The organism is Streptococcus sp. WB01_FAA12 (assembly GCF_012843315.1).
In the GTDB taxonomy this organism is placed as follows: Bacteria; Bacillota; Bacilli; order Lactobacillales; family Streptococcaceae; genus Streptococcus.
On the sequence record NZ_JABAEX010000001.1, the window covers coordinates 690785 to 806127 of the forward strand.

The window sequence follows — 115343 nt, forward strand, 5'->3', positions numbered from 1 at the left end:
CAAAAGTGCTGTCATTACCTTGGTAGAACGCCTCTCAAAAGCCATCATCACACTGAAAACCAATGGACGAAAAGCAAGTGATATTGAGACTTCCATCAATCAATGGCTGTCTCAAGTCCCCAGCCATCTCTTTAAGTCGATAACGTTTGATTGTGGGAAAGAATTTTCTAACTGGAAGTCTATTTCGAATGCGCATGACATTGATATTTTCTTTGCGGATCCAGGCTGTCCTGGTCAAAGAGGTCTCAATGAACATTCTAATGGCTTATTAAGACGAAATGGATTACCTAAACAAATGGATTTTACTACTATTTCTCAAAATTATTTATCAGCTATAGCTGATAAAAGAAATAGAATTCCTAGAAAATCATTGAATTATCAAACACCATACCAAGTTGTTCTGAGTTACTTGAAAAGTCTAACTTAATTTGACAATTTAGGAGTTTTAAAACTACATAGTGCATCATAATAAAAACGGAAATGTATTAAAAAAACATGATATTTACCTCTAAGCTAAATTAACTATATCAAAGACATAATACAAAATCTATATCATTTATTTTATTTTTCCCAACCAAAAAACCCACCCAATGGGCAGGTTTCATCTGTATTGTTCAGATAGATTAAGCTTTACCTTCTGAACCGAATACGTCGATACGTTCTTCAACTGATGCTTGGATAGCTTTTACACCGTCAGCCAAGAATTTACGTGGGTCGAAGAGTTTCTTCTTGTCGTATTCTGCTTCGTTTGCTTCGTAGTCGCGAGCAAATTTACGAGTTGCGTTAGCGAATGCGATTTGGCATTCAGTGTTAACGTTAACTTTTGCAACACCAAGTTTGATAGCTGCTTGGATTTGGTCATCAGGGATACCTGAACCACCGTGCAATACGATTGGGAATCCTGGTACAGCTTCAGTCAATTTTTGCAAGTGATCAAGGTGAAGACCTTTCCAGTTTGCAGGGTATGGACCGTGGATGTTACCGATACCAGCTGCCAAGAAGTCGATACCAGTTGCAACCATTGCTTTAGCATCTTCGATTGGAGCCAATTCACCATCACCGATGATTCCGTCTTCTTCACCACCGATAGTTCCAACTTCAGCTTCTACTGATACACCATTTGCGTGAGCAAATTCTACAACTTTACGAGCTTTTTCAAGGTTTTCTTCAACTGGAAGGTGTGAACCGTCAAACATAACTGAAGTATAACCAACTTGAATACACTCAAGTGCATCTTCGTAGTGACCGTGGTCAAGGTGGATAGCTACTGGTACAGTGATACCCATTGATTCAACAAGGTTAGCGATCAAGTTGCGAGCAACTTTGTAACCACCCATGTATTTAGCAGCACCCATTGAAGTTTGGATCAAAACTGGAGCTTTTTTAGCTTCTGCTGCACGCAAGATAGCTTGAGTCCACTCAAGGTTGTTTGTGTTAAATCCACCAACTGCATAACCGTTGTCACGAGCTGCTTGGACAAATTTTTCTGCTGAAACGATTGCCATTTGTCAGGCCTCCTATATATTTTTTGGGACATCCCATTTACATTGTTCATTTTATCACTTTTTGATAAAAAAAGCTAGTTTTTCCCATACTTTAGATTGAATTTCTTCCAATCCAATCAATGTAAACCCTTTCTTCTCCTTAGTCCTGAGTGACTTTGGGATAACGTATGAAGAAGCTCAATCGATCATCTTGCATCTCAAAATGATAAGGTAATTTCTCATGTTCTAATAAACTTTTAACCACAAAGAGTCCCATCCCCGAACCCTTGGCCTTGCGACTGGCATTTTCAGAAAAAGACTGGGCCAATTTTTCTTGTTCTTCAGGACTACAGCTATTCTCGATAAAGAGTTCCCCTTCTCTTTCTCCGATACGGATCAAGCCGCCTAGAGTGGAGTGCTTGATAGCATTACTGATGAGATTCGATAGGATTAGTTTCATGACAGATGGGTTTATGTAAGCCTGCTGATGGGTCAAGCGATTGTCCATCTGAAGTTCTTTCTCCTTGGCGAGCAAAGCATAATCCTTGACTAGACTTTGTGTCATCTGGAGTAGGTCAATGTTCTCCTTCTCCTCTCGCAATTCCTGAACAGAAGAAAGAGAAAGTATCTGGAGAACGTGGTGACTGAGGTCATCCACAATCCCCAAGGCAACTCCAAGATAGTGGTCTCTATCCTTATAACGACCAATATTTTCTTTCATATTTTCGATTAGGATCTTCAAACTAGCCAGAGGTGTTTTCAATTCATGAGAGGCCCCTCGTAGGAATTCGACCTTCATCTTTTCAAGCTGGAGAATAGCTTCATTCTTCTCATGCAAGTCCGCAATAACTGTCAAAAGGTGCTGGTAGAGGCTATTGATTTGTTCCTTGAGATCACCTATCTCATCCTTAGAGTCCACGCGCAATCGTACTTGAGCATCCAAATCCATCATCCGACGGGTCACCCTCTTGATTTCCAAAATCGGGGCAACAATAGTTCGAGCATAGATGTAGGCCACCAAGAGGGAAATCAGAAAGGATGCCAGCAAGGTATAGGGAAGAAATTGAAGACTAATCTGCTCAGCTTCCTTTTGCAGGTCCATGGAAGCTAGAAATTGCAGAGTCATGGTGCTACCATCTTGCGTTTTCACCTCACGCTCCTCAATAAAGAGGGAAGTAGTTTGACGATCCGTGTCCAAAGGAAGGTTGTCCTTGACTTCTAACTTGTCCTCAGTCATCTCTCCCTTGACGGCCCCCTTGATATCACTAGTCTGGGAATACAAGTCTAACACTTGCTCGATACTCTGCCTATCCTTTCCTTCCAGGGACTGGGAAATGGCTGTCGCTTTCTGACCAATGGTTTCCTGACGATGGCTCAGATAAGTCGAGGGAAAGAGAAAATAAATAGCTAAATGAAGACAAATAACCAGAACACTAAAAATCGAGAAGGTATAGATAAATATCTTTGTAAACAAACCTGTTCGTTTCATTTTCTCTCCAATTTATAACCAACATTGCGCACAGTGAGGATACAATCCAAGTCTAGCTTTTTCCGCAGTTCCTTGATATAAACATCAATGACACGGTCAAAGGGGACCTCATCTGTCGCCTTCCAGACAGCATCGATAATCTGAGAACGAGTCAAGGCCCGTCCTTCATTTTTCACTAGATAGTCCAGAATTTCCAACTCTTTGGCATTGATAGCCACTTCTTGACCTGCCAGGCTTGCACTGTAGCTCTCAAAGTCCACCTTGGTATCCTTATAGGAGAAGATTCGTCCCGTATCGTAGTAGCGCTTGAAAATCGCATCTACTCTCACTTTTAAAAGCGAGAGGGAGAAGGGCTTTTCCAGATAACCATCTGCCAGAGAAGCAAAGGCACTCATCTTGTATTCCTCATCCTGAAAGGCAGTCAACATCAAGACAGGAACCTGACTGGTCTTACGAATCTCAGCTAGGACTTCTAAACCATTGAGTTTGGGCATCTGGATATCCAGTAAAACCAAGGCTACTTCATAGCTGGAAAATTGTTCCAAGGCTTCCTCGCCGTCCGCAGCCTGAATGGTTTCATAGCCGCAATCCGTCAAATAGTCACTAATCCCCTCACGGATCATCTCTTCATCTTCTACAATTAAAATTTTCATAGAAAAACGTTTCACATTCCTTTAAATTTCTTGTAAATCTCTCTGTTTCCCCCTGATAGGAAGAAGCCTTATCAAGACGAAGCAGATAAAAATGCTACCTATATTATACCCCATTTAGGGGAGAATAGGTAGCAAGTTTTTTATTCGCTATCGAGCAAGAGCTCTTTTGGTTGTTTTCTGAGGAGATTGCTGGAAGCAAGCGCCATAACGAGAACCACTAGAACCAAGGCAAGGACAAAGACGATGATAAAGTCTGATGTCTGAATAGAAATATCTAGGCTCGACAAGGTCTTGCTAAAGCCGTCTACTTCTGCACCACCACCAAGATTAGAGGCTTGAGCTGCCTTGCTGGCTTGCTTGGCAACACCTGAAGTTACATTGGCAAGAACAGTATTTCCGATTGCACGAGCTGTGTAGTTGGCTAGGAAGTAGGCAGAAACAAGAGCAGGGACGGCAATCAAAATCGATTCAGTGATGAATTGACCCAAGATACTTGCCTGCTTGAGACCGATAGAGAGGAGGATTCCCACTTCCTTGCGACGGGCGTTAATCCAAAGACTAAGCAAGAGTGCAAGGAGAAGGACTGAGAAGCTCAAGCTACCCCAGAAGAGGAGGTTGGCCATCTTGTACATACCAGAGATGGATTGCTCAAGAGCTGGGTAGTTAGAAGAGCTCTTCACAAGTGTGTAGCTCTTCCAGTTGATACCGCTGATGCCATTCAACTCTTTCATGACATCATTCAAGTTCTTGTCCGCTGTTACAAAGAAAGTTGCGTCCCCATAAATGGCTGTGTCTTCTGTGTATCCATAAAGTTTTGCAGCAGTGTGAATGTCTGTGATAGCTGTATTTTCATAGAGTTCTTGTGAGTAGGTTACTGCTGACTTATTGTGACCATCAAAGAGCCCCTTGATTGTCACTTCAACTGTTTCCTTGGCACCTTTTTCATTGTCTGCATCGTAAACATTGGAGTCCAATTTGACCTTATCTCCGACTTTCCAACCGTGTTTTGCTGCCAAGTCCTTGTGCATGAGGATCTTGTCCTTGTCATCATTGGTTAAGTGCTCACCTTCGACCAGCTTATATGAACCAGAGACAAACTTATCTTCTTTTGAGGAGTCATTGACACCCGTAATCATCAAGCTACTTCCAAACCGTTTGGCACGGTCTGCAGTGAGATTTTTCTTGGTTTCTGGCGTTTCGATGAGGTCATATCCAGTTAAATCTCCGATAGCGTTGATACGTTTAACATAAGACTCGATGGCCTTGTTTTCGGTGATTTTTTTGATATCCTCACCCTTAATATTCCCAGCACCACGTGGCGTTCCTTGATTGACGCGACGATTGATTTGCATGGAGAAGCTATTGGTGATATTTTTAAATGTCTCCTGAGAAGCCTTGGCAGTAGCTCCCTTGATCGACAAGCCGACCAAACTCAAGCTCGCCATGAGGAGAATAATTAGGAAGATAACAATCGATTTGAAAAACTTCCTTGTAACATAGGCAAATGCGTTGTGTAACATAGGTTCCCTTTCTAGATTTGATTTCATAATTCTATCAAAACAAGCTCATCTTATTTAGTAGTGTTGCGAGTTTCAGTCAGTTTCTTATTCTTCAATTCAAGTGTAATATCTGACGCTTGTGCCACTTCTTTACTGTGGGTGACGACAATCACACATTTACCCGTTTTCTCAGCAAGTGATTTGAGTAGTTCGATAATATCTCCAGCAGTTTTAGGGTCCAGATTTCCTGTTGGCTCATCAGCTAGAATAACTGGGGCTTCTGATACCAAACTGCGAGCGATGGCTACACGTTGCTGTTGCCCACCTGATAACTGGAGAACGTTCCGCTTGATCTGACTTTCATCCAAACCAAGCTCAAGAAGTGTATCCTTAGTCGCCTTTTTGTTGACCAAGCGGATATTTTCCAGCGGAGAAAGGTAATCAATCAAATTATAATTTTGAAAGACCAGGGAAATATGGTGCATGCGATGGTAAGAATATCCCTTGTCACGAATGTCCTCTCCTTGGAAAAGGATAGAACCTTCAACAGGACTATCTAAACCAGCCAGTAGGGACAAGAGAGTGGATTTTCCTGCTCCTGACTCACCAATAATACTATAAAATTTTCCGGGTTCAAAATTATACTTGATCTGATATAGAACTGCTTCAGCAGTGTTCTTATAACGGTAGGTAACATCTTGCAATTGTAATAAAGTCATGATTTCTCCTTCTTAACTAATAGATGATAAAATTTCTTTTGGCGATTTTCTAAACAAGAATACGAAACAAAGGGCTACAGACAAGCAACTAATCAGGAGCAGAAAAACATAGGATTCTGCAAAGGATAGGAGACTAGTTGATAGACCGCTTGCTTTGGCCAGCGTGTCTTGTAAGGTTGCCTGATCTCCGCTTGCTAGTACGGTTTGTAGCAGATAGGATGTGATGGCGTTTCCTGCAACAAATGCTGGAAGCAAAGCTCCGAGAGATACCAAAACTACCTCTAAACAGAATTGTAGGAAGATTGAGATCTTGCTTTTTCCAAGTGCGAGTAAAATCCCCACTTCGTAGACCCTTTCTCTTAACCAGAGGGACAAGACCAAAATTAAGGCTCCAGCTCCAGCTATCAACATCCCATAAAGGAAGATGGTGAGGAAAGTTTGGAAGGTTGCAACTGAGTCTTTGATTTGTTCAAAGGCCTTGTTTTCCTTCTCGACTTGGTAGCCTTGACTTTCCAAGGCCAAGTTTTCCACCTGCTTCATGAGTCCATCCATTTCCTTAGGATTTTCTACATAGAAGCGAGCTGCACTGACTTGCGGTTCACTATTTCCCAAAAGAGTTTGGCTACTTTCATAGTCTGTAAAGACCTGGTTTTCACTGAAGTCGGAAGACAAGCCTGTGAACTTTTCTTGTTTTTTACCAGAAAAGATTCCGACAATCTCAAACTCTACTATTTGCCCTTTTCCAGATTCAGACTGGCCAGCGTCCAAGCGAATCTTGTCATGAAGCGAAAGACCGTTCTTCTTAGCCAACTCTTCGTGAATGAGGATTTTCTTGGAATCTCCTTTTTGAAGGTGTCGCCCTTCTTTTAGATTGAAAGCCGAACTGGTAAAGGTAACATCCTTGGATGAATCCTCAAGAGCCGTTAAGCTAACCAAGTTCTTGTCCGCAGCTGACAAATCATCACGTTCAACGCTCTGCTCACCACTCACTGCTTCCTTGTCTTTCAGTTTTGCGACCGTTTCGAGTTCAGGAGAGACATTTTCCAGTCCCTTAATCTTGCTCACGGATGCTAGGTCTGACAACTTGAAGGTCTGTCCATTTTCTATCTTTTTGATAGAAAAAGAAGTATTGAGTGATTTGTAAAGATTGCTTTCTACTGTTTTGTTGGACTTCATCAGAGTCAAACAGGCTGAAATTCCTGCTAAAAGGACCAATAAAATCAGAAATAAAATAAAACTTCTCAGTCGTTTTCTGCTGACATAAGCCCAAGCTCTTTGGATTGGATTCATTTGTCACCTCCATGTTTGTAAGACTATTATAAAATCCAAATATGAAATGTTTATGAAATCGAAAACTTTTTTGATTTATTTTTTGAAAAAATGAAGAAAGCTAGCAACTGCTAACTTTCTTCATATTAGAACACGTTTTACCAATCAAAAAACAACTCCATTCCATAAATGATAGTTCTTGATGCCCAATACCTTCCGATATCCAAAATGCGTCATCTAGCCTTCTTTTTAAAAACAAAAAGAGCTAGCCACAGCTAACTCTTATCCTATGCGGAGAGAGGGACTTGAACCCTCACGACCTAAAGCGGTCACAGGATCCTTAGTCCTGCGCGTCTGCCAATTCCGCCATCCCCGCGTCGATTACTTTACTAGTATATCAACTTTCAAAATCTTTGTCAACACTTTTTTCAGATTTTTTTCATTTTTCCAAGGGAATCATTCTTTAATTTCATCAAGATTTTCATCCAGTAATTTGGCTCCCAAAGTGTTCTTAAAATGTCCAAGAGCAAACTGATGATTTTCTGGCCAGATGGAGGCAACCGCAGGCTTGACAACCTCGATTTGATAACCTAAATTATAAGCATCAATAGCCGTATGGAGAACACAAATATCTGTCAAAACACCAGTTAAGATGACTGTATCAACTCTACGTTCTCGCAAACGGATATCTAGGTCCGTACCTGAAAATGCTGAATAGTGACGCTTGTCCATCCAAAAGACACGACTATCCGCCTCATGCTCAGTATAAAAGTCAGCTAGGGGGCCATAAAGGTTGCGGCCACTAGTCCCGATGATGTTGTGCGGTGGAAAGAGCTTGCTTTCTGGGTGGAATGTATCCTTCTCTTCATGAGCATCAATGGTGAAAAAGACATAGTCTCCACGATCAAAAGCCAGTCTGGTCACCTGAGTAATCGCCTCTGATATGGCTTGAGCAGGAGCACCTGCTGTCAATTTTCCATGATCTGCTACAAAATCCTCTGTATAGTCAATCGAGATTAAAGCCTTTGCCATTAGTAGTCCCTCTTTTTCACTTCCTCAAAGATATCTGAAATCAATACTTTGAGATAGGTTCCCTTCATTCCGAGTGAACGGCTTTCAATAATTCCTGCTGACTCCAGTTTACGAAGCGCATTGACGATCACTGAGCGCGTGATTCCAATACGATCTGCAATAACTGACGCAGTCAGCTGCCCTTCATTTCCATCCAGCTCAGATAAAATAGCTGAAACAGCACGAAGTTCTGAGTAGGAGAGGGTATTAACTGCCATAGTTACAGCAGTACGGCGACGGATATTTTTCTCATCTTCTTCACGTTGGAAGTTCAAGAGTTGAATCCCTACCACTGTGCTCGCAATCTCAACAAGAATCAAATCCTCATCTTCAAATTTCTTATCATTGCGCCAAATAATCAAGGAACCTAGGCGAATCCCTGATACATGAATGGGAGCAATGGTTGTCAAACCATCTGGAAAGTCCGCACGACTCTCTACAGGGAAAATGGTCAAATCATGTTCAACAGGAAGATTGGCCTCCGTATCGTAGATCATGTTTGCCCCTTGTACATAGTCATCTGGGAACGTCTTGGTTTGGAAAAACTGCTCTACACGGTCTGTATTGGTTTTATAGCGCATAAAGTAGCCCAAAAGACGGCCCTTGCTATTGACAATGCAGGCATTGCAATCAATAATGTCTGCTAGTTGACGTGTAATGGCATTGTATGGAAGTTCATCCTGCATTTGCTCTTCTGAGCGTTTTAAAATTGATGTAATTTTTCTTGTTTTTTCTAATAAATGTGCCATTTTTTACCTCGCATATAATCGCTTCCATTATAACATAGAAAAGTCTTTATTTCAATAATTATCTGAAAATTGCTTATTGAATTGCAATTTTTAAAAGCAAAAATATTTTATAAAAATAGCAATTTTTTATTGACATTCTGTTTGGATTTTTATATAATAATATTATAAGAAGATGGATTAAAGTCCCCCTTCCCATCTCACCTTTCCTTTACTTTTATACATCTTCTTTTACTATCGGTCTCCTTATATATAAAAGCGATTCACACTGTGAATCGCTTTTTTCTATTTATCTCCTTTGTTACGAATAACAAAGCCGGTTTTCTTTTCGCTTGAAGTGTTGCGAGGTTTTTTATTGTCTTTATTACGGTAACGTCTGTCTTTATCAAAACGATCGTTCCCACGACTGCCTTTCTTGAAATCATCACGGCGACCATTGCCACGGCGATCACGATCTCGACGGTCGTCCCCACGACGGCCTCCACGACCTCCCTTACCTTTGCCGCCAAAGCCATTACCTGATGGTTTAAATGGCAGTGGTTTTTCACGCGCAATCTCCACTTCAGGCAGGCTGTCTGGATCTTGGACTGTCAGGCTCAAGATATACATAGCCAATTCTTCTGGACTAAATTCGGCAGCTAACTTACGAGCATCTTTAGCAAATTTCTCAAAGTTCCCACGAATGGCTTCGTCTGCGAAGTCTCGTTCGATTTTCTTGAGCGCTACTTGTTTCTTAGCTTGGAAGGCTTCTTCTGCTGTTGCTGGTTTCAAGCCTTTCATGCGTTTCTTAGTCAAGTTTTCGATGATTTGGAGGTAACCCATTTCATTTGGTGCTACGAAAGTAATAGATTGACCTGACTTACCAGCACGACCTGTACGGCCGATACGGTGAACGTAACTTTCAGGATCTTGTGGAATATCGTAGTTGTAGACATGGGTCACACCTGAGATATCCAAACCACGTGCTGCTACGTCTGTCGCAACAAGTACATCAAGGTTCCCATTTTTAAAATCACGAAGAACACGAAGACGTTTATTTTGGTCCAAATCTCCATGAATTCCTTCTGCACGGAAGCCACGAATTTTAAGTCCACGAGTCAATTCATCTACACGGCGTTTGGTACGACCAAATACAATAGCAAGTTCTGGTTGTTCCACATCCATGAGACGGGTCATGGTGTCAAATTTTTCTTGCTCTTTAACTCGGATATAGTATTGGTCAACCAATTCTGTTGTCAATTCCTTGGCAGCAATCTTGACATGCTCAGGGTCCTTCATAAACTGAACACCGATACGTTTGATAGCATCTGGCATGGTTGCTGAAAAGAGCAATGTTTGACGATTTTCAGGGACACGGGAAATGATGGCTTCAATGTCTTCGAGGAAGCCCATGTTGAGCATTTCATCCGCTTCGTCAAGGATGAGGGTTTCAATATCTTGTAACTTCAAGGCCTTACGTTTAATCAAGTCCAAGAGGCGACCAGGTGTTCCCACCACGATATGGGCACCAGATTTAAGAGCCTTAATTTGTTTTTCAATGCTTGATCCACCATATACTGAGCGAACTTTGACTCCCTTGCTACGGCCAAAGCGGAAGAGTTCCTCTTGACTTTGGACGGCGAGCTCACGAGTTGGAGCGATAACCAAGGCTTGGATGGTCGCTTCTTCTGTACGGATTTTTTCAAGGGTTGGCAAGCCAAAGGCTGCAGTCTTCCCTGTACCAGTCTGAGCTTGACCGATAACGTCTTTTCCTTCAAGAGCCAAGGGAATGGTCTGTTCTTGGATGGGACTGGCTTCTACAAATCCAGCTTTTTCAATCTCTGCTAGCAAATCAGCAGACAAGTTAAATTCATTAAATTTCACGTTATTCTTCTTTCTAAAGATGGTGCGAAGCCATCCTATAGGGCTTTAGTTTATACTTTTCTTTTCATGATGTATCTTCTACAAAAAAGAGATACCATGTTGCTTCTTTTCCACGAAAGAAAAGTACGAGTTTCTTTGCAACCTATCTAGTATAACACAAGAGAGAAGCAAAAGATAGTAGAATCCTTAAGGAAAATCATGTAAACGATTTTCCACAAATATAAATCCATCCTTATATGGTTCGTTTCTCCCGTAGCAGATTTGTGCAAAAAGTGTTCTCTTATGCTAGAATGAAAATCGAATAGGAGGAAGATAAATGTTAACTTATGATTTAATCGTTATCGGATTTGGTAAAGCTGGTAAAACACTAGCTGGTAAATTGGCTTCAGCTGGTAAAAAAGTTGCCCTTATCGAACGTAGTAAGGCTATGTACGGCGGAACTTGTATCAACATTGGTTGTATCCCAACTAAAACTTTGCTAGTTGCTGCTGAGAAAGATTTGTCTTTTGAAGAAGTCATTGCTACCAAAAATACTATCACTGGTCGCCTTAACGGTAAAAACTATGCGACTGTTGCTGGTACAGGTGTGGATATCTTTGATGCGGAAGCTCACTTCCTTTCAAACAAAGTCATCGAAATCCAAGCTGGTGATGAAAAACAAGAACTGACTGCTGAAACTATCGTTATCAATACCGGTGCCGTTTCAAACGTCTTGCCAATCCCTGGACTTGCTACAAGTAAGAATGTCTTTGACTCGACTGGTATTCAAAACTTGGACAAATTGCCTGAAAAACTTGGTGTCCTTGGTGGCGGAAATATCGGTCTTGAATTTGCAGGTCTCTACAACAAACTTGGAAGCAAAGTTACAGTCCTAGATGCCTTGGATACTTTCCTACCTCGAGCAGAACCCTCCATCGCAGCTCTTGCTAAACAATATATGGAAGAAGACGGCATTGAATTGCTTCAAAACATCCGTACTACTGAAATCAAAAACGACGGTGATCAAGTCCTTGTCGTAACTGAAAATGAAACTTACCGTTTCGATGCCCTTCTCTACGCAACTGGACGTAAGCCAAACGTAGAACCACTTCAACTTGAGAATACTGATATTGAACTAACAGAGCGTGGTGCTATCAAGGTCGACAAACATTGTCAAACAAACGTTCCTGGTGTCTTTGCAGTTGGAGACGTCAACGGTGGACCTCAATTTACCTACATCTCACTTGATGACTTCCGTGTTGTCTACAGCTACCTTGCTGGAGATGGCAGCTACACACTTGAAGACCGTCTCAATGTGCCAAACACCATGTTCATCACACCTGCACTTTCACAAGTTGGTTTGACGGAAAGCCAAGCAGCTGATTTGAAACTTCCATACGCTGTGAAGGAAATTCCTGTTGCAGTAATGCCTCGTGGTCACGTAAACGGAGACCTTCGCGGAGCTTTCAAAGCTGTTGTCAACACTGAAACAAAAGAAATTCTCGGTTCAACTATCTTCTCAGAAGGTTCACAAGAAATCATCAACATCATCACCGTTGCAATGGACAACAAGATTCCTTATACTTACTTCACAAAACAAATCTTCACTCACCCAACCTTGGCTGAGAACTTGAATGACTTGTTTGCGATTTAAGATTTCAAATATTCTACACAAGACAAGCATCCATTTTGGTGCTTGTCTTTTTCTATCCAGTCCATAGTTTCCTTGCAAGATTATTTGTGCTTTTAGCTGTAAAAGTTTATAATATAGGTATAGGATGTTGTCTTCATTTTTTGTTCAAAAAGGAGGCTAGTCAAATGGGAAAGCAAGTTAAACTACCAAAACACACTCCTTTTTCCTTTCTATCCAAAGAAAAAAGTATGGCTATGAAAACACTGGTTTTCTGTGTCAGTATAGTCTTCATTTTTCTCCTGCTTTGCTGGATGCTTTTTCGCTTGATTTCACCTCAAAAACAGCGATTCACAGTCAATCAAGCTGCTGATTTTTACCTTGTTAATTCAAAATCAATCCAAAGTTATCAGTTGCAAAACGATCAGTTTCAGCTCACGAAGACTGAGGACGTCTCCATTACAGAAGATGTCAATTTCTGGTTTCCTCAGGGACGGTTTGACAATCGCTATCTCGTCTTTTCATCTGGAAATACCAGAGGGAAGGCATCCACTCAGAACATCGTATCTCTTGACTTTCAGACAGGGGACATCCGGAAAACTTCAACTCCCTTCTATGCTTATTCGGGAGCTGGAGTATCAGACAAGTTCTTCTACACAGGCCAAACTACAACTGAGGATGGGGTTCTCAGCATGTTTGATATCTCAGGAAAGTTGATTACTCAAAAAACATTCTCCGAATCCACTTCCTTTCCGATCCAGTTTCATGGAAGAGGGAATCGCCTCTACCTCGGCCTGGGATTTCACGATGAGTCTCGCCAACGACCCGCTTTAGTCTTCGATGGTTATTTAGTTGAATTAGACGAAAATAATCAACTAAAAGAATTGTCTCGCACACCTCTGACAAGCGAAGACAAGATCGTTGAAATGTTGACGTCTTCTGAATTAATCAGTGACAATTATTACAGTAGTGTTGCTTATACCCGAAATACAGAAACTTTCTCCAAGGATCCAGACAATCGCATACTTGTCATGAACCTGTCTAGTAAAGAAAAGCACTTCATCACGCTACCAGAGGACAACCCCAATCTTCTCTATAAAACTCCAAAAGAGGATCGTTTGATTGTAAAACATGAGGCGGATGGGAATGATCGCTGTGCCTTATCTATTGTCAATCTCTCTGATGAATCTAGCTATCTAATCAATGTCAGAAAAGATTTGCCTGACTCTACAGAAGAGATAATACACATCGATACAAGTTTGACAAACAAGGTATTGGTCGTAACCAATCAACATTTGTTATTGTATTCCTTAAAAAATGGCCGACTTCTAACAAAAACAAAACTGGAACTGAAACAAAACGACTCCCCAATCGCAACTTGGTTTCAGAACTAATCACTCACAGCCCTCGTCGGGCTGTTTTTGTTTCTGCGAAATCTCAAATCTGTCTTTTCCTTCTTTTATGATATAATGTCCACACTTTACTTAGCAGTCCTAATTATATATTGAGTCTCAGGTCGCTCTTTTAAATATCAGCAATACATATGACTTTGAATAACTCGCTTCAGCTCATCGTTTTATGAGTAATTTAAAAAGATATTTTGCAATGATTGTTTCGTGCCTAATTAGGTAAATTAGGCACTCTTCGCGCGGTCATGTGTGTATTTTCATCATTTGTGAGAAGATTTTACTGTTTGCAAATTGATGGCTAAGTCGATATATTTTTTCTTCTTAAATATTTTACAAATTATTTGATCTTTTTAAAGATAAGAATCACTTTCTAATCAATCAAAGGATACTTCAAATTTCTTCGTTCTTGATAATATGAGCAATACTCCGCAAAATGTTTAAACTTTATCATTGTAAAAAATATCGAAAGAAATCCCATATTACATTAGTATATATTTGGTATGGGATGAAATTGACTTTCGAAAACATTAACTATATAATGTCTGTAAACAAGAAACAATGAGGTAACAATATGAATAAAACAGAATTACTATTACAAAGACTAAATAATATTGGTCAGTCTCTAAAAGATTCTAGACAAGCACTAGCTTTACTGGCACTTGGTTCTTGCGGAGCAGAAAGAGAACGATTGGATCAGTACTCCGATTTGGATTTCTTTGTTATTGTAAAAGATGGCTACAAGCAGGCCTATATCCAGGACCTAACCTGGTTAAGTAAGCTAGAACCAATTGCATTTCACTACCAAAATACAGTGGACGGACATAAAGTTCTATTTGAAGATGATGTTTTTTGTGAATTTGCTATCTTTGAAGCTCATGAACTAGTAAACATTCCCTTCGCTGAAGGCAAGATTATCTGGAAGGAGGTCGGTTTTGATGAAACAATCTGCCGGCCACAAAGATTGCCATCAAAAGAAAATAGAGACCGCGAATGGCTGTTGGGAGAAATTTTATGCAACCTATATATAGGACTAGGTCGCTATCAACGAGGCGAAAAATTGGCTGCTTATGATTTCATCCAAAACAGATCTGTCAAGCTCTGGACTGAACTAATCAATTTGGAAAAAACTTCTAAATCTAATTTTATAGATATTTTTAACAGCTACAGACGATTTGAAAAAGGTTATCCAAATGAAGCCAAACAATTACCCTACTTTTTGCAAGGTTACGAACGAATTTCTGAATCTGCTCAGGCACTCCTAGAATATCTTGATAAACACTATTCTCTTAACGCATTTATAAAAGAAAAAATTCGCAATTTATTATAATAGAGACTTTCCAAAAAATGACCTAAATTCCAAAAGTTAGTTATCTTTGTCAACTGTAGTGGATTAATGAAATTTTAAAATCTGTAGAGGATAATTGATGTCCTCTCCTTTTTTATGTTCAGAGTGAGAAAGATTCATTTCTTAAAGTTGCCAAAGTTAAAAAATCCAAAGATATTGTATTTGATTGGTTTAATCAGAACCTAAAAAGCGCCTTTAAGGTTACTTTTTTAGTTGATCTTAGAAGTTACTTTAGTTATTGGACTGCTGGGCGCAGTATGATATAATAGAAACATGAAATTAAAAACTACTTTGGGTCTCCTAGCTGGGCGTTCATCTCACTTCATCTTGAGCCGTCTTGGTCGTGGAAGTACGCTCCCTGGAAAACTTGCCCTTCAATTTGATAAAGATATTTTACAAAATCTAGCTAAGAACTATGAGATTGTCGTGGTCACTGGAACCAACGGGAAAACCTTGACAACTGCCCTCACTGTCGGCATTTTAAAAGAGGTTTATGGTCAGGTTCTGACCAATCCTAGTGGCGCTAACATGATCACAGGGATTACGACAACCTTCTTGACGGCCAAATCCTCTAAAACTGGGAAAAACATTGCCGTTCTAGAAATTGACGAGGCCAGTCTATCTCGTATCTGTGACTACATCCATCCTAGCCTTTTTGTCATCACTAACATTTTCCGTGACCAGATGGACCGCTATGGTGAGATTTACACAACTTATAACATGATTTTGGATGCCATCCGTAAGGTGCCTACGGCTACTGTTCTCCTCAATGGTGACAGTCCTCTTTTCTACAAGCCTGCGATTCCAAATCCTGTCCAGTATTTCGGTTTTGACTTGGAAAAAGGGCCTGCCAAACTGGCTCACTACAATACCGAAGGGATTCTCTGCCCTGACTGTCAAGGCATCCTCAAATATGAGCACAATACCTATGCCAACTTGGGGGCCTATATCTGTGAAAATTGTGGCTGCAAACGCCCTGACTTGGACTACCGTCTGACCGATTTGGTTGAGTTGACCAACAATCGCTCCCGCTTTGTCATTGACGGGCAAGAATACGGCATTCAAATCGGTGGACTCTATAATATCTATAATGCTCTTGCTGCGGTTGCCATCGCCCGTTTCCTCGGTGCAGATTCGAAACTCATCAAGCAAGGATTTGACAAGAGTCGCGCTGTCTTTGGTCGTCAGGAAACCTTCCATATCGGTGATAAGGAATGTACCCTTGTCCTCATCAAGAATCCTGTTGGTGCAACTCAGGCTATCGAGATGATTAAACTAGCGCCTTATCCATTTAGCCTTTCTGTCCTTCTCAACGCCAACTATGCAGATGGAATAGATACCAGCTGGATCTGGGATGCGGACTTTGAACAAATCACTGACATGGACATTCCTGAAATCAACGCAGGCGGTGTTCGTCATTCTGAAATCGCGCGTCGTCTACGGGTGACAGGATACCCAGCTGATAAAATCACTGAAACAAGCAATCTGGAGCAAGTTCTCAAAACCATTGAGAACCAAAATTGCAAGCATGCCTATATCCTGGCTACTTATACTGCTATGCTGGAATTCCGCGAACTGCTGGCTAGTCGTCAGATTGTTAGAAAGGAGATGAACTAATGGTTTATACTTCACTTTCCTCAAAAGCTGGCAACTACCCTTATCAGCTCAATATCGCCCACCTCTATGGAAACCTCATGAATACCTACGGGGACAATGGAAACATCCTTATGCTCAAGTATGTGGCTGAAAAACTTGGGGCACATGTAACAGTTGACATCGTTTCTCTCCATGATGACTTTGATGAAAACCACTACGATATCGCCTTTTTCGGTGGGGGTCAAGACTTTGAACAAAGTATTATCGCTGGCGATCTTCCTGCTAAAAAAGAGAGCATTGACAACTACATCCAAAACGATGGTGTTGTTCTAGCTATCTGTGGTGGTTTCCAACTATTGGGTCAATATTATGTTGAAGCTTCAGGCAAGCGCATCGAAGGTCTAGGGGTCATGGGCCACTATACCCTCAACCAGACCAATAATCGCTTTATCGGTGACATCAAGATTCACAATGAAGATTTCGATGAAACCTACTATGGATTTGAAAATCACCAAGGGCGCACCTTCCTCTCGGATGATCAAAAGCCACTCGGCCAAGTTATTTACGGAAATGGAAACAACGAAGAAAAGGTCGGCGAAGGGGTTCATTATAAGAATGTCTTTGGTTCCTACTTCCACGGACCTATCCTCTCTCGTAATGCCAATCTAGCTTATCGCCTAGTCACTACTGCCCTCAAGAAGAAATACGGTCAGGACATCCAACTCCCTGCCTATGAAGATATTCTCAGTCAAGAAATCGCTGAAGAATACAGCGACGTGAAAAGCAAGGCAGACTTTTCTTAAAGAAATGAAAGCTATATCAAAGAACTCCACTATCTTTTCGGAGTTCTTTTTGCTTGTTCTTTTACCCTTCTCTCTTGCATTTTCTCTCTTTTTTTGCCAAAATAGAGGGGTAGAAAGAAGGTAGCATATGTCTAAATTACAACAAATCGTAACATATCTTGAATCAGAAAAACTAGACGTCGCTGTCGTATCTGACCCCGTCACTATCAATTACCTCACTGGCTTTTACAGTGATCCCCATGAACGCCAAATGTTCCTCTTTGTCCTAGCGGATCAGGAGCCTCTCCTCTTTGTTCCAGCCCTTGAAGTAGAGCGTGCAACCAGCACTGTTTCCTTCCCAGTAGTGGGCTATGTGGATTCTGAAAATCCTTGGCAAAAAATCAAAAACGCTTTGCCTCAGCACGACTTCAAACGTGTTGCTGTTGAGTTTGACAATCTCATCTTAACCAAATACCATGGTTTGAAAACGGTCTTTGAAACTGCTGAGTTTGAAAATCTCACTCCTCGTATCCAACGCATGCGCCTCATCAAATCAGCTGATGAAGTCCAAAAAATGATGGTTGCAGGTCTCTATGCTGATAAAGCTGTAAAAGTTGGTTTTGACAATATTTCTCTTGATAAAACCGAGACAGATATCATTGCCCAAATCGACTTCGCCTTAAAGCGTGAAGGCTATGAAATGAGTTTTGATACCATGGTCTTGACTGGCGATAATGCTGCAAATCCACACGGAATTCCTGGGGCAAACAAGGTCGAAAAAGACGCCCTTCTCCTCTTTGACCTGGGTGTTATGGTCAATGGCTATGCATCAGATATGACTCGTACAGTCGCTGTCGGCAAACCAGACCAATTCAAGAAAGATATCTACAACTTGACCCTTGAAGCCCAACAAGCTGCCCTTGACTTTATCAAGCCAGGTGTGACTGCCCATGAGGTAGACCGAGCTGCCCGTGAGGTCATCGAAAAAGCTGGTTATGGTGAGTACTTCAACCACCGTCTCGGTCACGGTATCGGTATGGATGTCCACGAATTCCCATCTATCATGGAAGGAAACGACATGGTCATCGAAGAAGGCATGTGCTTCTCTGTTGAACCAGGTATCTATATCCCTGGTAAAGTCGGTGTCCGCATCGAAGATTGCGGTGTTGTTACCAAGGATGGCTTTGACCTCTTTACAAGCACCAGCAAAGATTTGCTTTATTTTGATTAATATTCTTCGAAAATCTTCCCACAATAAAACGCATAATATCAAGGTTTTTCAACACCTGATATTATGCGTTTTTCTGATTTTTAAAACTTTTCTCCAGCTGCTTTACTTAGTTTTCTTAATACTCTGACTAAGCACAAACCCTACAACCATACCCAAGGTATTTTGCAGGAAGTTTGGTAGGATTTCTGGTAGAGCCGCTGCCCAGCCATTCATCAAAGTTGAACCCAAGGCGTAGCCCCCTACCATGGCAATCGTTGCTAAGATAAGGCCTAACCACTGAGTTTTGCCTTTAAATCCTGCGAAAAATCCCTGCAAGCCATGGTTTACCAAGCTAAAGAACATCCACTGTGGATAGCCTGATATGAGGTCAATGAGGAATCCAGCTAGTCCTCCAACGACAGCCCCCTCTTTACTGCCAAAGTAAAAGGCTGCAAAGAAGACACCCGCATCTAAGAGAGTTAGAATGCCTGTTGGCGTTGGAATTTTTAAGAAATAACCTAGAACCACAGAAAGGGCGGTTAATAGGGATACAAGGGCGATTTTAGTTGTTTTTGTTTGCTTCATATTGTCTTACTCCATATTGATCTGCTTGTGCAATAGCACGGTAAACGAAAGCTTTAGAACTTTCTATTGCTGGTAAAAGTTCATCGCCCTTAACCAAGTGACTGGCGATGCTTGAGGCAAAGGTACAACCTGCACCAGCATTTTGGCCTTGAATGACTGGGTTTTCTAGAACAGTGAAAGTTTGTCCATCATAAAAGACATCTACAGCTTTGTCCTGACTAAGGCGATTGCCCCCCTTGATAATGACTGCTGGCGCTCCTAATTCATGCAATTTCTGCGCTGCTCTTTTCATATCTTCCAAGGTTTTAATCTCTTGATCAGCTAATAATTCTGCCTCTGGAAGATTTGGCGTAATCACACTGACATGAGGAAAAAAGCGGATCAATTCTTGGCAGAGTTCACTGACTGCCACGTCGTGCGTTTCCTTGCAGACCAAGACAGGGTCTAACACCACAGGTACTCCTGGGCGTTGCTTGATAAAGTCCAGGGTCTTCTCAGCCACACTGACAGTAGGGAGAAGACCAATTTTGATTCCCGCAAAATCCACGTCACGCAAACTATCTAATTCATGTTGAAAAATGGCGTCATCTGTTGGAAAGACTTCAAATCCCTTTTCTGTCAAGGCTGTCAAACAAGTCACTGCTACAAAGCCATGCAAACCATTTAAAGTATAGGTAGCCAAATCAGCTGACAAACCGCCACCACTAAAAATATCATTTCCAGAAAGTGCTAAAATACGATTATTCTTCATAACGAATCTCCTTTAAATACAAGCCATTTGGTGCTGCTGTTGGACCAGCAAGTTGCCTATCCTTCTTCTCCAAGATCAGGTCAATCTGCTCAACTGGCATTCGGTTATTTCCAATTTTGAGCAGCGTCCCCACCATATTACGAATCTGCTTATACAAGAAACCATTTCCAGAAAAGGTAAAGGTCAAAAACTGCCCTGTCTCATCGACTGTTAAACTCGCTTCTGTGATGGTGCGAACCTTGTCCTCTACACTGGTACCAGAGGCCGTAAAACCGGTGAAATCGTGGGTTCCCTCTAGCTTTTTGATTGCCATCTGCATGCGTTCCACATCGAGTGGATAGGGAAAATGAGTGGTATAGTGACGACGCATAGGATTTTTGGGACGCCCCCTATCCACGATAAACTCATAGGTCTTGCTGTGCTTGGCATAACGGCAATGAAAATCATCCGCCACAATCTCAATAAAAATCACATCGATATCTTCAGGAGACTGGGTATCCAAGGCAAAACGAAGCTTCTCCTCATCCATCTGATGAGGAAGATCAAAATGAATGACCTGCCCCAGGGCATGAACTCCACTATCCGTCCTACCAGCACCGTGAACAGTAATCGCTTGTCCTTTATTGAGTCTCGTTAAGGTTTTTTCGATTTCCTCCTGAACGCTCCGCGCATGGGGCTGACGCTGAAAACCAGCAAAAGCGTAACCGTCATAAGAAATGATTGCTTTATATCTTGTCATAAGTCTTATTTTATCAAGAAATAAGACTGCAAACAAGTTTAAAAAACAATAATTGTCTGGGTACAGAAATAATAAAGAAAAAGCTAGGAAATCAATCCTAAGCTTTCTTTCGAAGAGAAACCATGACAAATACGGAAGTCACTATTAACCAGCATCCTAGAATGGTGAAGATCAACATACCGTTTTGAGTCACCAAGCCAATCGCCCCAAGAATGAAAGGTGTCGTAAAGGCTCCAAAGCTACATCCTAGCACTGCGAAAGATGTCGCCTGATTAAGGAGGTTAGCTGGAATTCTTTCAGAAAGAAGCTGAAAGACAGTGGTCAAGGCTACGCTGTAGGCAAAACCTGCCACAATACTTCCAACTACCATCACACCCAATGACGGAGACAAAGCTATCACAATCTGTCCCAATCCAAAGGTGATACCTGACCAAAGGAGCAACCTTTCTTTAAACAGAGAGATAAAGAAAGAAAAACTCACACCTGCCAAGATACCAATCAACTGCATGATACTTAAAACCAAACTCGATAACTGGGCATCCCCTAGACCTCTTTCCACCATCAGACTAGGAATACGAATGGTGATAGCTGTGTTGGTGCAGACAACAACTGCTGCTTCGACAGCCAATAGAAAAATCAAGCCTTTCATCTGTCCTGTCAAACGAGTCGTTTCGGCCTCTTTTTTCTTTGTTTCTTTCTTTTCTTTGCCATAAGGGACAAAGAACAGATAAAGAATCAATACTAAAAATCCCGCACTGTAGGCCAAGAAGGTCACTGTCCATCCCAAGGATAAGAGTTGACCTACCACTAGAGTCAAAATCGACGCCCCGACAACTTCTGCTGATCCGCGGAGACCCAGCATCTGGATCCGTGTCTTTCCATGATAGCGTTCGCTGATGATGGAAATAGCCTTGGCATTGATCATCCCAACACCCAAGCCAAATAAAATCCGCATCGCAAAGATAAAGTTGTAATCCTGATACCAGAAAGGGGCTGTTCCACCGATAGAAAGGATGAGAAGGCCCAGACTAATCTGAAGTCGCTCAGGAAACAACCGCTCCAAAAGCCCATTTAAAACTAGCATAATCATAATCCCAAAAGAAGGGAGACTGACTAGGAGCTCGATTTGTTCTTTGGGATAGCCCTGATAGTAGTCAAACATGGCTGGTAAAGCACTTGAGATGGAAAAGGAGGTAATCAAAACGAGGGAGAGGGCCAAAATACTAGCCCGTTCTAAAAATTGTTTCATGGATTTTCTTTCTATATATTTCTCACTGTTGATCCTTTTAAAAGGAAGAGGGCAAGAAAAGAAGGAGCCCGATTGAACTAGAGACTCCGTCCTAATTTCCCTTATAGGAAGACTATTTTCGCTTGATTTGCTTGATCAGATAGAAGATAAAGCCTGCAACCATATACGCCGCAAAAATGATCAAACACCATTTGATAACCACGTCCCAACCCTTGTTCACATTTAAAAAGAAATAAGGGAAGGGATTGTCCTTGGAATTCGGAATATTGAGTTTTAAGACCAGGCCGTTAAACAAGGCAAAAATCATATAAACCAAGGGCAAGATGGTCCACAAGACTGGATCCCAGATCTTGTATTGACCCTGTTTATCAAAGAAGAGGGTGTCGGCTAAAAACCAGAGTGGAACGATATAGTGGCAAAGGAAATTTTCCACACGGTAAAAGTCTGTCGCAATCGGAGCAAGCATAAAATGGTAAATCACACAGGTAATCATGATACTCATGGTAACGCCACCCTTGAGACGAAGCAAGATCGGACTTTGCCAATTTTCACCTGAACGGCTCATCACACGGAGCAGATAGCCCGTGAAAATCGTTACCAAAAGATTGGACAACACTGTGTAGTAAAGGAGCATACCAAAGCCACCGTGCTTGGTAATCTCCAAATAAACTCCTGTAAATGCCGCTAAGAACAAGAGCACACGACTATAAAAGATAAATTTGTAATTCAGTTTCATGGCTAGATTTTCTTAACAAACTCTGACTTGAGTTTCATAGCTCCAAAACCATCAATCTTACAGTCGATGTTGTGGTCACCTTCTACGATACGGATATTTTTAACACGAGTTCCTTGTTTCAAATCCTTTGGCGCCCCTTTTACTTTCAAGTCCTTGATAAGGGTTACAGTATCGCCGTCAGCCAATTTATTTCCATTGGCATCGATAGCAACAACACCTTCTTCTACTTCTGCAACTTCTGCAGGATTCCACTCATAGGCACACTCTGGGCAGACCAAGAGACTTCCGTCTTCGTAGACATATTCTGAATTACATTTTGGGCAATTTGGTAAGTTGTTCATAAGTCCTCCTAAAACTAACAATTATTCTTTAAAATTCATATGTTATTGAACAGCAACTATTATACCGTAAAATCCTACTTTTGACAATGTGTCCTAAGTCCAGTAAATAAAAAATCATGCAACTGTTTACAGTTACATGACTTTTAAAAGATGATTGGTCATGGGCACTTATCAAGCGCCTCATGATAAAAGGGGTAGCAACTATATTTTACAAACCAGGAGCTTGTCCAAGTTCTGCTGTAAGCATCCAAACTGTTTTCTCAAGTTCAGCCTTAGCCCCAACAAAGATATCGTTTGTAACATCATCACCTTCTTCATCAGTTACATCCAAAGCTTTTTGGAAAAGAGTGATGAGGTAGCGATAAATAGCTAGAACACGTTCCAAGCTTTCTTCAACGTTACGGAATTCTCCTTCTTCTTCTTCGATTTCACTGTGTTGAAGGAACTCTGTCAAAGTTGAGTAAGGTTTGCCACCAAGAGTAATCAAACGTTCACTGATTTCGTCAAGATAGCTATCAAGACTATCCATGTATTCATCCATTTTTGGATGCCAGACGAGGAAACCACGACCACGCATATACCAGTGAACTTGGTGAAGAGCAATGTGAGCCACATACAAGTCCGCTACTGCTTGGTTCAATACTTCCTTTGTTTTTGCCAATGCTACTGGCGCTGTTTTAGATAATGTTGTTACATCTTTTAATGCATCTTTTTTCAATTCAACCATTTTTCTCACCTCATAATATTATTTTTGTAACCAATTTATTGATTACTACCTAAGTATACTACTCCTGGTATACAAAAGCAAGGAAATTAACTCATATTAAAAAAGTTGTAATTGACTGATAATTTAAGAAAAATTTAACTTTATTTTATTAGCTGACTTGATCAGATTTGCTCGAAAATTGGCTTTGGTACAAATCATAATAAAAGCCTTTTGCTTGGAGCAAGCTTTCATGATTTCCCTGCTCAATAACCTGCCCATCCTTAAGAACGAGAATTTTGTCCGCTTCTTGAATGGTCGAAAGACGATGGGCGATGACAAAGCTGGTTCTTCCCTTCATCAAGCGTTTCATGGCTTTTTGAATCAAGAGTTCCAAACGAGTATCAACTGAGGAAGTCGCTTCATCCAGAATGAGAATTTTAGGATTGACTAGGAGAGCACGCGCGATGGTCAAAAGTTGTTTTTGCCCGAGGGAAATATTGCTTGACTCTTGGTTCATCTCCATGTTGTAACCACCAGGAAGCGTTCGGATAAAGTGATCTACATTTGCCGCTTTGGCAGCCTCTACAATATCCTCATCACTGGCGTCAAGATTTCCAAAACGTAGGTTTTCTTTGATCGTACCTTCATAGAGCCAAGCATCCTGCAAGACCATCCCAAACTGACGGCGGTAGTCTTGTCGTGACAACTGACGAATATCTTGCCCGTCAACCAAGATTGCACCTGCTGTGACATCGTAAAAACGCATGAGCAGATTGATTAAGGTTGTCTTACCTGCACCAGTTGGACCAACGATCGCTACCATCTCTCCTGGTTGAACTTCTAGATTAAAGTCTCGAATCAATGGTTTGTTTTCGACATACTGGAAATCAACCTGCTTGAAGGTTACCTGACCCGTTAAAGGTTCAAGGATTTCGAGTTCTTCTCCCTTGACTTCCTCAGTCTCATCCAAGATGTCAAAGATGCGGTCTAACGAAGACTTGGCACTTTGCATTTGACCTGCAAGTTGTGTGATGTTTTGGATAGGCTGGCTAACCTGCCAAACATACTGAACAAAGGCCTGCATATTCCCCACTGTCAAACGACCCGCAATCACTTGCAAACCACCAAGAACTGCAACGATCAGATAGGTCAAGTCCGATACAGCATGAAGGGCGGGCATCATGAGTCCAGAGATAAAGCTGGCTTTAAAACCAACACGTTGGAGATCGTCTGTAATCTTAGAAAATTCTTTATGAGAAGTTTCCTCACGACCATAGAGCTTCAAGACATTAAAACCTGTGAGATTTTCCTGCACATAGCCATTCATCCGTCCTAAAATAGCTGCCTGTTCTTTAAAATAAGGCTGAGAACGTTTCAGGATGCTTCTGGCACCAAAATAGGTCACTGGAATGGATAGAATCACCACTATAGCCAACTGAAAATTCAAGTATAATACCATTCCCATGACGAGGACAATCGTCAAAAGGGCATTGACAATTTGAAGAAAAGACTGCTGAAGGGCATTGGAAACCGTCTCAACATCACTGGTAAAGCGTCCCAATAAATCACCAAACTGGTGTTTGTCAAAGAATGACACAGGGATACGATTGATCTTTTCAGTCATTTCATTTCGCAGTTCCTGGGTCATGGACTGGACCGCATTAGTCATGAAATAGTTGGAATAATAAGACCCAAGTTCATACAAGAGTCCTCTAAAGAGGTAAATGATTAAAACAGTTCCGATGTAGGCTGTATTGATGCTAGCACCTGAAAGGCCCTTAGCCATATCTAAGAGATTCTTTGTCAACTCCGTAATGGCCAGCCCCAAGACAAAAGGCTCCAAGACACTCATGACCACACTCAAAACTTTTAGAAAGACGGCAAAGAAGACAGAAAAACGGTAGGCTTTTAAATAGCTCCACAAACGAGCCAAACTAGATTGTGTTTTCATATTTCCTCCTATTCTTCTGTTAGAGATGCATTTTTCAACTGCGACTCAGCTATTTCACGATAGATGTCATTGGTCTCCATCAATTCTTCATGTCGACCGCGACCCACGATTTCTCCCTTATCAAGAACGATGATCTGATCCGCATCCATGATGGTTCCGACACGTTGAGCAACAATTAAAACTGTAGCATTTTGTGTGACTTCCTTGAGACGACGGCGTAAAATAGCATCCGTACGATAATCCAAGGCTGAGAAAGAATCGTCAAAAATATAGATATCAGGATTCTTTATAACCGCTCGGGCAATTGATAGACGTTGCTTCTGTCCTCCAGAAAGATTGCTTCCGCCTTCAGCTAGATGAGTCGCAAAGCCTTCTTCTCGGCTTTCAATAAAATCTTTGGCTTGCGCAACGTCCGCTGCCTGATGTAGGTCTTTGTGACTAGCATCTTCCTTCCCATAGCGAATATTCTCAGCGATAGTTCCTGTAAAGAGCAAGGCCTTCTGCGGGATAAAACCGATCTTTTGACGGAGAGACTTGAGGCGGTAATCCCTCACATCAACACCATCCACTTTGATTTTTCCAAGGGTGACATCGTAAAAACGAGGAATCAATTGCACAAGAGAGGATTTACCAGATCCGGTCGATCCGATAAAGGCAATGGTTTCACCTGGTTTAGCGCTGAAAGAAATGTTGTGCAAAACAGGATTTTCCGTCTCACCAGGATAGGCAAAGGTGACATTTTCAAATTCCAAATAGCCGTGGGTTGCTGTCTCTCTGACGCCTCCTTCATTTGGATCAATAGAAATCGGCATCTCCATGACTTCTTTCAAACGTTCACTCGAAACAGCTGTACGAGGGTACATGGTGAAGAGGCTAGATAAGAAAAGGAAGGACAAGAGAGCGTGGAAACTATATTCGATAAAGGCTACCAGGTCCCCAATTTGCAGAGAACCTTGTTTGATAGGGTCCAGAGCGAACCAGACAATAGCCACAATCATGGCAATGATAATCTGAACAAACAAGGGTTCTGTCAGACCAGTTAGTTTAAACAGACGATTGGAATTAGCTGCATAGACCGCATTTTGCCCTGCAAAGCGTTCCTCCTGAAATTTCTCACGAGCAAAGGCACGAATGACACGGAGTCCCATTAGATTTTCACGAGCATATTGATTTATCTTATCTAAGGTAGCCTGCTGTTTCTCTGATAATGGTCGAGTCTTGACCGCTACATAAATGACCACCACGGCTAAGAAAGGTACTGCAAAAGCCACTATCCAAGCTAATGACGGGCTGGTCAAAAAGATCATTAAAATACTAGACAGCATCATCATGGGAGTGATGACACCCAGTTTTAAGGTCTGTTCTGCAAACTGCATAAGAACAAAGGCATCACTGGTAATACGAGTAACCAGTGAAGATACTCCTATCTTTTCATATTCATGATGAGAATACTCTTGTAATTTGGCATAGAGATCATCTCTCATATCCTTGACCATATTGGTCGTTAGCTTACTAGCAGCGTAGGCTAAGACTATACGCCCCAAGGTTCCACATAGGATAATCATCAGCATAATTGCAGCCCAAATATACAATTGCTGTTCATTCCCTTTATTCACACCTTCATCAATCATCCGAGCCAGAACAGTTGGCAGTCCAAGATTGACGATAACAAAGAAAACCGCGCCAAAGAAATCCAAGAATAACCACTTGGGATATTTTTTCAAATAAGACCAAATATAGAGCATAACTCCTCCTTTCATAACTTTTTGATATAGAAAAGAGCGCGCATCTGCACGCCTTTCTTTCCCTAAAGAACTTTCCTAGTCTAGAAAAATCCCTCTTTCACAAGAATGCTCCAAGTAAAAACAAGACAGGCAGTCAAAGTCACCTAGTACTTTTGACTGACTGTCTGGAATAACTTAGATTATTTTACAAAATCAAGCAATGCCAAGAAGCTTTCAGCTTCAAGTGAAGCTCCACCAACAAGGGCACCGTCAACGTCTGGGCAAGCCATGTATGAAGCAACGTTTTCAGGCTTAACTGAACCACCGTATTGAACACGAACTTTGTCAGCAACTTCTTGACCAAAGTCAGCCGCTACAACGTCACGAACAACCTTACACATTTTTTGTGCATCGTCTTGTGAAGCTGATTTACCAGTACCGATTGCCCAGATTGGCTCATAAGCGATAACTGATGCAGCAACTTGTTCAGCTGTCAATCCAGCCAATGCAGCAGATACTTGAGCACCTACGAATTCAGCAGCTTTACCAGCTTCGTAAGTTTCAAGCGACTCACCACAACAGATGATTGGAAGCATACCGTTTGCAAAGATTGCTTTTGCTTTTTTATTGATATCTTCGTCAGTTTCATGGAAGTAGTCACGACGTTCTGAGTGACCGATAACAACGTAGTCAGTACCGATTTCTTTCAAAACTTGTGGGCTAGTTTCACCAGTGAAAGCACCTGCATTTTCAAAGTAGCAGTTTTGAGCAGCAACTTTAAGGTTTGAACCTTTAGCAGCAGCAAGAACAGCTGTCAAATCAAGAGCTGGAGCTGCGATACCTGCTTCAACAAGGTCTGATGAAGGAAGTTTTGAGGCAACGGCTTCAACGAATGCTTTTGCTTCTTCTGGATTTTTGTTCATTTTCCAGTTACCAGCGATAAATGGTTTACGTGACATTTCACATACCTCTTTTTTCATTTTATTTTCTATTATTTTATCATATTTATAAGGAGCTTGCAAATCTTACTCTAATTTACAAGATTTTTCAAGCGGCTACTCTTGCCACAAATTCATAGCATCGAGGAAATCAGCCGAAGCCTGAACTTGTTTAGGATTGTTTGCTTCTCTCTCTGCTCGTTTGGCCTCTACCTGAGCCACAGATTGAATACCTTCATGGCGCCAGTTTCGTAAGATTGCCTGAATATATTTCCAGTTTGGCTTACCATTGAGAACAGCCTCTCGGAGAGCTTCCTTAATCAAATCCGCCTTAACTCCGTCTTCTTTGACGGTCTTGGAAAGATCCTCGATTTCAAATGGTGTTAATAAACGTCCCAATTCCTGCTGAAAAGTTTCAACCAGATCCTTGAGTTGATTTTGCGGGTTTGATGCTGTTGCAGCTGGAGTCTGGCTGTCCAACAAGTTATCCAAACGTTCAAAGGCCAAACTAGCATCAAAAATAAGCTCAATTTCCCCATTTAGTTCAATAGTTCGATATTGTAGTAGCCCATTTTCAGTCAAGTTTGAAATGGATTGGTTGACATCTGCAAGTTCTTTTCCAATAGTTTCTGCAATTTGGCTTGGCGATAGCTCATCCAAAGCAGATGTATTTTGCAGATAAAAAAATTGCCAGACGAGAAAATCATCACTGGAAGGAAAAAGTTCCTTAAAATGCAAGAGCAGGGCACTTGGCAAAACCAAGTTCCCTGATTTAAAAGCGTCAAAATATGTCATAATTCCTCTTATAAATATCCAAATGAAGCTGCGTCATCCTCTACCTTTTTCCAGTCAAAGGGGGTTTCCTGATAAACAGCATAGTTAACCCAATTACTGAAAAAGAGGGCAGCTGATGAAGACCAACAAAGACACGGTTTCTCATTCACATCATCATTTTTGAAGTAATTTTCTGGAATGTGAGGATTAAGTCCTGCCTCACAATCACGAAAATACTCTTTTGCTAGAGTATCACGGTCATATTCTAAATGACCAAAACTATAAATCTCACGAAGATCCCGACTGGCTAAAATAGAAACGCCGACTTGTTCTCCCTCAGAGAGGATTTCCAGATTGGTTTTTCCTAAAATTTCCTCCTTATAGATTTCTGTATGACGAGAATGGGGAGCTACATAGCTATCATCAAAACCACGAAAGAGAAGATGACCCTCTTTCAAGGTGTCCTGCGGGTAAATGCCTGACAATTTCTGAGCCATCTGATGCTTTTCAACTCCATAGCGAGCATAAAGACCTGCTTGGGCACCCCAACAGATATGCAGGGTCGAAAAAACATGCGTCTTGGACCATTCGATGACCTGTTTGAATTCTTCCCAGTAATCCACCTCCTCAAAAGGCAAATGCTCCACTGGTGCTCCTGTGATGATCATCCCATCAAAAAAGTCATCCTTGACCTCTGGAAAGGTCTTATAGAAGGTTTCCATATGTTCGGCACGAGTTGTCTTGGAACGATGTGTTTCCATATATAAGAAATCAATATCTAATTGCAAAGGGGTATTAGCCAAATGCCGTAAGAGTTGCGTTTCTGTTACCATCTTTTGAGGCATGAGATTTAGAATCAAAATCTTCAAGGGGCGAATATCCTGATGAGCGGCCCGTTGGTCGTCCATAACAAAGATATTTTCTGTCCTTAAAATCTCCACAGCTGGTAATTTTTTATCAATTCGAATCGGCATAATACCCTCCTAACAGTTCTCTATTTCGGGAATGATGTTGTCTGTTTGAAAGTAAAAACCTCCAAATACTTCTTCCCTTTATTATACTGTATGAAGATATAGTTTTCAATTATAGTTTTTCTCTAACTAGCTATAGTTAATTTATATAGCAGGTGAAGAGAAAACAGCCCCAAGGACTGTTTTTCATTAATAATGCATAAGTACCTTGTAATCGTAATCTCCGATTTTTTCACGGCCTTTAAGCTCATCAAGTTCAATCAAGAAAGCACAACCTGCTACAACTCCACCGAGTCTCTCAATCATTTCGATGGTCGCTTTAACAGTTCCACCTGTTGCCAAAAGATCATCTACGATGAGAACACGTTGGCCTGGCTTGATGGCATCTGCATGCATGGTCAAGGTATCAATACCATACTCTTTCTCATAGTCAGCAGAAATCACTTCACGCGGTAATTTCCCTGGTTTACGAACAGGAGCAAATCCAATCCCCAACTCAAAGGCAACGGGACAGCCAACGATAAAACCACGGGCTTCTGGTCCCACAATCATGTCGATTTTCTTATCAGTTGCATACTGAACAATTTCACGAACAGCATAGCTATAAGCATTTCCATCTGCCATCAAAGGGCTGATATCACGGAAGGTGATGCCTTCCTTGGGATAATTTTCAATCGTTGCGATATAATCTTTTAAATTCATCTTTTTCTTTCTTTCAAAGTTTTTTACTCTCTATTATACCATATTTTCCGTGAAAGAAGAAGAGGAAAAGCACTATTCTCTTGTTCCATCAGGCTATTAATGGACTTATTTCCCCAGGAATGAACTTATCATCAAAAAAACGAGCACATTCGTACTCGTTTTTAAAAATTTGTTAATTAAAGTGAGTTTACGTCAACCTTGATACCAACACCTTGAGTAGTTGTGATTGTCAAGTTTGTTACGTAAGTTCCTTTAGCTGTAGCTGGTTTTGCTTTTTGGATTGTTTCGTTGAAAGCTTTAAAGTTTTCAACCAATTTTTCAGCTTCAAATGATACTTTACCGATAATTGCTTGAACGTTACCTGCACGGTCAGCACGGTAAGTGATTTTACCACCTTTAGACTCTTCAACTGCTTTAGCAACATCCATTGTTACTGTACCAGTTTTAGGGTTTGGCATCAAGTTACGTGGTCCAAGGACACGTCCAAGACGTCCAACAAGAGCCATCATGTCAGGTGTAGCGATAACTACGTCGAAGTCCAACCAACCGTCGTTGATTTTCGCAACTAGGTCATCTTCACCAACAAAGTCTGCACCAGCAGCTTTTGCTTCTTCAGCTTTTGCACCACGTGCGAAAACAAGAACGCGTGAAGTTTTACCAGTACCGTTTGGCAATACCATTGCGCCACGGATTTGTTGGTCAGCTTTTTTAACGTCGATGTTCAAGTTGTAAGCAACTTCTACAGTTGCGTCAAATTTTGCAAAGTTAGTTTCTTTTGCAAGTGCTACAGCTTCTTCTACGCTGTACGCTTTTGTGCTGTCGATTTTCTCAAGTGCAGCACGAAGTTGTTTGCTTTTTTTAGCCATTTTCTATTCTCCTTGTAAGTGGTTCAATCGATTTTCATCTCCCACGTCACTTCTCGAAATGATGAAGTCTTGCGGGTTATATTGGGGGTGTTATTGATTAGTCAACAACAGTGAATCCCATAGAACGAGCAGTACCTTCGATCATACGCATTGCAGACTCAATGTTTGCTGCGTTCAAATCTGGCATCTTAGTTTCTGCAATTTCTTGTACTTGTGCACGAGTAACTGTAGCAACTTTAGTTTTGTTAGGTGTACCTGATCCTTTTTCAACACCTGCAGCTTTTTTCAAAAGAACGGCAGCTGGTGGTGTTTTTGTAACGAAAGTAAATGATTTGTCTTCGTATACTGAGATAACAACTGGAATGATCATACCAGCTTGGTCAGCTGTACGAGCGTTGAACTCTTTTGTGAATCCCATGATGTTGATACCAGCTTGACCAAGAGCAGGTCCAACTGGTGGAGCTGGTGTAGCTTTACCAGCAGGGATTTGCAATTTTACAAGTTTTTCGACTTTTTTAGCCATTTTTAAATCCTCCTTTGTGGTTTTGGCGGTAATTAAAGATTTTTACCTCCCACAAGTATGCTTTACACATACCCTTCAATTATACACTATTTATCTAAAAATGCAAGAGAAAACTTTCATTTTTAATCGACATAATCTCCGCCTTCAAAGCCATAGTATTCTTCCAAACTAAGGCCACTTGCAGCAATTTCTTTGGCTTCTTTTCCGACGTAGCGAAGATGCCATTCTTCTGCCATATAGCCAGTCTCTTTTTCCTTGCCTTTGAGATAGCGAACAACAAAGCCATAGTCAGCCGCATGATCCAAGAGCCACTGGGCTGCCTTTGCTTCAGTAACTAAATCACCATCTGTCCCGATAAGGTCAAAAGCAAGACCCGTTTGGTGTTCACTATAACCTGGGCGAGCTGAGTAGCGATCTGCTGCTTCCTTACCGTCTTGATTCACATAGTCTTGATAAAGCTTGGTTTGAGTTTCATAACTTCTAAAACCACTGTAATGATCGCTGATTGGGTAGCCAGCTGCTTGCATGGCTGCAATGAGTTTCAGCAACTCTGCTTTAGCTGTTGGATTTTCTCCTGGATTGTAGTCTTTTGACAAAGGATAGTGCTTATTAGCTATGACGATCTCATCATATTTTCCTTGTATACTATAGTGGTCTCCTTTATTCACAACCTCTGCCTTCTTCTGACTAGAGGCTTGAGATTTGCTCCCTACAGTTCCTTCAGGTTGACTAGTTTGTTCCGTTTTTTGAGTATTTTCTTCATTTTTAGGTTTTTCTTGAGAACATGCTGCTAGGGTTACTGCCAGCAAACCAGATAAAACGATGTATCTTTTTTTCATTTTTTGCTTCCTCTCTTAGGCCAAGTACTTCTCCAATTCATCAGATAAGGCTTTAATCATTTGTTCCAACTCACGGGATTGCACTTGGCAATCTTCTGCTGCCATTTCTTCCCAGGGTACCCACCAGACTGGACCACGGCCATTAAGCCCATGACCCTTCATATCACCTGACCGTCTTGGAAAGAGGTGCCAGTGAGCGTGGGCATCTCCATTTCCTAGAAGTTCGATGTTCATCTTTTCAGCTTTAAACGTTTTGGCAACAGCTTCTTGGACCAAACTCATTTCCTCTAGAAAACGAAGTTTTACAGAAGTCTCCATATGGTGGAGTTCTGTGACATGCTCTTTTGCCAGAAATAAGGTATAACCCTTAAAGTATTGGTGGTCTCCAATAACAACATAGCCTGCTTCTAGTTCTTTTACAAAGTAGGGATTTTCCCCTGCCTTGATCCATTCAATTCTTTGACAAATCAAGCACATCTTAGTCCACCAACGCACTCTTGAGATAGGCATCAACCATACGCTCTGTCGCCACTACTGAATCAATGTGTGTTCGTTCGTAAGAATGACTTGACTCAATACCAGCTCCAAGGAGAGCATGCTTGACCTCGGCTCCTGCTGACATAGCTGCCGAAGCATCCGAACCGTAAAATGGATAAATGTCGAGCTTAAATGGAATATCTTGCTCCTTCGCCAAAGCTACTAAGTGTTGACGGAAGTCATAGTGATAAGGACCGGAAGCATCCTTGACACAGATAGATACTGTGTACTCATCTGTCTGTTGGTCATCGCCAATAGCTCCCATATCCACAGCCAGATATTCTACTACCTGAGTAGGAATATTGGAATTAGCTCCATGACCCACTTCTTCAAACACTGAAAAGGCAAAATGTGTCGTCATTGGCAAGTCAATTCCTTCTTCTTTATAAACTCGAAGGAGATTGAGTAAAATTGCTGCACTGACCTTGTCATCTAAGTGGCGAGACTTGATAAAACCAGTTTCCGTCACAACTGTTCGCGGATCGAAACTAATAAAGTCACCGACCTCAATACCCAAGGCACGCGTTTCTTTTTCATTGGTCACTTTTTCGTCCAAACGCACTTCCATATTGTCCTGAGTGCGTTCTGCAGTTCCTGCATCTTTGTAGACATGACAAGAAGTCTGGTGGATGAGGATAGTTCCAGATACCGTTTTACCTGTACTAGCCACATGAACAGTACAGTTTTCTCCCTCAATCATGTTCCAAGGAAAACCACCGATCCGGTCCAATTTGAGACGACCGTCAGGTTTGATAGCACGAACAATAGCACCCAGCGTATCCACATGGGCAGTCACATAGCGTTGTTGCTCATCATTTTGACCTTTAATGGTCACATTGATACCTCCCTTGGCTGTACGAACCGGCTGGTAACCAAGCTCTTCTAAAGTACGGACTAGGTAGTCTGAAATCTCACGAGTAAAGCCAGTTGGAGATGCAATAGCGGTTAATTCTTTGATATAGTTTACAGTTTGATTCATTTCTTCACCTCTTTTGCTACCTATTATAGCACATTTCAGTAGAGAGGAAAAAAGAAAAATCACTCCTGTAGAGTTGACTTACAAAAGTGATTTCTATTTTTTATTCCATTTCAAAAACATCGCTTTCTTGCTTGTTTGGTAGAACCAATGAAAGCAAGATTCCGATAATAGCAGGCACTAGCCATGGAAGAGAGGCTGACGCAAACGGAAGGGCATTAATCAGATTTTCTAGAAACTCAATTTTAAAGGAACTTCCAAGGACACTTGCAAGAGCAATAGCTGTAACAAGCCCAATAGTTAACTGCATGCCCGGTTTTGATAGGGCTACAAACTTATTCACAATCACGATCATCACAATGGCGATGGTGATTGGGTACAAGATTACCAGTACTGGCACTGAGTACTTAATGATTGCATCAAGACCAAGGTTTGCAATAGCAAACCCAATCAAGGTAAAGGCAGTGGCATAGACCTTGTAGCTGATTTGTGGGAAACGTCCATTAAAGAACTCAGCTGTAGACACAATCAATCCAACTGTCGTTGTGAAGCAGGTTACAGTTACCATAACAGCAAGGAAGAGTTGAGCTGTTGAACCAAAGATTTCCTGAGTTGCTTGCGACAAGATATAAACTCCTGGTGTTCCACCCTTCATCACTTCTGCTGGTACTGGGAAGTGATTTCCAAGGAATCCTAAACCAATGTAAAGAGCACTGAAAGCAAGAGCTACAACGATACCAACCACCCAAATAGTTGAAATGTATTCTTTCTTACTGGAGAATCCAAGTTGTTTCAAGGTTTGAACTGCAATCACACTGAAGGCAACTGAAGCAAGGGCATCCAAGGTGTTATAACCTTCTAGGAATCCTGTACCAAAGGCAGAAGCTTGATAAGCAGCTGAAGCCGCTTGAGGGCTTGTTCCACCATATTTGAAGGCACCTAGTACAACCAAGATAACGATCAATAAGGCAAAGACTGGCGTTAAAACACGTCCAATTCGATCCAAAATCTTTGATGGATTGAGTGAAATCAGATAGGCTGCTGCAAAATAAAGCACAGTAAAAACAATCAATCCTAGACCTTTGTTTGCTTCGGATAAGAGGGGGCTAATCCCAACTTCATAAGCTGTTGTGGCTGTACGCGGAATGGCAAAGAAGGGGCCAATCGATAGATAGAGGACTGCAAGATAAAGCGTCGCAAACCAAGGTGAGATTTTCTTAGAAATCTCGTGAATGTATCCTTTAGGGTTTAGCGTTCCGATGATGAGCGTTAGGACAGCAATCCCGACACCCGAAAATACAAAACCTGCGATGGCAGGAAGAAACTGTTCTCCAGATAAAGCACCTAGAGAAGGCGGAAAGATCAAGTTCCCCGCACCAAAAAATATTCCAAACAGGAGCAAGCCTGTTAGGGCACCTTTTTTAGCCATAATAATCTCCTTCATATTTCTAAAATACTGACCTAGTATACCATTATTAAGACTCTGAAAAAAGTATCCAAAATTAATCATTGAATGTTTTCAATATTTTTAAAAATAAGAATTATCTAAAAACAAAATCCCTCACTCAGTTGGAACCGAGCAAGGGAAGATTAGGATCTATCACCATAGAGGTTTAAAGATTTTCAAAGGCCGTCATTCCACCTTGAACATTGATAACTTCATAACCCTGTTCAACTAGAAATTGACAAGCACGCGCTGAACGTATTCCAGATTTACAAATGACATAATGCAAGAGGTCCTTGTCCAACTGATCATAGATATCAGCTAATTGACTAAGTGGTAGGTTTTGAGCACCTTCTAAATGAAGCGTCTGGAACTCTTCTACTTCTCTCACGTCCACTAGAGAAAGTTGCTCATTTTGATAAAGCTGGTAAAAATCGTTAAAAGTAATTTCTTTCATTTTGTTTCTCCAAGAATCTTTTGAATTCTTTTTTTCAAATCGGGCACTACTTCTGACTCAAACCAAGGATTTTTGGCCATCCAGATTTGATTTCGTGGTGAGGGGTGCACCAGAGGGAAAAATTCTGGTAGATAGTCTTTGTAGTGTTTTACCCGTTCTGTCACCTTGCCACTAACTTTTTCATGTAAATAATAGGCTTGGGCATATTGTCCAATCAAGAGAGTTAATTGGATATCGGGCAACTCTTGCAAGAGTTGCGGATGCCATTTTTCTGCAAAACCTGTACGAGGTGGAAGGTCGCCTGACTTGCCATGCCCCGGAAAGTAGAAATCCATGGGCAGAACTGCAAAATAACCTGAATTGTAAAAGGTGTCCTCATCCACACCTAGCCACTCACGCAAGCGATCGCCACTCTTATCCTTCCAATAAATCCCAGCTTCTTGCGTTTTAAGCCCCGGAGCCTGACCGACAATATTGATGCGGGCAGTTTTTGGCGCCGCAAAGAGAGGTTCGATTCCGCGTTCTGTATAGCTGGTATTCTGTGGATCAGCCATAATGGCTTGCTTGATTCTTTCGATTTGAGACATCTGTTTTCCCTCCAAAAAGAAGTCCAAGCATAAAATCTCAGACTTCTATCATTTTATTTGATCAGTTCATAAATAGCTTCTGCATAGATTGCTGCTGCTCGGAAGAGATCGTCCAAGGCGATAAATTCGTTGGCTTGGTGCATGGTATCGATTGAGTCCGGGAACATGGCACCATAGGCAACGCCACGTTCCAGCAAGCGACCAAAGGTACCACCACCGATGACTTGCTCGTGACCTTTAAGACCAGTTTGTTTTTCATAAACATTCAACAAGGTTTGTACAAGTGGATCTTCCATTGGCACGTAGTGAGGTGTGTGACCGTGTTCAGAAAGGCTAACAGAAGCAACTGGCAAGTTTTCAAGGATTGACTTGATTTGCTCTGGGCTTGTTCCTTTTGGATAACGGAAGTTAAGGGCAATGGTATTGTCAGTACTTGTTTCATCAAAGCGGAAGACACCGGCATTCATAGAAAGGGCACCCATCTTTTCATCTACATGAGCAACCTTGAGATTTGTACCCTCATGGTCATTCAAAAGAATCTTACCAGCGATGTCGAGGTAGTCTTTTGCAGGTCCTGCAAAGTCAAACTGACTGAGGAAGAGGGCCAGATAGGTCGCACCATTGACACCTGAAGCAGGCATAGCACCATGAGCTGATTTACCAATGATGGTCACCTTGTATTTGCCAGCTTCTTCTTTGATTTCTCCTCTGAGTTTGTGTTCTGCAACAAAGGCATCTAGTTTAGCTTGCAAGTCATCCAAGTCACCTGAAACGACTGCTGTTGCTGATTCAGGTACCATGTTTTCACGCAAACCACCTGTGAAGCTGTGAAGGCGAGCTGCACCTGTATTTTCACCTGCAAAGTGGAGGTATTCAGTGATGTTCCCTTTTTCACCATTGATGATAGGGAATTCAGCATCTGGAGAGAAACCGAAGTCTGGTTTGGCTAGTCCTACATGTTCAAAGTAGTAGTCCATGTCTGCCCAACCTGATTCTTCGTCTGTTCCGACGATGAAACGAACTTTTTTAGAAGTTGGAAGGCCCAATTCTTTGATGATTTTCAAACCATAGTAACAAGCAGTTGTAGGTCCCTTGTCATCGGAAGCACCACGCGCATAAAGGCGACCGTCTTTGATAGTTGGTGTATAAGGGTCCGTGTCCCAACCGCTACCAGCTGGCACCACGTCCATGTGAGCAAAGATTCCGAGAACTTCTTCTCCTTCACCAAACTCAAAATGTCCTGCGTAGTTATCAACATTCTTCGTTGGATAGCCATCGCGGTCTGCGATTTCAAGGAATTTTTCCAAGGCTTTTACTGGCCCAGGTCCAAAAGGATGTTGCGCATCTACCTTGCTGTCGTCACGTTCTGAGTTGATTTCCAAAAGGCTAAACAAGTCAGCCAAGAGGTCTTCTTTGCGTTTTTCTACTTCTGCTGTAAAATCAATTGCTGTCATTTTTTCTTCCTTCTATCTTTTCTCGATGATTTCATCCACTGGCAAGCGGTAGCTTGGTTCTAATTTCTCGTCTGTGTAACCTACAGTAATCAAAAGCTCAGGGCGGAATCGGTCTTCAATATCCAAAACTTCGTTGGCTTTTGATTTGTCAAATCCAAGGATAATGTTAGAACCGATTCCCTGGTCTGTCAAAGCCAGAACCAAGTTCATAGCAACCAAACCTGCATTGAGGGCTAGGTAGTCGCTGACTTGTTGCTCACTGTAACGTGCAAATTCAGCAGGCAGATTCTTCATAAAATATTGAAGTTGCTCTTCTGAGAAATTCTTTGCACCACCAACACGGGCAATCTTGCGGGCCCGTTTAGCAAGGTCCGTATCTGTAAACAAGGCAATGGTTACAGGTGCTGATGACACCTGCTCAAAGTTGGAACCATAAGCCAATTTTGCCAATTCAGCATTTTTCTCACGAACGACCACAAATTTCCATGGCTGGCTGTTGTGGGCACTTGGGGCTAAAGTTGCGATTTCAATAGCTGTGCGAACATCTTTGGGATCCACCGGCTTATCAATGAAATGCTTGGTCGCATGACGTTTTTTATTTAATTCAAGAAATTTCATAATCGATTTCCTTTTCTAATTCTACTGCTTCCATTCTACCATAATTTGAAAGAGCTTGCAGGGATTTTTCATAGAGTTAGTACTTCTTTCAAACTCTCTGCTATTAATTTGGAGCTATTTAAGTAGGTATCGCTTTAGATTTGAAGCAATCAAAAAGCAGGTGATCGAACACCTACTTTCTTATATTATTGACCAGATGTGTATGGAGCAATTGCTTTATAAGCCGCTTCCAGCGCTTTCTTCATTGTGTCACGTCCAGTTTTCAACTGTTGAACAAATAGAGTACGAGTTTGTTCTGGCACTACTGTATCATCAGAACCAATACTTGAAAGGCTTTCGTTAAATGACTCTCTTACAGTCTCCATAGACTTAAGCGCTGGTTCAACTTGGGCGTTATATGCTTCTTTTCCACTCTCTGGAATTTTTTCCCCAATTTCAACTGCATGCTTTTTATAATTGTCGACTAGTTTACCAAAGACTTTCTTCACATCTCCAACAGTTTTAGCATTGTCAATTTCTTCATCGGTGATCAAAACAACCTCATTATTTTCTGTCTTTGAACTAGACGTTGTTGATGAAGTCTCTGAAGAAGAAGTTTGTTCTACAGAGCTTGAAGTCTTAGTCGAAGAATCAGACGTTGTTTTCCCTGAACATGCTGCTAAAACAACAACAGATAAAAGTGCCATACTGGCTGTAATAATTTTCTTCATAATGTTCTCCTTTATATTAAGAATTAAGTTCATTGTATAACAAAATAATTTCAATGTCAAACTTTAGCTAAGCCATCTTTTCTTCCTGATCGTCTGACTCTTTTCTAAGCAATTCGGCTACCACCTCACTTCAAATTAAGGGCGTCCATTTTATTTCTCACTTTGCAAAAAATCAAAATAATTCTTCACATCCTCTACATACCCGTGCTTTTCGATTAAACTAGCCAAAAGTTCCAAATTGTGCCCCTGATAGTTGTCTTCTCGTCGTAGCTCTTCATACATTTCGATAAAGGGAAGCCCCTTGGACTTGGCCAATTCTAACTCCGCTTCATAATCATAAGAAACTTTTCGAAATAGAATATTTACCAATTCCCCATCTTCCACTTCTATCACGGCATACTGGGCACGGTGATTTTTTAATGCCTCCCAATTAAAATAGGGCATGCCAATCGATCCTGGATTGATGATTTGTTGCCCTTGACTGCCATAACGAAGCAACTGCTTGTGGACATGACCATAGACTGCCACGTCCGTTTCCGCATCTAGCAGTTGGTCAAATTTATCTGTATCATTCCCAACCAGTAGGTCCCCACCATAGTTTTTTTCAGGTAAATTATGAGAGAGAGAAAAGCGCAGTCCGTCAACTTCTTTCTTTTCCAGCATAGGTAAGTTTCGTAGCCAGACAATCGTTGCAGGATCCATTCGCTCCATCAAAAACTGGGTCATGCGCATTGACTGGATTTCTTGTGGGTCTTCTAAGCCATATTGCCCATCTAAAGCCTCAAGGACACAATCATCCCAATTGCCTCGAACACTTGCCGTGATAGGAAGATTCTTTAGCAGAGCAACCAGATCATTTGCACCTGGACCAGGAAGAAAAATATCTCCCATAAGCCAATATTCACTAGCTCCTTGAGTTTTAGCATCTGCAATTACTGCTTCTAAGGCTGTCGCATTACCATGAATATCTGATAAAATTGCGATTTTATGGATCATGATGGTTTCCTTCCGTTTGGTAATCTACTCTCTCTTCCGCTACTTGAGCCAATTCCACTTCTTCCTGCGGGTTCAACTTCCTCTGCACAGCCTCTGCGACAGCTCTTGGCACCCCAACTTCGACAATCTCATCCACACTGGCTTCCTTGATTTTAGTGAGAGATTTAAAATGCTTCATAAGATTCTGCTTGCGTTTAGGTCCCAGACCGTCAATCCCATCCAGTTGTGATGAAAAAGAATTTTTTGAGCGCAGTTGACGGTGGAAGGTGATGGCAAAGCGGTGCACCTCATCTTGGATGCGTTGGAGGAGGAAAAATTCCTGAGAATTGCGAGATAACTCCACCACTTCCAGTGGATCTCCAAAGAGCAGTTCATGGGTTTGGTGCTTGTCATTTTTTTGCAGCCCAGCAATCGGAATGTCCAAGCCCAGCTCCTCTTGAATGACTTGCTTAGCGATATTGACCTGACCTTGTCCCCCATCGATGACAATCAAATCTGGCGGAGTCAAGCTCTCACGCTGAACTCGGTCATAGCGTCTGCGAATGACTTCTCTCATACTGGCATAGTCGTCTGGACCCACAACCGTTTTTATCTTGTACTTTCGGTAATCCTTCTTACTGGGTTTTCCATTGACAAAGACCACCATGGCAGACACCGGACTTGTTCCCATGATATTAGAGTTATCGAAGGACTCGATGCGAACTGGGGTCGGGATTTGGAGCAAACGTCCCAGATTTTCAATAGCTCCCTGGGTCTTTTCGACAGATTTTTCTAGCAGGTTGAATTTCTGCTCCAGACTAACACGAGCATTTTTTATGGCTAGATTGACCAGCTGTTTTTTCTCTCCACGCTGGGGTTTGAGAATCTTGGTATCTACCAAGGCCTTAACAGCTTCTTCATCGATATCCTGCGGAATCAGTACCTCATTAGGAACCAGATGAGATTTTTCTTGATAGAATTGTCCCACGTAGGTCAAGAAGTCCTCATCCGGATCATTGTAGTAGGGGAAGAGATTGACGTCTCGCTCGATGAGCTTGCCCTGACGGACAAAGAAAACCTGCACACACATCCAGCCCTTGTCCACATAGTAGCCAAAGACATCACGGTTTTGGAGATCCTTGGCCATAACCCGTTGCTTGGTCCGAAGAGTGCCAATGGCCTGAATCAGGTCACGGTATTCCGCCGCACGTTCAAACTCCATATTTTGCGCTGCCACTGCCATTTTACTCTTGAGGTCATCGATGATTTTGTCATCCTGCCCTTTTAAGAAGTCAGAAACCTCCTGAGCCATGGACTTGAAATAGGACTCATCCTTCTTACAGATAGTGTGGGCCATACATTGACCGATATGATAATAAAAACAGACCTTAGACGGCGGATTGGTACACTTACGAAAAGGGAAAATCCGATCCAAGAGTCGCTTGATTTCATTGGCGGCCCCCACATCGGGATAAGGTCCAAAATAAAGACCTCCATCCTTCTTGACTTGACGGGTGATAATCAAACGAGGATAGCGCTCATTGGTAATCTTGATGAACGGATAGGACTTATCATCCTTGAGCATGATATTGTACTTTGGCTTGTTTTCCTTGATCAGGTTGATTTCTAGGAGAAGTGCCTCAATATTGGACTCAGTAACGATAAATTCAAAATCTACAATTTCAGACACCAAGGCCTCTGTTTTGGTATCATGACTGCCACGGAAATAGGAGCGCACACGGTTGCGCAGATTTTTAGCCTTTCCTACATAGATAATGGTGCCGTTTTTATCCTTGTGAATGTAGCAACCGGGGCTGGTCGGCAAGAGCTCTAGTTTTGATTTGATCAAGTTGTTCATAGTTCCATTATAGCAAAAAGGCCGTGACAGGACGAACAAAAAGCCCCACCAACCGTTTGATGGAGGAGCTTTGATTTCTTTCGGATTGCACCGACTTTATCTAGTCGCTACTGGTATAAAGTTCTTGAACAGCCTTCACATCCTGAGGCTGAATCCCATAGTAGGAGCCTGCCGGCTGCATAACAGAAGTCTCGTTAGTATGATCCAATCCGATGGCATGTCCCAGCTCGTGCTCCGCTGTATGCACGATCCGTTCATAGGAATATCCATAACTTGGATTGGATAGATAATAATGATTTAGGCGAACTGTTACAGATATAAATTGATTGGTCAACAGATTGGTTTGGCTCTCGGCTTGGCCAGCTACAGCTGTCGTTCCATCATTCATTTCACTTGCCACAATATCTGCCTGGCTAGGATCCGCAACCACCTCAAAGGTAAAGGCTCCCGTTTGATTCCAGTTTTTTATGGCTTCTGCATAGGCACCTTGGAAGGTCTCATCCATTTGAGGCTCAATATAGATGCGGGCTGAAGCCTGAGCCCACTTGCCTTCCGCGTGTTGGTGACTGTCTATCTGAGACAAGACTTCCAGCCTTCCCGTTTCCTTCCATTGATTCCAGCCACCTTGACCAATCTGGCTCATTTTTTCAACCTGATTGATCGCAGAATGAAAATCACCTGTCAGATACCAAACTACTCCAAAGGCAAGGAGAACGATGATAACCAAGGTCCAAACCAGACGCCAGAAGAAACGCCAAATGCCCAAAAGAAATCGGAAGAATAATCGAACAATCCAGAACATGACACTCCACCTTTCATAAAAATAAGAATCTATCTTAAAATCAATGGTCTCCCATAATCAAGATAGATTCTCTATTTTACTCAAAAAACTGAAAAAAACCTAAAACTAAGATAAGCGCTCTTCCAAAACAAAGTTAATTGGTAGAGTAGCTAAAAAACGCTCCAATTGTTTTTCCCAGTAGTACCACTCGTGAGTGCCAGCACTATGACTATAGGTCACTTCAAAACCAAGCTTTTTGAGGTTTTTCACAGCGAGGTTATTGGCTGAGTAGAGATAGTCTTGTTCACCACACCAAGCCCAAAGTTTGGTTTTTTTATCCGATTTCGCAGCGATACTTTCAAGCGAATGAGGGCTAGCTGTCCAATCTTTGATTTCTCCAAAAACTCCTCTCCAGTAGGCAAGAGAGCCCAAATCCTGACTTTCAGGAGAAAATTCTTGAAAGCTGAGTGCACCAGAAAAACTAGCTGCATGAGAAAAACGATTGGTTGCGAGAGCTAGCTTGAAGGAACCATAGCCACCCATAGAGAGACCTGCAATGAAGGTCTTTTCTCGCTTGCTGGTCATATTGGGGAAGAAACGTTTCATAACCTGAGGTAACTCTTCTGCTAGAGCAGTAAAGTAGTCAAAACCATACTGGGTATCTGTGTACCAGCCATTGCTAGTATTGGGCATGATAACAATGAGATTGGTGCCTCGCAACAAGCGCTCGACATTGGTTCGCTTGAGCCAGCTATTCTGATTTCCTGACATTCCATGCAAAAGATAAAGGACAGGAATATCTTTACAATCTGGTTCAGTTACCCGACTGGCATCTGGATAGAGCACAGTAACGCCCCACTCCATATCCAAAACTTCAGAGTAATACTCAATATTCATAACTGCCATGGTTGTCTCCTTTTACTATTCTATAAGAAAAAGCCGAATTTCGACTTTTTCTGTAGGTATGCTGCTTATTATTTGGCTTCCATCACGACTGGCAAGATTGCTGGGCGACGCTTGGTTTGATCAAAGAGGTACTTGGTCAGATTATCACGAACCTTACCTTTGAGATCTGCCCAGTCAAAATCATCACCTTGAAGATATTCTTCTACCGTTTGGTTAATCAATTCAGAACTTTCACGGAGAATATCACGGCTCTTCTTGAGATAAACAAATCCACGCGTATGGACGCGAGCCTTAGCCACAATTTTCTTCTCACGACGGTTGACAGTGATAGCCACGATAAAAATCCCATCCTCTGACAAGACTTTACGGTCACGAAGGACAACATTTCCAACATCTCCGATAGCATTTCCGTCAATCAAGACATCACCTGCAGAAACTGATCCAGCTGGGACAAAGTCTCCATGTTCATAGGACATGGTGGTTCCCTTTTTAGGAATGAAAATACGCTCTGGTAACATTCCAACCGCCATGGCAGCCTTGGCATGCGCATCTAACTCACGGTATTCCCCTTGGATAGGGAAGAGATACTTGGGTTGCAAGAGATTGATCATCAACTGCAGATCACGCGCATTCCCGTGTCCTGATACTCGCAAACTTTGGGTAATGAGTTTCACTACACCACCAGCTTGGTAGATCATATTTTCCACACGCGCCATGACAGCTTCTTTAGCGATAGATGGAGTCGTTACGATATAAACTAGGTCACCGTCCTTGATTTCTACATAGCGATGGCGACCGATGGACATCTTACGAAGGCCATTAATAGGCTCACCCATACGACCAGTCTCAAGGATAATCAACTCATGGTCTTCAAATCGAGACATTTCTTTGGGTTTGATCAAGAGACTTTCGTTGGCTAGAGACAATTTTTTGAGTCGAATCGCTGTTCGAACAATATTTTCAACATCAAATCCCGTCAAAACAACTCGACGACCTGTATCCGCAGCAGCATCAAAGACCTGCTGGATACGAGAGAGGTTGCTGGCAACTGCCGCAACGATGATACGACCTTCCCAGTCCGCAATGGTCTGGGTAATTTCATCCCCAACTTCACTCTCACCCGCTACCTGGATATTGCTGTCCGCATTCGCCGAGTCACTAAGAAGAGCTAAGACACCTTCGCGGCCAATCTCCGCCAAACGACCAAAATCCGTCGCATAGGATTTACTAGCCGTCTGGTCAAATTTGAAGTCACCTGTATAAACGATGCTACCTTCACTTGATTTCAAGACAACTCCCAAACTTTCTGGGATAGAGTGAGTTGTACGGAAGAAGGAAACCACAGTCCCTCCAAAATCAATCTCTGTATCCTCATCTATCACATGGAAGTCATTGAATTTCTTGACCGTATCATTTCCTTTGACAAAGAGCTTCGCCAACTCGATAGTCAACTCAGAGCCAAACACAGGTACCTTAGCCTCTGCCAAGAGATAAGGCAGAGCACCAATGGCATCCGCATGTCCGTGGGTCAAGAAAACCCCAGCGATACGATCGCTATTTTCAAAAAGGTAATCCATGTTTGGAATGACGACATCAACTCCAAGTTGTTCATTTTCAGGGTATTTAAGCCCTGCATCCAAAACAAAAATAGATCCATTGATCTCAGCAATGTACATATTTTTCCCGTTTTCACGCACACCACCTAGTGTTGTTAAACTGATATTACTCATTTTTCCTCCGAAACCTTAGTTTATCTTGATTATAGGGTGGATTTACCCTCTTATTCTAAAAGCTCTAAAACTTTCAGCCGAATCTTTTCCTACCATTATACCATTTTTTTGATGATTTTCAAAATGAAGATTTGTTTCCAAAAAAGAGCTGGTTGCCCAACTCTTTCCTATCTTTTAGTTTTTCTCCATCAAAAAGTCATAAATTTCTTGCACCGTACCCAGCGCCATGATTTCTTGATTTTTTACGGTTTGTTTGAGATCTTGATATATCTGACTTTCCCCGATCTCCCGCTTGGGTGCTTCTTTGTTCACCTTCATGACACCATCTTTGATCATCACAAAACCTAGCTCTTCAAATACTTGAATCATCTTGACCAGCAAGATTTGTTGGATATTGAGATAAGCCGCCAAATCCTTGAGTTTATAGCGAATATCAAACTCTGGGAACTGGTAAATCGTCTTGTATAATTTGGCAAACTGCTCTCTAGTTCCATAACCTGTCAGATAATAGGCCTTGTCAATGTCATTTTTGAAATAGACCGCAGAGAAATTTTGTTCCTTAAATATAGTCTTAAGCAGTGTAATATCCTCAGGAATGGTTTTCACAACCACAGCATCACTGGTCACTAATTCTGGTAATTCTCCAGCAAAGTCCAAGACTGGAACCCCTTCTGGCAAAACTACATTCTTCCCACGAATGTTAAAGAGTTGAACACCCTCCACACGCGCATCTACCATCATCAACTGGAGGGCAGTTTGACCATTCCATTGATTGACAGACAGGGTGACTGCCAATTCTAAGTTTTTTGTTTGAGCAAACTCTGTCGCCCATCTACCTTGTCCGAAGGCTACCACTTCAAAACTCGCCTCACCCTTGGAAATTTTTAGTTTGAGGTGGGCATTGCCTGCTCCCATGGTTCTAGCACTTTCGACCTGAAAATCCTTGATATAAAAGACAGGTTTCTGATTGTCCATTCCAAAAGGCGCCAAGCGCTCAAAGCTTTTAACCGTTTCTAAACTAAGAGTCTCCAAGTCTAGCTCTTCATCTAGATTTAACTTGTTCTTACCACTAGCATCTGCGCCTTTTTCACGGATATAGTCTTCCAAGACCTGAGATAAATCTGAAAGTTTCTCAACTTCCAGCGTCATTCCCGCTGCACCAGCATGGCCGCCAAAGGCGATAAAGAGGTCTCGATGGGGATCCAGTGCCTCAAAAATATCGACCGCTTCCACACTACGAGCGCTACCCTTGGCACGACCATCTTCTATATTAAGAACAATGACTGTCTGCCCTAGTTCTTCCAACAAGCGCCCAGCCACGATACCCAGAACGCCAGGATTCCAGCCTTCCTTGGCCAAAACCTGGACCTTTTTCTCAGGATCAACCATGGTCTTAGCTTCTTCATAAATTGACTGAACGATTTCCTTGCGCTCTTCGTTTTTCTGGTGAATCATGAGGGCAATCTCATGCGCTTCCTCATCGTCAAATCCAGTCAACAAATCAATAGCTGGATTAGGATCATCCAAACGCCCCAAAGCATTTAAACGAGGGGCAATCTGAAAGCCAATCGTTTCTTCTGTTACTTCGTTAGCAGCAATCCCAGCCATATCCAGCATTTCTTGTAGACCAATACGCTGAGTATGCCCCAGCATCTCCAGACCATATTGGACCAAAATGCGATTCTCATCCGTCAAACTCACCATATCGGCAATGGTACCGATAGCGACCAAATCAAGCAATTCCACTTGCACTTCTTCTAAAAGAGCGCAAGCTAGCTTGAAAGCCACTCCACAACCAGCCAACTGTTTGAAGGGATAGTCCGCATCTGGATGCTCAGGGTGAACAATGGCAAAGGCATCAGGAAGGGTTTCCGGCATGGAATGGTGGTCGGTCACAATGACATCCACTCCCATAGACTGGGCCAATTCAATGGCTTCGTGACCCGCAACCCCATTATCCACTGTCACAATCAAGGAAATACCCTCTTGCTCGATAAAATATTTATAGACACTGGCATTGGGGCCATACCCATCGGTAAAACGATTAGGCAGGTAAACACGGCACTCGGCGCCAAGCTGTTCTAAACTTTCCTTCACAATCGAAGCTGAAGTCATACCATCCGCATCGTAGTCTCCATAGATGAGAATGTTTTCCCCTTCTTCAATGGCCTGACGAATCCGTTCCACTGCCTTGTCCATATCATGGAGCAGATAGGGGTCATGTAAGTCCTCTAAAGAAGGTTCTAAAAACTTCTTTAGACTTTCTTCATCCTGAATCCCTCTTTCAAATAATAACCGAGCCACCTCAGGACCCAGCCCAGCCTTCTTGGCTATCTTTGTAAAATCCGCATCTTCAACCTGCGGGGCAAACTGCCATTCATAAGTAGGAGTTATCAAAAAGACATCCACTCTTTCTAAGAATTCTATCGTTTCATTATAACATGATTTAGGCATTTTCTCTATCCAGATTGCTTTTTTGTAACATTTTAGTGAATTTTTTCAGATATGATTTGACAAGAACATTCTTTTGTTGTAGAATCATGTTATAAAATCTAACACAAAGGAGATCTCTCATGGCTTTAGTAGAATTTAAAAACGTCGAAAAATATTACGGAGACTATCACGCACTCCGCGACATCAATCTCCGTTTTGAAAAAGGACAAGTTGTTGTCCTGCTTGGACCTTCTGGTTCTGGGAAGTCTACTCTTATCCGTACGATTAATGGTTTAGAGGCTGTTGACAAAGGAAGTCTCCTAGTCAATGGACACCAAGTAGCAGGTGCTAGTCAGAAAGATTTAGTTCCTCTTCGTAAGGAAGTCGGCATGGTTTTTCAACATTTTAACCTTTATCCACACAAAACAGTGTTAGAAAATGTTACACTTGCGCCCGTTAAAGTTCTAGGAATTGATAAAAAAGAAGCTGAAAAAACAGCCCAAAAATATCTGGAATTTGTAAACATGTGGGACAAGAAAGATTCCTATCCAGCTATGCTATCTGGTGGTCAAAAACAGCGGATCGCCATTGCTCGTGGTCTTGCCATGCATCCTGAGCTCCTCCTCTTTGATGAGCCAACATCTGCCCTTGACCCTGAAACCATCGGCGATGTACTTGCAGTTATGCAAAAACTGGCACATGACGGGATGAATATGATCATCGTTACCCACGAAATGGGCTTTGCTCGAGAGGTTGCGGACCGCATCATCTTTATGGCAGACGGAGAAGTTTTGGTGGATACGACAGATGTCGATGACTTTTTTGACAACCCAAGCGAACCTCGTGCCCAACAATTCCTCAGCAAAATTATCAACCACGAAAGTGACAAAGTCAAATAAGGAGGCGCCTATGAAAAAGAAATTCTTTTTATCCGCATTATTGATTAGCCTTTTCAGCCTTGCTGCTGCCAAACCAGTTCAGGCTGATACCAGCGTCGCAGACATTCAAAAAAGAGGCGAACTAGTTGTCGGTGTCAAGCAAGACGTTCCTAATTTTGGCTACAAGGATCCCAAGACAGGGACCTATTCTGGTATCGAAACGGACCTTGCCAAGATGATTGCAGACGAACTCAAGGTCAAGATTCGCTACGTTCCTGTTACGGCTCAAACCCGCGGACCACTCCTAGACAATGAACAGGTCGACATGGATATCGCAACCTTCACTATCACAGACGAGCGTAAAAAATTATACAACTTCACCAGTCCCTACTATACGGACGCTTCTGGTTTTTTGGTCAATAAATCCGCCAACATCAAAAGCATTGAGGACCTAAACGGTAAAACCATAGGAGTTGCCCAAGGCTCCATCACCCAGCGCTTGATTACTGAACTGGGTAAAAAGAAAGGTCTAACCTTTAAATTCGTCGAACTTGGTTCCTATCCAGAATTGATTACTTCCCTTCACGCTCACCGTATTGATGCCTTTTCCGTGGACCGCTCTATCCTGTCTGGCTACATCAGCAAACGCACAAAACTACTAGATGATAGTTTCAAGCCATCTGACTACGGTATTGTTACCAAGAAATCAAACACCGAGCTCAACGATTATCTTGATAGCTTGGTCACTAAATGGACCAAGGACGGTAGTTTGCAGAAACTTTATGACCGTTACAAGCTCAAACCATCTAGCCATACTGCAGATTAAGGAGGACACCCCATGACAGATTTATCATCTTGGACAGCCTATTTTCAGGATTTTGGACAATTTTTCAATGGTTTCCTCTTCACTCTTGCCCTAGCGATTGGTTCCTTTATCCTCGCCATGGTTTTGGGCATCTTCTTTGGAGCCATGTCAACAAGCAAACGCCCAGTCTTACGTGTTTTAGCTCGCATCTTTGTGGAATTTTATCAAAATACTCCCCTCTTGGTGCAGTTTGTCATCGTCTTCTATGGTTTGCCTCTTATCAGTGACCACACCATCATGATTCCCATTTATTGGACAGCTGTTCTCTGCGTGGGACTCTATCACGGTGCTTATATTGCGGAGGTTATTCGTTCAGGGATTCAGTCTATTCCTAGCGGTCAGATGGAGGCCGCCTTGTCGCAAGGTTTTACCTATATCAGTGCCATGCGCTTGATTATCTTGCCTCAAGCCTTCCGTATCATTCTCCCTCCATTGACCAACCAAATTGTTAACCTCATCAAGAACACCTCTACAGTTGCCATCATCTCTGGAGTAGACTTGATGTTTGTGACCAAGTCTTGGTCGGCTCTCAACGGAAACTATATCCCAGCCTTTTTAGGTGCTGCTCTTCTCTACTTTGCCCTATGCTTCCCTGTTGCCCAGTTTGGTCGCAAGATGGAGCAAGCCAACAAAAAAGCCTATTCACTTTAGGAGGTTACTATGGAATCTATTTTAGAAGTTTTGACCCCAGATAACCTAGTCTTTATCTTTAAAGGATTTGGCTTGACCCTCTATATTTCTCTGATTGCCATTGTCCTTTCTACCCTTATAGGGACAGTGCTAGCCGTCATGAGAAATGGGAAAAATCCTGTCTTATGGATCATCTCCAGCATTTATATCGAGTTTGTACGTAACGTTCCCAACCTTCTCTGGATTTTCACCATCTTTTTGGTGTTTAAGATGAAGTCTACACCAGCAGGTATTACTGCCTTTACCCTTTTTACCTCAGCAGCCTTGGCTGAGATTATCCGAGGTGGTCTCAATGCCGTGGACAAGGGCCAGTACGAAGCAGGAATGTCGCAAGGATTCACTTCAGCTCAAATCCTCTACTACATCATTCTCCCACAAGCAATCCGCAAAATGCTACCCGCTATTATTTCTCAGTTTGTAACCGTGATTAAGGATACCAGCCTCCTCTACTCTGTTATCGCCCTGCAAGAACTCTTTGGCGCTAGCCAAATCTTAATGGGACGTTATTTCGAACCAGAGCAGGTCTTCAGTCTTTATATCTTGATTGCTCTGATCTATTTCAGCTTTAACCTAGCAATTTCAAGTCTGTCTCGCATGCTAGCCAAACGTTGGAAGCAAGCCGCAGAATAAAAATAAATGTGAACCAACAACAGGGGTTCACATTTTTTTGCTATAAATGAAAAGAGCAACCCAACACTATGCAAACGTTTTACTTTTTGGTAAAATGACTTTAAACCATAAAGCTAGGAGAAAAATAATGATCCAAGAACTTTACAAAGAATTCTCTCAACTGGAACAAGTAGAAGCCATCGCTCTAGGTGGTTCACGTGCAGGACAAGACTATGATCAAACTTCTGATTATGATGTCTACATCTATCTCAACTCTCCCATTGATGAGGCAATTCGACAAAATATTTTGAGTAAATACTGCTCCTATATGGAAATTGGAAACCAGTTTTGGGAATTAGAGGACGACTGTGTACTAAACAACGGTATCCAAATCGAGTTGATTTATCGTTCGCTGGAGTCGTTTGAACAAGAATTGAACTCAACCGTTTTTCAACACAAAGCTCAAAATGCTTATACAACTTGCATGTGGCATAATCTACTCCACAGCAAGATTCTATACGATCCGAATGGAAACTATGCTTCGCTCCAAAGAGCCTACCAGATTCCCTATCCACAGGAACTCAAAAAGCACATCATTGAAAGGCAACTCCTTTTGCTAGAACAAGCCATGCCTGCCTTCTCTGTCCAAATAGAAAAAGCTATCAAACGTCAAGATCTTCTCAGTATGAATCATCGTTCAAGTGAATTTTTTGCTTCCTACTTTGACTTGCTATTTGCGCTCAATGAGCAAACCCATCCTGGTGAAAAACGGATGCTGGAGTACGCAAAGGCCAATTGTACTCTCCTCCCTAAGCAATTTGAAGAAACTATTCGCGACTATTTCCTACTACTCTACCAACCGCAACAAGGAAAGCAAGCAGTCGTAACCTTGCAAACTATCCTGAAGGAACTAAAAGCCATTTTGCCATAAGCAAAATTGAATAATAATGACTACATGAATTTTACAAAAAATCTCCTAACGGAGATTTTTTTCATATATTACCATAAAATACCCCTATAAGAGAAAATCAAAGCTAAAATCAATAAAATATAGAAGGCGATAAAAATCCATTTTATCTTCACACATAGGGCAATATATTCTCTGATAAAGGCCGATGGGATATAGTAGGCGGCTGTACGGCAACCAAGACCATCTCCCTTCATCCCAATACGGCGAGCATAGGTACTGGTACGAAAAACATGATAATCATTGGTCACAAAGAGAAAACGTGGACTGGCCACCAGCTTCTCTCCCATTTCTTTTGAGAAAAGAAGATTCTCATAGGTCGTTGTCGAGCTTTCCTCTAGGAGAATTGCTTCTCTCGGAACATCCGTCTCTTCCCGCAAATAATTACAAATTGCCTGAGCCTCGGAGATCTTCTCATCCCCTCCTCGACCACCACTAGCGATCAATTTGACATCTGGATTTTTCGACTTGTGGTAAGCCTCAACTGCCTTGTCAATGCGACTCTTGAGTAAGGGAGTCACTTTTTCTCCATTCAATAAGCCTGCTCCGTGAATGATAATAAAATCATAATATTTTTTCTTAGGAATAAAAAGATACAGAATAGAATAAAGCAGAAATCCTGCAAAGGCAAAACCAAAAATCAAATACGAATAAATCAAAAAGAAAAAGATAATATTCACTAGATGATTGGTGTAGAACAAGCCATTGGTATCGCTCATTCGGATCGCCATGATCACAAAAAAGAACAGAATCATGCACCCTAATCCTAGAGACAAATAATTTGCCTTAGATTTTCCTTCTTTCTTCAATAACACAAATCCGTTATAAATAAGGAAAAAACCACTTAGAAAAACTAAAAGAGGCAGCAGAAGAAAAATCCCTGCAAAGAAAACCATGTGCACTTCTTTCTGCCCAGCTTCGTAAAAAAGATTGGCAATAGACAGGTAAGAAAAGAGCAGAGACAAAAGCAAGAGAGCTGGATTCCAGAGACTGCGATTGTCCCTTAAAAACGAAACGAGAAAAAGTAGGACAAAAAATCCTGTGATAAAGTACATAGTCTCCTCCTTTGATGACTACATTGTACCATAATTGTGGCAATAGAAAAAGAGGAGTCTAGCCCTCTTATTTTACTATTCTTGCTTCTGCATCAGCCACAACCTGAGCCAGACTTGTCTGACGGAGTTGGTTTTCCATCGCTAGTTGGATATCCAGCAATTTTTGATCCAAGACTTCATGAATATTTGCTCCTACTGGACAGTTAGGGTTGGGATTAGCATGGAAACTAAAGAGTTTACCAGATTTTCCTAAACATTCAACAGCCTGATAAACATCAAAAAGGCTGATATCTTGGAGGTCTTTGATAATCTCGGTACCGCCCGTCCCACGCGCAACTGATATCAGCTCAGCTTTTTTGAGTTGGGACAAGATTTTGCGAATAATGACTGGATTGACTCCAACACTGGCTGCGAGAAAATCACTGGTCACTTTGCTCTCTTGACTCTTAATGGCAATAATGATTAACATATGAGTCGCAATCGTAAATCGGCTTGAAATTTGCATCTTTTTCTCCTTTCACATCCTATCTGATACTCATTATACCCTTTTGTGTTGTAATGTCAATTATTACCACCATCTAGCCATGCATTCAACTCGGCATCATGCCCCTGTTCTTGGGCAATTTCATACAGAAGTTCCTGGTTATGAGTATGGTGAATCCCATTTACCAAACTTTCATAGTAGACCTGGAAATAGGGGAGCTTCAAATCCTTAGCCAACTGCAATTCGGCTTCTACATCATAATCCACTCGACGAAAATCAACATCAGACAAACCTGCCTCATCAAACTCTAAAATCATATATTGAGCCCGCAGGTCCTTACGCAACTGCGCATCTAAAAAGAAGGGTTGCCCAATGGATCCTGGATTGAGAATCAACTGTCCATCACTTCCGTAACGAAGCAATTGCTGGTGAATATGCCCATATACCGCGATAGAGGCATGCGGTTCCGTCACCAATCTATCAAAATCTTCTTGTTTTCCCGTATGAATCAACTCTCTACCCCAGTTTTTATCAGGGAGATGGTGAGTGATTCCTATCGTCAAATCACCAAACTGACGATGAACTTGCATAGGTTGATTGTTGAGGTCTTCGATTTCTTCAGGGCTAATCTCTTCTAAGATATACTGGCATTGGCGTAGGAGATAGCGATGACTCGCTTTTGTTGGATCTAGCTTGCGATGCAAACCACGCCAGAGACTATTCTCCCAATTTCCCAGCACTCTTGCAGTGATGGGCAAGCTAGCTAAGAGATCCAATATCCTTCTACGTCCTGTTCCAGGCATGAGAATATCTCCCAAAAGCCAATACTCTTCTACCTCTGCCACTCTTGCATCAGCCAGTACGGCTTCCAGAGCTGTCATATTTCCATGTATATCTGAAAGAACTGCTATTTTAGTCATTCTTTCTCCTCTTTTCCTCTTACTTCTTCTGTTAGTATTATAGCAGAAAACACTGCAAAAAATCACTATCACTACTTACCTGATCAACTTGTAAGAGCTTCCAAATCGTGCTATAATATAGGTAGAGAGCTCCCCTTCATTTAGGATTATGTGGTATTCAACCTCTCTCAATTTTTGCAGATTGGAGGACTATTGCCATGCGGAACTACCTTAAGTATATCCCATACTACCTTGTCATATTCTTCTTTTACTGGCCTCTCTATGAGTTGCTGTTACTGCTGATTTCTGACCCTTATACGCTGAAAGGACTTTACATTTATAACATCATCCTCTTTTCACCTTTGGCAACCTTCATCGTGTCCCTTCTTTATAGCTACCGTTTCCAATTTTCACTGTGGTGGCTACTCGGTATTGCTCTTCTCTATTGCTTTACCATCATCACTTTCAATGAATTCATTCTCGTTTATTTCCTAGCTTATGAACTCTTTGCCCTACTTGGTATGGCTTCAGGTTCAGGTATTAAATATATGCTCCAGCAAGGAAAAAATAAAAAACTTTCACAAAATCCTTGAAAATTCTCGCAATCATGCTATAATAATGCATAGAGACAAGTCACTTAGTCCCTTTCTACTAGAGAGTGCGTGGTTGCTGGAAACGCATAGAGAGCCTAAATTGATACTACTCTACTGACTTTTATGAAAACATAAAACGGTGGCCACGTTAAAGCCAATCAGAGGTGTCCCTCTTTTTTGAGGAACATAAATGAAGGTGGAACCACGTTGCGACGTCCTTTCGAGGATGTCGCTTTTTGTTTTGTCAGAAGGAGGAAGAACGATGCTTTATATGATTGGCGGATCGCCTTGTAGTGGAAAGTCAACAATTGCCTCACTTCTTGCTAGACAGTATCAACTACTTCATATCAAACTGGATGATTTGGTAGAAGAGATGATGAGTCAAGCAAGTGCAGACTCACAGCCGATTTGCCTTCTGAGACAGGACAGAAGTCCAGAACAAATCTGGATGAGAAATCCAGAAGAGATGGCAGACGAAGAATGGCGCTTTTATCAAGATAGACCTCTCTTGGTGGAGGGGGCAGGACTTTTGCCTCACTTGGTAAAGGAGCTTGAATGCCCAGCATCTTCCTATCTATGCTTGACTCCAACAGCTGATTTTCAGAAAAAGCATTATAGACAGAGAGAATGGGTTCCTTATGTTTTAGAAGGAACAACCAATCCTGAGAAAGCTTTTGAAAACTGGATGCAACGAGACATTCTTTTTGCTCAAATGGTGCGTAAGGAAGCGGTGAGATTAGGCTATCCTAGTCTCGTAACAGATGGTAGTCAATCAGAGAATCAGAACGCGGAAGAAGTTGCTCGGCTCTTAAAATTGTCCAACAAAAATAGAATAAATATTTAAGGAGAAAACTATGGTTAAGATTACTTTCCCAGATGGCGCTGTTCGTGAATTCGAATCTGGCGTTACAACTTTTGAAATTGCCCAATCCATCAGCAATTCCCTAGCTAAAAAAGCTCTTGCTGGTAAATTCAACGGCAAACTCATCGACACGACTCGTTCTATCACTGAAGATGGTAGCCTTGAAATCGTGACACCTGATCACGAAGATGCTCTTCCAATCTTGCGTCACTCAGCTGCTCACTTGTTTGCCCAAGCAGCTCGTCGTCTCTTCCCAGACATTCACTTGGGTGTCGGTCCAGCTATCGAAGATGGTTTCTACTACGATACGGACAATCAAGCTGGCCAAATCTCCAACGAAGACCTTCCTCGTATCGAAGAAGAAATGAAGAAGATCGTCAAAGAAAACTTCCCATCCATCCGTGAGGAAGTGACCAAGGATGAGGCACGTGAAATTTTCAAAAATGACCCTTACAAGTTGGAATTGATTGAAGAGCACTCAGAAGATGAGGGTGGTTTGACCATCTACCGTCAAGGCGAATATGTAGACCTCTGCCGTGGACCTCACGTGCCTTCAACAGGTCGCATCCAAATCTTCCACCTTCTCCATGTAGCAGGTGCCTACTGGCGTGGAAATAGCGACAACACGATGATGCAACGAATCTACGGTACAGCTTGGTTTGACAAGAAAGACTTGAAGAACTACCTTCAAATGCGTGAAGAAGCCAAGGAACGTGACCACCGTAAACTCGGTAAAGAGCTTGACCTCTTTATGATTTCACAAGAAGTCGGACAAGGTTTACCATTCTGGTTACCAAATGGTGCCACTATCCGTCGTGAATTGGAACGCTACATTGTTGACAAGGAAATCGCTGCAGGCTACCAACATGTTTACACTCCACCAATTGCCTCAGTGGAACTCTATAAAACTTCTGGTCACTGGGATCACTACCGTGAAGATATGTTCCCAACTATGGACATGGGGGATGGTGAAGAGTTTGTCCTCCGCCCAATGAACTGTCCTCACCATATCGAAGTTTATAAACATCATGTACACTCATACCGTGAATTACCAATCCGTATCGCTGAGATTGGCATGATGCACCGATATGAAAAATCTGGCGCCCTTACAGGCCTTCAACGTGTACGCGAAATGTCCCTAAATGATGGTCATACTTTTGTAGCTCCAGAACAAATTGAGGAAGAATTCAAGAAAATTCTTCAATTGATTATCGACGTGTATGAAGACTTTAATTTGACAGATTACCGTTTCCGCTTGTCTTATCGTGACCCAGAAGATAAACACAAATACTTTGACAACGATGAGATGTGGGAAAATGCACAACGCATGTTGAAAGCAGCTATGGATGATATGGAACTAGACTACTTTGAAGCTGAAGGTGAAGCTGCCTTCTATGGTCCGAAACTCGATATCCAAGTGAAGACCGCCCTAGGAAAAGAAGAAACTCTTTCTACGATCCAGCTTGACTTCTTGCTTCCAGAACGTTTCGACCTCAAATACATCGGAGCTGATGGTGAAGAGCACCGTCCAGTTATGATCCACCGTGGGGTTATCTCAACCATGGAACGCTTTACAGCTATCTTGATTGAGAACTACAAGGGTGCCTTCCCAACATGGCTTGCACCACATCAAGTAACCCTCATCCCCGTTTCTAACGAAAAACACGTGGACTACGCATGGGAAGTGGCTAAGAAACTTCGTGACCGCGGTGTTCGTGCTGATGTGGACGAACGCAATGAAAAAATGCAGTTCAAGATTCGTGCTTCTCAAACCAGCAAGATTCCTTACCAATTGATCGTTGGAGACAAGGAAATGGAGGACGGAACCGTCAATGTTCGTCGCTACGGCCAAAAAGAAACACAAACTGTCTCAGTTGATGACTTTGTTCAAGCTATCCTAGCTGATATCGCCAACAAATCACGCGTTGAGAAATAAAACGATCACAGTCTGAGAAACATTTTTCAGTAAGAAAAAGCAACAATTGAAATAGTTGTTGCTTTTTTATATTTTATTTAACCTGAGCTAGTAGTGATTGGTTAAACCACCACACAAGATTTGCTTTCATGAGTTAGATAAGTTGACTATCCTCAATCCTTGTCTGCTTCATTTTCTTTTACGATATCTTTTTGTGAATCCTTTTCAGAGAGTTTTTGATCGATATACTTGTCAATGGTTTCATAAAATTCCTTGGTCGTATCACTGTCTAATTTTGTCGAATTATGAACTTGATTGACTTTTAATTGAACAGATTGAATACCGTAAGAGGCTTGTTTTTGATGGAGCGTTTCTAATTCTTCGTCTGAAATCGGATCTCCAACAACCGTCAAGACCAATTCATTGTTTCTTGACTTGTAGACTTGGTTAATAACCGTATGATTGGCGAACTCTTTTGCTACAAACTGTTTGATCCCTTCTTTTCGCGCTTGATCTATCGTCAGAGTCACTGCTGAATAACTGGCTGGAAGAACCAATAATACAATCAAGGATATCAAGCCAATTTTCATTTTAATGTTTAGCTCTTTAAATGAACTTAAGGGAGATTTTCTCATCAAAATTCTTGTTCCAACAATGTTGGCTAGCATGATAAAGATACAGTTGATCAAGAAAAGATAGAGAGCCCCAAATAAAAATCGTACATTTCCGTTAGCTAAACCATATCCTGCAGTACAGATAGGTGGCATCAGAGCTGTTGCAATGGCTACTCCTGGCACGATATTGTTTGCTTCTTTTTTCCTTGAACCAATTACGCCTGCTATCCCACCAGCAATAGCAATGAGAACATCCCAAATGGTTGGAGAGGTTCGTGCAATCAATTCGCTACTTGCATAAGATAAGGGAGAAATCCAGAAATACAGAGCCGAAACAAGCAAGCTAACCAATACTTGAGTAAATAAAACCTCTAGAGATTGCTTGATTAAACGCGTATCAAAAATAGCTAAACCAAATCCGAGTCCAACAATCGATGTCATAAGAGGGGAAATTAGCATGGCTCCAATAATGACAGCTGTTGAATTCATATTTAAACCTATAGAGGCAATAAAAATCGCACACATCAAAATCACTGTATCTCTTAATCGAACATGAAGATCATCATATAATTTCTCACGGTATTCACGTGTTGAATAGTTTCCGGTCATTGGTTACTCCTTTTATTTCATATAATCTTGTTTCTGCTTGGATGACGGCAGAGAGACTTCTGTTCAATCTTACATATTTTTAATTCTCACCTGTTATTTTTTTGAAAATTATCCTTTAAGCATCCGTCAGTCTATCCTTAACATTATATCAAAAATTTTACAGTCTTTCTCTGGAAAAATATATCAATTTAAAAGATAGAGAAAGGAAGAAATTTTTGTTTCCTTATCCGAAAAAGAAAAAACGGTATCTCCTCTGAAAGAAGGTGCCGTTTTAATGTTTAAACATGATGAGTGTGTTTGACAATCCATTGCTCCATTTTTATTTTCAACCAGAAGCCATAGATCCCAAATGTGATGATAGTTAGAAGAAACCACTTGATCCAGTTACCGAACAGTTGTGCTCCAGTCCCGTCAAAGTATAGACGTTGACCATCCACTACCGTATGTTTGGTTTTCAATTTTGCATCATGCAAACCGCCCAAGGTGTTGCGATCCCCAAGGTAAGCCCAAAAATTATGGCTACTAAGATAGAGTATCCAATCTAATCTAGGATTCCTCCGTCAAAATAACTTTCTTTCATTTTTGCCTCTTTTATTTTTTGACTATATTCTAGTCGTTTCCTAGTGTAATTTTTTTTACATCTGGACAATCTTATGGTAACTTCTAGACGTTATCATGAAAATAGAGATATAGACTAGAACAAAAATTCCACAGATGAATAAGGTTATCATCAACTATGCTCACTCAATCATCAGATTCATATTGGAAAACTTGATGCGTACTGTTGTTCCTGCCCCAACCTCAGACTCGATGCGAATCTGGTGACCCAGTTCTTCAGAAATTTTCTTGGATAGGTAGAGGCCAAGTCCAGATGATTGCTGGGTCAAACGCCCATTGTAGCCTGAAAAGCCACGTTCAAAGACTCGGAGGACATCACTATTTTTTATCCCGATTCCCGTATCCTTGATACAAAGATCCTGATCCTCCATATAGATTTCCAAACCACCTTCCTTGGTGTATTTGAGGCTGTTTGAAAGGATTTGTTCAATGACGACTAACAACCATTTCTTATCGGTCACGATAGTTTTGTCAAGGTCATGGAGATTGACTGTTAGTCCCTTCTGGATAAAGAAAAGTGCGTACTTACGAACCATCTCCTTAACCAAGTCCTCCACTTGGACCTGTTCAAATACCAAGTCATCATGAAAACTCTCTAAACGTAAGTACTGCAACACCAGATTGGTATAGGAGTCAATCTTAAAGATTTCCTGTTCCAGTTGCTGCTTGACCTCACGATCAGAGACTTCTGCTACTAAAAGGCGACTAGCTGCAATAGGCGTCTTAATCTGATGGACCCACAAGGTATAGTAATCAAGCAAATCCGTCAGTTTACTTTGGGCTTCCGACTTCTTTTGATACAATTCAGACTCTCGCTCTTCAAGTTTTTCTGCTAGCGCACATTCCAGAGGAGACTTGGGGTCTCGCTCAGCATAGAGTGCTTCCTGCCGGTAAACCTGAGCTTCTGCAAATATATCCCAAGCCAAAAATAAGAAGGTCAAAAAGCCACTGAGCAGAAAGAAATAAAGAAAATAAGTTCCTAGACTAGCAAATAAAAACTGAAAGAGAAGGACGAGAAAGCCTAATGAAAAAATATAGGCAAAAACGCGACTGCGAGAACGCAGATAGGCTAGAAAAAATGATTTCCAATCAAGCATGTTTCAGTCCGTATCCTATCCCTTTCTTAGTCTCGATAAAACCTGCCAAGCCTTGTTCCTCCAACTTTTTGCGCAAACGAGCAACATTGACAGACAAGGTATTGTCATCGATGAAAAAGTCGCTATTCCAGAGTTCCCGCATCAGGTCATCACGCGCCACGATATTGCCAGCGTGTTCAAACAGCACTCGCAAAATTTGAAATTCATTCTTGGTCAAACTCAGAACTTTCCCCTGATAGTGCAGGTCCATGGACTTGGTATTGAGGATTACACCCGCATATTCCAGCAGACTTTCATCTCGGCCAAATTCATAAGAACGGCGCAACAAGCCCTGAACCTTTGCAAGAAGCACCTGCTGGTCAAAAGGCTTGGTCACAAAGTCATCTGCTCCCATGTTGATTGCCATGACGATATCCATAGCCTGGTCTCTCGAAGACAGAAACATAATGGGTACCTGAGAAATCTTACGAATCTCCTGACACCAGTGGTAACCATTAAAGAGTGGCAGGCCAATATCCATGAGGACCAAATGAGGCTCTGACTGAACAAATAAGCTCAATACTTCCATAAAATCTTCTACCAAAATGACCTCAAAGCCCCACTCAGAGAGCAGTTTTCCCACTTGATGTTGAATAACTTGGTCATCTTCTACTAGTAAAATCTTGTGCATGCGCTCCTCCTTTGCTATTTCTCAAAGTATCAAAACCCTTCATATCAGATTTACGGATCAGTATCTCATACTGTTTAGCATCCTATTCCCCAAATCCAGCTCAGAAAACAGATGCTAAATAGAGAACATTCCCACTGATATCATACCTTATTTTTAATTATAGTTCCAGCCTTATCCTATATTTTCCTTTTGTGTTCATTTGGTTAGCGTTTCTTTCACTTATTTAATAGATCTAGCCTTCTTATTGACAAGCTAGCCATGATTTGTTAGAATATGAATGAACAAATAAGTTTATTCATTCATAAAACAAAGGAGGTTAAATCATATTGGACAAAAAACAAGCTTTAAAGACAGCGGCCTATGAAATTTTTTCAAAAAAAGGTTACAAGGCGACAGGGATTTCAGAAATTGCCAGGCAAGCTGGTGTTGCAGTTGGTTCTTTTTATAACTATTACGAGAGTAAAGAAGCCATTTTTCTAGACATCTATATAGATGAAAACAACCGTGTTCGCCAAGCTATGATCGAAGAACTAGATTGGGAAATTGACATGACCGACCTCATTGGTCAACTCTTTGCTCAGTCCAGAACTCTCGTTTCTTCCAATAAAATCCTTGCAGAATGGTACAATCCTGCCATAGCAGATGAGTTACACAGCTACTATTCCTCGGAAGAAGGCAAAGTCGCAAATCCATTTCATCAGTTTCTAGTTAAAACTTTTACAAATCGTATGCAAGGTGAAGGGTATTCGCCAGAAAAGATTCAAGATATTTTACAGGTTTATAATCTGTTTTACTACATGGATATGCATATCACGGAAAAAGATTTTCCAGATATTGGCAAAACTGTCGAAATACTTGCAACCAACTTCATTAAAGGAGTTCTAAAATAAAGAATGGATTTCTTTATTTTTTGGAAAAATATGAATGAATTTGTTTTTAGTTCATTCATAAAATTAAGAACAGGAGTCATAAAAAATGAAAAGAGGTAAAAAAATGTTTATTATCATTCTATCAACACTTGGAGTCTTAGGCCTTATAACTTGGGGTGCCATCGCCTACCTTGGACGAAGTCAGACATTATCGATAAAATCCATCGAAAACCCCAGCGGAGATCTATATTTAATTCATATCACAAAACCGAGTCATCAAATCTGGAAAGCTGGGGCTTATGCCAAGTTTACACTCCCTGATACCTCGTCTACTGCTAGTAAATATGAAGCTAAGGGAGAGCAAACCAGTCGATGGCTAACCATTGCCTCCACACCTGATGAAGATGAAATTCTCATTTTGACTCATAATAGTGGTAGCCTCTTTAAGGAAACCTTGACACATTTACCGGCTGGCAGTGAGATTGAGATGAGTTGGCTGGATTCCTCTTTGACCGTTAAAGATATGAATCAGCCACTAGTTTGCTTTGCATCTGATGTCGGCATTTCTGCTCTACGCCCCCTTATCAAAGAATGGGCTGGTAAATGCCCGATTGTACTCAATCATTTTGACAAAGGAGTGACTATTTTTGATAAAGAAATGAAGGAACTAGCTCAGAAAACATCGAATTTTACTTATAAAACAAGCGATGAATTTTTTCAAAGTCAAGAATTTTTAAAACGTGCTATTGATGAATACGGCAATCAAGCCAGCTATCTCATCACAGGTCAGCCTGATGATGTAAATGAGATGAAGAATTTTTTAAAGGAAAATGGGATTGATAGCAAAAATATACAAGTAAGCTCGTTTAGAGGTTTGAAATAGGAGCAGCCTGTCTTCTATATATCTGAATCAATCCCTGCTAGGTCATCCAAACAAGCCTACTAGCTAATTCTAGGTAAATGTGATAGGATAAACATAGAGAAAGGAGCTTTTATGGCCAATATTTTTGACTACTTGAATGATGTAGCATATGATTCCTTTTATGACCTTCCCGTGAACGAGTTAGATGTTCTTGCCTTGACCGAATTAACCTATCTTCCTTTTGATGATTTAGTCGCTCAAGAACCCCAGCGCCTCATAGATCTTGCACCTCAAATCCCTAGAGAAACGACGATGCTGACCAGCAAAAACCGCCTCCAGTTATTGGATCAACTCGCTCAACACAAACGCTTTAAAAATTGCAAGCTCTCAGACTTTATCAACGATATCGATCCTGAATTGCAAAAACAGTTCGCAGCTATGACTTATCGTATCAGTCTCGATACCTATGTGCTTGTTTTTCGTGGAACTGACGACAGTATCATCGGTTGGAAAGAAGATTTCCATATGACCTATATGAAGGAAATCCCAGCTCAAAAACATGCCCTCCAGTATTTACAGGACTTTTTTGCTCAACATCCTAACCAAAAGGTTGTCCTAGCAGGACACTCAAAAGGAGGCAATCTAGCCGTCTATGCTGCTAGTCAACTCGATCCACTTTTACAAAAAAACATTGTCGCTGTCTATAATTTTGATGCGCCTGGGCTTCACAAGGAACTAACCGAAACACCAGGCTATCAAAACATGATGGAAAGAACGAAAGTATTTGTCCCACAAGGTTCTATCATCGGGATGATGCTGGAAATTCCTGATAAAAAAATCGTCGTTCGAAGCACTGCCCTAGGTGGTATCGCCCAGCATGACACCTTTAGTTGGCAGGTTGAAGACAAACACTTTGTCCAACTGGATGAGACCAATAGTGACAGCCAGCAAGTCGATACTACCTTCAAGGAATGGGTTGAAACAGTTCCTGACGAAGAACTGCAACTCTACTTTGACCTCTTTTTTGGAATCATTCTCGATGCAGGCATCTCTTCTATCAACGACCTTTCTTCCTTCAAGGTCATTGAACACGTTCACCATCTCTTTGTCCAAGCCCAATCCCTCACTCCTGATGAAAGAGAAACCATGGGACGACTAACCCAACTCTTGATTGACACTCGATACCAAGCTTGGAAAAATCGTTAAGGTAGAAAAAGACCTTCTGATACCCTAAGCATTCTCTTCTGTGTTATACTGATATCAGCACATTCTTTAAAAGAGGAAATCCTATGAAAATCCATAAAACTGTCAATCCTGTTGCCTATGAAAACACCTACTACATAGAGGGAGACCATCACCTGATTGTGGTTGATCCTGGTAGCCATTGGGAAGCCATTCGCAAGACCATCGAGAAAATCAACAAACCCGTCTGTGCGATTCTGCTGACCCACACCCACTACGACCATATTATGAGTCTTGACTTGGTGCGTGAGACTTTTGGAAATCCCCCAGTTTATGTAGCAGAGAGTGAAGCTAGCTGGCTTTATACACCCGTAGATAATCTCTCTGGTCTCCCTCGTCACGATGATATGCCAGATGTGGTTGCAAAACCAGCAGAACATACCTTTGTCTTTCATGAAGAATACCAGCTTGAGGAATTCCGTTTTACTGCCCTACCAACCCCAGGCCACTCTATCGGTGGTGTTTCCCTAGTCTTTCCTGATGCCCATCTAGTCTTGACGGGAGATGCTCTTTTCCGCGAGACCATCGGACGGACTGACCTCCCTACAGGTAGTATGGAACAGCTTCTCCATAGCATTCAGACGCAACTCTTTACTCTCCCTAACTACGATGTCTATCCCGGACACGGTCCAGCTACGACCATCGCTCACGAAAAGACCTTCAATCCCTTTTTCTAGCAAGCAAAAAACCAAGGATGCTATCCTTGGTTTTAGTCTTACCAAATAACCACACGATCCTCTGGTGAACGCCACATACCGTCGCCTTCTTTGACATCATAAGTTGTAAAGAAGTCATCGAAGTTTGGTACTTGGATGTTGACACGGAGTTTAGCTGGCGCGTGCACGTCGACACTAGCCATGAGTTTCATCAACTCTGGACGGCCTTTCATGCGCCAGATGCGAGCAAAGTTGTGGAAGAATTCTTCGGCTGAGAAGTCTAGTTCTCTCTTGGCAGCTTCAAGGGCTGCAGCAATTCCGCCCAAGTCAGCAACGTTTTCTGATACAGTTAGTTTTCCGTTGATTCTTGCACCGTAAGATTCTTGCCCATCAAACTGGTCGATAACTTTTTGTGTTTTTTCTTTGAAAGCAGTATAGTCACTCTCTGTCCACCAATCCTTGAGGCTACCATTTTCATCAAAGGAAGCGCCATTTGTGTCAAAGGCATGAGAAATCTCGTGGGCAATAACAGCACCAATCCCACCGTAGTTGGCAGAAGATGACTGATGCAAGTCATAGAAAGGCGCCTGTAAGATAGCTGCTGGGAAGACAATCAAGTTCTTCTGAGGATTATAGTAGGCATTGACCATGTGAGCAGGCATGCCCCACTCCTTGTAGTCAACTGGTTGGTTCCACTTGTTCCAGCTGTGCTTAATTTCCACACGCGCAAAGGCTAGAGCATTGTCAAAGAGACTGGCAGTCTCATCCACTACCTTGTCTTTGTAGCGTGCTGGCAATTCCTCTGGATAACCGATATAAGGCTTAATGACATTGAGTTTGACAATGGCCTTGTCACGCGTTTCAGGAGTGAGCCAATCGTTTTTAGCCAAGCGTTCCTTATAAACATCAATCATAGTCGCTACTTTTTTCTCTACGTCTGCCTTAGCTTCTGGAGAGAATTTTTCATGCGCATACCAGAGACCCAGAGCCTGCTTGAAAGGGCCTTGGGCCAAGTGATAGGCTGCCTTGACCTTATCCTGAGCTTCTGGAACACCTGAAAGGGCCCGTCCGTAGGCACCTGACAAGACACGAATCTCGTCTGTGAGATAGCTGGTTGAAAGATTGACCACAGCTAAAATCAAGGTTGCTTTGAGTAGAGGCCAAGCTTCTTCACTATAGAATTGATCTGCTGCTTGCCAGAAACGTTCCTCATCTACGATAACCTTGTCTGGAGTCTGTCCAATCACTGCTTGGAAGAAATCATCCAAAGGTAGGGCAGGGGCAAACTTTTTGAAATCTTCATAAGCGTACGGATGGTAGAGTTTGGCATATTCTGAACTTTCTTCGTTAGAAAGTACCACAGCCGCAATGCGACGGTCCAATTCCAATCGTTTCTCTAGTAAGTCTGCGATTTCCTCATCTGAAAAATCATAGGCTTTGAGAAGATTTGCGCTACTTTCCTTCCAAAGAGTCAAGAGTTCCTCACGTTGAGGATGGTCTTCAGCATAGTAGGTTGTATCTGGCAAGATTGTTCCTGGTGCACTAGCCCAGAGAACATTGGTTCTGGCATCCATAAAGTCTGGTGAAACACCAAAAGGAAGAAAATTTGGTTTACCATCTAGTTCAAATTCTGCTAGTTTGCTGGTAAAATCTGCAAAACTCTCCAAATCCTGGTATTCCTTGAGCAGAGGAAGGACGGGCTTAATCCCATCTGCTTCTCTCTTATCAAAATCACGTACCATACGATGGTACTTAACAAAGTTGGCGAGGATAGCATCCTTTGGAACATCCTCACCTGCCAACCACTTGTCCGTAGTCGCCAGCATCAACTCTTCAATTTCCTCGTCAAGGTCAATAAAACCACCTGTTCGTGATTTATCAGCTGGAATCACAGCTGTTTTTTCCCATTCGCCATTAATAGCATCATAAAAATCATCTTGATAACGTGTCATCTTGTTCTCGCTTTCATATTTTCACTCATTCCTAGCTTAGCAAAAAAATCTAGGGAATGCAATCAAAAATAAATTTCTTGTATCTTTCATTTTATTGTTATTTTATTAAATTTTTTAAAAATTAACTTGACTTAATTTTTTTTTTAATGTATATTAAATACGGGAGGGAGGAATTTGTTATGATACGTATTGAACACCTCAGCGTCTCCTACAAAGAAACGCTGGCACTAAAGGATATCTCACTAGTGCTCCACGGACCAACTATTACCGGAATTATTGGTCCAAATGGTGCTGGAAAATCAACTTTATTAAAAGGTATGTTGGGAATTATCCCACATGAAGGTCAGGCCTTTCTCGACGACAAAGAAGTCAAGAAATCTTTAAATCGAGTTGCCTATGTCGAGCAAAAAATCCATATCGACTACAATTTCCCTATCAAGGTCAAGGAATGTGTCTCTCTAGGACTCTATCCATCCATACCGCTCTTTCACACCTTAAAAGCCAGCCACTGGAAAAAAGTGGCAGATGCACTTGAAATCGTTGGACTCTCAGACTATGCTGATCGCCAAATCAGCCAGCTCTCAGGAGGACAATTCCAACGTGTTTTGATTGCCCGCTGCCTAGTGCAGGAAGCTGACTACATCTTTTTAGATGAGCCTTTTGTCGGGATTGACTCGGTTAGTGAAGAGATTATCATGAATACGCTGAGAGACCTTAAAAAAGCTGGTAAAACAGTTCTCATCGTCCATCATGACCTCAGCAAAGTCCCCCATTATTTCGACCAAGTTTTACTTCTCAATCGAGAATTAATTGACCTTGGTTCGACTGAAGAAACCTTTACCGAGGCCAATCTCAAAAAGGCCTACGGTAGCAAACTCTTTTTCAATGGAGGTGACCTATGATAGCAGAATTTATCGATGGATTGCAAAATTTCCATTTCCTACAAAACGCCTTGATCACAGCTATTGTCATTGGAGTCGTTGCTGGAGCTGTGGGATGTTTTATCATCCTACGTGGGATGTCTCTCATGGGAGATGCCATCTCTCACGCAGTTTTACCCGGCGTAGCCCTTTCCTTTATTCTGGGAATTGATTTCTTTATTGGAGCGATCATCTTTGGTTTGATGGCTTCCATCATCATTACCTACATCAAGGGAAACTCTATCATCAAGAGTGATACTGCCATTGGTATTACCTTTTCATCTTTCTTAGCCTTAGGTGTCATCTTGATTAGTGTTGCCAAGAGTTCGACAGACCTCTTCCATATCCTTTTTGGGAATATCCTCGCTGTCCAAGATACGGACATGTGGATTACCATTGGTGTGGGGGCATTGATTCTCTTGATTATTGGGATTTTCTTTAAACAACTATTGATTACATCCTTTGACGAGCTCCTGGCTAAAGCCATGGGAATGCCCGTTAATTTCTACCACTATCTGCTCATGGTGCTCCTGACCCTTGTATCCGTCACTGCCATGCAAAGTGTTGGAACTATTCTTATCGTGGCCATGTTGATCACCCCAGCTGCGACGGCTTACCTTTATGCTAATAGCCTAAAGAGCATGATTTTCCTTTCATCAACCCTAGGGGCAACCGCTTCTGTCTTGGGACTCTTTATCGGCTATAGCTTCAATCTCGCAGCAGGATCCAGCATCGTGCTCACATCCGCCAGCTTCTTTTTAATCAGTTTCTTTATCTCTCCTAAGCAACGATATTTGAAACTGAAAAACAAAAAAATCATTAAATAACGGGGAAACCCTTCTGGAGGAATCTAATGAAAAAATTAGGTACATTGCTTGTACTCTTTCTTTCCGTCATTGCACTTGTAGCATGTGCTAGCGGAAAAAAAGATGCAACTTCTGGTCAAAAACTAAAAGTTGTTGCTACAAACTCAATCATCGCTGATATTACCAAAAATATCGCTGGTGATAAGATCGATCTTCACAGTATCGTTCCTGTTGGTCAAGACCCGCACGAATACGAACCACTTCCTGAAGACGTTAAGAAAACTTCTCAAGCTGACTTGATTTTCTACAACGGAATCAATCTTGAAACTGGTGGCAATGCTTGGTTTACTAAATTGGTTGAAAATGCCAAGAAAACTGAGAACAAGGACTACTTTGCAGTTAGTGACGGCGTAGACATCATCTACCTTGAAGGCCAAAACGAAAAAGGCAAAGAAGATCCACACGCTTGGCTCAACCTTGAAAATGGGATGATTTATGCTAAAAATATCGCTAAACAGCTGATCGCTAAGGATCCTAGCAACAAGGAATTCTATGAAAAAAATCTCAAAGACTACACTGAAAAACTAGACAAACTGGACAAGGAAGCCAAAGAGAAATTTAACAATATCCCTGCTGAGAAGAAACTCATCGTAACCAGCGAAGGATGCTTCAAATACTTCTCTAAAGCTTACGGAGTTCCAAGTGCCTACATCTGGGAAATCAACACAGAAGAAGAAGGAACACCTGAACAAATCAAGACCTTGGTTGAAAAGCTTCGCCAAACAAAAGTTCCATCCCTCTTTGTTGAATCAAGTGTCGATGACCGTCCAATGAAGACTGTTTCACAAGACACAAATATTCCAATTTACGCACAAATCTTTACTGACTCAATCGCTGAAGAAGGTAAAGAAGGTGACAGCTACTACAGCATGATGAAATACAACCTTGACAAGATTGCTGAAGGTTTGTCAAAATAATCCATTAAAAACGTCATTCTCACCGAATTGGCGTTTTTTCAATTTCCGGTCAAATCATTGGAAAAATCTGACAATTCTCGGTAAAATAAAAGAAAAAAGAATGGAGTAGTTTATGACCACTTTTCTCGGAAATCCTGTAACCTTTACAGGTAAACAACTGCAAGTCGGAGACAAGGCACTCGACTTTTCCCTCACTACAACAGATCTCTCTAAAAAAACGCTAGCCGACTTTGATGGAAAGAAAAAAGTCTTGAGTGTTGTCCCTTCTATCGATACTGGTATCTGCTCAACGCAAACACGTCGCTTCAACCAGGAACTTACCAACCTTGACAACACCGTCGTTCTTACCGTTTCTATGGACCTACCATTTGCCCAAGGACGCTGGTGCGGGGCTGAAGGCCTTGACAATGCCATCATGCTTTCAGACTACTTTGACCATTCTTTCGGGCGCGATTATGCCCTCTTGATCAACGAATGGCATCTCCTTGCACGTGCTGTCTTTGTTCTCGACACTGATAATGTCATCCGTTATGTAGAATACGTTGACAATATCAACACGGAGCCAAACTTTGAAGCTGCTATTGCTGCAGTGAAAGAACTAGACTAAAATCACAAGCATTATGACAGAAAGCTAGAGAAATCTAGCTTTTTTTGGTATACTAGATGGAGAGAATATACAAGAGGAAACGAATGACTCCAAATAAAGAAGATTATTTAAAATGTATTTATGAAATCGGTACGGACATGCAAAAAATCACCAATAAAGAAATTGCTGCCCGTATGCAGGTCTCTCCACCTGCCGTAACAGAGATGATCAAACGCATGAAAAGTGAAAATCTCATCCTCAAGGATAAGGAGAACGGCTATCTATTGACAGATATTGGCCTCAAACTGGTCTCTGAGCTTTATCGTAAACACCGTTTGATTGAAGTCTTTCTAGTTCACCATCTAGATTATACCAGCGATCAAATCCACGAAGAAGCTGAAGTCCTAGAACACACTGTATCCGACCTCTTCGTAGAGAGACTGGATAAACTGCTGGGTTTCCCTCAAACCTGTCCCCACGGAGGAACCATCCCAGCCAAGGGAGAGCTCTTGGTCGAAATCAATAACTTACCACTAGCAGAGACCAAGGAAGTTGGAACCTACCTCCTGACTCGGGTTCACGATAGCTTTGATCTGCTCAAATACTTAGAAAAGCATGAAATTCATATCGGTGACCGACTCCAAGTTAAGCAATTTGATGGCTTTTCCAATAGCTTTACTCTGGTCAACAAGGATGAAGACCTCCAAGTTAGTATGGATATTGCCAAACAACTCTATGTCGAAAAAATCAACTAACCCCTTATTCCTGAAAGAAATTCCTTTCAGGGATTTTTTATTATTTTGCTTGTAACTCCCATTTGTTTGGTGTAGAATGAAGATAGATAAAAGAGGGAGGTCTTCCTATGAAAAAGCTCTTTAGAATCCATTTTGCAACCATTGCAGTCAGCGATTTGCTACTATTAGCAATTTTTATCTCCAAAACCGATCCCTCTGTAGAGTGGATGCTACTCTCTGGTTTTATTTTCATCCTTGCTCAGGGACTACTGCTATTTCGCTTGGTTGTCCGACTCAAACATCAATTCGCTGAGATTTATCCTCAGATTAACAAAAAAATTCACCTCTACTATCTAGGGGTTCTCTCAGTTGATCTTCTGTTATTAATCCTTTTAGTCTTCACCAGTTCTCATCGTTTTTCCTCTCTTATGCCAATCTTTACTTCTTGTCATTCTACTTTTTATTATATAATGGCTAGCCACATAAGAGAAAACTATCCAGACTTTTACGACAAACACATTTCTTTATGGGATTGTTTCTAAACAAAAACCAAGCCAGCTGGGCTTGGTTTTCTTATCTATTTTTTGTATCAAGGATAATGGTGACTGGTCCGTCATTAATCAGCTCAACCTGCATATCCGCTCCAAAGATGCCTGTCTGAACGGGCACTTCCTGAGCCAGTTTTTGATTGAAAGCGTCATAGAAGTCAGCTGCCATATCCGGCTTAGCTGCACCTGTAAAGGCTGGACGATTGCCCTTCTTAGTATCTGCAAAGAGGGTAAACTGAGAAATAGAAAGGATTTCGCCCCCAATATCCTTAATAGACAGATTCATCTTGCCTTCTGCATCTGAAAAAATCCGCATATTGACAAGCTTTCGGACTGCGTAATCCAGATCCTCCTCTTGGTCCCCTGGGCCTACACCGACCAGCAATAAAAGCCCTTGATTGATTTTTCCCTGAACCTGACCTTCAATACTCACTTGAGCTTTCTTGACTCGTTGAACGACGATTTTCATAAAAATCCTTTCTAGATCTTAGCCGTTGGTCCGTTTGACAGAGTAGACTTCTGGCACACTTTTAATCTTATCAACTACTGTCGTTAGAGTTGAGAGATTTGAGATTCCAAAGGACACATGGATATTAGCAAATTTCATATCCTTGGTTGGTTGGGCGTTAACGGTTGAGATATTCTTAGCTGTGTTGGAAAGAACTTGCAGAACATCATTTAAGAGACCTGTACGGTTGAGGCCGTAGATATCGATGTGGGCAATATATTCCTTGCTTGAGAATTGATCTTCCCATTCCACATCAAGGAGACGTTGTTCGTAGTTTTCTTGGGCGCGAAGGTTCATACAGTCCACACGGTGAATAGCCACACCACGCCCCTTGGTGATGTAGCCGACAATGTTGTCACCCGGCACTGGATTACAACACTTAGCAATCCGAACTAGGAGACCTGAGGCGCCTTCAATGACCACACCGCCCTCATGCTTGACCTTGAGCTTCTCCTTATTCTCAACCTTAACCTCACCACCCTTAACTAACTCATCAGCCTCTGCCCTAGCTTTGGCACGTTCCTCCTCACGGCGTTCCTTTTCAGTCAGACGGTTAAAGACGGTAGTAGCACTGATTTCTCCAAAACCAATAGCAGCAAAGAGGGAGTCTTCTGTCTTGTAGCTGGTCTTTTGAAGGACTTGGTCCATGTGCCGCTTGTCCATATACTTATTAGCCACATAGCCATTCTCTTGGAGCTGATTAATCAGCAGTTCACGGCCCTTGTTAACAGACAATTCCTTGTCTTGGTTTTTAAAGAACTGACGAATCTTGTTACGTGCCTTGCTAGTCTTAACCATGTTGAGCCAGTCACGACTCGGGCCAAAAGAATTGGGGTTGGTTACAATTTCGACCTGATCCCCAGTTTTGAGCTTGGTTGTCAGAGGAACCATACGGCCATTGACCTTGGCACCAGTCGCTTTTTCACCGACTTTGGTATGGATTTCATAGGCAAAGTCGATCGGGCCTGAATCTTTTGGAAGGGAGCGAACTGCACCATCTGGAGTAAAGACGTAAATCTCCTCCGCCAGATACTCTTCCTTAACGGACTCGACAAATTCCTTGGCATCGTCAGCCTGGTCCTGTAATTCCATCATTTCCTTGATCCAGTTCATACCAATCGCAGACTCTTTGCTGTTGACCTGACCTTTGATTCCTTTCTTATAAGCCCAGTGAGCCGCAACCCCGTACTCAGCAACTTCGTGCATTTCTTTGGTACGAATCTGGAATTCAATCGGCCCTTTTGGTCCATAGACAGTCGTATGGATAGACTGGTAACCATTGGCCTTCCGGTTGGCAATATAATCTTTGAAGCGCCCTGGCATGGGTTTCCAAAGTTCATGTACATAGCCAAGCATGGCATAGACATCACTATGAGTCTCTAGGATACAGCGAATAGCAATCAGGTCATAAATCTCCTCAAAGCGTTTCTTCTTATCCTGCATCTTGCGATAGATAGAGTAGATATGCTTGGGACGGCCATAGATTTTCCCTTTTAGATTGCGTTCGGAAGTGTACTCCTCCAACTTGGTTACTACTTCATCGACCAAAGCCTCACGCTCTCTGCGTTTTTCCTTCATCATGTGAGTGATCTTGTAAAACTCAGTTGGATTGAGATATCGGAAGGACAAGTCTTCCAACTCCCACTTGACGCTGGAAATCCCCAGACGATGAGCAAGTGGTGCATAGATTTCCATGGTTTCTCTGGAAATACGTTCCTGCTTGTCCTTTCGTAGATGGTTAAGCGTTCTCATGTTATGCAAGCGGTCAGATAGTTTGACCAAGATAACGCGGATATCCTCAGACATGGCCATGAGCATCTTGCGGTGATTTTCCGCTAATTGCTCCTCGATTGATTTGTACTCGACCTTACCAAGCTTAGTCACCCCATCAACAATAATGCGAACATCGTGACCAAACTCTTGCTCTAAATCATCCAGTGTCGCATCCGTATCTTCAACCACGTCATGCAAAAAACCACAGGCAACTGTCACGGCATCTAGCTTGAGCTTGGCTAAAATCCCTGCCACCTGAATGGGATGAATAATATAGGGCTCGCCAGATTTACGATATTGACCGCTATGGCATTCAACTGCGTAAACCAAGGCTTTATGTACAAAAGCAACATCTTCTTTCGATAAATATTTTTGCGTTAAAGCGACAACCTCATCGCCCGTCAAATTCACTTCTTTCGGCATCTATTCTCTCCAATTCTTCCTACCATTTTATCACTTTTTTAAGAATATTAAAACTAGAAAAGCCTGTTTTCATGTCTAGACTAAGCATTTAAAAGAAAAAACACTGCAAGAGAGACTCTGCAGTGCTTTGTTATTTTATTTATCTTAGTAAACTGTTTTCTCAGTTTCTACGTCGAAGAAGTGTGCTTTGTTCAAGTCAAATCCAAGTTCAACTGTTGCACCTGTTTGCAAGTAGTCACGAGCATCCACTTTGGCAACAAATTCGTCTTTACCAACTTGACAGTAAAGGTGAGATTCTGAACCAAGCAATTCTGATACTGAAATAGTAGCTTTGACAACTGATTCTGGGAATGTTTCAAGGAAAGCAGGTTCTGCATTCACGTCTTCTGGACGGATACCGAAGATCAATTCTTTACCTTCATAGCCTTTTTCACGAAGAACTTTCAAAGCACCTTCTGGAACTTTCAAGCGGAAACCGTCAGAAACAATTTCACCACCAACCAATTTCACATTGATGAAGTTCATAGCTGGGCTTCCGATAAATCCTGCAACGAACTTGTTAACTGGGTTTTTGTAAACTTCTTGAGGAGTTCCGATTTGTTCAACACGTCCGATAGTACCTGTACCAGCAGGGTTTTTAGTTGCTGACATGATAACGATACGGTCAGCAAGTGTCATCGCTTCTGTTTGGTCGTGAGTTACATAGATAGTTGTAGCACCGATACGACGGTGGATTTTCGCAATTTCTGCACGCATTGATACACGAAGTTTGGCATCCAAGTTTGACAAAGGCTCGTCCATCAAGAACACTTTTGCATCACGAACGATCGCACGACCCATGGCAACACGTTGACGTTGACCACCTGAAAGGTCAGCTGGTTTACGATCCAAGAATTCTTTCAAACCAAGGATTGCTGCAGCTTCTTGTACACGTTTGTCGATGTCTTCTTTGCTGTACTTACGCAATTTCAAACCGAAAGCCATGTTGTCATATACAGTCATGTGTGGGTAAAGAGCGTAGTTTTGGAATACCATGGCGATGTCACGGTCTTTTGGAGCCACGTCGTTGACAACCACGCCGTCGATAGATGCAGTACCTTCTGTGATGTCTTCAAGACCAGCAATCATACGAAGAGTTGTTGATTTACCACATCCTGAAGGACCTACGAAGACGATAAATTCCTTGTCTTTGATGTCCAAGTTGAAGTCTTCAACTGAGTAGTGTTCGCTGTTTGGATATTTTTTGTAAATATTTTTAAGATTCAATTCTACCATGGAAGGTGAACTCCTTTTGTTTTTTGATAGTTTTATTATAGATGAAAACGCTTTACATTTCTATGGCAAGGTGACTAAAAAAATTAAAAAGTTCTGTGCAACTTGCACAAAACTTTAGAGAATATCTGGTAAAATCAACTGATAACATAAGGTCAAATCTGTCAATTCTTTTAATTGTAGTCCTGTTAATTCTTCCCATCTATCAATCTTGTATTGGAGAGAGTTGCGGTGAAGATAAAGTTGCTGGGCTGTTTTAGTTAGGACAGCACTGTTTTCCCAAAGGGAGAGAATGATTTCCTGAATCTGATCTTGGTCCAGAATCAACTGACGAAGGTATTCTTTGATAATTCTATGGTCAATCAGCCCTTCCCCAAGACTCCAGAGATAGAGTTGTGAAAAAGTGTGAACACCTTGATGACCTTGACGCCACCAAGTCTTAAACAAGTCCCGCTCTGCTTGGATTAAATCTGACAGAGCCTGATACCCAGTCTGAGACCAAACCTGGCCCAACATGATAGATAGACGAAGACCAAAGTCATACTCCACTGCCTCAATCGTATCACTTAAAATAGCTCGTACAGAGGTGTACTTATCTTGTTGAAGCACAAATACATAATCCTGAGCACCGACCTGCAACACTGTCTGGCAGTTAGGAAAGAGGGTCTGCATCATATCCATCCAAGAGGCTAGATTTTCCTGCTGGAAATAGGAAAGATGGCAATAAACCAGCTGAATCTTTTTAAAAGTTTGCGGTGCCTGCCCCTTGCCCTCAATCAGATAGGGATACCAAGGATTAAGCGAACTAGCCTGCTCCTGCTGGGTCAAAAGGGCAATTAACTGCTTTTCACGTTCAGTGAGATTGGTCTCTTCCAGTAAAATCCACTGCTGTGAAGATAGAGGAAGAGTAAGATATCCTAATTTCTCTACTGGCTGATCTGAAATTTGAGCTTCAGGAAACCAATCTTGTAGTTCTTTTGCAATCATATCCTAGCCCTCCACTTTTTGGATGCACCAAGAAATTAAGGTCTCTAGACGCTCCACATTTTCAGTCAGATGGAGATAGCCCATGACCGCTTCAAATCCAGTAGACATACGGTAAGTCACGACATCTGCATTTTTAGCCTTTGTGTGGCTATTGGTATTGCGACCGCGTTTATAGATTTCTTCTTCTTTTTCCGTCAGGACTTGCTCCTCCAACATGAGGGAAATCAGGCGAGCCTGAGCCTTTGCTGAGACATACTTGGTCGCTTCTTGATGGAGTTTGTTGGGCTTGGTCATGCCTTTAAGGATGAGGTGGCGACGAATATACATGGAGTAAACCGCATCCCCTTCAAAAGCTAGAGCAATCCCGTTAATGAGATTGACATCAATCACGAGTCCACCTCACTCCATTTTTTGTATCCAGTAGTTTAATGCCTTGAGCAGCCAGTTGGTCACGGATTTGGTCTGCTGTCGCAAAGTCACGATTGGCACGCGCTTCTTGGCGTTTTTGGATCAAGGCTTCGATTTCTGCATTCAAATCTTCTTCGACAAAGACAATACCAAAGACCTCTAACATAGTCGCAAGAGCTTGCTTGACAGCAGCATCATAGTTATCTGAGTTAATCCACTTGGCCATTTCAAAGACTACTGTGATACCGTTGGCAGAGTTAAAGTCCTCATCCATAGCCGCTACAAACTTATCTTTAAATGCTTGTAACTCTTGGGCATCTACATTTCCAGTAAATGGTTGTTCATAGGTGTTTTTCAGATACTTGAGGTTGGTCTCGGCATCGCGAACAGCTTTTTCCGTAAAGTTGATTGGCTTGCGGTAATGCTGAGTGGCAAAGAAGAAACGAAGCACTTGGCCATCGATGGTTTTGAGGGCATCATGAACAGTGATAAAGTTCCCCAAGGACTTGGACATCTTGACATTGTCGATATTGACAAAGCCATTGTGCATCCAGTAGTTGGCAAAGGTCTTACCTGTTTTGGCCTCTGACTGGGCAATTTCATTGGTGTGATGAGGAAACTCGAGATCGGCTCCACCACCGTGGATATCAATGGTATCGCCCAAAATTTCTGTCGACATGACCGAACACTCAATATGCCAGCCCGGACGGCCTGCTCCCCAAGGACTGTCCCAGGAAATCTCGCCCGGCTTAGCCGCCTTCCAGAGAGCAAAGTCAACTGGATTTTCCTTACGGGCGGTCTCCTCATCTGTCCGACCAGAAGCACCCAACTCCAAGTCTGCCAAGGTTTTGTTGGCTAATTTGGCATAATTGTGAGATTTTTCGACGCGGAAGTAGACATCACCCTCTGACTCATAGGCATAACCCTTGTCCACCAAAGTCTGCACAAAGTTAATGATTGCTTCCAAAAAGTCAATCACACGCGGATGCTGAGTAGCCGGCTTAACACCTAAGGCAGTCACATCCTCACGAAAGGCCGCGATGTACTTGTCCGCAACCTCCTGAGGCGTGATGCCTTCTTCCCTGGCACGGTTGATAATCTTATCATCCACATCTGTAAAATTGGAAATATAGTTGACCTCAAATCCCCGATACTCAAAATAGCGACGAACCGTGTCAAAAGCTACTGTTGAGCGGGCATTGCCGACATGGATATAGTTATAAACCGTCGGACCGCAGACATACATGCGAACCTTGCCCTCTTCAATGGGCACAAATTCACGTAGGCTGCGGGTCATGGTGTCGTAAATTTTAATCATGCGGTCCACTCCCTTCTCTATTTCTGACTTTTTCGGCTGAAAAACAGCTCTGCAAAAGGACCAAATTGTCTGAGGCTATCCAGTTGGTAAAAGCGCTGCCCTTCCTCTTGGGTAAAGAGGGGAACCCCCTTTCCTAGGATAAGGGGCGCTATCTGAATAATGAGGTGGTCGAAAAGATCCGCATCTAAGAGCGGTCCTACCAAGGAATTACCACCAATCACAAAGACATTTTTGCCTTTGTCAATCTGGTGAACAAAGTCCACCACATCCCCAGCTACTGGCTGGTAATTGCTGACAGGAAGGTGCCTATCATGCGTAAAGACATAGTTTTCCGTAGCTTGATAAAAACTTTCTACATCTTGCAAATCTTGGATTTCCTCAAAGGTCCGCTTGCCCATGATGGTGATATCCATTTGCCTGTAAAAATCATCATAGCCTGTATCCTCTACAGAACCAAGCTGATGCAGCCAGTCTATCCTGTGCTGGCTGTCTGCCAAGTAGCCATCCATGGTGATACAGCCGTAAAAATATACTGCCATTCTTGTAGTTACCTTTCTAGTTCCTTTGCTATTGTCAAAGCGATAGTGAAAAAAGTCATGGCATCAGCTGTCCGCTCTTCATGGCGGGCATCCCAGGTTCGCTTATGATGATCCACATAGTCAGCTGTGTAGAAGAATTGATAGACTTTACTCTTGCGAAATTGACTCCAAGCCATGATAGCTGAAGCTTCCATGTCCACCACTTTGGCTCCAGCAGCCAAGCGACGCTTGACCTTATCAGGCGTTTCTCGATAAAAGGCATCAGTCGTCCAAGACTTTGTTCGAATGTGCTCAATACCAGATTTGTTCAAAGCTTCTTCCATGGTTAAAAGCAAAGTTTCATCATAAGCTATCTCATCACTTGGAGGAGCGTAATGGTAACTTGTACCTTCATCACGTAGAGCTGAACTTGGTAGGATAATCTTATCTGCCTGAATAGACTGATCTAGAACTCCGCAAGAACCCAAAACAATAAAGTTCTTAAATCCTCTTGCTTTGAGTTCTTCTAAGAGTCCAACAACCATCGGGGCTCCAATCGTAGCTATAGCAACGGCTACCTTACTCCCATCTTTTTCATAGATATACCATGGAAGTTTGCCATTTAGATTGGTTAAATATCCACCTTCATAAACATTTTCAAACTGCTTTACTCGTTCAACGATTTCTCCATTAAAAGATAAAATAATTGTGTCACAGATTTCTCCACCACCACGAATACTTCGATCAGTTGGTTCGATAACAGCAGGTGCATTTTCGAATTCTTCTAATAGCATTTACCTAACCTCCTACCTAAAGCATTACTACTCTCTACAATCCCGACGACCTGTGGCTGGCTTCTCTAGCATGTTCGAGTTTATTGACGTAGTACTCGCGTTTTTCTTCGACTTCGTGGATCATTGGCTCATCCTTCTGTCCATGAACTCGGACGATCTTAGCAGGAATTCCGACCACTGTCACATCACTTGGAACATCTGCAACAACTACTGCTGCTGCACCGACTTTGGCATTTTCACCGATTTCAACTGGACCAATGACTTGAGCATGAGCAGAGACCAAGGCACCTCGACGCACAGTCGGATGGCGTTTGCCACAGTCTTTCCCTGTTCCTCCAAGAGTCACCCCATGATAGAGGAGAACTCCCGTCTCAACGATAGCTGTCTCTCCAATCACCAAGCCAGAGCCATGGTCGATAAAGACACCTGAGTCTATCTGGGCACCCGGATGAATCTCAATCTGGGTCCAAAAGCGCCAAAACTGACTGTGCATACGAGCCAGGAGTTTGAAGCCATGATTCCAGAGAAAATGCGAGAGACGGTGGGCAGCCAAGGCCTTGACACCTGGATAGGTCAGTAGAACCTCCAAACTGTTGCGTGCCGCTGGATCATTTTCTTTTACAATATCAATGGTTTCGCGCCACCATCCCATACATTTCTCCTTTTCTTATTCTGAATCTTTTGGTGTTTCTGTAAATTCTTTCTTAGGTTTGTGGTCCTTGTGATGACGTGGGCGGTGAGGACGCTCAGACTTTTCACCTTTTTCATCATGCTCAGGTTTTGGCGGACGAGGAAGAAGAGCCTTCATAGAAGCATCAACACGTCCTTTTTCATCAATCTTGATAACCTTAACGTCGACTTCATCACCGATAGCTACCAAGTCCTCGACACGGTTGGTACGAGTCCAAGCCATTTCCGAAATGTGCACAAGTGCATCTGTCTTATCAAAGAGATTGACAAAAGCACCGAATTTCTCGATACGAACAACCTTAGCATGGTAAACTTCATCCACTTTGGCTTCACGAACCAAGCCAGCGATGATTTCTTTGGTTCGGTTAATGGCATCTTGGTCGCTAGAGTAGATAGACACATTTCCTTCTTCGTCGATATCAATCTTAACACCTGTTTCAGCGATAATCTTGTCAATCGTTTCTCCACCCTTACCGATAACAATCTTGATCTTGTCCACATCGATCTTGATGGTATCAATTTTCGGAGCAGTTGGAGCCAATTCTGGACGAACTTCTGGAATGGTTGCTTCAATGACATCAAGGATTTCAAAACGGGCTTTCTTAGCTTGAGCAAGAGCCTCAGTCAAGATTTCTGCAGTAATCCCTTGGATCTTGATATCCATTTGAAGGGCTGTAATCCCGTCACGAGTACCTGCAACCTTAAAGTCCATATCTCCAAAGTGGTCTTCCAAACCTTGGATATCTGTCAATACAGTGTAGTTATTTCCATCTGAGATGAGACCCATGGCAATACCAGCTACTGGCGCCTTGATTGGCACACCACCAGCCATAAGGGCAAGCGTTCCCGCACAGATAGAAGCCTGAGATGAAGAACCGTTTGATTCCAAGACTTCTGCAACCAGACGGATAGCGTATGGGAATTCTTCCAAGCTTGGCAAGACTTGAGCAAGGGCACGCTCACCAAGAGCACCGTGACCGATTTCACGACGACCTGGTGCACCGTAACGACCCGTTTCCCCTACAGAGTATTGAGGGAAGTTGTAGTGGTGCATAAAGCGTTTCTTGTACTCTGGATCCAAACCATCGATGATTTGTGTTTCTCCCATCGGAGCCAAGGTCAAAACTGAAAGAGCCTGAGTTTGTCCACGAGTGAAAAGACCAGAACCGTGCACACGAGGAAGGAAGTCAACAACCGCATCCAAAGGACGAATTTCATCGACCTTACGTCCGTCAGGACGCACCTTGTCTTCTGTGATCAAACGGCGCACTTCAGCGTGTTCCATTTGTTCCAAGATTTCAGCCACATCACGCATGATTCGTTCAAATTCTTCATGGTCTGCATATTTTTCTTGGTAAACGGCTGTCACTTGATCTTTCACTGCTTGAGTCGCAGCTTCACGAGCCAATTTTTCTTCTACTTGAACCGCTTTTTGGAGTTCGCTGTTGTAGGCTGCGATGATTTCAGCCTGCAATTCAGCATCCACATGAAGCAATTCCACTTCTGCCTTTTCTTTACCGACAGCAGCAACGATTTCTTCTTGGAAGGCAATCAATTCTTTGACTGCTTCATGCCCTTTCAGAAGGGCTTCCAACATGATTTCTTCTGATAATTCTTTGGCACCAGACTCAACCATGTTGATAGCGTGCTTGGTTCCAGCTACTGTCAATTCAAGAAGCGAACGCTCTGCTTGTTCTTGACTTGGGTTGATGATGATTTCACCGTCGACATAGCCAACTTGTACCCCAGCGATTGGGCCGTCAAATGGAATATCTGAGATAGACAATGCCAATGATGAACCAAACATAGCTGCCATTGGAGCAGAGGCATTTTCATCATAAGAAAGCACGGTGTTGATAACTTGTACTTCATTACGGAAACCTTCCGCAAACATAGGACGGATTGGACGGTCAATCAAACGCGCTGTCAAAGTCGCATCTGTTGAAGGGCGTCCTTCACGTTTCATAAAGCCACCAGGAAACTTCCCAGCCGCATACATTTTTTCTTCGTAGTTGACTTGAAGTGGGAAGAAATCCCCTGTTGCCATTTTCTTAGACATAACGGCCGCAGTCAAGACGGTTGACTCACCGTAATGCACGACAACTGAGCCATTTGCTTGCTTAGCAACCTGGCCAGTCTCTACAACCAACTCACGACCCGCAAAAGTCGTTTGAAATACTTGTTTTGTCATTAAAATCCCCTTTGGATTAATTATATTATACGTCTTGCCTACAAAGATCAAGATACTAAGGACGTCAAAAGCAAAGTAAAAATATGAAACTGACGAAGTCTTCGATGAAGACAAGACAGTTTATCTTTTTTACACAGCTTTTCGGCCGGATTCAATTACTCATGATAGCATAAATTGACGCAGTGTGCGATGCACACTGGGAAATCTATCTTTTTCACTAGGGATTTAGCCCGTGTTCAACTATCTAGATACTTTGAAATATCTAAGAATAATATTCTCTAGCATCTGTCTATTTTTGTTAGATTTAAATTGCTAAAAATCTTTTTATACCCTCATCTTTGTATCAAGTACGTACAGAGTCTATTTTATCATATTTTTCTTAAAAAGTGCGGGCTTTTCTATTAAAAAGGAACCATCCCCCTCGCTTGAGAAGAATGGTTTGCTTTTTATTACCCTAAAGACTGATGATTAAACAAGGCATGGGTTGCTTGGTGGATGTATTTGGCTGTTTCAGCATTGTTCATGGTATACAAATGCACACCTGCGACATCCTGAGTGACCAAGTCCACGATCTGATCCACTGCATAGGCAAGTCCTGCTGCTCTGAGCGACTCAGGGTCATGCTCATACTTGTCTAAGATGGCCTTAAATTTACGTGGAAGGTGGATATTCTCACACGTTTTCAAGAGACGAAGCGCTTGGTTACGGTTAAGAATAGGCATGATTCCCGCATGAATGGGAACATCAATACCTGCCAAGGTACACTTATCTTGGAAATCATAGAAACGCTCATTATCAAAGAAAAGTTGCGTTACGAGACTTGAGCAACCTGCATCCACTTTTTTCTTGAGATTTTGAATATCTGAGATCTGGTTTGGCGAGTCAGGGTGCCCCTCTGGATAGCAAGCTCCGACAATATCAAAATGCGGCGCTTGTTCCTTGATGAACTCAATCAAGTCCGTTGCGTAGCGGAAATCCTTTTGCGGTTCCACATCAGGAATGATGTCCCCACGTAGAGCCAAGATTTTTCGCACACCAACCTTATCCAAGTCCGCAAGTGTCTCTGCAACCTTCTCCTTAGTCAGATAGATAGCTGGCAAGTGGGCAATAGTTGGAATCGCCAAATCATTCTGGATAAAGTCAGCCAAACGAACCGTTGTTTCCTTGATATTAAATTTATTATTGCTGGCGGTCACACTGATAAAGTGCGGTGTCAGCTCCCGCATATCCTGCAAGGCTGAAATAATTTTATCATTACCCACAGCTGGGTTTGGAGGGAACACTTCAAATGAAAGTGACGGCGTTTGGCGTGACATAGTCATTATCCTTTTCTTTTTGATTTCATTATTGCTGAGCCAGCTAGGGCCAAGCTATTCCTTGATCAGTCAGGGTCAAGAGAGAAATCTTATCTTACAATTTCTCACGCGCAGCCTTAGCTGCTTCGACAAGGCGAATCAAGCTTTCTTTTGTTTCTGGGATACCACGTGTTTTCAAACCACAGTCAGGGTTAATCCAAACCTTCTTGCTTGGTACTTTAGCAAGGATAGCTTCGATTGTGTGGTCGATTTCGCCTTCATTTGGCACACGAGGAGAGTGGATATCGTAAACCCCAGGTCCCACTTCTGTTTGGAAGTTTTTCGCTTTGAGTTCGTCCAAGATTTCAAGGTTTGAACGGCTTGCTTCAAAGGAAATAACGTCCGCATCCATGTTGTCAATAGCTGGGATGATATCTGTAAATTCTGAGTAACACATGTGAGTGTGGATTTGAGTATCTGGCGCTACTGTTGAGTGTACCAAGCGGAAGGCTGGAATAGCCCAGTCAAGGTAGTCTTCGTACCAGTCGCTACGACGGAGTGGCAATTTCTCACGAAGAGCAGCCTCGTCGATTTGGATGATCTTCACGCCTGCAGCTTCAAGGTCGAGCACTTCATCCTTAATAGCAAGAGCGATTTGAAGAGTAGAATCCTTGATAGAGATGTCTTCACGTGGGAATGACCAGTTAAGGATGGTAACAGGTCCAGTCAACATACCTTTAACAGGTTTGTCAGTACGGCTTTGTGCGTAGCTAGACCATTTAACAGTGATTGGGTTAAGACGAGTGACATCACCCCAGATGATTGGTGGTTTCACTCCACGCATACCGTATGATTGTACCCAACCATTCTTAGAGAAGAGGTAACCTGACAAGTTTTGACCGAAGTACTCAACCATGTCATTACGCTCAAACTCACCGTGTACAAGCACGTCAAATCCAACTTCTTCTTGCCATTTGATCCATTCGTCGATCGTTTCAGCAAGGAAGGCATCGTATTCTTCTTGTGACAATTCACCCTTACGGAAGGCCAAACGTTTGGCACGAACTTCCTTAGTTTGAGGGAATGAACCGATGGTTGTTGTTGGAAGAGCTGGAAGTTTGAAAGCTTCTTCTTGGATGGCTTCACGTTCTGCAAAGGCTGGCAAACGAGTGTAGTCAGCGTCTGTCAATCCAGCGATACGCGCACGAAGTTCTGCATTTTCACCCACACGTTCAGTCGCAAAGAGTTCTTTGTTAGCTGCAAGAGCTTGTTCACCTTGACCATTGCGGATAGCATCCAAGTCACGAAGTTCTTCCAATTTTTCAACCGCAAAGGCAAAGTGGTTCAAGATAGCTGGTTCAAATTCTTCGTTAGCAGTTGTAAATGGCACATGAAGAAGTGAGCATGAGCTTGTCAAAACAATGTTTTCAGCTGGGATTTGCTCAAGAACAGCCAAGCTCTTTTCGTAGTTGTTACGCCAGATGTTCTTACCATTGACGATACCTGCATAAAGAGTCTTGTCAGCTGGGAAGCCACCTTTAACAAGTTCAAGAGTTTTCTTACCTTCAACGAAGTCAAGACCGATAGCATCCACTGGCAAGTTTACAAGGTCAGCGTAGACGTCACGAACATCACCGAAGTAAGTTTGAAGCAATACTTCAAGACCTTTTTTATCAGCCAAAAGTTTGTTGTAGAGGTTCAAGAAGAGAGCTTTTTCTTCAGCTGTCAAATCTTTTACAAGAGCAGCTTCATCGAGTTGGATACGAGTTGCACCAAGTTCAGCCAATTTAGCAAAAACTTCTTGGTAAGCAGCTACAAAGCTATCTACGAAGTCTTCTGCTTTCACACCTTCTTCAAAGTCTGACAATTGAAGGAAAGTGAATGGTCCTACAAGGACTGGACGAGTGTTGAGACCAAGTTCTTTTGCTTCTTGGAACTCATCAAAGATCTTGTGACCTGCAAGTTTGACTTGAGTGTCTTTTTCAAATTTAGGTACGATGTAGTGGTAGTTGGTGTTGAACCATTTCTTCATCGGAAGGGCACGAACATCCCCTTTTTCACCTTGGTAACCACGCGCCAAAGCAAAGTAGCGCTCAAGGTCAGACAAGTCCAAGTTTTGAACAGAAGCTGGCACCACGTTGAAGAGGAAAGCAGCATCTAGGAAGTTATCATAGTGAGAAAAGTCATTTGATGGGATTTCAGTGATGCCTTTTTCTTTGACAATGTTCCAGTGTTTGGCACGCAATTCTTTTGCTGCTGCAAGGAGTTCTTCTGCTGAGATTTCTTTTCTAAAGTATTTTTCAGTTGTAAATTTTAATTCGCGGAATTCACCCAAACGAGGGAAACCGATGATTGTAGTTGACATGATGTGTCCTCCAAAATTTGTTGTTGAAACTATCTTAACAGAAAAGAAACTGTCTGTATAATTGTAAATAATTAGGCTTTGATATAGTTTGAAACTATATCACTCTTTTGGTCAAAAGAAAAAGGCTTGAAACAAATGTCTCAAATCCTTTGCATAGCTTGTTTTATAGCTATATTTTAGTTAGAATGCTCAAACGAGCTATTTATGTTTCTTATAAGTGACTATGACTTGTTATTAGAAAAGACTATAGCTCTATCCCCTTGTCACGGAGATTAGCCAGACACTCCTCATAGTAGGCAACGTCATGCTCACTGTAGATAGGATTGCCTAGCTTCTCCTCAGGCAAGTCTTGATAAGGAGGACAGGTTTTGCCACGGTAGTTCTTGTCCAACCATTCTGGACTGACATTATAGCCACGGTCAGCCATCTCCTTCATGATTAAGCGATGGTAGGCATAGAGACGATAGGGCGAGTGGGTAAAGACATAGTCAACCGTCGCATGCTTTCTGCCCCAGCCATTGCCACGCAGGGCGCAACACTCTCGATGTTGCCCCAAGAGCTGGGGACGGGGAAGTTGTGAAATCAAAGCCTCATGCCAAAGTCTCATGGGAGTCTCCTTTCAGCAAGGTAGAATGTTGCAGATAAGCATTTGGGTATCGTTCAAGCAAATCTCTCGTCTTAGCAATCAAGTCCTCCTTGGAAGCTTGAGCAAAGCGATAGCGATCCAGCAAGAGCATATAGTCCTTGCGCTCAACATCTGTTGCTTTCTTTTTGAAATAGCCCCAAATATGCTGAAAGGCATTGCAAACCTGACCCCTATGCTCAGAAATTTGGCAAGCACGGTCAATCAGTTCTTGAACATGACTCACCTCCACCACTTCATTCTTCAAGTATTGGCGAATCTCATTGTAAATATTGCTGGAATGGCTCAAAACGAGGTATTTATTTCTAGCCCAGAGTTGCTGGCACTGGGATTTTTGATTAGTTTGTTCCATGTTTCTCCTTACTTTCTATCAGTTTCCAGGAAATATGGAAACAAAGTTGTATCCTAAAAATTAGCGAATTATGAGCGGAATATGAGCGAATAAATAGTGTTTTTTGTAGATCCTGATTTTTCTAATAAGCCTTAGTCGACAATCCTTAAATACCTGAATAAGTCTCTACTAATAACTGAATCTTACGTAAAACCTCTTGTTTTTTCCGTTCACGCGCTCCCTGTCTACGAGAAGTTGGTGGAATAATCGAATCCAAATCAGTCCCACTGTTTTCAGCATAACCTCGTTGAATTGATTTGTCGATGAATAATTGATAATCAGCTACAAGTTTCTCAGATTCAGCTAGGTCGTGAATCGCAATTTTCTTGCGCTCCTTACCATATTCATAGAATGCATTGATAATCTCATCATGGTCTTGCAATTTTTGCAAATCGGTATCATTGATAAATCCAATAACCAACTCTTCTTTGGCACGAATATCGATACTAGAACGAATCACACGACTAACTTCTGCTTTCATTGCTTCTTTGGACTCAGAATTCTTCGATTTTTCAACAATCAATGCCAAAATATAGTCTAGGTTAATCTCATCTGTTTTTAGTAATTCAATTTCAAATTCAACATCTGAAAGGTCAACATCTAGATCTTTGGTCTTTTCATAGTTTTTAAGGTTCAAAAATTCATCTCGAATTTCCACATAGGCACTTCTTAAATCCTGAAGATAACCTTCAGAAATAGGTTTGTCAATTTCTTGGAATTCGTCATAATTTCGAAGAACATTATCAAGCTTCAACAACTCACCAAAGAGCCTAACAAACTCTTTTTTCTCATGCTCTGTTTCAATTTCCTGCGGATTCGGGAATCTTTCCAGAATTTCCCGACAGACTTCAGTATAGCCTTTGACCTCGATACCCGTTACTTGATCCACGAAACCATCCATGTATTCGCTAAAGCTTTTTTCTAAGATGATTTCAAGTTTGTTGGTATCCCCAAAAGTTTTAATAGCTTCTTGCGTAGCCTTTTCTAAATCACGGAAACAAACAATATTCCCAAAAGGTTTAACCTTGTTAAAAATTCGATTGGTTCTCGAGAATGCCTGAATCAAACCATGATAACGTAGATTCTTGTCAACAAATAGCGTATTCATAGTCGGAGCATCAAATCCTGTCAAGAACATACCTACTACAATCAGAAGGTCAACTTCTTTAGACTTAACTCTCTTAGAAAGGTCACGATAGTAATTTTGAAACTCCTTCCCATCAGTTGAGAAGTTGGTCTTGAACATTCGATTATAGTCATCAATCGCTTTTTCCAGAAACTCTTTAGAAGATTGAGGCATGGCTGTATCTTGCGGTTCTAATTCTTCGTCTTGAATTTCCCCATAAGCTGACTGTTCTTCATTTGGTGCGAAGCTAAAGATGGTTGCAACTTTCAAGCGTTTAGCTTCTGGTAAAGTTGCTTGTTGTCGCTGGAGTTCGTCATAGTATAACTTTGCTGCTTCAATACTTTGTACAGCTAGCATGGCATTAAATCCAAACAGTTGTTTTTGCTTATGAGTATAATGTTGATTTCGATGAGTTTTGTCATTGTAAACTCTCAACAGATACTCTGTGATAGTTGCTATCCGTTCTGGATGCAAAAGGAGTTCCTTCTCCATCTTTTTGAGTTTCTTCTCATCAACCTCTTGACCAACTGCTTTTTCTGCTTCTCTATATTTATTGATTTCAGGCTTGATATAGTTATAGTCAACCTTAAACTTCAATACTTTTTTATCTCGAATAGCATCTGTGATAACGTAGTTATGAAGTTGTTCTCCAAAAACTTCTTGTGTCGTTTCACCCGTCAAGCTATTTTCTGGGAAAATCGGTGTTCCTGTAAATCCAAACAAGGCGTACTGTTTAAAGGCCTTCTTAATTCGCTTTTGCGCCTTCCCAAACTGCGAACGATGACACTCATCAAAAATCAAGACACATTTCTTAGCATAGATTTCATGATTTGGATTCGCTGTTATAAATTTGTTTAACTTTTGAATGGTTGTGACAACGATTCGATCATCATTTTCTTCGATACTTCGTTGGAGTTCTTTGGTATTGTTGCTACCATTGACTGAATTTGGCTGGAATTTTTGATACTCCTTCATGGTCTGATAGTCAAGGTCTTTTCTATCAACCACAAAAATCACTTTGTCAATGTAGTCCAACTCTGTCGCCAAGCGTGCAGTCTTAAAGCTGGTCAAAGTTTTTCCTGACCCCGTTGTATGCCAGATATAGCCACAAGCATTGATAGTGCCAAAGTTCTTCATCTCATTAGATGAATGGATCTTGCGTATGATACTCTCAGTTGCTGCTATCTGATAAGGGCGCATGATGAGCAAGGTATTATCAGCATCAAAAACACAATACTTGGTCAAAACTTCTAAGAGGACTCGCTTACTTAAGAAAGTGACAGTAAAGTCCTCGAGGTCATGAATTGTTTTATTTTTGCGGTCCGCCCACTCACAGGTGAACTCATAATGATTTTTATTTTGAGCTGTTGTATTGGCAAAGTAGCGTGTATAAGTGCCATTCGAAATGACAAAAATCTGAATGTATTTGTATAAAGAATTTTCACTATTGAAACTTTCCTTACTATATCTATGGATTTGTTCAAAAGCTTGTTTGAGACTAACCCCTCGTCTCTTCAATTCAATTTGAACTAACGGCAGACCATTCACTAAAATAGTAACATCATAACGATTGGTATGGCTCCCCACCTGAGTCACTTGGTTAATGACCTGCATACTGTTATTGTGAATGTTTTTCTTATCAAGGATAAAAATATTTTTAATCCGTCCATCATCAAAGACAAAATCATAAATATGATTTTCTTGGATTTTGCGTGTTTTTTCAACTAATCCTTCATTGGGACAATCCAGATACTCCAAAACAAAGCGATTCCACTCAGTATCCGTAAAGGTCACTTTATTTAGTTTTTCAATTTGGACCTTGGCATTTGCTAAGAGTTCGGCAGGTGTGTGAATATCCAAGCGTTCGTAGTTAAGATAATTAACCAAATCAGAAATCAACTGATTTTCTAGGTCAGCCTCTGACTGGTATTCTCTATCTGTGCGATACTCTGGTTGATACTCAGCCAAGAGAATCCCTTCATTTGTTTCCGCAATTACTTCATGTACTTTTGAATAATCAACCATTTTCATTTTCCTCTTTAGGGTTAAATTTATAATTTTTCTCAAAACTATTGAATAATTCTATTAAGGTATTTTTTTCTCGTTCTTGCAATTCTCTAAACTCCAAGTCCGATTGACGATTATGAGTGAATAAATCAAACCTTTGAGCATATGGTTCTACATTTTCTTTGGTAATCTCCTCACCTGCCACCTCTAATCCTAATAAAACATCTTCCCATCTACTATAACCTAAAAATGTTGCTGTTTTCTCTGACAGATTTCTAAACAAAGCATAATGAAATTTTTCTACTCGTCCACTGTCTACAGCTTTACGTAACTCTTCTCTTACCTTTAGGTGGTATCCGAAGGGAGAATCTTTCTCAACGTCAGTTAAAATATATCTAACTTTATCTTCCTTATCAACTTCTTTTTTCATAACATAAAAGGACTTTTTTTTATTTGGTATTTTTCTGTCAAATCGTATTTCATTGTACAAAACATTATAAAAAAGTGGTTGGTGAGAAGAAATAATAAACTTTAAATCAGTGCGTTTAGATTTGGTAATAATTTCCTTTAAAAAAATAGCGGAATCAATAGTATTGTTATCATCTAACGAAGAAATTGGATCGTCAATATAAATATACTTAAAGTCCTGAAAATCAGAGTCAATCTCTGGATCGCTTAACTCTTCAATAATAAGTTCCAAAAGAGTTAGGAATATAGACCAAACAAATATCCTCTCCTCACCTCTAGAAATTTTGACTGTATCACCATCTAAAGTAAAGCGAATTCCCTTAAAATCACTCACCAATCTTGGAACACGCTGGTCTCCAATAATATCAAAAATCGGGAATCCAGAACTATCATTAGCCTGTCTCTCAATATCCTCAAAACTTGGAACTATGAGGTTATGGACATACTTCTGAAAGTTGATAATAACTTGTTCAAATTGTTGCTGTTCTTCTAAAAACTTACCAAAAAAAGTACGTTTATCATATTTGAGGTAGCGATCTTCATCATTTTCTAAATCATTTTCCCAAGTAAAAAGATCTTCTGTGAAAGCGTTAAAATAAAGTATTTTCTTTACTTTTGACTCTTCATCATTTTCCGAGATATTTAATTTATCCTTTAAAATTGTAGATAGCCTTGTTTTCCCTGTAGCATTAAAAGCATAAATTAAATGCACCTTCTTATCACTTGAGATCAGTTCGTCTGCAACATCTTCCAATGTATCAAATACTTTATCATCCGCCATGATTCACTTTTCCTTATTCATTAAAATTGAGTAATTGATTTCTCCAATATTCATACTGTTTCTGTCTTAGTTCGATTTCTTTTGGAAGACCCTCAGAAAGAGAGTTGGTTAAAGTATTGAAATTGTCAAGAGTAGAGACGATTCTTTCTTGTTCTGTAATGGATGGTAAGTAAAAAGTAATTTTATCAATAGCATCCTTAGATAATCTCGGAATACTTGCCTTTCGAACTTGTGATTTGAGTCTATCTTGCTTACTTACCAAGACATAGTACATAAATTTATCAGAAATATTATCTGACGTCTCTAATGTGTAGACATCATCTGCTGCCCAAAAGTCCATAGCGCTATACCCAATTTCACCAGCCGCACCTGCACAAATTACAAAGCTAGAATTTTTCACTCTGTTTGATTCGGTATAATATCCTAAGGGCGTCAAACTGTTTTGATAAACTGGAAAATTTCCTGTAGTAGCTAATTGTTGTCTCACAAGACGTTTCCCGCGTTGTAAATTGACAACTTGTCCCACCTTCACTCGAATTGGACCAAATACCCACTGTAATAGCCTGATAAGAGCGGAATTGTCCCACTCCTCTACTCTACTCTCAGTGTACTCGCCTTCGGCGACGAATGTCAAGAGTTTTTCTCTAAAATATTCATACTGTTTTTGACGAAGTTCAATCTCCTTGGGTAGTCCGATGTTTAGGTCATTACAAACCTTGTCAAAGTTGTCTAGAACTTGAACAATACGAGACTGAATTTCGAGAGAAGGGACTGGGATTTTTAATTTCGAAAGTGCACTACCATTCGTTAAAGCTCTGGTTGTATAAGCACTATACCGCACAATATCCCTTCGAAAAGTAGTTGATTCAAAACAATATGCACAGTATTCAGGAAGCAATAATTTCGTAATCGGTCTCGCTCTCAAAACAAATCCACTAAAAACTCCGTCTTTAACTTCATCTAATAATACGGAAGTTTTTCCAATTTCTTCTTGTGTTTCAGAAGTTCGTGTGAAAAAGACATCCCCTCTTTGAACACCATAACGTTCTTTTTCCTCAGGACTTACTCTAACTTTTCCTCTCAAAACATTCGCTGATATTTTATTGTTCCTGTATACATCAGTATAATTAACTATAGGTGTTCCACTCCCAAAAAATTCTTTTCCTTTGTTCAATCCATTCTTAAAAACAAATAATTCTCCCAAAGTCTTCCACTCAACCTGATAAACTTCATCCTCAAATGATAAGAGTTTATCCCGATAAAAAGAATATTGCTTTTTACGTGAGGTCAATTCTGAGGTCAATTCTGAGGTCAATTCTGTAACATAATCGGTCATTTTGTCAAGTATTTGCACTATTTTTTCTTGAATTTTTTGAGGAAGTAACGGAACCTTTATTTTCTTAAATGCTACTTTAGAAATATTATACCTAGTTACACCACTTGCAGTTTTCTCAATCTGTTTTCTGAATTCAATACTTCTAAACAAATACTTAGTAAATTCTGGTAAAAGTTCAACATCTTCATTAAATCGTATTCCAAAACTAAAACTATTTAGATAAATCGGTTCCTCAGGTACAAAAGTAACTACAGAAGACATGCCAACTTCTTCTTTGCTCTCTGAAGAACCTGTTATTAACACGTCTCCGTATTCTATAAAATTTTGCTTCTCATTTTCATCTACCTGAACATTCTCCAATATATTTAATTCAACTTGTATATTATTAAAAATATTTTTATAAGTTACATACTTAGCATTTCCATTTTCAAAATCAGATTTTGTTTTTCCAGTTAAACCACCGTAAAAATGACTAACTTCCCCTAACTCTTTCCACTCAACGGGACAGTTTTGGATTTCTTCTAGGATATTCATGGTTTCCCTCCTTCCTTGGCTAGATTTTCAATGCTTTTTATTTCCTTGAGATAATCTTTTTCAACTTGACTGAGGGTCTTGGCTTGGTAGCTCTTATACTCCTTATCCACCTTCTGCTTCATCTGTTCACGAGAAATAGAACCACTATTGTCCAGCAAATCTTCGCCAGTAGCCTGAAGGATACGATCTACGTGAGTCACCCAGTCTGCCATGGTCATGACCTCTTCTCGCTCTGCCTGTCTTTCAGCAAAATCTAGATATCCTGATACAAGCTGATTAAGCCCACGGAGTTCCTTCTCTGTCAGATAGTTCTTGGCAACTTTTGCTTCAGATAGAGTAGGAAGGTCTCCCTTAAAAGTGGTCAAGCCCATAAACTCCTTTTCGCTATCGACACGGTTATAGATGAGTTCACTCGCAGTGTTGTGGTGAATGGCATAATGCATCTTGTTTTGAACCGTCGCAAAGAATTTCTTTGCCTCTGGTGAGTTTGCATTGTAGTCACTTGATGTCGCGAAAAGATCTAAAACCTGACGGTAAAAGACTTTTTCGCTTGATCGAATGTCTCGGATTCTTTCCAAGAGTTCTTTAAAGTAAGAGCCACCACCCAAGTTTTTCAAGCGCTCATCATCCATAGCGAAGCCCTTGATCAGATACTCTTTCAAGACTGTAGAAGCATAGTGTCTGAACTGGATTCCACGAGGGGAGCGCACACGGTAGCCAATCGCTAAAATCATATCCAGATTATAAAAGGCGACTTTTTTCGACTGAGTTTTCCCAGACATTGCCCCGTGACGAGTGGTTGTCAACTGATAGTTGACAACCACTGTTTCATCCAACTCACCATCTTCAAAGATAGCCTTGATATGTTTACTAATGTTTTGCTTGGAAGTCTGAAAGAGATCAGCTAGTTCTTGTTGGGTCAGCCAGACCGTTCCATTATCCAAGTGAAGTTCAATAGCGGACTCTCCGTCATCTGTTCTATAGAGAATCACATCATTTGCCATGGCTAAGCTCCTCTACAATCTTATCTATCTCTGCACGCAAGTGGCCAATCTTGGCAACAGTCTCTGCGATCTCTTTATTGAGCACATCAATATCAATCTTCTCACGAGTATCTTCTTGTTCAACATAAGTTGAAACAGACAGGTTATAATCCTGCTCTGAACCAATCACCTCATTCTCAACAAGAGCAGATTTATAGTCAACATTTTGATAATTAGAGAATAATTCAACTATATGCTCGATATTGCTATCCGTCAAAACGTTGTTATTGGTCTCTTTTTTGAATTCCTTACTTGCATCAATAAAGAGTGTTTTATTTTCAAGTTTATTCTTCGCCAAAACCAAGATCGTAGTTGCGATAGAAGTTCCAAAGAAGAGATTATCTGGAAGAGCAATCACTGCTTCAACAAAGTTGTTATCTACTAGATACTGACGAATGGTCTTTTCAGCACCACCACGATAGAAAATACCTGGAAAACAAACAATAGCTGCTCGACCTTTATTGGACAAGTGGTTGAGACTATGCATGATAAAGGCAAAGTCAGCTTTTGACTTAGGAGCTAGTTTCCCTGCTGGCGCAAAACGGTCATCGTTTATCAGAGTTGGGTCTCCATCTCCCACCCATTTTACAGAATACGGAGGGTTAGAAACGATAGCATCAAAAGGCTTTTCTTCCAAATGCTGAGGATTTAAAAGGGTGTCCCCTCGCTTAATGTCAAAGTTGTTGTAGTTGATATTGTGCAAGAACATATTCATACGAGCCAAGTTATAGTTGGTCATATTGATTTCCTGACCAAAGAAACCATCCTCCAAGATATGGTCTTCGTATTGTTTTTTCATCTGTAACAAGAGTGAGCCCGACCCACATGTTGGGTCATAGACCTTATTAATCTTGTCCTTGTCGACCATGACTAGTCGAGCTAACAATTTAGAAACAGTCTGAGGGGTGAAAAATTCCCCACCACTTTTCCCTGCGTTACTTGCATAGTTGGAAATCAAGAACTCATAAGCATCTCCAAAGGCATCAATGTCATTTTCCTCAAAGTTTCCAAAGTTAATGCTATTGATACCGTTAAGGATATCAGATAGGCGTTTATTTTTTTCTGGAACACTTCCACCAAGGATGTTGCTTCGTGTATCCAAGTTATCAAACAAACCTTTGATATCATCTTCTGATTTGAAGCCAATGGCTGACTTTTCAATATCTTGAAAAATATTGGCCAACTCTTCGTTTAAATTTTCATTTTGTGAAGCGTTCTTGACGACATTTTCAAATAATTGACTTGGAAGGATAAAGAAACCCTTATCCTCAACTGTCCCTGGTTTGAAATCTTGCTCAGCTTCTTGGTCACTTAAGTCAGCATAACGGAATTCTAAATCCCCAGCCTCATGCTCAGCACGGTCAAAATAGTCGGCCATATGCTCTGAAATAAAGCGATAGAAAAGAATCCCTAGGATATATTGCTTAAAATCCCAACCGTCTACAGCCCCACGCACATCGTCCGCAATCGCCCAAATTTTACGATGCAACTCCTTGCGTTCTGCATTTTCTTTACTTGCCATTTTTACTTTCCTTAATTAATGTATTATCTTTTCTATTTTATCATATTTCAAGAAAAACCACTCGACCTAGGGAGGACGAGTGGGATATAAACTATTTTTAAAATATGATTTTATAATTGTACTCTATGAATTCAATTATTTTTTGATTTTATTAAGGTAGTAGAACATCTTTCATACCATCCTTATCATCACTCTTAACAAATACAACATTACGTTTCCCTGTTAACTCTATCAGTTTTTCTTTCCCAAGGATGATTGCGAGATTCTTAATAATTGAACGTTTAGCTGATTCATCGTAATAAGTGAAAATAAACCGATATAGATACTCACCTTTCTCTGCTAATTCAAAACATTTTTGAAATATCTCTTTATCCAATGGATCAACAGAGTGACCAAAAATAATTATATTTTTGGATATCAATATTGATACTTCCTCATCTGAATCCCTGTACCTTGGTTGGAAAAATTCTTCAAATTCATTTCCTGTCTCTTTAACGACCCTTTGGTAATACTTCTGATAAGGAATTAAATCACTGTTAACATCATTTTCTTTATCTTCTATTCCAAAGACCATAGTATTGATGCGACCGAAAGTTCTCTCTAAATCAATTCGGCCATGTATAAAATGAGTTAGCATATCAGAAGTTCCAAATAGATATCCTGAAGTATTGGTATAATTAAAATTTAAAACATAGGTATGTGATAAATAACATATTGCATCCAAAGCTGTTGGTCTTGCTTCAATTCCTCGAATCTCAAAATCTATATAATCTAAATACGACAGATAGATTTCTAGTAGTTCAATTAGTAAATCAAGTTGATCAAGAAATAACTCATTAAGGTTCTCTATGAAAAGTTCTTTTTTATAATTATCCAATTCTTCATCTAGAATTTCATCTTCGAATACTTTTGCAACATAACGTTTTGCGGTGTAATTATTTGTATCTTCTAAAACATCATTAAAATAAGGGTAATAATCAGATCCAATACATTCAGATAATACTTTACTATTTTCTTTAAAAAACAGTATTGCATCTGCAAGTTGAGAAATCATGATTTCAAGGTTAGACCAATTTTCTCCAAGTTTATCCTTGTTATCATTAATAAATTTCAAATACAAATTATCTCTGTATTTCTCAATCCTTATATTTTTAACTTTTAGAAACTCCAGTAACCCCTCATCTGGATTAGAAAATAATTGTTTTTCAAAGTCAATAAAATCGGTATACTTTGTTTTTCGCCCCATTGCAATATCAAAGCCATTACCTAAAATTAAAATTGTATCTGCCATATTTTCTCCCTTTGCTTTTTTATTTTCTAGAGGGGTAATATTTTACTTCTCCTACTCCAATCGGCTTTTAACCTTCTTCTTAGTCAAGGTACGGTCGTTTTTATTGGAGAGAGCTTTGATACGAGCTTCTAGAAGGATTTTCCGTCCGGCCTCTGTTCGTGTGTAGATCAGGTAATAACGTCCAATAGTTGGCGTCAGAAAGTCGAGGAATTTCTGTGTATCTTCCTTGCGCTTGTCAAAAAGACTAGGCACGACATAGTAAGGTGACTGACCTTGTCGGACTTTCTCTGCCTTCAATAGATAGCGCTGATTGTCCACTGGTGTAAGGAACTCCCCCACAGTCTGTGCAAACAGCTCCTTGTCCCTCATGCTTCCTCCCTTGAGATAGGTGAAAACCATATAATTTTCCTTATCCTCCTCTACCTGAACACGGGATTGATCGTCTATTAGATGCCCCGAATCTAGCAGAGCCTTTCGGATCTGCTCACCAAGGAATTGCATACGCCTATAGGGGCTTTTATAGAAGAGATAGCGTGATGTAGCAAAAGCTAGAAAGAGGAGACAGGCTGCCGTAAGCCACCAAACACCAATCAGTCTCAGTCTAAATAGCAAGACCAACAAATCCACTGCTAACAAGAGCAATGACATGCGAACCCATTTTAATGCATCAAGCAAGAGCATGACTGGGATCTTCTGTTTTTGGGTTGCGACTTCTGTAACTATCTCGAACTGATCCGCTACGACAAGAGCATCTTGCCATTTTTTGCGCAAGCCTGCTCGATCCTTGGAGAGACTCTTAACTCGCTCATTATACTCGCTGATTTGCTTTTTCCTAAAGGGGGGCTTTGGAAACTCCAAGCGATCCAAACCAGTCTCAATAGTCTCCTGATTATAGGCCAGTCCAAGAAAATGTTCCATACGACGCGATAGGGTTTGAAGATCCTGGTTAGTATTTAGGTCTTGTTCCTCTTTTTCACCGGGAAGTGGGAGGATGCGGATAGGCTCAACAGCGACCAGGTGCCAGATATTGCTAGTCTTTTCTGGATGTCCTTGCCAGGTACGAATGGCACGTCCACGCATCTGATTACTCAGCATAAAGCTCCCCACAAAACTTCCAAGAATTAGGGAATTGACACAAGGGGCATCCCAACCCTCTCCAAGGAGAGATTTGGTTCCAACTAGGATTTGGATCCGACCGCGTTGGAAAAGTTCCGTCACCGCCGCTACAATACCCTTAGCCGTACTAGGGAATCCCACCAGTACATAATCTTCTTGGTCTAACTGACCAATAGACGAAAAACTAAGATGAACCTGAGGCAAGAGTTCCTTCAACTCTGTTGCCACATTGGTCGGAAGAATAACGACACTCCCTGACAAAACAGCCAAAGATACAGGTATCTCATGCTCCTGAACTTTCCGACGAATACTTTCAAAATAAGGAAGAACTCCCAACTGAGGAATGGTTGCCTGATTATCTCCCAGATAGGTGGCAAAATCCTTGCGAATATAGTCAGCTAGTACTAACTGTCTCAGTTCCTGACCTAGACTCTCATACTCTGTCAAGAAGATATCGGCAATGGCAGACAACTTCCCCAAAGACTGATTTAAAATCTTGTCCCTAGACTTGGACTTGACTAGAAAAACCTGTCGCTGTTCGATTAAACCACGTGCTTTCAACTCCGATTCTAACTTTTCCCTAAATCCATTTGAATCCTCGTACCAATCTGGAGTTTGATAGAGAACGCTCTGCAACAACAGCTCGAGCCAGTAGGAATTCACCTGAGGCAGACGTTTCGCCCCCAAAAGATTCTCTAAAGAGTCAGGAATGGTCAAGCCTTGAGAATGCATAAAGATTAAAATAGCCGACAAGTACTTAGGGTCTTCTAGTAGAACATCGGATGAAATGTCTCCTTTGAGTACCTTTGAATCTGACACTAGAGCTTGAAAGTCAGGATTGACCAAAAGCTGATGGATATACTCCCACTTTCTATCTTCAAACAGCATGATGTGTTCCGACTCTTCAGCTGTTGGTGAACAGATATAGACAAAATCCTGATGAGGACAGAGGGTGTCTTCCTTGACTAGTTCAGGTACCGTGATTTCTTGGTCAATTTCCCCACACATACGGATATAGCGTTCCCAGAGTTCTGGCTCGCTGTCATAAGGTGGTGTCGCTGTCAGGGAGATGACTTGCAGCTGTTCATACTGCTTGCGAAAGGCTTCCAGACTTTTCCACCATTCATTGCGCAGGTGGTGGCATTCGTCCAAGCAAAGAGTAGCAACTTTCTGAGCTCTTAGACTTGCAAGCAAATCAAACCCCACAAAATCCTCTACTTCGCTATCTTCTTGTGTTGGCAATTGATTCATGGCGCTATGAAAAGCCTGATAGGTCACAATCGTTAGTGCCTTCATCTCCTTTAAGTTTTGGGAAACGAGATCTGAAATCTTCTGTTCGTTCTCTAAAAAGGCTGTTTGAATCCTGTCCACCCATTGTTCACGAATGGTGACAGTTGGAACCAAGACAAGGGCTGGGTTGCCAAAACGAGCGATCAGCTCGATACCAATGGTGGTCTTGCCGGACCCTGGTGCCGCCACTAGGTGAACATGACCATCTGTTTGATAGTTCTGAAAACGATCTAAGACTTCCTTTTGGTACTTTCTCCATCTTCCTTTAAATTTTAAATCTAACATTTCTTTCACCGTTATATCTCTTGACTTACTCCTTTAATTGTACCACACTTATATAAAAAGCAAGATAAGGAATCAAATTAGTCTTTATAAGAAAAATATGGTATAGTAGAACCATATACTATCTATAAGGAGTTTCTATGTCACAGCATAAGCAAATGAAAGCTGTTTCTCCCCTTCTACAGCAAGTCATCAATATCTCATCTATCGTCGGGGGAGTCGGCACCTTGATTTTCTGTATTTGGGCCTATCAGGCAGGAGTGTTACAGTCCAAGGAAACCCTATCGGCCTTTATCCAGCAAGCTGGGGTTTGGGGGCCACCACTCTTTATCTTTTTACAGATTCTACAAACCGTCGTTCCGATCATTCCGGGAGCTTTGACCTCAGTGGCTGGGGTCTTTATTTACGGCCACATCATCGGAACTATCTATAACTATATCGGCATCGTGATTGGCTGTGCCATTATCTTTTACCTCGTGCGCCTCTACGGAGCTGCCTTTGTCCAGTCGGTCGTCAGCAAGCGCACTTATGACAAATACATCGGCTGGCTAGATAAGGGCAATCGTTTCGAGCGGTTCTTTATCTTTATGATGATCTGGCCTGTCAGTCCAGCTGACTTTCTCTGTATGCTGGCTGCCCTCACCAAGATGACCTTCAAACGCTATATGATTATCATCGTGTTGACCAAGCCCTTTACCCTAGTGGTTTATACTTATGGTTTGACCTATATTATTGATTTCTTCTGGCAGATGTTTTGAGAATAGAAAAATCCGTTTGGTTTCCCAAGCGGATGTTTTTTTGTTTTATTTTGCGACACTCTTAGCAAGGACAAAGTTCCCAAGTGTGGCAGAACCATTTCCAGCAACTGCTGGAGTCACGATGTAGTCACGCACATCTGGTACTGGTAGGTAGCCGTTGAGGAGAGCTGTGAATTTCTCACGCACACGGTCCAGCATGTGTTGTTGGGCCATGACCCCACCACCAAAGACGATGACATCTGGACGGAAAGTAACAGTAGCGTTGACTGCAGCTTGAGCGATATAGTAGGCTTGAACGTCCCAGACAGAACTGTTGAGTTCGATGTTTTCACCACGAATACCTGTACGGGCTTCCAAACTTGGTCCAGCCGCAAAGCCTTCCAAACAGCCTTTGTGGAATGGACAAACACCGTTGAATTCTTTTTCAATATCCATTGGGTGTTTGGCCACATAGTAGTGCCCCATTTCAGGGTGACCCACACCACCGATAAACTCTCCACGTTGGATAACACCTGCACCGATCCCTGTACCGATCGTGTAGTAGACCAAGTTTTCGATACGGCCACCAGCATTGTTACGAGCAACCACTTCACCATAGGCAGAGCTGTTTACGTCTGTGGTGAAATACATGGGCACATTTAGGGCACGACGAAGGGCACCAAGTAGGTCTACATTTGCCCAGTGAGGTTTTGGAGTCGTTGTGATAAAGCCATAGGTTTTTGAATTTTTGTCGATATCGATAGGGCCAAACGATCCGACAGCAAGACCTGCAAGATTATCGAATTTTGAAAAGAACTCGATGGTTTTATCGAGGGTCTCGATAGGAGTTGTTGTAGGAAATTGTGTTTTTTCTACAATGTTAAAATTTTCATCTCCGACAGCACAGACAAACTTTGTACCGCCTGCTTCTAAGCTTCCGTATAATTTTGTCATGATAAACCTCTTGTTTTTATTTTCTTTATTATAGCATACTTCAAAAAGTTACTTTTCTCTATATTTTAGTTTTTCCTCTGTAAATCTTACTATCTAATAAAAACGAACAAACATATCATTTGTTCGTTTTCACCTTAGAGAGGATTGATTAGATTTTCACTTCAATAACGGCATCACCCTTAACAACTGAACCGCTTGCGACTGGTGTCACAGAAGCGTAGTCTGCTGTGTTGGTTACGATAACCATTGTTGTGTCATCAAGACCTGCGGCAGCGATTTTGTTTGAGTCAAAGGTTCCAAGAACGTCTCCAGCTTTGACCTTGTCGCCTTGAGCAACTTTTGCTTCAAAGCCTTCGCCGTTCATAGATACAGTGTCGATACCAACGTGGATCAAGATTTCAGCTCCCTTAGCTGTCTTCAAACCAAAGGCGTGACCTGTTGGAAATGCGATAGATACTTCTGCATCAGATGGTGCGTAAACCACACCTTGGCTAGGTTTTACAGCGATTCCTTGTCCCATTGCACCACTTGAAAAGACTGGGTCATCAACATTCTCAAGAGCAACTACGTCACCAACGATAGGAGTTTGGATTGTTTCGTTTTGAGGAGGTAGTGGAATGTTGCCAGTTGTTTCTTCTTGGACCAAGCGCTCTGTCGCCACTTCAGTAGCAACTTCTGCTTCGTCCTCGTAACCAAACATGTAAGTAAGAGCAAAACCAAGAACGAATGATACAGCTACCATAAGAAGGTATTGGAGCAATTGACCATTCCCAACGTAAAGCATTGTACCAGGGATGATGGTGATACCATTACCAGTACCAGCAAGTCCAAGGATTGAAGCCAATCCACCACCGATAGCACCAGCGATCAATGAAAGGAAGAATGGTTTACGGAAACGCAAGTTTACCCCGAAGATAGCAGGCTCTGTAATACCGAGGAAGGCAGAAAGAGCAGCTGGGAAAGCAAGTGTTTTCAGTTTAGGATTTTTAGTTTTGACACCAACGGCAACAGTTGCAGCCCCTTGAGCTGTCATTGCTGCAGTGATGATAGCGTTGAATGGATTCACATGGTCAGCAGCAAGCAATTGTACTTCAAGCAAGTTGAAGATGTGGTGCACACCTGATACGACGATCAATTGGTGAACCCCACCGATGACCAAACCACCGAGACCAAATGGCAAGCCAAGAATCGCTTTTGTTCCGAGAAGAATGTAGTTTTCAACAACGTGGAAGACTGGTCCGATGACAAAGAGTCCAAGGATAGACATAACCAAAAGTGTCACGAATGGTGTCACCAAGAGATCCAAGACATCTGGAACCACTTTGCGGAGTGCTTTTTCAAACTTGGCTCCGACCACCCCAATGATGAAGGCGGGAAGAACGGAACCTTGCAAACCAACAACAGGAATGAAGCCAAAGAAGTTCATAGCTGTTACTTCACCACCTGATGCTACTGCCCAAGCGTTTGGAAGCGAACCAGAAACCAGCATCATACCAAGGACGATACCAACGGCTGGATTTCCACCGAATACGCGGAAGGTAGACCATACAACCAAACCTGGCAAGATGATGAAGGCTGTATCTGTGAGGATTTGGCTGTAAATGGTAACATCTTCTGGAAGAGTCATTCCGAGAGCATTCAAGAGACCACGAACACCCATGAAGAGACCAGTTGCTACGATAACTGGGATGATTGGTACAAAGACGTCACCGAAAGTACGGATGGCACGTTGGAACCAGTTCCCTTGTTTAGCAGCTTCTGCTTTCATGTCTTCTTTAGAAGATGTTGGCAAACCAAGTGCAACCACTTCGTCGTACATCTTGTTTACTGTACCAGTCCCAAAGATGATTTGGTATTGGCCTGAGTTAAAGAAAGCTCCTTGAACTTTATCCAAGTTCTCAATCACTTCCTTCTTGATTTTCCCTTCATCTTTGACCATGACACGTAGACGAGTCGCACAGTGGGCTACACTGTTGACATTTTCACGTCCGCCAAGGGCTTCGATGACCTTTTTTGCAATATCCTGATTGTTCATTTGCAATAATCTCCTTATAAAAATTTTGTTCTTATTTGAAAGCGATTTTATTCGCCCTACGACTATTATTTTATCATGTTTCTAAAATATGTCAAGCGTTTTGCAGAAATTTTTATTATCCTTCTCTTATTTATATCCATTTATGATAGTTTTTGATTGAGTTCTTCTATTTACTTATAAAAATATCCTTAAATTAGAGGGTTCAAAGCTTTTGTTTTTCATTTTCTTTCATTTTTTCGTGAAAATTTACTCGATTTCTTTCGCTTAATTTATGGCAATCGTTTGACATTTTTTCCTCTTTTTTAACATAAAAGACTTGCTTTTTTTACCGAAAACGTTTACTATTAAGATAGTAGAACTTTAGGAGGAAAGATAAAATGGAATGGACAACCGAGCGTCGTTATAGACCCTATGAAGATTGGACGCAAGAAGAAATTCAACATATAAAGGAAAAGATGGCACAATCTCCATGGCATACTCATTACCATGTTGAGCCAAAAACAGGACTTCTCAACGACCCAAATGGCTTTTCTTACTTTGATGGCAAGTGGATTCTCTTTTACCAGAACTTCCCCTTTGGTGCAGCCCACGGTTTAAAATCTTGGGCACAGCTAGAAAGTGATGATTTGGTTCACTTTAGAGAAACTGGAGTCAAAGTTTTGCCTGATACTCCATTAGATAGCCACGGTGCCTACTCTGGTTCTGCCATGCAATTTGGCGATAACTTGTTCTTGTTTTATACAGGAAATGTCCGTGATGAAAATTGGATTCGTCACCCATACCAGATTGGTGCTTTGATAGATAAAGATGGTAAGATTACGAAAATTGACAAGATCTTGATTGGCCAACCATCTGACTCTACTGACCACTTCCGCGACCCGCAAATTTTTAACTTCAAAGGTCAATACTATGCTATCGTCGGTGGACAGGATTTGGATAAAAAAGGCTTCGTCCGTCTCTACAAGGCTGTGGACAATGACTACACCAGCTGGCAAGAGGTTGGCAATCTTGACTTTGCCAATGACCGCACTGCCTATATGATGGAATGTCCAAACTTGGTCTTTGTAGGGGAACAACCTATCCTTCTCTACTGCCCACAGGGATTGGATAAGAGTGTTCTAGACTATGACAATATCTATCCAAACATGTACAAAATCGGTGCATCCTTTGATCCTGAAAAGGCGCAAATGGTAGATGTGTCTCCATTGCAAAATCTAGACTACGGTTTTGAAGCCTATGCAACTCAAGCTTTTAACGCTCCAGACGGACGCGCTCTAGCAGTTAGCTGGCTTGGGCTACCAGATGTAGCCTACCCATCTGATCGATTTGACCACCAAGGAACCTTTTCATTGGTCAAGGAACTCACTATCAAAGATGGGAAACTCTACCAATACCCTGTCGCAGCTATCAAAGAACTTCGTGTCTCTGAAGAACCCTTTTCAAATCGTGCTCAAACCAAGAACACCTATGAACTCGAGCTCAACTTGGAAGCCAATAGCCAGAGCGAGATTGTCTTACTTGCTGATAAAGAAGGCAAGGGGCTTTCCATCAACTTTGACCTTGTGAATGGTCAAGTTACAGTGGATCGTAGCCAGGCTGGAGAACAGTATGCCCAAGAATTTGGAAGCACTCGCTCTTGCCCAATAGACAAGCAAGCTACTACTGCTAACATCTTCATCGACAACTCAGTCTTTGAAATTTTCATCAATAAAGGAGAAAAAGTATTTTCTGGTCGCGTCTTTCCTCATGCCAATCAAAATGGTATCCTGATCAAGTCTGGAAAGCCAACCGGAACCTACTATGAATTAGATTATGGTCGCAAAACTAACTGATGTCGCAAAACTTGCAGGCGTCAGCCCCACTACCGTCTCTCGAGTTATCAATAAAAAGGGTTATCTATCTGAGAAAACCATTCAAAAGGTTAATGAAGCCATGCGAGAGCTAGGCTACAAGCCCAACAATTTAGCTCGTAGCCTCCAAGGAAAATCTGCCAAGTTGATTGGACTCATTTTTCCAAACATCAGTCATGTCTTTTATGCAGAATTGATTGATAAGTTGGAACACCAACTCTTCAAGAATGGGTATAAAACCATCATCTGTAATAGCGAGCATGACTCTGAAAAAGAACGGGAGTACATTGAAATGCTGGAGGCCAATCAGGTCGACGGTATCATTTCTGGAAGTCATAATCTAGGAATCAAGGACTACAATCGTGTGACAGCACCGATTATTTCCTTTGACCGAAACTTGTCTCCAGACATCCCTGTCGTCTCCTCTGATAACTATGGTGGCGGGGTTCTCGCAGCCCAAACCTTGGTCAAGACAGGAGCTCAGTCTATCATCATGATTACAGGAAATGATAATTCCAACTCACCTACTGGACTGCGCCATGCTGGTTTTGCCTCTGTTCTCCCTAAAGCACCTATTATCAATGTTTCGAGCGACTTTTCTCCCGTCCGAAAAGAAATGGAAATCAAGAATATCTTGACCCATCAGAAACCAGACGCTATCTTTGCTTCAGATGATTTGACAGCCATTTTGGTTATCAAAATCGCTCAGGAGCTAGGTATCTCTGTTCCTGATGAGCTCAAGGTCATCGGCTATGATGGGACTTACTTTATCGAAAACTACTATCCTCATTTGACAACGATTAAGCAGCCTCTAAAAGAGATTGCCCACCTCACTGTCGATCTTCTCCTGCAGAAGATTGAAGGTAAGGAAGTCGCGACAACTGGTTATTTCTTACCAGTCACCCTATTACCAGGAAAAAGTATTTAATACTCTTCGCAAATCTCTTCAAACCGCGTCAGCGTCGCCTTACCGTAGATATATGTAACTGACTTCGTCAGTCTTATCTACAACCTCAAAGCAGTGCTTTGAGCAGCCTGCAGCTAGCTTCCTAGTCTTCTTTTTGATTTTCATTGACTATAAGCACAAGAAAACTCAGACTGATTTGTCTGAGTTTTTTATGATCTTAAGTTTTCGAGATAACGCTGGGCTGTCTCTAAGTTAAAGGTTTTATCTGCGATGAGGCGCTCAACGAGAAGAGCAACTTCAGACTCACTAGCACCTGCTAGGAGAGCTAAGGATTTGGCCTGCAATTTCATGTGGCCTTGCTGGATGCCCGTACTTACCAAGGCTTTGAGGGCCGCAAAGTTTTGGGCGAGACCGATAGACACGATAATCTGAGCTAATTCTTTGGCAGAAGGATTTCCCAGTAGTTCATGACTGAGGGCTACACGCGGGTTGAGACCGATTGAGCCACCCTTGGTCGCTACCGGCATGGGTAGGGTCATCTCACCGACCAATTCTTCTCTTTCCATGTCCAGTGTCCATTGACTAAGACCTTGATAGCGTCCATCTCGACTGGCAAAGGCATGGGCCCCAGCTTCGATGGCACGCCAGTCATTACCAGTGGCAATCAAAATGGCATCAATACCATTAAAAATCCCTTTATTGTGAGTAGCTGCTCGGTAGGGATCAGCCTGTGCAAACTGGCTAGCCAAAGCTATTTTCTCCGCAATTTCTCGTCCTTGGTCCCTTTGGGGACTCAAGTAGCGAAAGGCGATACGACAGCTTGCAGTCACCAGAGAATCGGTCGCGTAGTTGGACAAAATTCCCATAAGACTCTGTCCCTGACTGAGTTCTTCTAAGACTGGTTTCAAGGCTTCCAGCATGGTGTTAAGCATATTGGCTCCCATGGCTTCCTGAGTATCGACATGGAGATAAACAACGAGAAAGTCTGTTTCACCTTTGATCTGCTCTACATGCAAATCACGCGCCCCGCCACCACGTTTAACGATGGACGGATAGGCTTGATTGGCAAGTTCTAAGAGCTCCGCTTTCTTGCTGGCAATCTTCTCTTGCGCTTGTTCAGGATTAGCAACTTGATAAATGGCTACCTGACCAATCATCTGGCGCTCATGTACTTGAGCAGTAAAGCCACCTGCTCGCTTGATGATTTTACTTGCATAGCTGGCCGCAGCAACCACTGAGGGTTCTTCTGTCACATAGGGAACTGTGTAGTCCTGACCGTTCACCAAAAGCTCTGGAATGATAGAATAAGGCAGAGAAAAAGTTCCCACTACATTCTCACTCAGCTGATCTGCAACTGCCAAGCTGATTTGTTCATCCTGCTCCAGACTGGTTTGCTTTTCAGGACTAAGGAGCGCCTGAGCTTTCAGTAACTCAAGGCGCTCATGGTATGACTTTTTAGAAAATCCATTCCAACTTCTCTTCATTATTTTTCAACCTTGCTATAACGGCGTTGGTGGTCGACAATTTCAACCAAGGCATAGTCTTGATGTTCATAGCCTGCAAATTGGGCTGAACCAGATTCATCCAACTGCACCTCTTCGAAGAAGACTTTTTCATAGTCTGCAACAGACAATGCTGTACGTTGTTTGAGTTTGTTCAAGCGATCCTTATCAAGGTAAGCCTCATAGCCTTCGACCAATTCACCACTAAAGAACTCTGAAACCGCTCCACTTCCGTAACTGTAGAGGGCAATTTTATCTCCAGCCTTCAAATTCTCTGCATTTTCCAAAAGAGAAAGGAGCCCGAGGAAGAGGGAACCTGTGTAGATATTCCCAATCATCTGACTATAGAGAATGGACTTATCAAAGTTTTCTTGCAAACTATCCTGTTTTTCTTTAGACAAAGTTTTGTCCATCATCTTGCGCAAGCCTTTTAGGGCCAACTTAGGATAAGGCAAATGGAAGCAGATAGCCGCAAAGTCATCCATAGTCCAATCATAGCGTTTCTTGTATTCATCCCAAGTCGTTGTCAGGCAATCAAGATACTGTTGGGTCGAGTACATGCCGTTTACATAAGGAGTGCTTGAATAGTTCGGACGCCAGAAATCCATGATGTCTCGTGTTTGAGCAACGTTATCATTGTTAAAGGCCATGATACGCGGATTTTGGGTGATCAACATCGCCACACTTCCAGCACCCTGAGTTGGTTCGCCCGGAGTTCCGACACCATACTTGGCAATATCACTGGCAATGACCAAAACCTTAGATTCTGGAGAATTTTCCACATGCAATTTAGCATAATGGAGGGCAGCTGTTGCTCCATAGCAGGCTTCTTTGATTTCAAAGCTACGGGCGAAAGGCTGAATGCCTAATAGGCCATGAACAAAGACTGCCGCTGCCTTACTCTGGTCAATCCCTGACTCGGTCGCCACGATGACCATGTCGATTTCTTCTTTTTCTTTATCTGTGAGGATAGAGTTGCTGGCACTAGCAGCCAAGGTAACAATGTCCTCAGTCAGTGGCGCAATACTAATTTCATTTAACAAGAGTCCCTTGCTAAATTTTTCGGGGTCAACTCCCCTCGCTTCTGCTAGGTCTTGTAATTTCAAGACATATTGACTGGTCGCAAAACCAATCTTATCAATACCGATTGTCATATTTACCTCTGTTTTTTCATTCATTGTAAAAAATCGTTTCATTCTATTTTATCACAAATAGGGGCAAAAGAGAGAAAAAAGACTTGATTCACCAAATCAAGTCTTTTTCTTTGACAGCCTTAGGAGGAGATTCCTCGTTGTTTTCGGATATAGTAATAGAGCTTTAAAATCACCGTTCCACTAGCCATCCCGATAGAAATGACCAGAGCCAACATAACCACCAAGGTCGCGCTGGCAAGAGCATGACTGTAATCACCTGTTACAAAAAAAGCAGTCGTCCGATAGGAAAGATAACCTGGCACCAAGGGGGCAAGAATAGCCAAGACAAAGACCACTGCTGGTGTCTTGTAGAGAATACTTAAAATCTGGCTGATACAAGAACCTACCACAGCCGCGATAAAGGTCGCAACGATGACATTGGTTGGTTCTTTGAGTAAGAGATAGAGGAGCCAAACGCCCATTCCCAAAACCCCACCAGGCAGAAGCATGGAGCGTTGGACATTCAGTACGATGAGAAAGTTGATAATGGCGAGCAAACTCGCCACCGCTTGGAGTAAAATACTTGTTAGAGTCATCTTATGTCATCAAAACCAGGGCGACAGAAGTGCCAGCCCCTAGAGCGAGGGTAATGAGCAGAGATTCAAACATCTTGCTCATACCAGAGTTGATATGATTGGTCATGATATCTCGAACCGCATTTGTCAGAGCAATCCCTGGAACAAAGGGCATGACGGCTCCTGCTATGATTAGGTCTGCAGTCGAAGGAAATCCAGTATAGCGAGCCCAGAACTGGGCAATCAAGCCAAAAACAAAGGCACCCGCAAAAGCTGTTACAAAAGGAATTCGGATAAACTTCTCGACATAGAGAGAGAAAGCAAAACCAAACAAGGTCGCAACGCCTGCTCCAAAAGCATCATAGACATTGCCGCCAAACATAATCGAGAAGAAAGGAGCACTGAGGGTTGCTGCTACAGTCACTTGGAGCTTGCTATAAGGAAGAGCTTGATTTCTGATTTCCTTCAGCTTTTTAAAAGCTGTAGAAAGATCAATCTGGCCACCCACAAGTTCTCGTGATACTTGGTTGACATCACAGACTTTTTCGATGTTATAGGAGGATGACGTCACCCGTTTCATCCGAGAAATATTGGTGTTTTCAATCGAAAAGAAAATAGCTGCAGGCATGGCAAGAACATTGCAATCCACTATTCCCTGTGAATGGGCAATGCGAATCATGGTGTCCTCAACCCGATGAATCTCCGAACCACTTTTCAGGAGAATGGTTCCAGCTAGCATAATCACATCAATGACAGCATTTAACTCTTTTGATTCGTCCATTTTCTACTCCTATTTTCTACTCCCTTTATTCTATCACAAAAGTTCATGAAAAAAAATCTTTGTCATGAAATCATGACAAAGATTGGGTTAATTTCGTTCATTACTTGACGTTCTACTGCCATCTGAAGAATCCGTTGTAGGGTTGCTACCTTGATTGTTACTCTGTGAAGGCGTCGTGTCTGTTCCTGGATTTCTGTGTTGAGACGAACTTGATGAAGAAGGAAGTGGTTTTGGTTTATAAATAGAAATCTTAACACGTGTTTTATTGAGATCTACCTTTTCTCCAGGTTTAGGGTCCTGACTAACAACTGTTCCTGCAGTAGTTCCTTCAGGAGCAGTTGATACTTCCACAACTTCGATATTGGCCTCTTTTACACCAACAATCTGAGTCAAATTGTTCTTAGTAAATTCGAGACTTGAACCAATGTAACTTGGCATCGAAACGCTGGTCACCTTCTTAGCAACTGTTAAGGTAATCGTGCTGGCTTTCGTGAGATCGTAAGTACTTCCTGCAGCTGGGGTTTGCCTAATGACTGTTCCTGGATCGCTTTCGCTAGATTCCTCTTCCTCAACCTTGATAAGATTTTCTGGAACCTTTTTCCCTTTGAGCTCTGCGACAACATCCGAGGACTTACGTCCTACATAGTTACTTAGTTGGAAGGATTGCTTACCTGATGAAACGATTAGATTTACTTTGCTTCCTTCTTTTCGACCACTTCCAGCTTCTGGGTCTGTTCGAATGACGCGACCTTCGGCTACTGTCTCACTGGCCTCTGTTTTTTCTTCACCTACTTCAAAATTAGCTTTCTTCAGTGTTTCTTTAGCTTCAGCAACTGTCTGTCCCGATACATTTGGAATAGCAATAGTCGCCGGAGTTCGGGAGAAGATCCAAATCAAAGAGGCTGCAACTAGCAAGGCACTGGCCAGTAAAATCATGTAGCGAGCTTTAAACTTCCGTTTTTTAGCTGGTTTTAGTACTGGTGCTTCATCTACCACCTGCTGAGTCTGCTCTTTTGATTGAGGTCGCTCTAATTGTGGCTTAGCCTTCGGAATAGAGGTTAGAGTGCTTTGTGGAACTTTAGGCAAGGTCTTGGTATCAACCTTGCTTGCCTCATCGAAGACTAGCTTTGGTTCTCTCCTACGATTGTGAGACAAACAACTCGACAAGTCCACATACATTTCTGATACAGACTGATAGCGATCTGTCAATTTCTTGGCCGTTGCCTTGATAACGACATTTTCCAAAGCTTGTGGTACTGCTGGATTCTCAGCAATAACAGATGGAAGTGGTTTTTGGAAATGCTGGAGGGCAATAGTCACTGCACTATCCCCATCATAAGGGATATGTCCAGTCAACATTTCATAGAAAATAATCCCCATAGCATAGATGTCACTCTGCACAGTTGCCTTAGAACCACGGGCCTGCTCAGGTGAGAGATAGTGGACTGAACCGAGCATGGAGTTGGTCTGTGTCAAACTGGTCTCTGCAAAAGCCACGGCAATCCCAAAGTCTGTAACTTTGGCAGTTCCATCTGGTGTCAAGAGGATATTTTGAGGTTTCAAATCTCGGTGGATAATCCCTCTCGTATGCGCCAGACGCATCGCCAAGAGAATCTGTCCCATAATACGGACGGCTTCTTCATTTGAGAGAGGGGAGTGTTCTTTGATATAACGTTTGAGGTCAAGCCCTGCTACATACTCCATAGCTAGATACTGCTGACCGTCTTCCTCACCGATATCTGTTATTCGAACGATATGGGGATGATCCAGATCCGCCATGGCTCTCGCTTCACGTTGAAAACGTGCCACAGCAATCGGATCTGTCTGATAGTTAGTCCTCAGGACCTTAACCGCCACTTCTTCCCCGTCTAGGATCAAATCCTTGGCCAAGTAAACATCCGCCATGCCTCCTCGACCAATCTGTTTGACAATCCGATATCGTCCGGCAAAAATCTTGCCGATCTGGATCATTCTACTTCCTCCTCATTCATGTGAACAAGGGCAACCGTGATATTATCTAAGCCTCCTGCATTGTTTGCAAAACGAATCAAAGTTGCCGCCTTGTCTGCCAAGGAAATATCACTCGTTACAATATCGTAGATATCGCTTCCTGAGATCATATTGGTCAAGCCGTCACTGTTGAGCAAGAGGTAGTCTCCTGGCTCTAGGCTGACCATGCCAAAATCTGGTTGAATTTCATCTTTTTGCCCAATGGATTGGGTAATGATATTTTTCTGCGGATGAATTTCTGCCTCCTCTGGAGTTAGCTGACCAGCCTTTAGCAGAGCATTAACCAAAGAATGATCACTTGTGAGCTGGCGATAATCTTCACCACGGATCAAACCGATACGAGAATCACCAATATGGGCATAAATAGCTTGATTTCCAATAATGGCTACTGCTTCAAGCGTTGTTCCCATCCCCTTATAGGCTTCATCTTTCCCCATCTGATGAATTTTTTGATTTTCAAGTTCCAGATAGTGGGCAAACCATTCACGGATCTCATTGACGGTGTCGATTTGGGTATCAACCCAAGCCACGCCCAGATCTGTCACCGCCATCTCACTAGCGATATTGCCTGCACGGTGTCCTCCCATCCCATCAGCCAAGAGGATCATGGTGCGCCCTGCTCGGTTGACAAAGTGATTGACATAGTCTTGGTTATTTGTTCGTTTCTGACCAACATCTGTTAATAATGCTATTTCCATTGTGTCAGTTCCTTCCTAATCAGATATCTTGCGGAATTGGCTGATAAAGAATCCATCACTTCCGTACAATTCAGGAGTGATCAAGATACAGCCGTCCTTCAAAATATCCTTGCATTCATGTTCTAGTTTAACCTGCTCAAACTCGGGGTGACTTTCTAAAAATGCCTCAACGACGTGAAAGTTCTCCTCTGAGACGATAGTACAGGTACTATACGTTATTATACCACCTTTTCGTAAGGTTTGACAAACACTACCTAGTATTTCCAGCTGAATTTGCTGTAATGATGCGAAATCCGCCGTTTCTTTATTATATTTGATATCTGGTTTGCGGCGCAAAAGACCAATTCCAGAACAAGGGGCATCTACTAGAATCTTGTCAAACGAGTCCTTCCCAAAAAACTCATAAACTTTTCTGGCGTCCAATTTTTGTGTTTGTACTCGATCTGCCACACCCAGACGTTGGGCATTTTCTTGGATCAAGTCCAACTTGTGATCGTAAAGGTCTAAAGCTGTAACCTTACCGGATGTGAGGTAAGAAGCCATATGGGCTGTTTTCCCACCAGGAGCGGCACAGGCATCAAGCACCTGCTCATCACCTTGTAGACGAAGGGTCGGAGCAACCAATTGACTGGACTCATCTTGGATGGTAATGGCCCCTTCTGCGAACAAATCATGTCCTGCAAAGTGACCTTGCTCCTTGACCAGACCAGTGGCTGCCAAAGGGGAATCAGCCGCCTCTAACAAAGCTTTGATTTCCTCTTTTCGGCTCAAGTCGGTCACCCGAATACTGGCCTTGTTTCGCACCAAGAGACTTTCAAAGATGGCTTGCGCTCGCTCTTCACCGTATTCTTCCTTGAGCTTAGACACTAGCCAAACTGGGAGAGAATAGGCAATGGAATCACGCTTATTTTTGCGTTTGATAGTTGCAATGTCTGGCCAACCTTCTCGCAAGATACGACGAAGAACAGCATTGACTAGCTTTTCACTGCCTTTTTTACGCGCTTTGGCTAGTTCTACCGCTTCATTGACTACAGCGTGATTAGGAATCTTATCCAGATACCGAAGTTGGTAGGCGCTCAGAAGGAGCAGGATATAGAGCCAGTTATCTAGCTTATCCCGGTCTTCGATAAAGTGGGACAGGTACCATTCCAGAGTCAGTTTACGAGCTACCGTTCCATAGACAATCTCTGTTACCAAGCCCTTATCTGCTGCTGAGAGTTGACTCCCTTTGAGGTGTTTATTTAAGGCAATATTTGAGTATGCTTGGTTGACAAAAACATCCTCTAGCACTGCTAGAGCTAGATTTCTAGCCGTTTCTACTTTAGTCACCAAATCGTTCTCCTACAGTCAATGTTCGTCCAACTCCGTTGAGGAAGGAAGCAATGTCCATCTTAGGTTTACCAGCTGGCTGCACTTGCTTGAGAGATAAAGCTCCTTCTGCCGCTGCAACGATCAATTCTTTCTTGCCAATAGAAAGGATCTCCCCTAGATTGCCCTGACCTTCTACTGGTAGGGCTTCATAGATCTTGAAGCGGTCTCCCTTGAGAAAAGTATGGGCAACAGGCCAAGGATTCATCCCACGAATTTGGTTGAAGAGTTGACGATTG

104 protein-coding genes, 1 tRNA gene and 2 pseudogenes (2 of these 107 running past the window's edge) are annotated in these 115343 nt (G+C 41.9%); 28 read left to right on the forward strand and 79 right to left on the reverse strand.

The window, feature by feature from the left end; translation table 11 throughout:
• Positions 1-427: pseudogene (locus tag HF881_RS03480) on the forward strand (IS30 family transposase); it begins 482 nt to the left of the window's first position.
• A 196-nt stretch (positions 428-623) separates the two neighbouring features.
• Here HF881_RS03480 and HF881_RS03485 read toward each other — a convergent pair.
• The 10 genes from HF881_RS03485 to HF881_RS03530 all read right to left on the reverse strand — a co-directional run bounded on the left by HF881_RS03485 (position 624) and on the right by HF881_RS03530 (position 10793).
• Complete coding sequence (locus HF881_RS03485) at positions 624-1505, reverse strand: class II fructose-bisphosphate aldolase (RefSeq protein WP_001019005.1); 882 nt, start codon at positions 1503-1505, stop codon at positions 624-626.
• Between the two features lie 139 nt (positions 1506-1644).
• Positions 1645-2973: a sensor histidine kinase VncS gene (gene vncS / locus HF881_RS03490; protein WP_169446482.1), complete on the reverse strand. Its 1329-nt coding sequence runs from the start codon at positions 2971-2973 to the stop codon at positions 1645-1647.
• Entirely contained in the window at positions 2970-3626 is a 657-nt protein-coding gene (gene vncR, locus HF881_RS03495; RefSeq protein WP_084921408.1) for a response regulator transcription factor VncR, read from the reverse strand. Before vncR ends, vncS begins: the two co-directional genes overlap by 4 nt.
• 140 nt (positions 3627-3766) lie before the next feature.
• Positions 3767-5146, reverse strand: coding sequence for an ABC transporter permease subunit Vex3 (gene vex3, locus HF881_RS03500; RefSeq protein ID WP_169446484.1), 1380 nt, complete (start codon positions 5144-5146; stop codon positions 3767-3769).
• Positions 5147-5196: 50 nt separating this feature from the next.
• Complete coding sequence (gene vex2, locus HF881_RS03505) at positions 5197-5844, reverse strand: ABC transporter ATP-binding subunit Vex2 (RefSeq protein ID WP_169446486.1); 648 nt, start codon at positions 5842-5844, stop codon at positions 5197-5199.
• Between the two features lie 12 nt (positions 5845-5856).
• The gene (locus HF881_RS03510; RefSeq protein ID WP_038804915.1) at positions 5857-7134 is read right to left on the reverse strand and encodes an ABC transporter permease; all 1278 of its coding nucleotides are present in this window, start codon (positions 7132-7134) and stop codon (positions 5857-5859) included.
• A 269-nt stretch (positions 7135-7403) separates the two neighbouring features.
• Positions 7404-7489 (reverse strand) — tRNA-Leu (locus HF881_RS03515).
• An 80-nt stretch (positions 7490-7569) separates the two neighbouring features.
• Entirely contained in the window at positions 7570-8145 is a 576-nt protein-coding gene (locus HF881_RS03520; protein ID WP_169446488.1) for an isochorismatase family cysteine hydrolase, read from the reverse strand.
• A complete protein-coding gene (gene codY, locus HF881_RS03525) occupies positions 8145-8933 on the reverse strand; it encodes a GTP-sensing pleiotropic transcriptional regulator CodY (protein ID WP_169446489.1) in 789 nt (262 codons plus the stop codon). The genes HF881_RS03520 and codY overlap by 1 nt, the downstream gene beginning before the upstream one ends.
• Positions 8934-9215: 282 nt before the next feature.
• Positions 9216-10793 (reverse strand): DEAD/DEAH box helicase, encoded by a 1578-nt coding sequence (locus HF881_RS03530; protein WP_169446490.1) that lies wholly within the window; start codon positions 10791-10793, stop codon positions 9216-9218.
• 316 nt (positions 10794-11109) lie between these two features.
• Between HF881_RS03530 and HF881_RS03535 the strand changes: the two genes are divergently transcribed.
• The 6 genes from HF881_RS03535 to HF881_RS03560 all read left to right on the forward strand — a co-directional run bounded on the left by HF881_RS03535 (position 11110) and on the right by HF881_RS03560 (position 18765).
• Positions 11110-12426 carry an FAD-containing oxidoreductase gene (locus tag HF881_RS03535; RefSeq protein WP_169446492.1) on the forward strand — a complete coding sequence of 439 codons (1317 nt, stop codon included), beginning with the start codon at positions 11110-11112 and terminating at the stop codon, positions 12424-12426.
• A gap of 164 nt (positions 12427-12590) precedes the next feature.
• Entirely contained in the window at positions 12591-13796 is a 1206-nt protein-coding gene (locus HF881_RS03540) for a hypothetical protein (RefSeq protein WP_169446493.1), read from the forward strand.
• Between the two features lie 586 nt (positions 13797-14382).
• Complete coding sequence (locus tag HF881_RS03545; RefSeq protein ID WP_169446495.1) at positions 14383-15138, forward strand: hypothetical protein; 756 nt, start codon at positions 14383-14385, stop codon at positions 15136-15138.
• Positions 15139-15429: 291 nt separating this feature from the next.
• Entirely contained in the window at positions 15430-16773 is a 1344-nt protein-coding gene (gene murT, locus HF881_RS03550) for a lipid II isoglutaminyl synthase subunit MurT (RefSeq protein ID WP_169446496.1), read from the forward strand.
• Positions 16773-17555 carry a lipid II isoglutaminyl synthase subunit GatD gene (gene gatD / locus HF881_RS03555; protein WP_000263168.1) on the forward strand — a complete coding sequence of 261 codons (783 nt, stop codon included), beginning with the start codon at positions 16773-16775 and terminating at the stop codon, positions 17553-17555. The genes murT and gatD overlap by 1 nt, the downstream gene beginning before the upstream one ends.
• A 127-nt stretch (positions 17556-17682) precedes the next feature.
• Positions 17683-18765 carry a Xaa-Pro peptidase family protein gene (locus HF881_RS03560; protein WP_000040932.1) on the forward strand — a complete coding sequence of 361 codons (1083 nt, stop codon included), beginning with the start codon at positions 17683-17685 and terminating at the stop codon, positions 18763-18765.
• 102 nt (positions 18766-18867) lie between these two features.
• Here HF881_RS03560 and HF881_RS03565 read toward each other — a convergent pair whose 3' ends face one another.
• The 30 genes from HF881_RS03565 to recJ all read right to left on the reverse strand — a co-directional run bounded on the left by HF881_RS03565 (position 18868) and on the right by recJ (position 48569).
• Positions 18868-19329, reverse strand: a complete 462-nt coding sequence (locus HF881_RS03565) for an ECF transporter S component (protein WP_169446497.1) — start codon at positions 19327-19329, stop codon at positions 18868-18870.
• Complete coding sequence (locus tag HF881_RS03570; protein WP_169446498.1) at positions 19307-20080, reverse strand: bifunctional hydroxymethylpyrimidine kinase/phosphomethylpyrimidine kinase; 774 nt, start codon at positions 20078-20080, stop codon at positions 19307-19309. Before HF881_RS03570 ends, HF881_RS03565 begins: the two co-directional genes overlap by 23 nt.
• Complete coding sequence (gene truA, locus HF881_RS03575; protein ID WP_000199150.1) at positions 20070-20819, reverse strand: tRNA pseudouridine(38-40) synthase TruA; 750 nt, start codon at positions 20817-20819, stop codon at positions 20070-20072. The genes HF881_RS03570 and truA overlap by 11 nt, the downstream gene beginning before the upstream one ends.
• A 97-nt stretch (positions 20820-20916) precedes the next feature.
• Positions 20917-22068, reverse strand: coding sequence for an MFS transporter (locus HF881_RS03580; RefSeq protein WP_169446500.1), 1152 nt, complete (start codon positions 22066-22068; stop codon positions 20917-20919).
• Between the two features lie 112 nt (positions 22069-22180).
• Positions 22181-22804 carry a Pr6Pr family membrane protein gene (locus tag HF881_RS03585; RefSeq protein ID WP_169446501.1) on the reverse strand — a complete coding sequence of 208 codons (624 nt, stop codon included), beginning with the start codon at positions 22802-22804 and terminating at the stop codon, positions 22181-22183.
• A 2-nt stretch (positions 22805-22806) separates the two neighbouring features.
• Positions 22807-23145 (reverse strand): zinc ribbon domain-containing protein YjdM, encoded by a 339-nt coding sequence (locus HF881_RS03590; RefSeq protein WP_001061600.1) that lies wholly within the window; start codon positions 23143-23145, stop codon positions 22807-22809.
• Positions 23146-23353: 208 nt separating this feature from the next.
• Positions 23354-23872: a Dps family protein gene (locus HF881_RS03595; protein ID WP_169446503.1), complete on the reverse strand. Its 519-nt coding sequence runs from the start codon at positions 23870-23872 to the stop codon at positions 23354-23356.
• A gap of 148 nt (positions 23873-24020) precedes the next feature.
• Positions 24021-25802: an ABC transporter ATP-binding protein gene (locus HF881_RS03600; protein ID WP_169446505.1), complete on the reverse strand. Its 1782-nt coding sequence runs from the start codon at positions 25800-25802 to the stop codon at positions 24021-24023.
• A gap of 8 nt (positions 25803-25810) precedes the next feature.
• Complete coding sequence (locus HF881_RS03605) at positions 25811-27547, reverse strand: ABC transporter ATP-binding protein (protein ID WP_169446506.1); 1737 nt, start codon at positions 27545-27547, stop codon at positions 25811-25813.
• Between the two features lie 179 nt (positions 27548-27726).
• Positions 27727-28485: a triose-phosphate isomerase gene (gene tpiA / locus HF881_RS03610; RefSeq protein WP_000087891.1), complete on the reverse strand. Its 759-nt coding sequence runs from the start codon at positions 28483-28485 to the stop codon at positions 27727-27729.
• 96 nt (positions 28486-28581) lie between these two features.
• Entirely contained in the window at positions 28582-29259 is a 678-nt protein-coding gene (locus tag HF881_RS03615) for a DnaD domain-containing protein (RefSeq protein WP_169446507.1), read from the reverse strand.
• An 8-nt stretch (positions 29260-29267) separates the two neighbouring features.
• Positions 29268-30212, reverse strand: a complete 945-nt coding sequence (gene metA / locus HF881_RS03620) for a homoserine O-succinyltransferase (protein ID WP_084973317.1) — start codon at positions 30210-30212, stop codon at positions 29268-29270.
• A 186-nt stretch (positions 30213-30398) separates the two neighbouring features.
• The gene (locus tag HF881_RS03625) at positions 30399-30911 is read right to left on the reverse strand and encodes an adenine phosphoribosyltransferase (protein ID WP_001049316.1); all 513 of its coding nucleotides are present in this window, start codon (positions 30909-30911) and stop codon (positions 30399-30401) included.
• 176 nt (positions 30912-31087) lie between these two features.
• Positions 31088-31777 carry a 50S ribosomal protein L1 gene (gene rplA, locus HF881_RS03630; protein WP_001085675.1) on the reverse strand — a complete coding sequence of 230 codons (690 nt, stop codon included), beginning with the start codon at positions 31775-31777 and terminating at the stop codon, positions 31088-31090.
• Between the two features lie 97 nt (positions 31778-31874).
• A complete protein-coding gene (rplK, locus tag HF881_RS03635) occupies positions 31875-32300 on the reverse strand; it encodes a 50S ribosomal protein L11 (protein ID WP_001085808.1) in 426 nt (141 codons plus the stop codon).
• 122 nt (positions 32301-32422) lie between these two features.
• Positions 32423-33139, reverse strand: coding sequence for an LD-carboxypeptidase LdcB/DacB (gene ldcB / locus HF881_RS03640; RefSeq protein WP_169446508.1), 717 nt, complete (start codon positions 33137-33139; stop codon positions 32423-32425).
• A gap of 15 nt (positions 33140-33154) precedes the next feature.
• Positions 33155-33616, reverse strand: a complete 462-nt coding sequence (locus tag HF881_RS03645) for an HIT family protein (RefSeq protein WP_169446614.1) — start codon at positions 33614-33616, stop codon at positions 33155-33157.
• 1 nt (position 33617) lies between these two features.
• Positions 33618-34655: a M42 family metallopeptidase gene (locus tag HF881_RS03650; RefSeq protein WP_169446509.1), complete on the reverse strand. Its 1038-nt coding sequence runs from the start codon at positions 34653-34655 to the stop codon at positions 33618-33620.
• Positions 34656-34755: 100 nt separating this feature from the next.
• Positions 34756-36081, reverse strand: a complete 1326-nt coding sequence (gene brnQ, locus HF881_RS03655; RefSeq protein WP_169446510.1) for a branched-chain amino acid transport system II carrier protein — start codon at positions 36079-36081, stop codon at positions 34756-34758.
• 184 nt (positions 36082-36265) lie between these two features.
• Entirely contained in the window at positions 36266-36553 is a 288-nt protein-coding gene (locus HF881_RS03660; protein ID WP_000659165.1) for a rhodanese-like domain-containing protein, read from the reverse strand.
• Positions 36550-37140: a uracil-DNA glycosylase family protein gene (locus HF881_RS03665; RefSeq protein ID WP_000078137.1), complete on the reverse strand. Its 591-nt coding sequence runs from the start codon at positions 37138-37140 to the stop codon at positions 36550-36552. Before HF881_RS03665 ends, HF881_RS03660 begins: the two co-directional genes overlap by 4 nt.
• 53 nt (positions 37141-37193) lie before the next feature.
• Positions 37194-38594, reverse strand: a complete 1401-nt coding sequence (gene pepV, locus HF881_RS03670; protein WP_169446511.1) for a dipeptidase PepV — start codon at positions 38592-38594, stop codon at positions 37194-37196.
• Between the two features lie 12 nt (positions 38595-38606).
• A complete protein-coding gene (locus tag HF881_RS03675) occupies positions 38607-39212 on the reverse strand; it encodes a nitroreductase family protein (RefSeq protein WP_169446512.1) in 606 nt (201 codons plus the stop codon).
• A gap of 185 nt (positions 39213-39397) precedes the next feature.
• Positions 39398-39922, reverse strand: a complete 525-nt coding sequence (locus HF881_RS03680) for a hypothetical protein (RefSeq protein ID WP_000720917.1) — start codon at positions 39920-39922, stop codon at positions 39398-39400.
• A gap of 150 nt (positions 39923-40072) precedes the next feature.
• Entirely contained in the window at positions 40073-40918 is an 846-nt protein-coding gene (locus HF881_RS03685) for a metallophosphoesterase family protein (protein WP_169446513.1), read from the reverse strand.
• Positions 40908-42755: an excinuclease ABC subunit UvrC gene (gene uvrC / locus HF881_RS03690; RefSeq protein WP_169446514.1), complete on the reverse strand. Its 1848-nt coding sequence runs from the start codon at positions 42753-42755 to the stop codon at positions 40908-40910. The genes HF881_RS03685 and uvrC overlap by 11 nt, the downstream gene beginning before the upstream one ends.
• Before the next feature lie 100 nt (positions 42756-42855).
• Positions 42856-43557, reverse strand: coding sequence for a M57 family metalloprotease (locus HF881_RS03695; RefSeq protein WP_169446515.1), 702 nt, complete (start codon positions 43555-43557; stop codon positions 42856-42858).
• Between the two features lie 105 nt (positions 43558-43662).
• Complete coding sequence (locus HF881_RS03700; protein WP_084925643.1) at positions 43663-44442, reverse strand: alpha/beta hydrolase family protein; 780 nt, start codon at positions 44440-44442, stop codon at positions 43663-43665.
• Between the two features lie 68 nt (positions 44443-44510).
• Positions 44511-46172, reverse strand: coding sequence for a ribonuclease J (locus HF881_RS03705; protein WP_169446516.1), 1662 nt, complete (start codon positions 46170-46172; stop codon positions 44511-44513).
• A 174-nt stretch (positions 46173-46346) separates the two neighbouring features.
• The gene (gene recJ / locus HF881_RS03710; protein WP_169446615.1) at positions 46347-48569 is read right to left on the reverse strand and encodes a single-stranded-DNA-specific exonuclease RecJ; all 2223 of its coding nucleotides are present in this window, start codon (positions 48567-48569) and stop codon (positions 46347-46349) included.
• A gap of 176 nt (positions 48570-48745) precedes the next feature.
• Here recJ and HF881_RS03715 point away from each other — a divergent pair, with 176 nt between their 5' ends.
• The 5 genes from HF881_RS03715 to HF881_RS03735 all read left to right on the forward strand — a co-directional run bounded on the left by HF881_RS03715 (position 48746) and on the right by HF881_RS03735 (position 52578).
• Complete coding sequence (locus HF881_RS03715; protein WP_045617531.1) at positions 48746-49504, forward strand: amino acid ABC transporter ATP-binding protein; 759 nt, start codon at positions 48746-48748, stop codon at positions 49502-49504.
• Positions 49505-49514: 10 nt separating this feature from the next.
• Positions 49515-50309, forward strand: a complete 795-nt coding sequence (locus HF881_RS03720) for a transporter substrate-binding domain-containing protein (protein WP_084857036.1) — start codon at positions 49515-49517, stop codon at positions 50307-50309.
• 12 nt (positions 50310-50321) lie between these two features.
• Entirely contained in the window at positions 50322-50999 is a 678-nt protein-coding gene (locus HF881_RS03725) for an amino acid ABC transporter permease (protein ID WP_084917987.1), read from the forward strand.
• A gap of 9 nt (positions 51000-51008) precedes the next feature.
• Positions 51009-51668, forward strand: coding sequence for an amino acid ABC transporter permease (locus HF881_RS03730; RefSeq protein ID WP_169446517.1), 660 nt, complete (start codon positions 51009-51011; stop codon positions 51666-51668).
• A gap of 127 nt (positions 51669-51795) precedes the next feature.
• Positions 51796-52578, forward strand: coding sequence for a DUF4037 domain-containing protein (locus HF881_RS03735; protein WP_169446518.1), 783 nt, complete (start codon positions 51796-51798; stop codon positions 52576-52578).
• A 68-nt stretch (positions 52579-52646) separates the two neighbouring features.
• Here HF881_RS03735 and HF881_RS03740 read toward each other — a convergent pair whose 3' ends face one another.
• From HF881_RS03740 to HF881_RS03750, 3 genes are all read right to left on the reverse strand, one after another.
• Entirely contained in the window at positions 52647-53669 is a 1023-nt protein-coding gene (locus HF881_RS03740; protein ID WP_169446519.1) for a YdcF family protein, read from the reverse strand.
• 67 nt (positions 53670-53736) lie between these two features.
• The gene (locus HF881_RS03745; RefSeq protein ID WP_169446520.1) at positions 53737-54174 is read right to left on the reverse strand and encodes an Rrf2 family transcriptional regulator; all 438 of its coding nucleotides are present in this window, start codon (positions 54172-54174) and stop codon (positions 53737-53739) included.
• A 56-nt stretch (positions 54175-54230) separates the two neighbouring features.
• Positions 54231-55073 carry a metallophosphoesterase family protein gene (locus HF881_RS03750; protein WP_169446521.1) on the reverse strand — a complete coding sequence of 281 codons (843 nt, stop codon included), beginning with the start codon at positions 55071-55073 and terminating at the stop codon, positions 54231-54233.
• 197 nt (positions 55074-55270) lie between these two features.
• Here HF881_RS03750 and HF881_RS03755 point away from each other — a divergent pair, with 197 nt between their 5' ends.
• The 3 genes from HF881_RS03755 to thrS all read left to right on the forward strand — a co-directional run bounded on the left by HF881_RS03755 (position 55271) and on the right by thrS (position 58443).
• Positions 55271-55645: a hypothetical protein gene (locus HF881_RS03755; RefSeq protein ID WP_001246982.1), complete on the forward strand. Its 375-nt coding sequence runs from the start codon at positions 55271-55273 to the stop codon at positions 55643-55645.
• Positions 55646-55907: 262 nt separating this feature from the next.
• Complete coding sequence (locus HF881_RS03760; RefSeq protein WP_169446522.1) at positions 55908-56489, forward strand: AAA family ATPase; 582 nt, start codon at positions 55908-55910, stop codon at positions 56487-56489.
• A gap of 10 nt (positions 56490-56499) precedes the next feature.
• Positions 56500-58443, forward strand: a complete 1944-nt coding sequence (thrS, locus tag HF881_RS03765) for a threonine--tRNA ligase (RefSeq protein ID WP_169446523.1) — start codon at positions 56500-56502, stop codon at positions 58441-58443.
• Between the two features lie 152 nt (positions 58444-58595).
• On the opposite strand, the gene HF881_RS03770 is transcribed toward thrS, so the two are convergent.
• The 4 genes and pseudogenes from HF881_RS03770 to HF881_RS03785 all read right to left on the reverse strand — a co-directional run bounded on the left by HF881_RS03770 (position 58596) and on the right by HF881_RS03785 (position 62030).
• A complete protein-coding gene (locus HF881_RS03770; RefSeq protein ID WP_169446524.1) occupies positions 58596-59645 on the reverse strand; it encodes a DUF389 domain-containing protein in 1050 nt (349 codons plus the stop codon).
• 278 nt (positions 59646-59923) lie between these two features.
• Positions 59924-60186: pseudogene (locus tag HF881_RS03775) on the reverse strand (DUF898 family protein).
• Between the two features lie 199 nt (positions 60187-60385).
• Complete coding sequence (locus HF881_RS03780; RefSeq protein ID WP_169446525.1) at positions 60386-61360, reverse strand: sensor histidine kinase; 975 nt, start codon at positions 61358-61360, stop codon at positions 60386-60388.
• Positions 61353-62030, reverse strand: coding sequence for a response regulator transcription factor (locus tag HF881_RS03785; RefSeq protein ID WP_169446526.1), 678 nt, complete (start codon positions 62028-62030; stop codon positions 61353-61355). The genes HF881_RS03780 and HF881_RS03785 overlap by 8 nt, the downstream gene beginning before the upstream one ends.
• A gap of 320 nt (positions 62031-62350) precedes the next feature.
• Here HF881_RS03785 and HF881_RS03790 point away from each other — a divergent pair, with 320 nt between their 5' ends.
• The 4 genes from HF881_RS03790 (at position 62351) to HF881_RS03805 (ending at position 65680) form a co-directional block, all read left to right on the forward strand.
• Positions 62351-62920 carry a TetR/AcrR family transcriptional regulator gene (locus HF881_RS03790; protein ID WP_169446616.1) on the forward strand — a complete coding sequence of 190 codons (570 nt, stop codon included), beginning with the start codon at positions 62351-62353 and terminating at the stop codon, positions 62918-62920.
• Between the two features lie 85 nt (positions 62921-63005).
• A complete protein-coding gene (locus HF881_RS03795; protein WP_125424724.1) occupies positions 63006-63782 on the forward strand; it encodes a ferredoxin reductase in 777 nt (258 codons plus the stop codon).
• Positions 63783-63893: 111 nt separating this feature from the next.
• Positions 63894-64967, forward strand: coding sequence for a DUF2974 domain-containing protein (locus HF881_RS03800; protein ID WP_125848305.1), 1074 nt, complete (start codon positions 63894-63896; stop codon positions 64965-64967).
• Positions 64968-65050: 83 nt separating this feature from the next.
• Positions 65051-65680, forward strand: a complete 630-nt coding sequence (locus tag HF881_RS03805) for an MBL fold metallo-hydrolase (RefSeq protein WP_169446527.1) — start codon at positions 65051-65053, stop codon at positions 65678-65680.
• 38 nt (positions 65681-65718) lie between these two features.
• Here HF881_RS03805 and HF881_RS03810 read toward each other — a convergent pair whose 3' ends face one another.
• The gene (locus HF881_RS03810) at positions 65719-67611 is read right to left on the reverse strand and encodes a M13 family metallopeptidase (RefSeq protein ID WP_169446528.1); all 1893 of its coding nucleotides are present in this window, start codon (positions 67609-67611) and stop codon (positions 65719-65721) included.
• Between the two features lie 179 nt (positions 67612-67790).
• Between HF881_RS03810 and HF881_RS03815 the strand changes: the two genes are divergently transcribed.
• The 6 genes from HF881_RS03815 to HF881_RS03840 all read left to right on the forward strand — a co-directional run bounded on the left by HF881_RS03815 (position 67791) and on the right by HF881_RS03840 (position 72176).
• Entirely contained in the window at positions 67791-68513 is a 723-nt protein-coding gene (locus tag HF881_RS03815) for a metal ABC transporter ATP-binding protein (RefSeq protein WP_084975778.1), read from the forward strand.
• Entirely contained in the window at positions 68510-69358 is an 849-nt protein-coding gene (locus tag HF881_RS03820; protein ID WP_169446529.1) for a metal ABC transporter permease, read from the forward strand. The genes HF881_RS03815 and HF881_RS03820 overlap by 4 nt, the downstream gene beginning before the upstream one ends.
• Positions 69359-69384: 26 nt before the next feature.
• Entirely contained in the window at positions 69385-70314 is a 930-nt protein-coding gene (locus HF881_RS03825) for a metal ABC transporter substrate-binding protein (protein ID WP_000733081.1), read from the forward strand.
• Between the two features lie 112 nt (positions 70315-70426).
• Entirely contained in the window at positions 70427-70921 is a 495-nt protein-coding gene (gene tpx, locus HF881_RS03830; RefSeq protein ID WP_169446530.1) for a thiol peroxidase, read from the forward strand.
• Between the two features lie 83 nt (positions 70922-71004).
• On the forward strand, positions 71005-71655 hold the full coding sequence (locus HF881_RS03835; RefSeq protein ID WP_169446531.1) for a metal-dependent transcriptional regulator: 651 nt from the start codon (positions 71005-71007) through the stop codon (positions 71653-71655).
• A 107-nt stretch (positions 71656-71762) separates the two neighbouring features.
• Positions 71763-72176, forward strand: a complete 414-nt coding sequence (locus HF881_RS03840; protein WP_169446532.1) for a hypothetical protein — start codon at positions 71763-71765, stop codon at positions 72174-72176.
• Positions 72177-72207: 31 nt separating this feature from the next.
• Here the strand turns inward: HF881_RS03840 and dtd are convergent, their stop codons facing one another.
• The 21 genes from dtd to HF881_RS03945 all read right to left on the reverse strand — a co-directional run bounded on the left by dtd (position 72208) and on the right by HF881_RS03945 (position 100557).
• Positions 72208-72651, reverse strand: coding sequence for a D-aminoacyl-tRNA deacylase (dtd, locus tag HF881_RS03845; protein ID WP_169446533.1), 444 nt, complete (start codon positions 72649-72651; stop codon positions 72208-72210).
• Between the two features lie 18 nt (positions 72652-72669).
• On the reverse strand, positions 72670-74886 hold the full coding sequence (locus HF881_RS03850) for a bifunctional (p)ppGpp synthetase/guanosine-3',5'-bis(diphosphate) 3'-pyrophosphohydrolase (protein WP_169446534.1): 2217 nt from the start codon (positions 74884-74886) through the stop codon (positions 72670-72672).
• 144 nt (positions 74887-75030) lie between these two features.
• Positions 75031-76161 (reverse strand): sn-glycerol-3-phosphate ABC transporter ATP-binding protein UgpC, encoded by a 1131-nt coding sequence (gene ugpC / locus HF881_RS03855; RefSeq protein ID WP_000229941.1) that lies wholly within the window; start codon positions 76159-76161, stop codon positions 75031-75033.
• A gap of 114 nt (positions 76162-76275) precedes the next feature.
• Positions 76276-77145 carry a PucR family transcriptional regulator gene (locus HF881_RS03860; RefSeq protein WP_169446535.1) on the reverse strand — a complete coding sequence of 290 codons (870 nt, stop codon included), beginning with the start codon at positions 77143-77145 and terminating at the stop codon, positions 76276-76278.
• Positions 77146-77148: 3 nt separating this feature from the next.
• The gene (locus HF881_RS03865; RefSeq protein ID WP_061454305.1) at positions 77149-77535 is read right to left on the reverse strand and encodes a Mini-ribonuclease 3; all 387 of its coding nucleotides are present in this window, start codon (positions 77533-77535) and stop codon (positions 77149-77151) included.
• The gene (cysS, locus tag HF881_RS03870; protein ID WP_169446536.1) at positions 77528-78871 is read right to left on the reverse strand and encodes a cysteine--tRNA ligase; all 1344 of its coding nucleotides are present in this window, start codon (positions 78869-78871) and stop codon (positions 77528-77530) included. Before cysS ends, HF881_RS03865 begins: the two co-directional genes overlap by 8 nt.
• Before the next feature lie 17 nt (positions 78872-78888).
• Positions 78889-79410, reverse strand: a complete 522-nt coding sequence (locus tag HF881_RS03875; protein WP_169446537.1) for a dihydrofolate reductase family protein — start codon at positions 79408-79410, stop codon at positions 78889-78891.
• 8 nt (positions 79411-79418) lie between these two features.
• A complete protein-coding gene (locus tag HF881_RS03880) occupies positions 79419-80183 on the reverse strand; it encodes a nucleoside phosphorylase (protein ID WP_169446538.1) in 765 nt (254 codons plus the stop codon).
• Positions 80184-80217: 34 nt separating this feature from the next.
• Positions 80218-80835, reverse strand: a complete 618-nt coding sequence (gene cysE / locus HF881_RS03885; RefSeq protein WP_169446539.1) for a serine O-acetyltransferase — start codon at positions 80833-80835, stop codon at positions 80218-80220.
• A 15-nt stretch (positions 80836-80850) separates the two neighbouring features.
• On the reverse strand, positions 80851-83064 hold the full coding sequence (gene pnp / locus HF881_RS03890) for a polyribonucleotide nucleotidyltransferase (protein WP_169446540.1): 2214 nt from the start codon (positions 83062-83064) through the stop codon (positions 80851-80853).
• Between the two features lie 449 nt (positions 83065-83513).
• Positions 83514-84380, reverse strand: coding sequence for a methylenetetrahydrofolate reductase [NAD(P)H] (metF, locus tag HF881_RS03895; protein ID WP_049479138.1), 867 nt, complete (start codon positions 84378-84380; stop codon positions 83514-83516).
• Between the two features lie 94 nt (positions 84381-84474).
• Positions 84475-86724: a 5-methyltetrahydropteroyltriglutamate--homocysteine S-methyltransferase gene (gene metE, locus HF881_RS03900; protein ID WP_125398937.1), complete on the reverse strand. Its 2250-nt coding sequence runs from the start codon at positions 86722-86724 to the stop codon at positions 84475-84477.
• 244 nt (positions 86725-86968) lie between these two features.
• Positions 86969-87331 (reverse strand): TIGR02328 family protein, encoded by a 363-nt coding sequence (locus tag HF881_RS03905; protein ID WP_125398938.1) that lies wholly within the window; start codon positions 87329-87331, stop codon positions 86969-86971.
• The gene (locus HF881_RS03910) at positions 87315-87719 is read right to left on the reverse strand and encodes a YbgA family protein (RefSeq protein ID WP_125398939.1); all 405 of its coding nucleotides are present in this window, start codon (positions 87717-87719) and stop codon (positions 87315-87317) included. The genes HF881_RS03905 and HF881_RS03910 overlap by 17 nt, the downstream gene beginning before the upstream one ends.
• A 145-nt stretch (positions 87720-87864) precedes the next feature.
• A complete protein-coding gene (locus HF881_RS03915; RefSeq protein WP_125398940.1) occupies positions 87865-90909 on the reverse strand; it encodes a type I restriction endonuclease subunit R in 3045 nt (1014 codons plus the stop codon).
• Entirely contained in the window at positions 90902-92140 is a 1239-nt protein-coding gene (locus HF881_RS03920; RefSeq protein ID WP_169446541.1) for an anticodon nuclease, read from the reverse strand. Before HF881_RS03920 ends, HF881_RS03915 begins: the two co-directional genes overlap by 8 nt.
• Before the next feature lie 13 nt (positions 92141-92153).
• The gene (locus HF881_RS03925; protein ID WP_169446542.1) at positions 92154-94010 is read right to left on the reverse strand and encodes a restriction endonuclease subunit S; all 1857 of its coding nucleotides are present in this window, start codon (positions 94008-94010) and stop codon (positions 92154-92156) included.
• Positions 94007-95014, reverse strand: a complete 1008-nt coding sequence (locus HF881_RS03930) for a virulence RhuM family protein (RefSeq protein ID WP_125398944.1) — start codon at positions 95012-95014, stop codon at positions 94007-94009. Before HF881_RS03930 ends, HF881_RS03925 begins: the two co-directional genes overlap by 4 nt.
• The gene (locus HF881_RS03935) at positions 95004-96575 is read right to left on the reverse strand and encodes a type I restriction-modification system subunit M (RefSeq protein WP_169446543.1); all 1572 of its coding nucleotides are present in this window, start codon (positions 96573-96575) and stop codon (positions 95004-95006) included. Before HF881_RS03935 ends, HF881_RS03930 begins: the two co-directional genes overlap by 11 nt.
• Positions 96576-96726: 151 nt before the next feature.
• On the reverse strand, positions 96727-97866 hold the full coding sequence (locus HF881_RS03940) for an AbiH family protein (RefSeq protein WP_125398946.1): 1140 nt from the start codon (positions 97864-97866) through the stop codon (positions 96727-96729).
• Positions 97867-97917: 51 nt separating this feature from the next.
• On the reverse strand, positions 97918-100557 hold the full coding sequence (locus tag HF881_RS03945; protein ID WP_169446544.1) for a DEAD/DEAH box helicase family protein: 2640 nt from the start codon (positions 100555-100557) through the stop codon (positions 97918-97920).
• Between the two features lie 137 nt (positions 100558-100694).
• On the opposite strand from HF881_RS03945, the gene HF881_RS03950 reads away from it, so the two are divergent.
• Positions 100695-101312: a TVP38/TMEM64 family protein gene (locus HF881_RS03950; protein WP_065371614.1), complete on the forward strand. Its 618-nt coding sequence runs from the start codon at positions 100695-100697 to the stop codon at positions 101310-101312.
• Between the two features lie 45 nt (positions 101313-101357).
• On the opposite strand, the gene scrK is transcribed toward HF881_RS03950, so the two are convergent.
• Both scrK and HF881_RS03960 read right to left on the reverse strand, forming a co-directional pair.
• Positions 101358-102245, reverse strand: a complete 888-nt coding sequence (gene scrK, locus HF881_RS03955; RefSeq protein WP_169446545.1) for a fructokinase ScrK — start codon at positions 102243-102245, stop codon at positions 101358-101360.
• Between the two features lie 148 nt (positions 102246-102393).
• The gene (locus HF881_RS03960) at positions 102394-104280 is read right to left on the reverse strand and encodes a sucrose-specific PTS transporter subunit IIBC (RefSeq protein WP_169446546.1); all 1887 of its coding nucleotides are present in this window, start codon (positions 104278-104280) and stop codon (positions 102394-102396) included.
• Between the two features lie 377 nt (positions 104281-104657).
• Here HF881_RS03960 and HF881_RS03965 point away from each other — a divergent pair, with 377 nt between their 5' ends.
• Entirely contained in the window at positions 104658-106112 is a 1455-nt protein-coding gene (locus HF881_RS03965; protein WP_169446547.1) for a sucrose-6-phosphate hydrolase, read from the forward strand.
• Positions 106093-107058, forward strand: a complete 966-nt coding sequence (locus HF881_RS03970) for a LacI family DNA-binding transcriptional regulator (RefSeq protein ID WP_169446548.1) — start codon at positions 106093-106095, stop codon at positions 107056-107058. The genes HF881_RS03965 and HF881_RS03970 overlap by 20 nt, the downstream gene beginning before the upstream one ends.
• Before the next feature lie 188 nt (positions 107059-107246).
• Here the strand turns inward: HF881_RS03970 and HF881_RS03975 are convergent, their stop codons facing one another.
• From HF881_RS03975 to fmt, 8 genes are all read right to left on the reverse strand, one after another.
• The gene (locus HF881_RS03975) at positions 107247-108521 is read right to left on the reverse strand and encodes a hydroxymethylglutaryl-CoA reductase, degradative (protein WP_125398951.1); all 1275 of its coding nucleotides are present in this window, start codon (positions 108519-108521) and stop codon (positions 107247-107249) included.
• On the reverse strand, positions 108521-109693 hold the full coding sequence (locus HF881_RS03980) for a hydroxymethylglutaryl-CoA synthase (RefSeq protein WP_125398961.1): 1173 nt from the start codon (positions 109691-109693) through the stop codon (positions 108521-108523). The genes HF881_RS03975 and HF881_RS03980 overlap by 1 nt, the downstream gene beginning before the upstream one ends.
• Positions 109694-109812: 119 nt before the next feature.
• Positions 109813-110268: a threonine/serine exporter family protein gene (locus HF881_RS03985; RefSeq protein ID WP_125398952.1), complete on the reverse strand. Its 456-nt coding sequence runs from the start codon at positions 110266-110268 to the stop codon at positions 109813-109815.
• A 1-nt stretch (position 110269) separates the two neighbouring features.
• Positions 110270-111028, reverse strand: a complete 759-nt coding sequence (locus tag HF881_RS03990) for a threonine/serine exporter family protein (protein WP_000344526.1) — start codon at positions 111026-111028, stop codon at positions 110270-110272.
• A gap of 87 nt (positions 111029-111115) precedes the next feature.
• Positions 111116-112999: a Stk1 family PASTA domain-containing Ser/Thr kinase gene (gene pknB, locus HF881_RS03995; protein ID WP_169446549.1), complete on the reverse strand. Its 1884-nt coding sequence runs from the start codon at positions 112997-112999 to the stop codon at positions 111116-111118.
• On the reverse strand, positions 112996-113736 hold the full coding sequence (locus tag HF881_RS04000; RefSeq protein ID WP_125398954.1) for a Stp1/IreP family PP2C-type Ser/Thr phosphatase: 741 nt from the start codon (positions 113734-113736) through the stop codon (positions 112996-112998). The genes pknB and HF881_RS04000 overlap by 4 nt, the downstream gene beginning before the upstream one ends.
• Before the next feature lie 15 nt (positions 113737-113751).
• Complete coding sequence (rsmB, locus tag HF881_RS04005) at positions 113752-115065, reverse strand: 16S rRNA (cytosine(967)-C(5))-methyltransferase RsmB (RefSeq protein ID WP_169446550.1); 1314 nt, start codon at positions 115063-115065, stop codon at positions 113752-113754.
• Positions 115058-115343, reverse strand: partial view of a methionyl-tRNA formyltransferase gene (gene fmt / locus HF881_RS04010; protein WP_125844447.1) — the 3' end only. Its footprint extends 650 nt past the window's final position; the window shows 286 of its 936 coding nt (coding positions 651-936); the start codon falls outside the window, past its right edge; its stop codon occupies positions 115058-115060. Before fmt ends, rsmB begins: the two co-directional genes overlap by 8 nt.

What these genes read in the sequence shown, in the direction of transcription:
- HF881_RS03485 (WP_001019005.1), bottom strand. Translation starts at nt 1,505, where the DNA reads ATGGCAATCGTTTCAGCAGAAAAATTTGTCCAAGCAGCTCGTGACAAC.
- vncS (WP_169446482.1), bottom strand. Translation starts at nt 2,973, where the DNA reads ATGAAACGAACAGGTTTGTTTACAAAGATATTTATCTATACCTTCTCG.
- vncR (WP_084921408.1), bottom strand. Translation starts at nt 3,626, where the DNA reads ATGAAAATTTTAATTGTAGAAGATGAAGAGATGATCCGTGAGGGGATT.
- vex3 (WP_169446484.1), bottom strand. Translation starts at nt 5,146, where the DNA reads ATGTTACACAACGCATTTGCCTATGTTACAAGGAAGTTTTTCAAATCG.
- vex2 (WP_169446486.1), bottom strand. Translation starts at nt 5,844, where the DNA reads ATGACTTTATTACAATTGCAAGATGTTACCTACCGTTATAAGAACACT.
- HF881_RS03510 (WP_038804915.1), bottom strand. Translation starts at nt 7,134, where the DNA reads ATGAATCCAATCCAAAGAGCTTGGGCTTATGTCAGCAGAAAACGACTG.
- HF881_RS03520 (WP_169446488.1), bottom strand. Translation starts at nt 8,145, where the DNA reads ATGGCAAAGGCTTTAATCTCGATTGACTATACAGAGGATTTTGTAGCA.
- codY (WP_169446489.1), bottom strand. Translation starts at nt 8,933, where the DNA reads ATGGCACATTTATTAGAAAAAACAAGAAAAATTACATCAATTTTAAAA.
- HF881_RS03535 (WP_169446492.1), top strand. Translation starts at nt 11,110, where the DNA reads ATGTTAACTTATGATTTAATCGTTATCGGATTTGGTAAAGCTGGTAAA.
- HF881_RS03540 (WP_169446493.1), top strand. Translation starts at nt 12,591, where the DNA reads ATGGGAAAGCAAGTTAAACTACCAAAACACACTCCTTTTTCCTTTCTA.
- HF881_RS03545 (WP_169446495.1), top strand. Translation starts at nt 14,383, where the DNA reads ATGAATAAAACAGAATTACTATTACAAAGACTAAATAATATTGGTCAG.
- murT (WP_169446496.1), top strand. Translation starts at nt 15,430, where the DNA reads ATGAAATTAAAAACTACTTTGGGTCTCCTAGCTGGGCGTTCATCTCAC.
- gatD (WP_000263168.1), top strand. Translation starts at nt 16,773, where the DNA reads ATGGTTTATACTTCACTTTCCTCAAAAGCTGGCAACTACCCTTATCAG.
- HF881_RS03560 (WP_000040932.1), top strand. Translation starts at nt 17,683, where the DNA reads ATGTCTAAATTACAACAAATCGTAACATATCTTGAATCAGAAAAACTA.
- HF881_RS03565 (WP_169446497.1), bottom strand. Translation starts at nt 19,329, where the DNA reads ATGAAGCAAACAAAAACAACTAAAATCGCCCTTGTATCCCTATTAACC.
- HF881_RS03570 (WP_169446498.1), bottom strand. Translation starts at nt 20,080, where the DNA reads ATGAAGAATAATCGTATTTTAGCACTTTCTGGAAATGATATTTTTAGT.
- truA (WP_000199150.1), bottom strand. Translation starts at nt 20,819, where the DNA reads ATGACAAGATATAAAGCAATCATTTCTTATGACGGTTACGCTTTTGCT.
- HF881_RS03580 (WP_169446500.1), bottom strand. Translation starts at nt 22,068, where the DNA reads ATGAAACAATTTTTAGAACGGGCTAGTATTTTGGCCCTCTCCCTCGTT.
- HF881_RS03585 (WP_169446501.1), bottom strand. Translation starts at nt 22,804, where the DNA reads ATGAAACTGAATTACAAATTTATCTTTTATAGTCGTGTGCTCTTGTTC.
- HF881_RS03590 (WP_001061600.1), bottom strand. Translation starts at nt 23,145, where the DNA reads ATGAACAACTTACCAAATTGCCCAAAATGTAATTCAGAATATGTCTAC.
- HF881_RS03595 (WP_169446503.1), bottom strand. Translation starts at nt 23,872, where the DNA reads ATGGTTGAATTGAAAAAAGATGCATTAAAAGATGTAACAACATTATCT.
- HF881_RS03600 (WP_169446505.1), bottom strand. Translation starts at nt 25,802, where the DNA reads ATGAAAACACAATCTAGTTTGGCTCGTTTGTGGAGCTATTTAAAAGCC.
- HF881_RS03605 (WP_169446506.1), bottom strand. Translation starts at nt 27,547, where the DNA reads ATGCTCTATATTTGGTCTTATTTGAAAAAATATCCCAAGTGGTTATTC.
- tpiA (WP_000087891.1), bottom strand. Translation starts at nt 28,485, where the DNA reads ATGTCACGTAAACCATTTATCGCTGGTAACTGGAAAATGAACAAAAAT.
- HF881_RS03615 (WP_169446507.1), bottom strand. Translation starts at nt 29,259, where the DNA reads ATGACATATTTTGACGCTTTTAAATCAGGGAACTTGGTTTTGCCAAGT.
- metA (WP_084973317.1), bottom strand. Translation starts at nt 30,212, where the DNA reads ATGCCGATTCGAATTGATAAAAAATTACCAGCTGTGGAGATTTTAAGG.
- HF881_RS03625 (WP_001049316.1), bottom strand. Translation starts at nt 30,911, where the DNA reads ATGAATTTAAAAGATTATATCGCAACGATTGAAAATTATCCCAAGGAA.
- rplA (WP_001085675.1), bottom strand. Translation starts at nt 31,777, where the DNA reads ATGGCTAAAAAAAGCAAACAACTTCGTGCTGCACTTGAGAAAATCGAC.
- rplK (WP_001085808.1), bottom strand. Translation starts at nt 32,300, where the DNA reads ATGGCTAAAAAAGTCGAAAAACTTGTAAAATTGCAAATCCCTGCTGGT.
- ldcB (WP_169446508.1), bottom strand. Translation starts at nt 33,139, where the DNA reads ATGAAAAAAAGATACATCGTTTTATCTGGTTTGCTGGCAGTAACCCTA.
- HF881_RS03645 (WP_169446614.1), bottom strand. Translation starts at nt 33,616, where the DNA reads ATGTGCTTGATTTGTCAAAGAATTGAATGGATCAAGGCAGGGGAAAAT.
- HF881_RS03650 (WP_169446509.1), bottom strand. Translation starts at nt 34,655, where the DNA reads ATGAATCAAACTGTAAACTATATCAAAGAATTAACCGCTATTGCATCT.
- brnQ (WP_169446510.1), bottom strand. Translation starts at nt 36,081, where the DNA reads ATGGCTAAAAAAGGTGCCCTAACAGGCTTGCTCCTGTTTGGAATATTT.
- HF881_RS03660 (WP_000659165.1), bottom strand. Translation starts at nt 36,553, where the DNA reads ATGAAAGAAATTACTTTTAACGATTTTTACCAGCTTTATCAAAATGAG.
- HF881_RS03665 (WP_000078137.1), bottom strand. Translation starts at nt 37,140, where the DNA reads ATGTCTCAAATCGAAAGAATCAAGCAAGCCATTATGGCTGATCCACAG.
- pepV (WP_169446511.1), bottom strand. Translation starts at nt 38,594, where the DNA reads ATGACAGCAATTGATTTTACAGCAGAAGTAGAAAAACGCAAAGAAGAC.
- HF881_RS03675 (WP_169446512.1), bottom strand. Translation starts at nt 39,212, where the DNA reads ATGAAATTTCTTGAATTAAATAAAAAACGTCATGCGACCAAGCATTTC.
- HF881_RS03680 (WP_000720917.1), bottom strand. Translation starts at nt 39,922, where the DNA reads ATGAAGAAAATTATTACAGCCAGTATGGCACTTTTATCTGTTGTTGTT.
- HF881_RS03685 (WP_169446513.1), bottom strand. Translation starts at nt 40,918, where the DNA reads ATGATCCATAAAATCGCAATTTTATCAGATATTCATGGTAATGCGACA.
- uvrC (WP_169446514.1), bottom strand. Translation starts at nt 42,755, where the DNA reads ATGAACAACTTGATCAAATCAAAACTAGAGCTCTTGCCGACCAGCCCC.
- HF881_RS03695 (WP_169446515.1), bottom strand. Translation starts at nt 43,557, where the DNA reads ATGTTCTGGATTGTTCGATTATTCTTCCGATTTCTTTTGGGCATTTGG.
- HF881_RS03700 (WP_084925643.1), bottom strand. Translation starts at nt 44,442, where the DNA reads ATGGCAGTTATGAATATTGAGTATTACTCTGAAGTTTTGGATATGGAG.
- HF881_RS03705 (WP_169446516.1), bottom strand. Translation starts at nt 46,172, where the DNA reads ATGAGTAATATCAGTTTAACAACACTAGGTGGTGTGCGTGAAAACGGG.
- HF881_RS03715 (WP_045617531.1), top strand. Translation starts at nt 48,746, where the DNA reads ATGGCTTTAGTAGAATTTAAAAACGTCGAAAAATATTACGGAGACTAT.
- HF881_RS03720 (WP_084857036.1), top strand. Translation starts at nt 49,515, where the DNA reads ATGAAAAAGAAATTCTTTTTATCCGCATTATTGATTAGCCTTTTCAGC.
- HF881_RS03725 (WP_084917987.1), top strand. Translation starts at nt 50,322, where the DNA reads ATGACAGATTTATCATCTTGGACAGCCTATTTTCAGGATTTTGGACAA.
- HF881_RS03730 (WP_169446517.1), top strand. Translation starts at nt 51,009, where the DNA reads ATGGAATCTATTTTAGAAGTTTTGACCCCAGATAACCTAGTCTTTATC.
- HF881_RS03735 (WP_169446518.1), top strand. Translation starts at nt 51,796, where the DNA reads ATGATCCAAGAACTTTACAAAGAATTCTCTCAACTGGAACAAGTAGAA.
- HF881_RS03740 (WP_169446519.1), bottom strand. Translation starts at nt 53,669, where the DNA reads ATGTACTTTATCACAGGATTTTTTGTCCTACTTTTTCTCGTTTCGTTT.
- HF881_RS03745 (WP_169446520.1), bottom strand. Translation starts at nt 54,174, where the DNA reads ATGCAAATTTCAAGCCGATTTACGATTGCGACTCATATGTTAATCATT.
- HF881_RS03750 (WP_169446521.1), bottom strand. Translation starts at nt 55,073, where the DNA reads ATGACTAAAATAGCAGTTCTTTCAGATATACATGGAAATATGACAGCT.
- HF881_RS03755 (WP_001246982.1), top strand. Translation starts at nt 55,271, where the DNA reads ATGCGGAACTACCTTAAGTATATCCCATACTACCTTGTCATATTCTTC.
- HF881_RS03760 (WP_169446522.1), top strand. Translation starts at nt 55,908, where the DNA reads ATGCTTTATATGATTGGCGGATCGCCTTGTAGTGGAAAGTCAACAATT.
- thrS (WP_169446523.1), top strand. Translation starts at nt 56,500, where the DNA reads ATGGTTAAGATTACTTTCCCAGATGGCGCTGTTCGTGAATTCGAATCT.
- HF881_RS03770 (WP_169446524.1), bottom strand. Translation starts at nt 59,645, where the DNA reads ATGACCGGAAACTATTCAACACGTGAATACCGTGAGAAATTATATGAT.
- HF881_RS03780 (WP_169446525.1), bottom strand. Translation starts at nt 61,360, where the DNA reads ATGCTTGATTGGAAATCATTTTTTCTAGCCTATCTGCGTTCTCGCAGT.
- HF881_RS03785 (WP_169446526.1), bottom strand. Translation starts at nt 62,030, where the DNA reads ATGCACAAGATTTTACTAGTAGAAGATGACCAAGTTATTCAACATCAA.
- HF881_RS03795 (WP_125424724.1), top strand. Translation starts at nt 63,006, where the DNA reads ATGAAAAGAGGTAAAAAAATGTTTATTATCATTCTATCAACACTTGGA.
- HF881_RS03800 (WP_125848305.1), top strand. Translation starts at nt 63,894, where the DNA reads ATGGCCAATATTTTTGACTACTTGAATGATGTAGCATATGATTCCTTT.
- HF881_RS03805 (WP_169446527.1), top strand. Translation starts at nt 65,051, where the DNA reads ATGAAAATCCATAAAACTGTCAATCCTGTTGCCTATGAAAACACCTAC.
- HF881_RS03810 (WP_169446528.1), bottom strand. Translation starts at nt 67,611, where the DNA reads ATGACACGTTATCAAGATGATTTTTATGATGCTATTAATGGCGAATGG.
- HF881_RS03815 (WP_084975778.1), top strand. Translation starts at nt 67,791, where the DNA reads ATGATACGTATTGAACACCTCAGCGTCTCCTACAAAGAAACGCTGGCA.
- HF881_RS03820 (WP_169446529.1), top strand. Translation starts at nt 68,510, where the DNA reads ATGATAGCAGAATTTATCGATGGATTGCAAAATTTCCATTTCCTACAA.
- HF881_RS03825 (WP_000733081.1), top strand. Translation starts at nt 69,385, where the DNA reads ATGAAAAAATTAGGTACATTGCTTGTACTCTTTCTTTCCGTCATTGCA.
- tpx (WP_169446530.1), top strand. Translation starts at nt 70,427, where the DNA reads ATGACCACTTTTCTCGGAAATCCTGTAACCTTTACAGGTAAACAACTG.
- HF881_RS03835 (WP_169446531.1), top strand. Translation starts at nt 71,005, where the DNA reads ATGACTCCAAATAAAGAAGATTATTTAAAATGTATTTATGAAATCGGT.
- HF881_RS03840 (WP_169446532.1), top strand. Translation starts at nt 71,763, where the DNA reads ATGAAAAAGCTCTTTAGAATCCATTTTGCAACCATTGCAGTCAGCGAT.
- dtd (WP_169446533.1), bottom strand. Translation starts at nt 72,651, where the DNA reads ATGAAAATCGTCGTTCAACGAGTCAAGAAAGCTCAAGTGAGTATTGAA.
- HF881_RS03850 (WP_169446534.1), bottom strand. Translation starts at nt 74,886, where the DNA reads ATGCCGAAAGAAGTGAATTTGACGGGCGATGAGGTTGTCGCTTTAACG.
- ugpC (WP_000229941.1), bottom strand. Translation starts at nt 76,161, where the DNA reads ATGGTAGAATTGAATCTTAAAAATATTTACAAAAAATATCCAAACAGC.
- HF881_RS03860 (WP_169446535.1), bottom strand. Translation starts at nt 77,145, where the DNA reads ATGATTGCAAAAGAACTACAAGATTGGTTTCCTGAAGCTCAAATTTCA.
- cysS (WP_169446536.1), bottom strand. Translation starts at nt 78,871, where the DNA reads ATGATTAAAATTTACGACACCATGACCCGCAGCCTACGTGAATTTGTG.
- HF881_RS03875 (WP_169446537.1), bottom strand. Translation starts at nt 79,410, where the DNA reads ATGGCAGTATATTTTTACGGCTGTATCACCATGGATGGCTACTTGGCA.
- HF881_RS03880 (WP_169446538.1), bottom strand. Translation starts at nt 80,183, where the DNA reads ATGCTATTAGAAGAATTCGAAAATGCACCTGCTGTTATCGAACCAACT.
- cysE (WP_169446539.1), bottom strand. Translation starts at nt 80,835, where the DNA reads ATGGGATGGTGGCGCGAAACCATTGATATTGTAAAAGAAAATGATCCA.
- pnp (WP_169446540.1), bottom strand. Translation starts at nt 83,064, where the DNA reads ATGACAAAACAAGTATTTCAAACGACTTTTGCGGGTCGTGAGTTGGTT.
- metF (WP_049479138.1), bottom strand. Translation starts at nt 84,380, where the DNA reads ATGTCACGCCAAACGCCGTCACTTTCATTTGAAGTGTTCCCTCCAAAC.
- metE (WP_125398937.1), bottom strand. Translation starts at nt 86,724, where the DNA reads ATGTCAACTACAATCATCGGTTTCCCTCGTTTGGGTGAATTCCGCGAA.
- HF881_RS03905 (WP_125398938.1), bottom strand. Translation starts at nt 87,331, where the DNA reads ATGAGACTTTGGCATGAGGCTTTGATTTCACAACTTCCCCGTCCCCAG.
- HF881_RS03910 (WP_125398939.1), bottom strand. Translation starts at nt 87,719, where the DNA reads ATGGAACAAACTAATCAAAAATCCCAGTGCCAGCAACTCTGGGCTAGA.
- HF881_RS03915 (WP_125398940.1), bottom strand. Translation starts at nt 90,909, where the DNA reads ATGGTTGATTATTCAAAAGTACATGAAGTAATTGCGGAAACAAATGAA.
- HF881_RS03920 (WP_169446541.1), bottom strand. Translation starts at nt 92,140, where the DNA reads ATGGCGGATGATAAAGTATTTGATACATTGGAAGATGTTGCAGACGAA.
- HF881_RS03925 (WP_169446542.1), bottom strand. Translation starts at nt 94,010, where the DNA reads ATGAATATCCTAGAAGAAATCCAAAACTGTCCCGTTGAGTGGAAAGAG.
- HF881_RS03930 (WP_125398944.1), bottom strand. Translation starts at nt 95,014, where the DNA reads ATGGCAAATGATGTGATTCTCTATAGAACAGATGACGGAGAGTCCGCT.
- HF881_RS03935 (WP_169446543.1), bottom strand. Translation starts at nt 96,575, where the DNA reads ATGGCAAGTAAAGAAAATGCAGAACGCAAGGAGTTGCATCGTAAAATT.
- HF881_RS03940 (WP_125398946.1), bottom strand. Translation starts at nt 97,866, where the DNA reads ATGGCAGATACAATTTTAATTTTAGGTAATGGCTTTGATATTGCAATG.
- HF881_RS03945 (WP_169446544.1), bottom strand. Translation starts at nt 100,557, where the DNA reads ATGTTAGATTTAAAATTTAAAGGAAGATGGAGAAAGTACCAAAAGGAA.
- HF881_RS03950 (WP_065371614.1), top strand. Translation starts at nt 100,695, where the DNA reads ATGTCACAGCATAAGCAAATGAAAGCTGTTTCTCCCCTTCTACAGCAA.
- scrK (WP_169446545.1), bottom strand. Translation starts at nt 102,245, where the DNA reads ATGACAAAATTATACGGAAGCTTAGAAGCAGGCGGTACAAAGTTTGTC.
- HF881_RS03960 (WP_169446546.1), bottom strand. Translation starts at nt 104,280, where the DNA reads ATGAACAATCAGGATATTGCAAAAAAGGTCATCGAAGCCCTTGGCGGA.
- HF881_RS03965 (WP_169446547.1), top strand. Translation starts at nt 104,658, where the DNA reads ATGGAATGGACAACCGAGCGTCGTTATAGACCCTATGAAGATTGGACG.
- HF881_RS03970 (WP_169446548.1), top strand. Translation starts at nt 106,093, where the DNA reads ATGGTCGCAAAACTAACTGATGTCGCAAAACTTGCAGGCGTCAGCCCC.
- HF881_RS03975 (WP_125398951.1), bottom strand. Translation starts at nt 108,521, where the DNA reads ATGAAGAGAAGTTGGAATGGATTTTCTAAAAAGTCATACCATGAGCGC.
- HF881_RS03980 (WP_125398961.1), bottom strand. Translation starts at nt 109,693, where the DNA reads ATGACAATCGGTATTGATAAGATTGGTTTTGCGACCAGTCAATATGTC.
- HF881_RS03985 (WP_125398952.1), bottom strand. Translation starts at nt 110,268, where the DNA reads ATGACTCTAACAAGTATTTTACTCCAAGCGGTGGCGAGTTTGCTCGCC.
- HF881_RS03990 (WP_000344526.1), bottom strand. Translation starts at nt 111,028, where the DNA reads ATGGACGAATCAAAAGAGTTAAATGCTGTCATTGATGTGATTATGCTA.
- pknB (WP_169446549.1), bottom strand. Translation starts at nt 112,999, where the DNA reads ATGATCCAGATCGGCAAGATTTTTGCCGGACGATATCGGATTGTCAAA.
- HF881_RS04000 (WP_125398954.1), bottom strand. Translation starts at nt 113,736, where the DNA reads ATGGAAATAGCATTATTAACAGATGTTGGTCAGAAACGAACAAATAAC.